We start from the raw sequence: 84,243 nt of genomic DNA on the forward strand, positions 1-84,243 counted from the left end.
CCCCACAATCGGCAGCGCGCTGACGCCCACCAGTTCCAGTTGGCGGACCAGTGCAAGCCAGCGGAAGCGGCGCGGATGGCGGATGAGATTGCCGAAAGCCGCGATGAGTGCGCCGAGGAACCCGAGCACTCCAAACACGCCGTCGCGCGCAGCAAACACCTTGTTGCCGAGAGCATCCGGAACACGCTCCCAGACCGGCAGCCGCGGCGCGGCTACCTCTTCCTCACCGCGCGAGCCCTTGAGCGCTTCGATGAGCCGAGTGGCGCGATTGCTCGCCCCGGTGACTTCCGCCTCGTGGTCGCTCGCAATAGTGCTTGCAACCCAGGCGCCAACCGTATCGATTTCACTTATGTCGGAGAGATCGACCCTCGCAATCGGACCGTCCAGATGGCGCAGTTCCTCGTCGACCGAGCCGATGGTCGATACCAGATAGGGGCCGGACAGGGCGAGCACCTGCCCCCCGTCGTCCCCCTCGACCAGCTCGTATTCGGCGAAACCACCCATTGCTGCGCCCTATGCGGGGAATTGCCGTGCGAAACAAGCGGCTATGCCGACGCATCACCTGCGGCGTTGCATCGCAGCATGGGCGCTGGCATGGAATCCTATCTGATTTATCGGCACCGGCCCGCTCCCCCTCCCGGCCACCCAAAAGGATCATGCCGTGGGTGGCCGGGAGGGGGAGCGGGCCGGTGCCGCCAGTAAGCGCGAGCGAACAAAGACAATGACCACCGAGCTACCCAAGACTTTCGACCCGGCCGATATCGAGACGCGCTGGTACGCGCATTGGGAGGAAAATGGCCTGTTCCGGCCCGAGCGGCCCGACTCCGAACCCTATACGATCGTCAACCCGCCGCCGAACGTCACGGGCAGCCTGCACATCGGCCACGCGCTCGATAATACGCTACAGGACGTGATGATCCGCTACGAACGGCTGCGCGGCAAGGATGCGCTGTGGGTGGTCGGCACCGACCATGCGGGTATCGCGACGCAGATGGTGGTGGAACGCCAGCTGGAGGCGCAACAGGACAAGCGCACGAATTACTCGCGGGAAGATTTCGTCGCGAAGGTGTGGGAATGGAAGGAAGAGAGCGGCGGCACGATCACGCGCCAGCTCCGTCGCCTCGGCTGCTCGATGGACTGGTCCAGAGAGCAATTCACCATGGACGAGCATTTCTCAAATGCCGTGCTCAAGGTGTTCGTCGATCTCTACAACAAGGACCTGATCTACCGCGACAAGCGGCTAGTCAACTGGGACCCCAAGCTCAAGACCGCGATCTCGGATCTCGAGGTCGAGACGACCGATGTGAAAGGCCATTTCTGGCACTTCAAATATCCGCTCGAGGACGGTGTGACGCTCGACGACGGGCGGGACTACATCGAGGTCGCGACCACGCGCCCCGAGACCATGCTCGCCGACATGGCCGTGGCAGTGCATCCCGATGATGAGCGGTACCGGAGCGTCGTCGGCAAGCAAGTCGTGCTACCGATCACCGGTCGCCGCGTGCCGATCGTGGCGGACGAGCATGCCGATCCCGCGCTCGGCAGCGGCGCGGTAAAGATCACGCCGGGTCACGACTTTAACGATTTCGATGTCGGCAAGCGCGCCGGGTTCCAGCCCGCCGAGATGCTCAACATGCTCGATGCGGAGGCCAACGTCTGCCAGACCGCCGACGGACTGGTGCCGGACGAATTCCTCGGCCTGCACCGCTTCCGCCGCGAGAAGATCGTCGGCGAAGGCGATGGCGCGCGCGAGTTGGTAGTCAAGCGCCTGAAGGAAAGCGGCCACCTGATCCCGCATATCGCCAAAACCAAGGATGGCGAGGAAGTCGAGCTCGACGCCGAACCGCGCACCATCGCAACTCCCTTCGGCGACCGCGGCGGCGTGGTCATCGAGCCCTGGCTGACCGACCAGTGGTATGTCGATGCCGAAGCGCTCGCGAAGAAGCCGATCGAAGCGGTTAAAAGCGGCGAGATCGAGATCGTCCCGAAGAGCTGGGAAAAGACCTTCTTCAACTGGATGGAGAACATCCAGCCGTGGTGTGTATCGCGCCAGCTGTGGTGGGGACACCGGATCCCGGCGTGGTACGATGCGGACGGCAGGGCCTATGTCTCCATGACCGAGGCCGAAGCGCAGGCGCAAGCAGGCGACGGCGTCACGCTGACCCGCGACGAGGACGTGCTCGACACGTGGTTCTCCTCCGCCCTATGGCCTTTCGCCACGCTCGGCTGGCCCGAAAACACCGACCTTGTCGACAAGCACTACCCCAACGACCTGCTCATCTCCGGCTTCGACATCCTGTTCTTTTGGGATGCCCGCATGATGATGGCGGGGTACTTCAACACCGGGCAGGCTCCGTGGCCCAAGCTCTATCTCCACGGCCTCGTGCGCGCGGCGGACGGGCAGAAGATGTCCAAGTCCAAGGGTAATGTCGTCGATCCGCTCGGCCTGATCGACCAATACGGGGCCGACGCGCTGCGCTTCTTCATGGCGGCGATGGAAAGCCAGGGCCGCGACATCAAGATGGATGAGAAGCGGGTCGAGGGCTATCGCAACTTCGCGACCAAGCTCTGGAACGCGACCCGCTTCTGCCAGTCGAACGGCATCGGCGCGAGCGCGTCGATCGAGGCTCCCGCGGCCAGCCACGCAGTCAACCGCTGGATCATCGGCGAAGTGGTGGAGACGAAGCAGGCGCTCGATGCCGCATTGGCTGACCTGCGCTTCGATGCGGCGGCGAACACGATCTACCACTTCGTGTGGGATCGGTTCTGCGACTGGTATATCGAGCTGATCAAAGGCAATTTCGACGAGGAGACCAAGGCCGTCGCCGGCTGGGCGCTCGACCAGATCCTCGTCATGCTCCATCCCTTCATGCCCTTCATCACCGAAGAGCTATGGTCCAAGCAGGGCGACCGGCCCGACTATCCGCTCATCACCGCGAAATGGCCCGATCCGAAGGCGGCGGTCGATCCACAGGCGAAGGCCGAGATCGACTGGCTGATCGCTCTCACCTCCGCAACCCGCACGGCGAAAAACGAACTCGGCATCGCACCGGGCGCGAAGCTCGAAGCATACTGTGCTGCGCCCAGTGCCCTCGCCCGCTCGGTCGTGGACGCCAATGCAGCCGCGATCGAACGGCTCGCGCGCCTCACCCCCGTGCAGTTCGCCGAGGCACCCAGCGGTGCGGCGATGCAGATCGCGGCTGGCGACGATGCCTTCGTAATCCCGCTCGAAGGTGTGATCGACATCGAGGCGGAAAAGGCCCGCCTCACCAAGGCGATGGAGGCCAGCCAGAAGGAACTCGGCAGCCTCAACGGGCGGCTGTCCAATCCCAATTTCGTCGAGCGCGCCAAGCCCGAAGCGGTCGAAAAGGCCCGCGCCGACGCTGCCTTCCATGCCGCCGAAATCGACCGCCTGCGCGCCGCTCTCGCACGGCTGGGATAGGGACAGTCTTACCAAGCCTCCGGATGCATCTTACCTGTGACGCATGACGTCATGGATCGTACCAGGGGCACTCCTCCTGATCGCAGGCTTGGCAGCGTTTCGCTGGGTTTGGCGGCGTCAGAGGCGTAAGGCACTTTTGGCGACACCGCTTGGTGCCGAGCAGCGGGAAATCGTCGAGCGGCTCGTGCCGCTGGTCAAGCGGTTGCCCGAGCCTTTGCGGGCATCGCTGGAAGGCAAGATGAACCTGCTGCTGGACCAGGTGACTTTCAGGGGAATCAATGGCGTCGAGGTGACCGAGGAAATGCGGCTGTCCATCGCTGCCCAGGCCTGCCTCCTGATCGTCAACAGCCCCGTCTGGTACGATACTTTGAGGAACATACTCGTCTATCCTGCCGCATTCCTTACCGGGCGCGGCACGCCCGATGACGCAGTCGTGCACGAAACCCACCACGCAACGCTCGGGGAGAGCTGGGCACATGGGCCGGTGGTCCTGTCGTGGGACGATGCATTATATGGCGGGCTCGATGCGAGCGATGGCCACAATGTCGTGATCCACGAATTCGCACACCAGCTCGACGGGCTGAGCGGGCACGTCAACGGCATCCCCATCCTGCGCAAGGGGCAGCGCTACGCCAAGTGGGAGCAGGCGATGCTGGAGGCCTATGACGATCACGTCGAAAGGCTCGAGAACGGCGAGCGGACATTGATCGACCCCTATGGCGCGACGAACCACCAGGAGTTTTTCGCCGAAGCGATCGTGACGTTCTTCGAGAAGCCGAAGGCGCTGCGCAGCGAAGAACCTGCGCTCTATGCCCAGCTGACGCAGCTGCTGGCGATCGACCCGGCGCAGTGGCATTGACCGGCTCGCAGCGTCCGGCTCGCCGATTTCCCTAGGTTGCATTTCGTGCCATAGGACCGCGCGCCATGACCATCGGTAACCGAGACAATTCGCTTTGCCTTTAGTTCTTGCCACCGACGACACTGGCGGACCCGAGATTTTCGCCTCCGTTCAGGGCGAAGGGCCGAGCGCGGGAATGCCGGTCGCCTTCATGCGCCTGTCGCGCTGCAACCTCGCCTGCGTGTGGTGCGATACAGCCTACACTTGGCATTTTACCGGTGATGAGCGCCCGCACCGCGACGGGATCGAGTTCGACCGCAAGGCCAATCAGGTCAGGCTGGACGAGGAGGAGGTCGCCGCGCGCATCACCGAGCTAGGCCAGAAACGCCTCGTCATCACCGGCGGCGAGCCGCTGTTGCAGGCCCCGGCGCTGGCTAAGCTGCTTCAACTGCTGCCGGACGTTTCGGTCGAGATCGAAACCAACGGCACCACGAAGGCCCCGCCCCCACTCGACATCCGGATCGACCAATTCAACGTCAGCCCCAAGCTGGCCCATAGCGGCAATCCGTCAGAGCTGGCGTTGGTCCCCGAACGGCTGGACGCCTATGCCACCGACCCGCGCGCGTGGTTCAAATTCGTGATCGCCCAGCCCTCGGACATCGACGAGGTGCTGGCCTTGCGGGACCGATACAGGTTCAAGCCGGATCACGTCTTCCTGATGCCCGAGGGTACCGACAGCGAAACACTGCGGACCCGCGAAAAGTGGCTCGCTCCGCTATGCGTCGAGCACGGTTTCCGGATGAGCGACCGGCTCCACATCCACCTGTTCGGCGATACCAGGGGGACCTAACTGCGTTTCGCAGCCACATCCGTGGCTGCATCCTCGCTAGACGTGCAGCACGCTGCACCCGCTGCGGGCGGGCGGTCGCCCTTGCCTCGCCTTCGGCTCGGTTTTTTCTAACCCTGCGAGCGCCAGCGCTGGACCGTGCGTTCGACGATCTCTTCCTCGCCGCCGGTCTGGTTCCACAGTTCGACGAAGCTCGGGTCTTCGGACGCCGGGCGTTTCGATTCCTCGAGATTGTCGAAGCTGACGCGGATCGGGATAGCCACGCCTTCGCCGCAGATGATGCATTCGCGATTGCGGAGCGCGGGGATTGCATCGAGGAAGCCGCGCGCGCCTTCGGGCATTGCGGCACGGACGAAATCCTGGTCGCGATCGTTGTTGAGGCGCATCGAGATGATCGTCCCGCACTGCGACAGCACGCCTTCGGCAAGGTCGGACGGTCGCTGCGTGATGAGGCCCAGCGAGATGCCGTATTTGCGGCCCTCTTTGGCGATCCGGCTGAGGATAGTGCCGACCGAATTGCCGTCGGAGTTCTTCTCGCTCGGGACGTAGCGGTGGGCTTCTTCGCAGACCAGCAGGATCGGCGAGGTGCGCTCCTCGCGGCCCCAGATGGCGAAGTCGAACACCAGCCGACTCAGCACTGCGACCACGGTCGAGGTGATGTCCGACGGCACGCCCGACACGTCGATGATCGAGATCGGCTTGCCGTTGGAGGGCATGCGGAAGATCTTGCAAATGAACTCCGACATCGTGTCGCCGACCAGCATGCCGGAGAACATGAACTGGTAGCGCGGGTCGCTCTTCAGCTCTTCCAGCTTGTTCTTGATCCGCATGTAGGGCGCTGACGTCGTAGCCTTGTCGAGCTTGCCCATTGCGTCTTGGATGGCGTTCGAAAGGTCGGACAAGAGGTAGGGAATGGGCGAATCGACGGTGATCTTGCCCATGCTTTCGGCGAGGCGGCTCTTGCTGCGCGCCTTGAGCAGGCATTTGGCGAGAATGTCCTCGTCCACCTGCCGGTCGTTGCCCTGCGAGGTGAGCAGCACCTCGCAATGCTCCTCGAAGTTCATGATCCAGTAGGGCATCTGGAGGTTTGAGACATCGAGGATCACGCCGGTGTTGCGGAACGCGGCCGAGTATTCGCCATGCGGGTCGACCATCACGATATGGCCCTCGGGCGCCGCTTCGCAGATGCGGTGCAGGATTAGTGCAGCGCTGGTCGATTTACCCGTACCGGTGGAGCCGAGCAGGGCGAAGTGCTTGCCGAGCATGGCATCGATGTAAATGCCGGCGCGAATATCCTTGGTCGGATAAACCTTACCGATGGTAACCGCGGTACGACCGTCGCTGGCGTAGACCTGCTTCAAGTCGGCTGTACTGGCGGGATAGACCAGTGCGCCGGGCACCGGGTAACGGGTGACACCGCGGCGGAAGCCGTGCAGGCGACCGGTGAGCTTTTCTTCGATGCCTTCCCCAAGGAAATCGATATTCGCGAGGATGCTGCCGGCCTTGCGATCCTGCCGCTGGTTGCGGACGCTGGCGAGCAGCCAGCTGCTGCCGACGCGGATCTTGATCTGGCTGCCGACCTGTCCGGCCATGGCGATCGCGGGATCGGCATCATCCGCGCATTCGGACAGGCGCTGAAGGTCGACGGCGATCATTGAGCCGGAACCGGCGATTTCGAGGACAACACCGATGGGGTCCATCGTGTTGTTGGCGCTCTGCACGTCCGGATCGGGCGCTTGCTCGCCCTCCGCTTCGGGTTCCGGCGCCTTGCGAGCTTCCGCCTCGGCGCGAAGCTGCGACGGGGGACGGGGAATGGGTGGCGGTGCTACGGTCTGCTTGTCCACGATCGGCGCCTCGACGGGCACCGGCTGTTGCACTTCCTGTGCTACCATCAAGGGCCGCTCGTCGGCGACCGGCTGTTGCTCGACTGGCTGCGGATTATGGACATAGCCCGAGCGCGAGAGCGAAGAGGCTGCGCCGCTGTCCTGCTCGCTTCGACGTATCCGGTCGCGCAGGGAGGAACCACGCGGCTGCGGCGGCTGGGCTCCTTCTTCCTTGGCAGGATCGAAAGTGCGGTGGTTCGGATTGCCCATGTCGGTCATCGGTCGGTTCGGCCCCAAGTTTCGCGCCCATCGCGCAGGGCCACAGCCTATGGCGGGGGACGGTTAAAATCGGGTCAACGCTATTGGGTCGATAGGGCCTGGCATCAGGACGCTAGATCATCGCAAAGAGACGACCGGCCAGCCACCCCATCCCGACGGACAGCATGACGGCGAGGAGACCGTAGAGCAACGACAAGTCCTGCGAATACTCCTCGACCTGCCGTTCGAAGCCGACTTTCTGGACTTCCACTTCGGTCTGCGCCGAGGCGATTACCCGCCCGCGACTCACCGCGAAAGTCTCGGCAGTGTAGGTCCCGGTGGTCACGTTGGACGGCAAGGTAATCCGTGCCTGATACAACACCTGTTCGCTGATCTGCACGCCCTCGAAATCCTGCTTGTAGAGCTGCTGGCGCGTTTTCAGATCGACGAGCCCGGCGGAAAAGCGCGCCTGTTCGTCCAAATCGATCACGCCGCTCGGGCTGAGCTGGATATAGTCGGTGCCGAACTCGTAAATCGCGGCCGTTTTCTCGTCCACGATCTCATCAATGGGACGGGAGGAGGCGACCGCGAAGAACGAGGGGACCGAGCGAAAATCGGTGCTTTCCGCATTGACCCACACGCCGAGGAAGCGCCCCTTCTCGCGCAGGCGGGCAGGTTCGGCCGGACCTTTGAGCACCACCACGATGTCGTATTGATTGCCCACCGCGCGCCCGCCCGGATCGAGGACGGCACCGAACAACAACAGCTCCGTGCCGGTGAATCCTTGCCTGACCTCCACCTCGTGCTGGCTGACCTCGGGCACGAGGATCGGGTCGCGCTGGCCCATCAGCGCGAAGGCGCAAAGGAGGATCAGCAGTATCCTCACAACGGATACACCGTGTAAATCTCGTCCGGCTGATAGAACAGGCCGAGAAACATGCGGAAGGCGATCACGAGAACGATTGCGGCCAGGATCAGCCGTAGCAACTCGGGCTTGGCTTTCACCGCGATCTGCGACCCGACTTGCGCACCGGTGACCGAGCCGATCAGCAGCAAGAAGACGAGCACGATGTCCACCGCCTTGGTCGTCAGCGAGTGCATCATGGTGGTCGCCATGGTCACGAAAAGGATGTTGAACAGGCTGGTGCCGACGACGACATTCGCGCTCATGCCCAGAATGTAGAGCATGGCGGGCACGAGGATGAAACCGCCGCCCACCCCCATCAGCATGGTCAGGATGCCTACGACGACACCGACCAGCAGCGGGGCGAGCGGAGAAATGTAGAGCCCGGACCGATAGAAACGCCATTTCATCGGCAGGCTGGCGACCAGCGGATGGTGACGGCGCTTGGGAGCCTGCTTGCTGCCGGATTTGGCACCGCGCAACAGTTCGACCGATTCCTTCGCCATCAGCAGCCCGATCGAGCCCAGCAGGATAACGTAAAGCGCGTTGATGACGACATCGATCTGGCCGATCGAGCGGAAGAAACGGAACAGCAGCGCGCCGAAGCCCGATCCGACCACCCCGCCTGCGACCATCACCGCACCCATGCGGTAGTCGACACCCTTGCGCCCGCTGTGCGCGATCACGCCTGTCACGCTGGCCCCGGTCACCTGTGTCGAAGCCGAAGCGGCGGCCACTGTGGGTGGCACTCCGTAGAAGATCAGCAGCGGCGTCGTCAGGAAGCCTCCGCCTACTCCGAACAGACCCGAAAGCACGCCCGTCAGCCCGCCCAGCGCGACGATCCACAGCCCGTTTACGGACAGGTTCGCAATGGGCAGGTATACATCCATGAAAGCGCCCTATCGCAGCCCCCGCCCGGATAAAAGCTGAACCGTGTCAGAAGCCCGCCGCAAGGGCGATCGCTGCTCCGGAAGAGGGCTCGGCATTGCCGGCCACGCGGAAGCGGTAGTCGGCCGCGATACGCGCCTGTCCATTGCCGAGACCGAAATCCAGCTTGAGCATCGGGCCGATGTCCACCCGTGACGCGCCGCGCTGCGCGCCGGCCCAAGCCCCGGCACCGGCGCGCACCAATAATGGATCGTTGTCCTCGAAGTCGCGGGTGAGGTCGATACTGCCATCGACAAACCCCGTTGCGAAATCACCGGCGACGTAACCTGCCTGAGCATAGCCGGAGGCTTCGAGGCCCAACGGCATTTGCGAGTTTTCAATACCTGCCGAAACGAAGGCGGCAGGTCGCAACCTCACCTGATCGGCGGATTCTGTTGCGCGCAATTCCGCGTGCAGCACTAACGGCAAGCCGCCAACCGGCCTTGCGCGCATACCGAGCGCCGCCTCGGTTTCCCCTGCTGTCACCAGCGCCTTGCTGGCTCGCGCATAGATCGCGGGATCGTGCCTGCTGGACGGCGCAAGGCGATACCCAATCACCGCGCCTGCCTGACTGGCTCCGTAGCTTGCCGGCCGCCCTCCACCGGTGAGCGCGGACGTTCCTCCATCGCGCAGCAACAACCAAGCATCGATCCGCCATGCTTTCAGCCAATCGGCATCATATTGAGGTGCGGCTTCCAGCGTGCGGTCGATCGATTCCCCGGCGCCGCCCGGCACGTGCGACTGTGCCACGTCGGTCTGCCGCGATAAGCTTTCTTCCAGCACCCGCTCACCAGTTCCGAAATGCTCGCGCTGATCACGGCTCGTCAGCTTGACGATTGGGAAAATCGGCATTTGTTTGCTGGAGGGCGCAGGGTTTGGATCCGGTTCGGCATATGATGGAACCGTTTGATCGTATTTGGGCACCGGCCTCGCTTGGGGTCCTACCGCGACGGTGTCTTCACCTTCGTACGAGAATGCAAGCGTCTTGGATTTTATCGGCTGATTGATCGCCTGCCAGGGACTCTGCCACGAAATCGCACGGATCAGCAGCCAGCCGATTAGCAGCAAGCCAAGGAATAGAAGAGGCTGCCCTCGACGCGCCTCCACTGCGCCATCGCTCATGCGTGCGCCTCGGCTCTTGCGGCCAAGGCCGGATGGTCCTGGTGCTCCGTCTTGTCCCAAATGACAGTAGCACCGCGCAGCGTTCCTACATAGGCAGACAGGGCGCGGCGCGCGGCCATGATAGCGATGATGTTCGACACGATCAGCCGCGGTACGGACAGCAAGCCCTGTCGCCATCCGTATTCGCGCGCGGTGAACAGCGCCCGCATTGCAAAGCGCCAGCCAAGCCCAATAAGATTGAGCAGCAACAGCCAGCCCAGCAGTCCGGAATATTCCGGTGCCGCAACCGCGCCGCTGCTCACCAACAGGTAGAGTAATCCACTCAGCCCGATAAGCAGGTAAGCAAGTGAAAGCAGAATGGCAGCAAGCGGCCCGCGCCGATCGCGCAGCTGCATCCAGATGTCCGCAGCCGAGCCCTGCCAGCCGAGCCGGTCCCAGCCCTGCAGCGCGATACCATGCATCCAACGCGTCTTCTGACGGACAGCGTGATCGAGGCGTGAGGGAAAGAAGGCCCGCGTTGCGATCAGACGTCCGTCGGCAGTGCGGCAGCGCAGAAAGCGACCCCTGCCGCCTGCCTCGGCGATGCGCAGGCCGAGCTCGTAATCCTCGGTCAGCGATTGCCGCGCGAACGGCTCGTCGCCGAAGCGACCAAGCATGTCGCGTGAAATCGCGAGACCGACGCCTGCGCCCGGAATCGCCGCCCCCAAGGCGTCGCGCACCAGAAGCGCCTTTGCGTGCGATTCTGCGAACTCGTCTGCGTAGTGACTGCCAATCAGGGCGGACCCGCGCTGCGGGAGCGCCATAACGGGGAGTTGGGCGAAATCCGCCGCGTCCATCGCGTTGTCCAGCAGAGCGAGAGCTGCGGGATCGACCATGTCCTCCGCATCATGCAGCACGATCATGCGGGTCGCCGTCCCGCTACGCACTTCGTCTTCGCGCAAGGCAGCGTAGAGACGGTTGAGGCAGTCGGCCTTGCTCGTCGGGCCGTCTTCGCCATGCACCACGATCCGCACTCTCGGATCGCCCCGCGCAGCCGCCATGGCCGAAGCCATCGTTGGCGGATCATTGTGGTAACAACCGACGTAAATCCGCAGATCGCGATAGGGCCAGACTTCGAGCATGTGGTAGATTGTCGGGCCAATCACCGCGGCTTCCTGCCATGCAGGGACGAGTACTGCTGCGCGGCCTGTTAACGGCCGTTCGGTCAGCTGCGATTCGTCGATTTTCGGGACTGCGATCCGGCCGCGCAGCCGCATCCAGATATAGGACAGGTCGACTGAGAATTCGTCGATCACGCCGATCGCGAAGAAGGCCGCGCAAAACAGCAGCAGTTCGCGATGGACGAGCAAAAACCATTGCGCGACAGTGAATTCGCCGATGAACACGACCCGTTCCCCCCCCGCCGAGGCATCTAGCGAAACGATCACCCCCTTGCAACGCGGTGCGGTTTGTTCAAAGGACCACCCCGACATGACCGAACGCCCTTCAGCCTTCCGCCTCGTTTTTGCCCCCGTGCGAGCGCTGTTCGTCAGCGATGCCTCGGCCGGTATCCTGCTCATTTTCGTGGCTGTTGCAGCGATGCTGGCCGCGAATTCGCCATTTGCCGCGGAGTACCAGCAGCTGTTCTACGGCAAGCTGGCGTGGACCCCGATCCCCAAGCTGTACGACCTCCATCTATGGATCAATGATGGCTTGATGGCGATCTTCTTCTTCGTCGTCGGGCTGGAGGTGAAGCGCGAGTGGATCGAGGGGCAATTGTCCACCGCGCAGCAGCGACGCCTGCCGATCATGGCGGCGGCTGCCGGCATGATCGTCCCGGCCCTGTTCTATGTCGGTGTCGTCGGCGGTGACAGCACCTTGCTGCGCGGCTGGGCGATCCCGGCCGCGACCGACATCGCCTTCGCGATGGGTGTGCTGGGCCTGCTCGGCAATCGGTGCCCGGCATCGCTCCGCCTGTTCCTGCTAACCGTCGCCATCGTGGACGACATCGGTGCGGTGCTCGTGATCGCAGCCTTCTATACCGAGAACATTAAGCTGGAATGGCTGGCCGCCTCCGCAGTCATCGTGGGTGCCATGCTGGCGATGAACAAGGCGCGCGTGTCCGCTTATTGGCCATTCATCCTGTTGGCGCTGGTGCTGTGGTTCTTCGTGCTCAACTCCGGCATCCACGCGACGATCGCGGGCGTCGTGGGCGCGCTGTGCATCCCAATGCGCGGCAAGGACGACGAGACCATGGTCGAAACCATGGAGCACGCGCTGGCCCCGTGGAGCGCCTATTTGGTCGTACCTGTCTTCGGCTTCGCCAACGCCGGCGTGCCGCTGGCCGGTCTCGGCATGGAGCAATTGCTGGCCCCGTTGCCGGTGGCGATCATTGCAGGCCTCTTCCTCGGCAAGCAGATCGGCATCTTCTCGGCCATCTGGCTGGCGGACCGGCTGGGCATCGCCCCCCGTCCCGACCAGGCGAGCTGGCAGGAGATCTGGGGCATCACCCTGTTGTGCGGGATCGGCTTTACCATGTCGCTGTTTATCAGCGGGCTGGCCTTTGCGGGGCAGGAGTTGCTGATCAACGAGGCCAAGATCGGCATCCTGCTGGGGTCGTTGCTATCGGCAATCGTGGGCTACACGGTCATCCGCCTCTCGGCCGCGCACCCGGACGATGCGAGTTCGCCTTACATCGAGAAGAAGGGCTGACTACCAGCTGCCGGTATTGGGCATGCTCGCCCACGGTTCCTGCGGGTCGAGATAGCCCTCTTGCAGTAGCTCGATCGAAATACCATCGGGTGTCCGCACGAAAGCCATATGCCCGTCGCGGGGTGGGCGATTGATCGTGTGGCCCGCATCCATCAACCGCTGGCAGGTCGCGTAGATATCGTCGACGCGATAGGCGAGGTGGCCGAAATTGCGTCCGCCATCGTAGCTCTCCGGCGCGCTGCCATCCTCGGGCGGCCAGTTATAGGTAAGCTCAACCTCCGCCGTGCCTTCCTGACCCGGCGCGGCGAGGAACACCAGCGTGAAGCGTCCCTTCTCATTGTCGAAGCGGCGCACTTCCTTCAACCCGATAAGATCGAAGAAGGCGACGGTCGCATCGATATTGGTGACGCGGATCATGGTGTGGAGGAATTTGGTCATACCGCGCAGATGGCGCGAATCTTCCAGGATACAAACGAAAATGCGCCGCAGCGGCTGCGGCGCATTCGAATACTCTGGCGGGAGAGGGGACGAGCGCTAGCCCGCCCCCTGCCCGGCTGGTCACTCAGAAACTGGCTGAAATCGTGCCCACGATCGCGTCGTCGGTGAAGCCGTCGATCGACGGACCTTCGACACCGACGTAGGAAACGCCGACTTCGAATATACCGGCCGATGCGGTCGCGCCGATGGCCCAGTCCAGCCCGGTATCGTCTGCGGTACCGGCCAGCAGCGGCGGGGCCAGCGGCCCGTCTGTGTAGCCGAGGTGGCCGGTCAGGGTAATCGGCGTGTTGGGAACGCCTACACCGAGGTCGGTATAGACATAGAGATTGTCGTCATTGCCCAGCGAATCCTGGCTCGGCGCCCAGGCGACACCGACCGTGGCTTCCGCCGGGCCAAGGTTGAAGCCGAGCGAGGCGTAGGGCTCCCAATAATCGGTATCGAGTCCGAGGTCTTCGGTCGGGTACAGATAGTACAGCACGCCGACATCGAAGCTGACGGCGTCGCTAATCTGGCCGCTGTACCCGGCATAGATGTCGACTTCGAGCTCGCCATAGGCGGGGCCTCCGTCGATGGATGATGCCCAGGTGCCGACGTAGAAACCGCTGTCGTGCGCGATGTCGATGCCACCCTGAATGGCGGGATCGCCGCCCGACAGCGAAACGCCGCGGAAACGATAGTCCGTGGTCAGCGCCACGTTGGCGGAGACGGTTACCGGACCGGCATCGACGCCGTCTTCGACCTCTTCAGCCGGGTTTGAAACCTGCGCCATCACCGGCGCGGCGGAAATGAGGCTCACGGATGCGAGCGAAACGGCCATCAGGCCGCGAAAGGACGTCAGCATTACAAACTCCTACACGAGTGTCGCTTCGTCCCACCTGCGAATCCGTCGGGGCCGTTTAGGTGGCTCCTTGTCCGGATAGGGCAACTTTTGTGCACGTCGCGTCTTCTCTACGCAAGATATGGCCCGAAAACTTTTTGCACATGCAGCAAAACCTGTGATGTTTTCGCAACTGCACAACGTGCCATTCAGCGAAGGTTGTCCCGCGGCGGACTAGGCCCTATCTGGTCGCCCGGCGGGTTGGCCCGCATCCCTCTACCGAGAACTCAACCCAAATGCTTCGATCCCTTCGCCAATTATTCAAGGAACGTCCCACCGCGCGGCGCGTGGCGCGGGTTCCGGATGGCGAACGCTACTACGTGATCGGCGATATCCACGGTCGCCTGGACCTGTTCGAGGAACTGATCGAAGCGATCGAAGCCGACGATGCAGCCAACGAAGCGGCAGGCACGACGGTCATCCTGCTCGGTGATTTGATCGACCGCGGCCCCGACAGTTGCGGCGTCATCGAACGTGCGCGCGACTGGGGCAAGACGCGCAAGGTGCGCTACATCGCCGGCAATCACGAGGAAATGTTCCTCGAGAGCTTCGACGACAAGGAGATGCTGCGCCACTTCGTCAAGCATGGTGGGCGCGAGACGATCCTGAGCTACGGCATCAAGCGCAAGCGCTACAACGAACTTACGATGAAGGATCTGCAGACCGAAATGGCCGGCCTGATCCCGCAGGACCATCGCAAGTTTCTTGCGTCTTTCGAGGACCTGATTATCGCCGGCGACTATGTTTTCGTCCATGCCGGGCTCAATCCGAAGCGCCCGGTCGAAGAGCAAAAGCAAAGCGACTTGCGCTGGATCCGCGAGCGCTTTCTCAAGCATCCCGAGCCATTCAGCCATGTCGTCGTGCACGGCCACACGATCTTCGAGGATATCGAGCGGACCGACCATCGCATCGGCATCGATACGGGAGCATTTCGTACCGGCCGCCTGACCGCGCTCGTCCTCGAAGGCGATACCCGTCGTACAATCCAGGCAGCCGAGACCGACGGTTCGATCGCGATTCAGGCAGGCACGCTCGACTGAAGCGTGGCAGGCTCCCGGCTGTTCCGGAAGCCTGCCAGCCCTTGCGTTATTCGCCGGCCAGTTCCCGGACCAGCGCCGGCGCGGGGTAGATCGTCTCCAGCGCTTCCTGCACCGCATCAGTAGAAACGGCCACGGTCCGGTTGAGCGTGCCGTCATAGCCGTAATTGCCGCCCAGCGAGTGGATATTGCCGTCGAAAGCCGCGCCGATCACCGTACCCGCGCGGTCGATCACCGGCGAGCCGGAATTGCCGCCGATGATGTCGTTGGTGGTCACGAAGTCGAAGGCGGTATCGGGATCGATATCGGCCTGGTTCGCGGCGAAGGCTTCGGCCACGTCGAACGGCGGTGCGCCGGTCGCGCGCTCGAAAGTCCCGCCCATGGTGGTGAGGATCGGCACCTGCTGGCCGCGCTCCTCCCAACCCTTCACCTGGCCATAGCTGATCCGCAACGTGAAGGTGGCGTCGGGATAGAGGCTGTCGCCATAGGCCGCGAAGCGCGCGTCGGCGAGCTTGCCATCGGCGATGGCAAGCGGGCCCGAATAGCTCTCGTTCACCGCATCGCGTAGCGCCCGCTGGCGATCGGCGAGGCGCAGGGCATACCGGATCATAGGATCGTCCGATGCCTCGATCGCGGCCAGCCCGCCGTTCCACAGTGCCTTGCGCACGGCCGGATCGGCCAGCTGCGTGCCTTCGACCAGCCGCTCGGCCAGCGCCTCGGGGCTTTCCTGCCCAAGCAGCAGGCGGCTGTCCGGATCATCGACGCCTAGATACTCTCGCGCCTTCGACAGGCTCCAGCCCATCATCAGCTCATCGAGCCAGGGATAGACCGGGCGTTCGTCGAGCAGGCGCTTCTCGGTGAGCGGCAGGGCGCTGTCGGTGTAGCCGGGCAGGCGCTCGCCATTGGGCTTTGCGCGCTCTTGCGCCGCGAAAACCAGCGTCGAGGCATAGCCGAACAGGTCGCCCGACGGACTGATGAAACGCGACGGCAGATAAAGCGCGCGATAGGCTTCGGTCGCCTCGTCAACCGCGGTCCACGGATCGCCGATCTCGGCATTGCCGGCGCTGCGCTGGCGTAGGTCGGCCTCGGCTTCGGCCAGCTGCGCAGTGAAGTTCGGATCGTTCAGCGCCTTGGTACGGCCGATGTAGACCTTGAGGCCGTTTTCGACGCCGTTGAGCGTGTCGAGTCCCTGCCGCTCCTTCTCCGGGCTTTCATCCATCGCGGTGATCAGGCGGCCGCGAAGTTCGGACAAGGTGGTTAGGGTCACCGGCAGGCGCACCTCGCGCTCGAAGGCGAGCTGGCTCTGCGTGTAGAGGCGGCTGGTCGAACCGGGATTGCCGACCACGAAGGTGACCTCGCCCTCTTCCGGCGCGCGCGGGTTCCATTGGAGATGCTGCGGCGTGGCGACCGGCTGGCCGTTCTCGTAGGCGCGCAGGAAGCTCGCATCGAGCGAATAGCGCGGGAAGTTGAAGTTGTCGGGATCGCCGCCGAAGGTCGAGGCACGGTCTTCGGGAGCCCAGGCAAGCCGGATGTCGGAGTACTTGCGGTAGGTATAGAGCTTGTACTGCCCGCCGCCGAACAGCGTCACCACCTGGCAGCGGGTCGTTTCGGTGTCCGGGCATCCGGCCGACTCGAGTTCCGCAATCTTGGCGTCACGTGCCTTGGTGAGGGCTTCACCCTCGAGGCCTGCGAAGGAGCCCTTCACCTCTTCGGTCACATCGGTGATGGAGGTCACGACCTCGGCCTGCTGGCCGGGACACTTGAGCTCCTCTTCACGCTTCTGCGCGACGAAGCCGGCGTCGAGATAGTCCATCGCGTCGGACGAATTGTCGAACAGGCAGCTGGCAATGCAGTGGTGGTTGGTGAGGATCAGGCCAGACGCCGACACGAAGCTCGCCGAGCACCCGCCGGTCAGGCGCACGGCGGCGGCCTGCACGCGGTCGAGCCACGCCTGGTCCGGTGCCCAACCATAGGTTTCTTCCATTCGTTCGGTTGGGAAACCGTCGAAGGTCCACATGCCTTCGTCGGCCTGCGCCGTGGTGGAGGTGAAGGCGATGGCGGCGCTGGCCGCGTAAAGCGCGAAACGTTTCATGGATTGACCCTCTTCAAGACTGTCGTTGCGCGCCGTTTTCGCGTTTCGGCGGCAATTGTCCAGCGCGAAGGTCAGCCAAGCCACCGCTTCCTGTTTGCCGGATGGCGCAGTCCGGCAATTGCATCGAGGATCACGAGGAGTGCAGACACGCCGCAGGCGACCGCGACCGCGCCGCTTTCCTGCCCGCCGCGGTTGTAGATGCCCCATAGCGCCCAGAGGAAGACGAGCGCGTACCACGGGTTGCCCGCGCTGCGCAGCACGGCCAGAGCGGCCACGACGCCGCCGACTGCGACGACGGCGGCGGCGAGCAGCGGGTAGGTATCCCCCGCCCCGACACCGTGGAAGCGCAGCGCGGCGGTGATGTTCACGATGGTCGCGGCGGTCAGCCACGCCGCAAGCGCGCTGAAGGTGACGCCGATCAGGAACCGCTCCCACCCTGTCATCGGACGGTCGAGTTGTGTGAGGATGCGCAGGATGGCGAGCAGGCTGACCAGCGAGGTCGCGATGATGACTACCGATATCCAGGTGAGGTCGGCAAACTGCGTGTAGAGCGCCCATACGCCTTGCGATGCCAGCGCGACCACCGCAAACCAGGCGATGCGATCGATCAGCGCATTGTCCCGCTGCGCCGGAAGCAGTTGCCAGAGCACGAAGCCGGTCGAGAGCAGGAACAGCGGCCCCCAGATGCCGAACGCCCAGCCGATCGGTGTCACCAAGGTGCGGACGCTGTCCGACTGCTCGCCGATGGGTTCGCCGAAGCCGAGCTGCGGGAGGAAGGTCGACCCGACCTGGATCACCACGGCAAGGACGAGCGCGAGCCGTTGGGCGAGGCTGCGATGTTTGGTGCTGTGCTGCATCATGCCGCCTCAACCCGCCGGTCGGCGCGCCGTTCCGCGAGGGTAGAGGGTGAAATGCCAGGGGGCCTGTAAGCCGGGTTCTGTCTCCACAGACGGTATCCGACGAGCGGACCGTATCTGCGGCGGCAGCCATTCGTCTAGGCCATGGATCGCTCCATGACTCAAGCAGCCAACCCGGGCGGTCGATGCGAAACGCACCTGCCCTCTTGCGAGAGCGCGCCGCCCCTATTCGGCCTTGCTCCGGGTGGGGTTTGCCATGCGGACCGCGTTGCCGAAGCCCCGGTGCGCTCTTACCGCACCCTTTCACCCTTGCCTGATCTCCCGAAGGAGCCATCGGCGGTATGCTCTCTGTGGCACTTTCCCTCGACTTGCGCCGGGCGGGCGTTACCCGCCACCCTTGTTTCGTGGAGTCCGGACTTTCCTCTCCAACAACCCGCTCATCCTGAGCCTGTCGAAGGAGCGGCTGCCCGGCCCCCTGGCGAATGCGCAGATAGGATGTGGCTTTCGATTAGCCAAGTGAAACGGGCGACGATCGCGGGGCCACTCGCCACCAGGCCTGACTTCAACTTAAACTGCTATTGAGAATTATTCTCATTGACGCAGTTCGAACCGCTCGGTAGCCGCACCGTAATGAGTCGCGAGACGATCAAGTTCTGGTACCTGGTGCACAAGTGGAGCAGCCTTATTCCCATGGCTTTTCTGCTGATGCTTTGCGTCACCGGCCTGCCCCTTATTTTCCACGACGAGATCGATGCCGCGATGGCCGACGAGGCGGGCTCCGCGCTCGCCGAGACCCCCTCTGCCGAAGGCGGGCTTCCGCTAGATGCCATGCTCGAAACGGCGCTCGAGCAGCGGCCTGGTGAAGTCCCTCTGTTCATGGCCTTCAGTCAGGACGATTCCCTCCTGACCGTGACGACCGGCCCCTCGCCCGATGCGGACGGATCGCAGATGACGCTGCTGTTCCTCGACCGTGCGACCGGGGAGTCGCTGGGTCCGGCCCCCGTCAATCAGCTTATGGATTTCCTGCTGACGCTGCATACCGATATGTTCTTGGGCTTGCCCGGCATGTGGGCGCTCGGTGTCTGCGGTATCCTGTTTCTGGTCGCGCTGGTTTCCGGCATCGTTTTGTATGCCCCCTTCATGCGCCGTTTACCCTTCGGCACCGTACGGACCGATCGCAAGCCCCGGACCCGCCGGCTCGATGAGCACAATCTACTGGGTGTCGTGGCGTTCGCATGGATGATCGTCGTAGGTGCGACCGGTGCGATCAACGCCTTTGCCGATCCGCTGACCGACAGTTGGCGCGAAAGCGAAGTGGCTGCGATGACCGCAGCCTACGGTGCGCAGCAGCCTCTTTCACCCGACGAATACGGGTCGCTGGATGCCGCGATGGCTGCCGCTCAGGAAGCCCTGCCCGGTCGGAGCCCGCAGTTCATCGGCTTTCCCGGCGGCGACTGGTCGTCCGGCCATCATTACGCGATCTTTTTCCAGGGCGATCGACCGGTCACACAGAACCTGCTGACCCCCGCGCTGGTAGATGCGCGCTCCAGCCAGTTGACCGATGCCCGGACCATGCCCGCGATCAACCAGGCGCTGATGATGTCGAAGCCGCTGCATTTCGGCGACTATGGCGGTCTGCCGCTGAAGATTATCTGGGCCGTCATGACGCTCATCACGATCTGGGTGCTGTGGACGGGCATTTTGCTGTTGCTTCGCCGCAGGTCCGGCAGGCTCGAACGGCGGATCGCGGAGATCCAGAGCGGCGGGACTTTGGGAAGTGCCGCATGAAACACAAACCGCGCAACACGCTTCTTCAGACCTTCGCCATCCCCTCGGCGCTGGCAGTCGCCACCGTGGCAGGTCTGATCCTGGGCCTGACGGGGGATGGCTGGCGCGACCTGGTTAGCTGGCTGCTGCTGATAATTTCCCTGCTCCCGATCCACGCCGCCTTCGCGCTTCGCCGATCGAGCGCACATCGCAATGCTCGTGTGAGCAATTCCCGTTTGGAAAGAAAGACATCATGAATTCAATGCTTCGCGTTTCAATCCTCGCCCTCGGCGCTTCGATCGCTGCAACGGCGCAGGCTCAGGATACGTCGGACGACGTAATTATCGTCACCGCGCAGCGCGAGAATGCGACGCAGGTGGTCAATGCGGGAAGCGCGGGCGTGCTGGGCAACAAGAATGCAGAGGATCTGCCTTTTACCATTAGGTCCTATGACGAGAGTCTGATCCTCAACCAGCAGCCGCAGACCCTGGGCGATGTATTGGAAAACGATCCGACGATCCGGACGACCTACGGCTTCGGCAACGCGTCCGAGCAGTTCGTCATCCGCGGCTTCACCCTGTTCAGCGACGATGTGGGTGTGAACGGATTGTATGGCATCGCGCCCCGCCAGCTGGTGGCGCCGGAGCTTTACGGCAGTGTCCAGGTGCTTAACGGAGCAAGTGCCTTTCTCAATGGCGCCGCACCGGGCGGCTCTGGTCTCGGTGGGAGCGTGAACCTGCTGCTCAAGCGCGCCGGAGCGTCCGATCTCAATCGGGTTACGGTATCCGCCGAACAAAGCGCCCGCTTCGGCGGCGCGATCGACGTCTCGCGCCGGTTCGGTAGCGGAGGCGAGTGGGGGCTACGGATCAACGGCGCATATCGCGATGGCGAAACGTCTATCGACGAGGAATATCGCCGCACGGCCGTAATCGGCGGCGCGCTCGATTACGATAACGGACCGCTACGCGCCGCCATCGATCTGGCGTATCAGGAAATCCGTGTCGACAACCTGCGGCCGAAGGTAACGATCGCGACCTCCACCGTGCCGGTCGTCCCAGACGCCGACGCCAATTACGCGCAGGATTTCGCCTACAGCGATCTCTCCGATGTGTTCGGCACCTTCGGCCTCGAATACGATGTCGCCGACAACGCAACCCTTTACGCTCGCGGCGGTGCTCGGGACGGGACGGAAGCAGGACAGTATGCCAGCCTGACGCTGGTCGACGCCAACACCGGAGCCGCGAACGGCGGGTCACTGTTCGTACCTGCGACAAGCAATAACGAAGCTATCGAAGCCGGCCTGCGCGTGCGCCTTGGCGAACGCGTTACGCAGGAGATCAATTTCGGCGGCAACGTCAGCTGGCAGGTCTTCCGCACGGCCTTCGATTTCGGATCGGGATACGCCACAAATCTCTACGACACGCCGCAGGTCGCACTGCCGCCCGGTGGCTTCATCGGCGGCGATCTCGACGATCCGCAACCGATCACCAAAGCACGGCTGGCCAGCGCCTTCGCCTCGGACACTATCGGCCTGTGGGGAGATCGCATCCTGCTGACCGGCGGCCTACGCCTGCAGGATATCCGGCAGGAGAATATCAATTACGACGGAACCCCGGGCGCGACCTACGACGAGAGTGCGGTTACTCCGGTGGCCGGCCTCGTCGTCAAGCCGGTGTCCGGCCTGTCGCTCTATGCCAACCGGATCGAAGCCCTGCAGCAAGGAGCCGTGGCCCCGATCGACCCCGGTCTGGTGACCAACCCCGGCGAAGTCCTCGCCCCGCGCAAGTCGGTGCAATATGAAGTCGGCGGCAAGCTGGCGCTGGGCGGATTGTTCGTCGGCCTCGGAGCCTACCGGATCGAGCGCCCGGGCGAAGGCGTGCTGGACGATGGCAGCTTCGGCTATCTCGGCGATCAACGCCATCGGGGGGTGGAACTAACCGTCAATGGCGCAATCGCACCCGGCTTACGGTTGATCGGCGGCGCTGCCTTGACCGATGCCGAACTGATCGGCGGCAATGAGGTCCCGGGTGTACCGGACTTCACGGCCAACGCCGATGTCGAATGGGATGTCGGCTTTGCGCCCGGCCTCACATTGACAGGACGTGCCGTGCATACCGGCGAGCAGTGGGTGGATGCGGCGAACACACTGACGCTGGATAGCTGGACACGCTTCGATCTCGGTGCGCGCTACGTGTTCGTGGCCGGCGAAGCGCCGATCACGCTGCGACTGTCGGTCGATAATGTCGCCAAAGAGCGGTATTGGGCCAGCAGTTTCGACGCTTTCTCGGCCGCATTGCTGCAGGGGCGGCCGCGCACGTTCAAGGCTTCCGTGTCAGCGGACTTCTAGGCGCGCGTCAGCGGGTGTTGCCGCGATCCCTGTCCAGCAGCAGCTGGAACAGGATCGCGCGCACTTCGCCGTCGATTTCGCCATTGATCTTTTCCGGGCGCCAGCGGCGCTGGAAGGCTTCGACGGCCTTGTGCCCGTCGGTGATGTCGTAGCCGTAGCGTTCCAGCGCGAGGTAGAAGGCCGCGTCGTTGTCGAACGGATCGCCGCGTTCGAGCTTTTCGGGGCGCGGCAGGCACAAACCGTATTCGGCGAGGCGGTCCCACGGGAAGAGCTCGCCCGGGTCGATCTTGCGGGCCGGCGCGACGTCGGAATGGCCGACCACGTTGGCGCGCGGGATGTCGTATTCCTTCACGATCCGCGCAACCAGCGGCACCAGCTTTTCGAACTGTGCCTCGTTGAATTCGCGATAGCCGTATTTGTGGCCCGGATGGTCGAGCTCGATGCCGACGCTGATGCCGTTAACGTCCTTGTGACCACGCCAGTAGGATACGCCTGCATGCCAAGCGCGCTTATCTTCCGGCACCAGCCGCACGACTTCGCCCTGTTCGCCGATCAGGTAATGCGCAGAGACCTTGGCCTCCGGATCGCATAGCCGCTCGATCGCGAAGCCCTTGTCCTCCATTTCGGTGTAGTGGATCACCACCATGGAGATGGGCCCATTGCGCTCGTCGTGATTGGGCGAAAGGACCTCGCGGTCGACCAGCTCGTCCTTGCTGGCGGGCAGACCTTCGCCGAGCTTCCCGAAGTCCGACTTCACCCGATCAGGCCTTCGCCCTGGGGCAGCACTGCACCCAGCACCAGCGCATCGGCGGACTTGTGATATTGCAGACCGCCGCCGCTCTCCTGCGCGAGCAGATGGATCATATGCGCCGCCGCCGTGCGGCTCGACAACTCGCGCCGGTCTAGACTGCCGTCGAGCGCCTTGCCGATGGTCTCGTCGAAGGCGACCTTGGGCCCGCTGGCGCGCACCACGATCTCGCATGCCCCGTCGCGCGTTTCTGCGCCGACATCCAGCGTGCCGCCGCGCACCAGCGCGTCGATCGCAATCTGCGCGAAATTGAGCAGCACCTTGACCGCCGGCTTGCCGAGCGAGGCATCAGCCAGCGCCCAGTTGACCCCGACCTTGTCCTTGTCCGCCACCAGCGCCTGGATCAGCGCCTTTGGCTCTTCCACGTCCACACGCTCGCCAAAGCCGCCCGCCGCACCGAAGGCGAGGCGGAAGAACTTGAGCTTGTTGGTAGAGATCGACGCGCTCTGTTCCAGCAATTGCATGACGTTGGCCCGCATTTCGGGGTCGGTTTCCAGCGCGAGCAGTTCCAGCCCGTTGGACAGTGCCCCCACGGGGCTCAGCATGTCATGGCACAGCCGCGAGCAGAGCATGGCGGCAAGGTCGATCGATTGGCGGTCGTCCATCGTGATCCCGGTAATGAAAAATTGAGGATGTGTCTTAGCGAGGCGAGGTCACATAGGGAAGCGCTTCGAACCCCGCATCCCCCGAACGCCAGAACGCGACTCGGCCTGCCGCGATGATGGCCCAGACCATCCCGTCCCCCGCCGTCATGGCGGCATCGGTGGCGGAAGGCTCGGCGCGGCCATTGGGGTGCGAGTGGTAATAGCCGACGACCTGCGGGTCACCCGCTCGCGCCGCGCGATGGGCATCGATGAGGGTTTGCGGGTCGATTTCGAAATGGGTCGCGGGGTGGGGATGGACGTTCGCTGCGGGGAGGATGTCGTCGATGCGTTCGCCTTCACCCAACAGGATGCCGCAGCATTCGTTCGGGTGAGCCTGTTCGGCTTCGGCAAGCAACGCCGCTTCCAAATCGCTTTGTAATCTCAAGTCCGTTCGCCCTGAGCTTGTCGAAGGGCCGCACTTCACTTAGGCGCATTCGATGCCGTTCTGGGCCTATATGCTACACTGTCGCGGCGGTGCCTTCTACACCGGACATACTGAAGATCTGGAATATCGGCTCGCCCAACACCAAAAGGGAGAGTTAAAAGGCTTCACCAGCGAGAGATTGCCTGTAGAGTTGGTCTGGTCCGAGGAATTTCCGTCCCGGGACGAGGCGCTTGAAACCGAACGCAGGTTAAAGGGCTGGTCGCGGGCCAAGAAAATGGCGCTTATCCGAGGCGATTGGGAGAGGATATCGAGCTTGGCGAAGAAGAAGGACGGCCCTTCGACAAGCTCAGGGCGAACGGATATTTTAAGAGGACGCGTCGATTCCAGCGGCCGCCTGGACAAGGCGCTGGCCGAAGCGAGCGGGTTGTCGCGCGAACGGGTGAAGGGGCTCATCGCGGATGGCCTGGTAGAGGTAGGCGGGAAGGTGGTGACCAGCGGGTCCGCCAAGGCCGAGGCCGGTGCGCGCTTCACCATCGCCCTCCCCCCACCCGAACCGCTGGCCGCAGAACCCCAGGACATCCCGCTCGAGATCGTCTTCGAAGACGCTGACCTGCTGGTAGTCAACAAGCCCGCAGGCATGGTCGTGCATCCCGCGGCAGGCAATCCGGACGGGACGCTGGTCAATGCCCTGCTCCACCACTGCGCGGGGCGCCTGTCCGGCATCAACGGCGTCGCGCGGCCCGGGATCGTGCATCGGATCGACAAGGACACCTCGGGCCTGCTTGTCGTCGCCAAGTCCGACGCCGCGCACGAAGGGCTGGCGAAGCAATTCGCCGACCATTCGATTGCGCGCCGCTATCTCGCCGTCTGCGCGGGCCATCCGAACCCGGCATCGGGGACCGTCGCAGGCCGCATCGGCCGCTCCGACAAGGATCGCAAGAAGATGGCCGTGCTCCCCAATGATGCCACGCGCGGCAAGCATGCGGTCACGCATTACGAGACGAAGCAGCGCCTCGACCATGCCGCGCTGATCGAATGCCGGCTCGAAACCGGGCGAACCCACCAGGTGCGCGTTCACTGTGCGTCAATCGGTCATCCGCTATTGGGAGACCCTGTCTATGGACGCACTCCCAAGCCGCTCCGCGCGACGCTTCAGCAGCTGCAATTTGCCCGTCAGGCGCTCCACGCAGCCAGCCTCGGATTCATCCATCCTATCAGCGGCGAAAGCTTGGATTTCCGCGCCGAATTGCCGCCCGACATGCGGGAACTCATCGACGAAACCGCACGTTGAAATCGATGAAAAGCAGCACAGGCGCGGGCAATATCTGTTATAAGTAATTTCGGTGGCCCGAGAGTCGAATGCCCAGCAGGGGTTCGGCGCGCGAGGTCGACGCTAGAAAGGTCAGGGTTTACGTGAGCAATACCAAAGCATTGAGCGTCCCGGCGCTCGGCGGTGAGCAGAGCCTCAATCGCTATCTTTCCGAAATCAAGAAATTCCCCGTGCTAACGCAAGAGCAGGAGTACATGCTCGCCAAGCGTTACGAAGAGCATGAGGACAGCGAAGCTGCCGCGCAGCTCGTCACCTCGCACCTGCGCCTCGTGGCGAAGATCGCCATGGGCTATCGCGGCTATGGCCTGCCCGTTTCGGATCTTATCTCCGAAGGCAATGTCGGCCTGATGCAGGGCGTGAAGAAATTCGAGGCCGATCGCGGATTCCGCCTCGCCACTTATGCCATGTGGTGGATCAAGGCATCGATCCAGGAATACATCCTGCGTTCGTGGAGCCTCGTGAAGATGGGCACCACTGCGGCGCAGAAGAAGCTGTTCTTCAACCTGCGCCGCATGAAGAAGAACCTCGATGCCTACGAGGACACCGATCTGCACCCGGATGACGTGGCCAAGATTGCGACCGATCTCGGCGTGCCCGAGCAGGAAGTGATCAACATGAACCGCCGCATGCTCATGGGCGGCGACGGTTCGCTCAACGTGCCGATGCGCAATGGCGAAGACGGCAGCGGCGAGTGGATGGACTGGTTGAAGGATGACGGACCTCTCCAGGACGAGCTGGTCGCCGATGCCGAGGAAGCCGAAGTCCGCCACGACATGCTGGTGGAGGCTATGGACAATCTCAACGATCGCGAGAAGCACATCTTCCGCGAGCGGCGTCTGACGGAAAACCCGCAGACGCTGGAGGAATTGAGCCAGGTCTACAGCGTCAGCCGCGAACGCATCCGCCAGATCGAAGTGCGCGCTTTCGAGAAAGTGCAGAAGGCGATGAAGGCCATTGCCGGCGAAAGGCTGCTGCCAGGCGTGGCGTAACCGCTGGTCGTGAGACAATAGTAAGGGCCGCCGTTCCGATGAGAGCGGCGGCCTTTTCTATCACGTTAGATGACTAATTCCCCGCCAGATCCAGCACCGCCGCCACCATCGCGCGGGTGCCGAGCGTCACGCTTTCGCGGGGGGCGATCTTGAACAGGGGAGAATGGTGCGAGGGCACTGCGGGGCCGCCGTTGGCTTCGGCTTCGAACGCCTCGGGCGGAGTGCCGCCGACGGCGAAGTAATAGCCCGGCACGCCGAGGTCCTCGGCTACGAAGTAGGAGAAGTCCTCCGCGCCCATGCCACGCTGTTCGAATGGCTGGAAGCCTATGTCGCCGAAGGTCGTGCGCATCACGCCATTCAGGCGGCGGGCGAGTTCGGGGTCGTTATAGGTGACCGGCGTGCCCTCGCTTACCGTGACCTTCACTGGCAGTTCGTCGGGCAGGCCGTGGGCCTTGCCGATGCCGACCGCCACGCGTTCGATGGCGGCGAGAAGCTGTGCGCGTGTGTCCTCGTCATTCGCCCGCACGGTCAATTGGAGATCGGCTCGTTCGGAGATGATATTGTGCTTCGTGCCGGCCTGGAACGCGCCAACGGTGATAACCGCGGGCGAGAGCGGCTCGATCTCGCGGCTGACGATCGATTGCAGCGCGGTGACAATCTGCGAGGCGATATAGACCGGATCGCGACCCATGTGCGGGCTGGCCCCGTGCGCGCCGACGCCGGGCACCATAATGTCGACCGAATCGGCGCTCGAATACTGGATGCCCTCGGCCGCCGAGATGACGCCCGTCGGCAGGATCGAGGCGACATGGAAGGCGAGTGCATAGTCCGGCTTGCCGAAGCGGTCGTAAAGGCCGTCCTCGAGCATGGCCTTCGCCCCGCCAACGCGTTCTTCCGCCGGTTGCACCACGAACATCAGCGTGCCGGACCAATCGTCCTTCATCGCCATGAGCCGGCGCGCCGTGCCGACCATGGAGGTGATGTGAACATCGTGTCCGCAGGCGTGCATCACCGGATAGGTCTCGCCATCCTGCCCGACCTGCGTGGCGGTGGAGGCGTAGTCGAGGCCGGAGCGTTCCTGCACCGGCAGCCCGTCCATATCGGCGCGCAGCATGATCAGCGGGCCGTCGCCATTCTCCAGCATGCCGACCACGCCGGTGCCGCCGACATTCTCGGTCACCGTCAGCCCGACGGCGCGCAGCTCGGCGGCCATGCGCTTGGCAGTATCGGTCTCGAGGAAGGAAAGTTCGGGGTTCTGGTGGAAATGGACGAAGAGGTCTTCGAGATGGCTGTCGTAATCCGCTGCAACCGCGTCGGCGACCTCCGCGCTATCGGCCAGAGCCGGTGTCGTGCCCAATGCGGCCAGCGCCGCGGCCAGAGTGAGATTGCGCATCGATCATCCCCTTGTCATCGTCCGACGTGACAGAAAGCACGGGCGCGCCCCGTGGGCAAGCGCTGCCGATTGCAACCGCTCTCCATGGCCGCTAGCAGCATGACGATGCGCTGGTTCGTCCGCTTTCTTTTCAAGGCCCTGTTCGGCCTGCTGGCACTGAGCCTGCTGCTGGTGCTCGCGTTCAAATTCGTGCCCGTGCCTGTCACGGCGACGATGGTGATGGACGGCAACGGGATCACCAAGGACTGGACCAGCCTCAACAATATCGACCGCAACATGGTGCGCGCGGTGATTGCGGCAGAGGATGGCAAGTTCTGCACGCACGACGGCTTCGACCGCGAGGCGATTGAGACGGCCATGCGCGAGAATGCGCAGGGCGGGCGCATTCGTGGCGGCTCCACGATCAGCCAGCAGACTGCCAAGAACGTCTTCCTGTGGCAGGGCGGCGGCTATTTCCGCAAAGGGCTGGAGGCCTATTTCACGCTGCTGATCGAGCAGATCTGGGGCAAGCGGCGGATCATGGAGGTATATCTCAACGTCGCCGAGACCGGCATCGGCACCTATGGCGTGGAAGCCGGGGCGGAACGCTATTTCGACAAGTCCGCCGCCAGCCTGACCCCCACCGAAGCGGCGCGCATGGCTGCCGCGCTTCCCTTGCCGAAGGAACGCTCGGTCGTGAACCCGCGCGGCTGGCTGCGCGGGCACGGCAATACGATTGCCGCGCGCATCGGCGTGGTGGGCCGTGACGGGCTGGACACCTGTGTGTACGACTGATCGCGATGGGCGCAGGGCACGATCATGCACATGGCACCGATCACGCGGGGCATAGCCATGCTCCGGCGGATTTCGGCCGCGCCTTCCTGATCGGCATTATCCTCAATACCGGTTTTGTGATCGTCGAGGCGGCCTATGGCTGGATCTCGGGATCGATGGCGCTGATCGCCGATGCGGGCCACAATCTGTCCGACGTGCTGGCCCTAATGCTGGCCTGGGGGGCGAGCGTCGCGGCGAAAAAAGCGCCGACCGACCGCTTCACTTATGGCTACAAGAGTTCGACCATCCTCGCGGCGCTCGCCAATGCCGGGCTGCTGCTGGTCGCCATCGGGGCGATCCTGTACGAAACCCTGCATCGCATGGCGCAACCCGCCGAAGTCCAGGGCGAGACCATGGCGATCGTCGCCGGGATCGGCATTTTGATCAATGCGGGCACCGCCGCGCTCTTCCTGCGCGGACAGCACGACATCAATATCCGCGGGGCCTTCCTGCACATGGCCGCCGATGCCTTGGTAAGCCTGGGCGTGGTGATCGCTGGGCTGGCGATCCTGTGGACCGGCGAGACGTGGATCGATCCGGCGGTGAGCCTGTTGATCGTGCTGGTGATCGCCTGGGGCACGTGGGGCCTACTGAAGGACAGCGTTGCGATGAGCCTGCTCGCTGTCCCCAAGGGTATCTCCGAGAAAGCCGTGCGCGACTATCTCGCTGCGCTACCGGGTGTGGACGCTGTCCACGACCTCCATATCTGGCCGATGAGCACGACCGAGACCGCGCTGACCGCGCATCTCGTCATGCCTCAGGGCCACCCGGGCGATGCTTTTCTCAGCGAGATTTCGCACGAGCTGGAGCATCACCGTATCGGCCATGCGACCATCCAGATCGAGCGCACGCCGCACTGCGCGGGCGGTTGCTGATGCAGCGCGCGAGTAAGGCCGCGCGGGACAGGCTCAAGACGGCGATGAGCCGTCTGGCCGGCGGCGACAGGGCCGCGCTGGAGGATATCTACCGCGCAACCTCGGCGAAACTTTTCGGCATCTGCCTTCGTATCTTGGGAGACGAAAAGGAAGCCGAGGACGCATTGCAAGACGTCTATCTGACATTGTGGCGCAGGGCCGATCGGTACGATCCCGAGCGAGCGAGCCCCATCGCCTGGCTCGCTACTTTCGCGCGCAATCGCGCGATCGATCGCCTGCGGACCGGCAAGGTCAGAGGCGGCGCAGTGCCCGAGGACAAGGCGGCTTCCTTATCCGACGGCAGCCCACTGCCCGATTCCATGCTGATCGACGAGGAGCGCGAGGCGCGGGTTCGCGCCTGTCTCGAAGAGCTTGACGAAACGCCGCGCGATGCGATCCGCAGCGCTTTCTTCGAAGGCCGTACCTATGCCGAGTTGGCCGAGCGGCAGGGCGTCCCGCTCGGCACGATGAAAAGCTGGATCAGGAGGGGGCTGGCGAAGCTGAAAGCGTGTATGGAGGCGGGAGAATGAGCGAGGACAAACGCCCCGACAGCGTCCTGGCAGCCGAATATGCGCTCGGCCTGCTGGAAGGCGAGGAATTGCTCGCAGCACGCGCTCGCGAAGCATCCGACGGCGCTTTCGCCGCAGAGTTCGCGCAGTGGCAGGATCGCCTTGCCCCGCTCGCCGACGACATCGACCCGCGCATGCCGCGCGCCGAATTGTGGGCGAAGATCGAAGCGGCGATGGGCGCGGATGCCGGTACGGCGGAAGTCGTCTCCCTGCGGCGCAAGGTCCGCCGCTGGCAATGGATCGGCGCGCTCAGTGCCGCTGCGGCCGTCGCGCTGGCTATTTTCGCTTTGCCGATGCAGCAGGCGCCCGACGGCCCCTCCGGAACCATAGCCAACGGCCCCGCCCTCACCCAGCCACCGCTCGCTGCCAACATGCCGATCGAAGGCACGCCACTGCGGCTCGACCTGACCTATCTTCCCGATGCCCATAGCCTGCTGGTGACCGCCGTGGGGCTGTCGGCCGACGGCGTCCACGACCACGAAATCTGGTTGGTGCCTGACGAAGGCGAACTGATATCGCTCGGTGTGGTAACGCCGGGTGAAGTTACCGCGCACGAGGTGCCCCTTGAGGTCGCACCACGAATCCACGGCGGGTCGCAGTTGCTGCTGACGCGCGAGCCGTTGGGCGGCAAACCGCCGCAAGCCGCGGCCGGACCGGTCGTCGCAGAGGCACGCTTCGCCGCGATCTAGGGATTTTTTAGGCTCGGGCGTGCATCTGCCCGGTGAATCGATCCGTATCTCCTACACAAGCTGGACGGGGCTTGGGAAAAGGAGACTACGATGCATATTTCGAAGAAACTCAAGGCCGCCGCCCTCGCGTCCATCGCCGCAACCGGCGCATTCGCGCTCTCCGCGGGCACACCGGCACTGGCCGACCATCATGGCATGCAGGCGGAGAAGGCGCAGCCGAACATCGTCGAAGCCGCGCAGGGCACGGGCGTTCACACCACGCTGGTTGCCGCCGTGCAGGCCGCCGGGCTCGTCGATACGCTGACCAGCCCCGGACACTTCACCGTCTTCGCGCCGACCGACGATGCCTTTGCCGCGCTGCCGGACGGCACGGTCGATACGCTGCTGATGCCGGAGAACCGCGATCAGCTGACCAACATCCTCACTTACCACGTCGTCGAAGGCCGGATTCCTGCGGCACAGCTAACGCAGGCGATCCGCCAGGCCGGCGGGACCTACGAGTTCGAAACGGTCGCCGGTGAGACGCTCAGTGCCAGCTTCAGTGGCGACAATATCGTCATCACCGATGCGGCTGGCGGGACCAGCACCGTCACAATGGCCGATGTGAAGACCACCAATGGCGTGATCCATGTCACCAACGGTGTCTTCCTGCCCGGATGATAGACTTTCCCCCGGTGCCGCGCAGTCCAACCCATAATGCGCGGTGCCAAACGACCCCGCCCGGCGCTCACAGGAGGCCGGGCGGGGTTTTCTTTTGAATTATCGGAGAGGTCGGGAGTGCTGGCTGCCTTTTAGGCGGCCTCTTCCTCGTCCTTCTTGCCGCCATGGACCTGGACTGGTTCCTTGCGGCCGTCGACTACGTCCTTGTCGATCACGATCTCGGTCACGCCTTCCATGTCGGGCAGGTCGAACATCGTGTCGAGCAGGATGCCTTCGACGATCGAGCGCAGCCCGCGCGCGCCGGTCTTGCGCTTGATCGCCTTCTCGGCGATTTCGCGCAGCGCCTCGTCCTTGAAGGTCAGCTCGACATCTTCGAGCTCGAACAGCTTGCTGTATTGCTTGACGATGGCGTTCTTCGGCTCGGTCAGGATCGTCACCAGCGCATCGACGTCGAGGTCGTTGAGCGTGGCGATGACCGGCAGGCGACCGACGAATTCCGGGATCAGGCCGAACTTGAGCAGATCTTCCGGCTCGCTTTTCTCGAGCAGCTCGCCCACGCGGCGCTTGTCCGGATCGGCGACATGCGCGCCGAAACCGATGCTGCGCTTCTGCAGGCGATCGGCGATGATCTTGTCGAGCCCGGCAAAGGCACCGCCGCAGATGAACAGGATGTTCGTCGTGTCGACCTGCAGGAATTCCTGCTGCGGATGCTTGCGCCCGCCCTGCGGGGGAACGCTAGCCGTGGTGCCTTCCATCAGCTTGAGCAGAGCCTGCTGCACGCCCTCACCCGATACGTCACGGGTGATGGAGGGGTTCTCCGCCTTGCGTGTGATCTTGTCGATCTCGTCGATATAAACGATGCCGTGCTGCGCCTTTTCGACATTGTAGTCGGAGGCCTGCAGCAGCTTCAGGATGATGTTCTCCACATCCTCGCCCACGTAACCCGCTTCGGTCAGCGTCGTGGCGTCGGCCATGGTGAAGGGCACGTCGAAAGTGCGCGCCAGCGTCTGGGCCAGCAGCGTCTTGCCGGTACCGGTTGGACCGACCAGCAGTATGTTCGACTTCGCCAGTTCGACATCGCCCGACTTGCCGCTGTGCTTGAGGCGCTTGTAATGGTTGTGCACCGCGACCGACAGCACGCGCTTGGCGCGATCCTGGCCAATCACGTAATCGTTCAGCGTCTGGAAGATTTCGGACGGCGTCGGAACGTCGCCTTCCTTCTTGCCGGTGAGGCCGGCTTTGGTTTCTTCGCGAATGATGTCGTTGCACAGCTCGACGCATTCGTCGCAGATGAACACGGTCGGGCCCGCGATGAGCTTCCTCACCTCATGCTGGGACTTGCCGCAGAAGCTGCAGTACAGCGTGCTCTTGCTATCGGTTCCGCTCAACTTGGTCATATCCTAATCGTCTTCCCCGGCCCTGTCGGCAGTCGTGCGACTCTAGGGGACACGGGATTTGGGTCAATATCGTAGGTACAATCATCCCCTTGCCACAAGCTGAAGCGGCAAGGTTGCTGGAATCCTACGGAAATCGTGCAACAGTCCCGCGCAGGCACGGTGCCTGCGCGGAAACTTGAGGCTGCCCGATCACTCGGGTGCGCCACCCGAACCTTCGGCTTCGGCTTCGCCGTTTTCCGGACGGGTTTCGAAGACCTTGTCCACGATCCCGAACTTCATGGCTTCCTCGGCTTCGAGGAAGGTATCGCGGTCCATCGCCTTCTCGATGTCGGACAGGCTTTGACCGGTGTATTTCACATAGAGGTCGTTCATCCGCTTGCGGATGCGCAGGATCTCGCGCGCCTGGATCTCGATATCGCTCGCCATGCCGCGCGCGCCGCCGGACGGCTGGTGGACCATGATGCGCGCATTGGGCAGCGCGATGCGCATGCCCGGCTCGCCCGCCGCCAGCAGGAAGCTGCCCATGGAGGCGGCCTGCCCGACGCAGACGGTCGAAACGCGCGGCTTGATGTACTGCATCGTGTCGTGGATGCCCATGCCGGCCGTCACGACGCCGCCGGGCGAATTGATGTACATACTGATCGGCTTGGACGGGTTTTCGCTTTCGAGGAACAGGAGCTGGGCAATGATCAGCGACGCCATGCCGTCCTCCACCTGGCCGGTGACGAAGACGATGCGCTCGCGCAGCAGGCGGCTGAAAATGTCGAAGCTGCGTTCGCCGCGGCTGGTCTGTTCTACCACCACCGGGACAAGCGCGCCGGTTACGGGGTCGCGCGTGAACTGGCCCTGGGTGGAATAGGCATCGCTGCCGAACAGGTCGATCATGAAAATTCCTCTCGTCGGATCGGTTGAGCGCCTATGTCGCGAGTACCCCGGCGATGTTCAAGAGGCTTAACCTCTTTGCCGCCCAGATATGTCGCCGAACACCGAAATGCCGGTGGAAATCGGTTGCACGCTGCAATCCATGTAATTCGTCCGTCGCAATGTGCCGTTGACAGATGCGCCGGACTCATTTGTCGGATGCGATATCGCCATGGTCGATGGCGCGGTGGCCCTTTCGGTTACAAACGTAGACGAGGCTCCTCGAACCAGGTGGGGAGCCCCTAATCAATGAATTACCGCCGCGACATATCGGTCGTTACCGTCTTGGCTGTACTGATGCTCGGTGTAATCCCGATGCCTGCGCTCGCCGCGGAGGACGATGCGAGCGAACCGGCCGGCGAAGGCGATCCACCCACCGAAGGCGCGCAGGTTTTCGAACCGGCCTATTTCGAACGCTACGCCCCGCGCAACGCGCTCGATATGCTGGTCCAGGTCCCCGCTTTCGTCATCGACGATGGCGACAACAATTCGCGCGGCCTCGGCCAGGCGACTGCCAATGTACTCGTCAATGGCGAGCGCTTCTCGAGCAAGTCCGACAGCGTGCGCGACCAATTGAGCCGCATCCCGGCAGGCGACGTCGTCCGGATCGAGATCGTCGACGGGACCACGCTCGACATTCCCGGCCTCAACGGCCAGGTCGCGAACGTCATCGTCAACAAAATCGGCGCGTCGGGGCAGTTCAGCTGGACCACCGGCTTTCGACCCTACAATACCGAGGCGCAGTTGCTCGGCGGCGAAGTGTCGCTGACTGGCAATGCCGGTAAACTCGACTACACGGTCTCGCTCAGCAACGAGAACAACCGCTTCGGAACCGATGGCCCGATCACCGTGGTCGATGGCGCGGGCGATCTGATCGAAACGCAGGACACCAAGTTCTCCGGCGGCGTCGACAATCCGACGCTGGCGACGAGCTTCACCTATACGTTCTCGCCCGACGTCATCGCCCATCTGAACCTTCGCTACGGCGAAGATTTCTTCTTCGAGCGGATCACCGAATTCGCCGAGCCTGTCGCCGGCCCCGATCGCGATCGCCTGTTGCTCAACGACGAGGACGGACCCGAATACGAGATCGGCGGCGACATCGAATTCCCGCTTGGCCCAGGCAAGCTCAAGCTGATCGGGCTGGAACGCTTCGAACGCGACAATTTCCGCAGCGTACTGGTCGACAGCTTTTCCGATCGCTCGCCCGACACCGGATCGCGCTTCCGCCAGACCAATGCGGCGGGCGAGCGGATCGGACGCTTCGAATACGGCTGGAACATGTTCAAGGCCGATTGGCAGCTTTCCGGCGAAGCTGCCTTCAACCGGCTCGACCGGCGTTCCTCGATCGAAGTCCTGGAGGAGGATGGTGCATTCGTCGGCATTCCTTTTCCTGCCGGCAATGGCGGCGTGACCGAGGATCGCTACGAGGGCATTCTCAGCTTCAGCAAGCAGCTTACGCCGAAGCTGTCGCTTCAGGCCACGGCGGGGGCGGAATATTCGAAGATCCAACAGACTGGCTCAGCCGCCAATTCGCGGGTGTTCAGGCGGCCCAAGGGTTCGCTCTCCCTCGCCTGGAAGCCGGCCAGCGATTTCGACATTTCGGTCGAGCTGCGGCGCCGTGTCGGCCAGCTCAGCTTCGGCAATTTCCTCGCCAGCATCAATCTCGACAACGACAACGAGAACGGCGGCAACAACGAGCTGGTGCCCGACCAGAGCTGGAATCTGGAAGCCGAAATCAACCAGAGCTTCGGCGCCTGGGGCTCTGCAAAACTGCAGGTCCGCCAGGCGTGGTTCGAAGATTTCATCGACTATTTCCCGCTAGCGAGCGGCGGCGAGGCACGCGGAAATATCGGCGATGCCAAGCGGCTGCACATCGAGCTGTCCGGTACGGTGAAATTCGATCCGATCGGGTGGAAAGGCGCGCAGCTCAATTTCGCCGCCGTCCAGCGCTACATGGACATCGTCGATCCGTTTACCGGGGAAAACCGCGCATTCTCCAACGATCTCTACAACCGGCTGGAGGCCGATTTCCGCCACGACATCCCCAGCAGCGACTGGGCTTATGGCGCCAGCCTGTTCACCTTCAGCCCGGTCGAATATTCGCGCCGCTACGAAGAAGGGCGCTTCTGGGAGGGACCGACTTTCGTGGATGTCTTCGTGGAGCATAAGGACATCCTTGGGATGACCGGACGACTGCGGGTGGGCAACGTGCTGTCGGCGCGCAACAAGGGTTTCCGCACCGTCTTTGACGACTCGCGGCCCGACGGCGACGTGCTGTTCACCGAGACGCTGGACCGCCGCATCGGGCCGATCGTGCGCTTCACCTTGAGCGGGAATTTCTAAGCACGCTTGCATTGCGCTTCGGCGGTGGCAGGGTGGCGCGATGAAGCATATCGCCCTGTCGTTCGCTCTCCTTGCAACCGCATCGCCGCTCGCAGCGCAGGAGGGGCAAGATGAACAGCCGACCGTGCGCTTGGAGATGCCCGGTCCACCACCCGGAGTGGAGGCTCCGCAGGACGAAGCGGAGCGGCGCACGCTCCTCTATGCCATTCGCGCTCGAAATCTCGATAACGGGCCGAATGGGCTGAATTCGATCATCGCTTTTGCGCCCGACATCACAGCTCAGACCCGGGCGGCGCGAGCTCAGCCGACATTGCTCGCCGGTCGACCGGTGCTGGTGAAGGACAATATCGAAACACGCGAATTACCGACCTCCGCCGGTAGCCTTGCCTTGGCAGAGAGTATGACCGGACGCGATGCGCCGCTGATAGCACGCCTGCGCGCAGCTGGCGGGGTCATGATGGGCAAGACCAACCTGTCCGAATGGGCGAATATCCGCGACGACAATTCCACCAGCGGCTGGAGCGCGGTGGGCGGCCTCACCCGCAATCCGCATGCGATCGATCGCAACACCTGCGGCTCATCCTCCGGCAGCGGCGCGGCGGTGGCGGCGCAATTCGCCTGGGCGGCCATCGGTACGGAGACCGATGGGTCGATCACCTGCCCTGCCAGCGTCAACGGGATCGTGGGCTTCAAGCCCACGGTCGGCATGGTCAGCCGCACGCATGTCGTGCCGATCAGCCATTCGCAGGACACCGCGGGACCGATGGCGCGCAGCGTGTACGACGCGGCGCTGCTGCTCGAAGCCATCGCGGGCAGCGATCCTGCCGATCCCGCCACCGCCGAAGCGGACGAGAGAAAGGTGCCGTTCTCGCAAGGACTGCGCGACGCTTCGCTCCAAGGCGTGCGGATCGGCGTGCTGGTAAACCAGATCGGCAGCCGCGACGACGTGCGCGCGCTGTTCGAGCAGGCGCTGGACGACATGCGGCGCGCAGGGGCGGAACTGGTCGAGATCGAATACGATCCGCAGGGCGAAATGTTCGGCGCGGAACTGACCGTGCTGCTCTACGAATTGCGCACCGCCATGGACGCCTATCTCGCTTCGCGCCCGGGCACCGACGGCCCGCGCAGCCTTGCCGACCTTGTCGCTTTCAACGAGGCCAATGCCGATGCCGAGATGCGCTGGTTCGGGCAGTCGCTGTTCGAACGCGCGCTCGAAACGACGGATCAGGCGGCTTACGAGGAAGCCCGCGCTACGTCTCTACGTCTGGCGGGCGAGGAAGGGATCGACCGCCTGCTGCGGGAGAACAACGTCAGCCTGCTGGTCGTGCCGACACGCGGCCCGGCATGGGTCAGCGATCTCGTCAATGGCGACAATTTCAACGGCAGTATAGGCGCCGGCTCGCTTGCTGCCATAGCCGGCTATCCGCACCTGACCGTGCCGATGGGCGCGGTCGAGCGGCTGCCGGTGGGAATCAGCTTCATGGGCGCCCAATGGCAGGACCACGCGGTACTCAAGGCCGGGGCCGCATTCGAGCGGGCGCGCACCGCCGAAGTTCCGAAGCCGAATTTCCAGCTCTGGGAACCCGAAGCCCTGCCCGCGGACTGATAGGCGATGGAATACGAGCCGCGCATCTTCCTCTTCGTCGTCATGGGCCTGGGGCTGATGGCGGCGGTTTCGCTGGAGCGGTTTCTCGCCAGGTTCTGGCTCTCTCTTCCGATCGTCTATGTGGCTGCCGGGTTTGCGATCTTCTCGCTCCCGCTCGACCTGCCACGGATCAATCCAACCTATGACGGCTTCGACGCGGTTACGCTCGAATACACGACCGAGTTCATCGTGATCGCTTCGCTGATGGCGGCAGGGATCGCAATCGACCGGCCCGTCAGCTGGGCCAATTGGCGACAGGTGTGGCCTCTCCTATTGATCGCCATGCCGCTAACGGTTGCCGCGGTTGCGTTGCTCGGCTGGTGGGCCATCGGGTTGACACCGGCCTCTGCCATTCTGCTCGGCGCAGCTCTCGCCCCTACCGACCCCGTACTGGCGCGCAGTGTGCAGGTCGGTCCGCCCGGGGAGAACAAACGCCATGATGTCCGCTTCAGCTTGACCGTCGAGGCTGGCCTGAATGACGGACTGGCCTTTCCCTTCACCTATCTGGCCATCGCCGCGGTCGGAATGGCGTCACTTGGCACGTGGACGCTGGAATGGGCGTGGTACGACCTGGGCTGGCGAATACTCGTGGGCTGCGCCGTAGGGTGGGCAGTAGGTCGGCTCGGCGCATGGTGGGTCTTCGAACGAGAAGCGGACGCGCCAATGAAGGACATCGAAGAAGAAACCGAAAGCGCGGAACAACCGAAATACTCGACCAGCGAGGGATTGATCGTCCTGGGTACGCTACTGCTTGCCTATGGACTGGCGGAAATCTTTGCCGGTTATGGCTTCCTTGCCGTATTCGTCGGCGCGGTCACTGCGCGCCAGCGGGAGAACCGCAGCCGCTACCACAAGATCAGCCACCATTTCATCGACCAGATCGAGCAGATCGTTCTAGTTGCCGTGCTGTTCGGTTTCGGGGCCATGCTGGCGAGTGGAGTGCTGCAGCCATTGACCTGGGCTGCCGCGCTGGTTGGCCTCGCACTGATCTTCGTCATCCGGCCGCTATCGGGCTTGCTAGCGGAATGGCGCTCCGACCTGCCGATGATGGGCACCCTTGCGATCGCCTTCCTTGGCGTGCGGGGCATGGGCTCGATCTACTACCTCGCCTATGGTCAGAACCATGCGGAGTTCATCCAGATCGATTTGCTATGGGCTTGCGTCAGCTTCACCATTCTCGTCTCGATCCTGGTGCATGGCATCGTCTCCGGTCCGCTGATCTCGCATGCCGAGCGTCGCCGCGCGCACATCCATACCGGTACCGACGAGGAAATGCTCAGCCACAGCCCCAACGGCAATCCGATCGCGGTCGAACTGCCCAACAAGCCCTGCTGACACCGCGCAAACAAAAGGGTGACCGGATTCGATCCGGCCGCCCTTTGCGATTCTGTATGCTACCGTAAGGCTTATTTCTTTGCAGCAGCCTTCTTCGCCGGTGCCTTCTTCGCGGCCAGCTTCTTGTCGGCAGCTTTCTTGGCCGGGGCCTTCTTGGCGGCGGGCTTCTTGTCGTCCGCCTTCTTCGCAGTGGCTTTCTTGGCCGGAGCCTTCTTCGCTGCAGGCTTTGTGTCGGTAGCCTTCTCGTCCGACTTGGCGTCGTCCTTCTTCGCGGCAGCCTTCTTCGCTGGGGCCTTCTTCTTGGCCGCAGCCTTCTTCTTGGGCTTCTCGTCGGTGGTGTCCTCGGCCTCGATTGCGGCTTCGAGTTCCTCGCGCGTCACTTCGCGGTCGGTGATCTCGGCTTTATCGAACAGGAAGTCGACGACCTTGTCTTCATAGAGCGGGGCGCGCAGCTGGGCGGCGGCCATCGGCTCGGTGCGGACATATTCCATGAACCGCTCGCGATCTTCCGCGCGGTACTGCTGGGCAGCCTGCTGGATCAGCATCTGCATTTCGTTGGCGTTGACTTCCACGCCGTTCGCCTGGCCGATTTCCGACAGCAGCAGGCCGAGGCGCACGCGGCGTTCGGCGATCTTGCGGTAATCGTCCTTCTCGTCCTCGATTTCCTTCAGCATGGCTTCGGGATCTTCGGACTGCGCGGCTTCCTGCTGCAGCTGGGCCCAGATCTGGTCGAATTCCGCATCGACCATACCTTGCGGCACGGCGAAGTCGTGACCGGCAGCCAGCTTGTCGAGCAGCTGGCGCTTCATCTGAGTGCGGGTCAGGCCGGAGGTTTCCTGTTCCAGCTGGCCGCGGACCAGTTCCTTCAGCTTGTCGATGCTGTCGAGGCCCAGGTTCTTGGCGAACTCGTCGTCGACCTTGGTCTCGGTCGCGACCTTCACCTGCTGCACGGTGACGTCGAACTCCGCTTCCTTGCCGGCGAGATGTTCTGCCGGATAGTCGTCCGGGAAAGTCACGGTGATGGTCTTCTCGTCGCCGGTCTTCACGCCAGTCAGCTGCTCTTCGAAGCCGGGGATGAACTGGCCCGAGCCGATCACCAGCGGGGTGTTCTCCGCCTTGCCGCCTTCGAATTCGGTGCCGTCCACGCGGCCCACGAAATCGATGATTAGCTGGTCGCCTTCGGCCGCCTTCTTGGTCTTGGCGGCGTCCTTGTAGCTCTTGTTCTGGTCGGCGATGTTCTGGACGGCTTCGTCGACCGCCTCGTCCTTCACCGGAACGGTCAGGCGCTCAAGCTCGAGATCCTTGATCTCGGGCGCGTCGATCTCGGGCAGGATTTCCAGTTCGACCGTGAGTTCGGCGTCCTTGCCTTCCTCGTAGCCTTCGCCGAATTCGACCTTGGGCTGCATGGCAGGGCGCAGCTTGTTGTCGGCCATCACCTTGTCGACCGATTCGCGGATCATGTCGTTGACCGCCTGCGCGTGAAGCTGTTCGCCATGCATTTTGCGCACGAGGTTCGCTGGCACCTTGCCGGGGCGGAAACCGGGCATGCGGACCTGCGGGGCGATCTTCTTCACTTCGCTGCCGACGCGCTCGTCGATGTCCTTTGCCGGGATGGTGACGGCATAGGCGCGCTTCAGGCCTTCATTGGCGGTTTCTTTGATCTGCATGGTTGAAACTCGTGACTTTCGAAAATGCGATAGTGATGACGGGGCTTCACGCCGGGGCGGCACTGGTGCGGGCGAAGGGACTCGAACCCCCACATCTTTCGATACTGGTACCTAAAACCAGCGCGTCTACCAGTTCCGCCACGCCCGCTAACCCGAACGATGCCGCGCGAAGGGGCGGGCCCTCCACGTGTAGGCGCGTGCCTCTAGAGCGATGCGACGACAAGCGCAAGCGTGGCGACGGATGGGGGAACGCGGAGCGGCGGCGAGCCGTTGTTGGAAGCGAAAGGAGCCATCCCCATGGCCGACTACGAAACACCCCATGTACCGCCGACGACACCCCCGGTCGTCAATCCTGACGTGAAGCCGAAACCATCTGCCGAGATGGAGGCAGACGGCGAAGCGGAAGGCGAAACACTCGACCATCGCGATACGCCTGACGAAATCGATATCGAACCCGAAAAAGCGCTCGAGCCTGCCATGGACGGCGGGCGCGACGGCAAGGGCGAGCAGGGGCTGGATGTCTCGCGCTCGGAAACCCTGCTCCCGCCGGATTGAAGGAGACCGACAATGGCAACGCAACCCGACCCCTCGCCCGACACGATTGATCCCGGTGCGCCGCAGGAGATGCCGCCCGACAGCCCGCCGAACGAGGCTCCGATGGAAGAGCCACCGGGTGTCGAGCCGGTTTCGCCCGATTACGATAACCCCGGTCGCGGACCGATCGAAACGCCTCCTCCGCCCGATTGATCTTGCGGGTCGGCGCGGGGCGCATTATCGGCGCGCGTCATGAGCGACGATACGACAAACGACACCCCGCCCGACCGCCTCTCGGTCAATCCGAAAAGCGAATATTTCAGCACCGAAGTGCTGCAGCGCGGCGTCGGCATCCGGTTCAAGGGCAAGCAGCGCACCGACATCGAGGAATATTCGATCTCGGAAGGTTGGGTACGCGTTCAGGCCGGCAAAACGATGGATCGCAAGGGCAATCCGCTCACCCTCAAGCTCAACGGCCCGGTCGAAGCCTGGTACGAGGACCTCGGCGAGGACGCACCGGTCGCAAAGGCCGGTTGATCAGCGAAAGTCGGCGAAGGCGCTGAGGAAGCGCTTTGAGCTTTTCTTGCGCGCCGGCTTCCCGGATTGGGCGAGCTGCACACGCTTCTGCGCGACCCCGTCGGCATAGATAAATCCTTCGACCGGCCATGCGGTCTTTCCGACTGCGCCGAGCGGCGCATACCACACCTGCACCTCGCTCCAGTCGTTGGCCGGCGACACGTCAACCGCCAGCACGTCTTTCTCGACCTGGCCGCGCCGCCCGTCGATCGGCGACCAGTTGGCATGGTCGAGCAGTACGCGGCGCGAATCCACCACCTTGCTGACCGCGGCAACATGGCCGAGGCGCATGCTGCGATGCGGTTTGAACGCCATGACGGCGCCGACGCGCGGTGTCGATCCGGTAGCATAGCGACCTTGCGCCTGGTCCCACCACGTATGCGCGTCGCCGTAGATCTCGATGCCGCTGACCTTGCGGGCATAGGGCACGCATTGAAGGTAGGGCGCAAGCTCGCTCGCTGAGGACGAGAAGTCGCTATCGACGCGGAAATCCCGGCTGTCGTCGGCGAGAGCCGGAGCGGAGAGGCCGAGCGCGGCCATGGCGGTAAGAGCGCGTTTCATGGCCGTAGTGCCTAACCCCTTAACCTTACGGCACGCCTGCCCGACATGGTTAACGGGAATTAACCCGCCCGCGCACATCCGCTTGCAATGCGGCAGCTAAAGGGCCACTTGCCGCGCCATCATGCGCGCATCCCCATCCAAGCCCACGGTGATCATCATCGGCCGCCCGAATGTCGGCAAGTCGACGCTGTTCAACCGGCTCGTCGGCAAGCGGCTGGCGCTCGTCGACGACCAGCCCGGCGTCACGCGTGACCGCCGCTTTGGCGAGGCGGAGATTGCCGGGCTGGAGTTCCAGATCGTCGATACCGCCGGCTGGGAGGACGAAGATCCCGATAGCCTGCCGGGCCGGATGCGCAAACAGACCGAAGTCAGCCTGGAAGGCGCGGACGCGGCGATGTTCGTATTCGATTCGCGTGTCGGCCTGACCCCGCTCGACGAGGAGATCGCCCGCTGGCTGCGCAGCCAGAAAGTGCCGGTGGTGCTGGTGGCCAACAAGGCGGAAGGCAAGCAGGGCGACGCGGGCATCTATGAAAGCTTCTCGCTCGGCTTCGGCGAACCAGCCGCAGTCAGCGCGGAGCATGGCGAAGGCATCGCCGACCTGTTCGATCACCTCTGGCCGATCATCGGCGCCAAGGCCGAGGCGGCGGAGATCGAAGCCGAGATCGTCGAGGAAGACGAGGAGGCGCTCCTCGCAGGTCCCCTCCAACTCGCCATCGTCGGTCGCCCCAATGCAGGCAAATCCACGCTGATCAACCGGCTGCTTGGCGAAGACCGCCTGCTGACCGGTCCGGAAGCCGGGATCACGCGGGATTCCATCGCGATCGACTGGGAATGGACTGATCCGAAAAGCGGTGAGGCGCGCGAAATCAAGCTGATCGACACCGCCGGCATGCGCAAGAAGGCGCAGGTCACCGACAAGCTGGAGAAGCTGTCCGTCGCCGATGCCCGCCGCGCGGTGGATTTCGCCGAAGTCGTCGTCCTGCTTCTCGATGCGACGCGCGGGCTGGAGGCGCAGGACCTCAAGATCGCCAACCTCGTGCTCGAGGAAGGCCGCGCGCTGATGATCGCGATCAACAAATGGGACGTGGCGGATAACGCCAGCAGCCTGTTCAACGGTATCCGCGAAGCGCTGAACGAAGGGCTGGCGCAGGTGCGCGGCGTGCCCTTGTTCGCGGTCAGCGCAAAGACCGGCAAGGGGCTCGACCAGATGCTCGGCGCGGCGTTCGAGCTGCGCGAGGCATGGAGCCGCCGCGTGCCGACAGCCGCGCTCAACCGCTGGTTCGACGATGCACTTGAGGCCAACCCGCCGCCCGCGCCCAAGGGTCGGCGGATCAAGCTGCGTTACATCACGCAGGCGAGCATCCGGCCGCCGCGGTTCGTCGTGTTCGGCACGCGGCTGGAGGCGCTTCCCAAGAGCTACGAGCGCTATCTGATCAACGGAATTCGCGACAAGCTCGGCTTCGAAGCCGTGCCGGTGCGGGTGGTGCTGAAGAGCCCGAAAAATCCCTACAACGCCAACAAGGGCGGGGGCGGAAACTACAGCGGGGAGCGGTGATGCTGCTCGACCTGCTAGCCAGCCTGCCCGGGCTCGAACTGATCGAACGGACCAGCTCCACGCTGCGGGTGCAGCAGGTGGTACAGCTTAGCCTCGCCCCTGCCTTCCTGCTCGCCGGGATCGGGGCCATCATGAACGTTATGACGAACCGGCTGATCTGGGTCGCCAACAAGATCGAGAAGATCGTGGCCGCCGACGAGGAAGGTCGTGCTGGTATCCTGCTCGACGAACTGCCAGCGCTGGAACGCCGCCGCATCCTGGCCCAGCGCGCCGTGATGCTCAGCACCGCGTCGGCCCTTACTATCAGCATCGTGATCGCGCTGCTGTTCGTCAGCGCCTTCGTCTATGCGCCCTTGGGGACGATAGTGGCGTTTACGTGGATCGTGACGATGGGCCTGCTCGTTGCGGGCCTCGCCAGTTTCCTGCTCGAGACGCAAACCGCAGCAAAGCGCAATCGCGAGCGTATGAAGCGGCACTTGCGCGGCGACTGATCGCGATTTCCGGACCGATCTCGGCCAAGTGACGCTACGGCACGGCGAGCTAAAAGCGGTTATCCGGCGTTCATCTTACGCGGCGCAACACGCGATCTCCAACCGAGGAGAGACGCCATGCACCGTATCCAGATCGCGATCCTGTCACGCGGAGAGCGGGAACTGCATCACGTGAGGCTCGACACGCTGGACCTCGGGACTGCCTTGCTGGTGACCGATATCAATCTTGCAGAGGGCTCGGCCGAGCTGTGGGAGGGCGAACGGCGCCTTGCGCGGCTGATCAAGCATGGCGGACCGCATGCGACGTTCTGGGAAGTCGGCTGCCGTTGAGCGCTGCTCAGCCAGCCTCGCCATCGCCCGCTGGCTTGCTCTGTAACTGGACGTAATTTTCAAGCCCCATCCGGGCGATCATGTCGAATTGCGTTTCGAGGAAGTCAACATGCTCTTCCTCGCTGGCGAGGATGGTTTCGAAAATCTGGCCCGAGGTGAAATCGCGCACGCTCTGGCAATGCTCGGCCGCTTCCTTGAGCAGGGGGATCGCCTCCATCTCCATCGCGAGGTCGGCCTTGAGGATTTCCTCGACCGTCTCGCCGACCTTGAGCTTGTGGATCGCCTGGAAATTCGGAAGCCCGTTCAGGAACAGGATCCGCTCGGCGAGGATGTCGGCATGCTTCATCTCGTCGATCGATTCATGGCGCTCGTATTCGGCCAGCTTGTGCACGCCCCAATCGGCCAGCACGCGATAATGCAGCCAGTACTGGTTGATCGCCGTCAGCTCGTTGGTCAGCGCCTTGTTGAGGAATTCGATGACCTTGGGATCGCCTTGCACGCGCCTGCTCCTGTTGCGGGGGACCGCAATCCTATGCTCCCATAAGGCAGGAATTGGCAAGAGGACGCAGTGGAAAAACTGGCGGAATTCCGCCAGTTGCAAGCGATTTTCAGTAGCGGAAATTCAGGCGGCGGCGGGTACGAAGCCCAGCTCGCGCTCTTCCTCGACGATGGCATCTGCCTCGACCAGGCACTGGCCGCAGTTGGGCTGCTTGCCCATGGCCGCATAGCACGCCTCCGCATCGCCCGAGACGTGGAGCGCCTTGCGTCGCAGCTCGCTCTCCCGAATGGCGTTGCAAATGCAGATGTACATAGGCGCGGATCCCTTGCGATTGATTCGCAAGAGCAGGTGTAGTGAGAGTCATTCTCAATAGCAAGCCCGAGCTGCAATTACCTCCGCAATGGGAATAGCCGCCAGTAGGTCAGGCAGCGCCATAGCCATTCGAGCGGGCCGAAGCGGAAGCGCTCAAGCCAGGGCTTGGACCAAATCAACATGATCGCCCATGTCGCAATAGCGACGAGATAGAGCTCCGTCCGTCCGAGCTGGCCGAACAGCCCGCCCGCCCAGCCATGGAAGACCAGCATCATCAGCACCGAGGTCCCGAGGTAATTGGTGAAGGCCGCCCGCCCGGCAGCCGATACCCTTTGCGCGAGCGCTCCGGCGACGTGTTGCCCCCATAGCGCCAGCAATGCGAGCAGGCCGAGGATCGCGAACAGCCGCGGCACCATCGACCAGGCGCTCATCGCGGCGAGCGTGCCGTAATAGGTCAGCCCGCCGTCCTTCGCCCACAGCGCCACCGGAATGGTCAGCGCTGTGCCGACGATCCATAGCCCCCAGCCCCATTTGCGTTGCCGCCCCGGATCGACTCCGCCATCGAACAGACCGTAACGAAAGGCGGCCATGCCGACGAGCATGAGCGGCAGCGTCTCGAACCAGAACAGCATCAGGACGAACCCGATCTCGGGCCCGTGCTCGGTGATGTTGTGATTTACCCAGGCGCCGTAGTCGCCATCGCCGATCAACTGAGTCTCGTAGCGCCCGTCGGCCAAGTCGGCCTGCTTTTCGCTTTCGAGATCCTCGGCCATTTCGGCGAAGGCCGCCTCTTGCGAGTGTTCCATCATCGGCAGGAAACCGAGAATGCCGGTGTAGAACAGCGCGCCGCCGAAATAGCCGATGAGGCCGAGCACCAGCAGCTTACGACGTGAGAGACCGACGAACAGCAGGGCAGCGAGGCCCGCGCAGGCGTAAAGGAACAGGATGTCGCCGCGCCAGATGAAGAAGAAATGCACCAGTCCGATCATGCCGAGCCAGAACAGGCGCCGGACCTGAAGCCACCGGCCCTGTCCGCGCGCAGTCGCACGTTCTAGGAACAGCACCATGCCGGCTCCGAACAGCAGGGTGAACAGACCGCGCATCTTGCTGTCGATGAGGACGAACTGGACGACCCACATCCAGTCCTCCGCCGCGCTGTGCGGCACGATGAAGGCGTCGGGATACATATAGGCCGTCATCGGCTGGCCGAAGGCGACGATATTGGCGGCGAGGATGCCCATCACCGCCAGCCCGCGAATGAAATCGAGGCTCGCGATACGGTTCGCGCCACCGGTGGGCCTGGCCTGCTCCGATGTCGCCTGGTCTGCCTGCTCTGTCACGTCGTGCTCCCTGTCCACCGCCCTACCTAGCGGCGGGCGCGAAAAGGGAAAGCGGGCAGGTGATCTAGTCCGGGGATCAGCGTGTCACGAGACACTCGTATCCGCCGCGCTTCAGCTGCGCGCAGGCAAAAGTTGCCGCATCGCGCGATTCGAACCCGCCGGCGAGAAGCTTGGTAAGTCGTCCCGCCGGTTCTTTCAGCTTGGCACGTCCGGCAAGTGCGGGAGTTTGCGAGACCTTCTCCCATAGCCTGTCGGCATTTCCCGCCACCCCGAAGGCACCGATCTGCAGCTTCCAAGGACCTTGCGAACGGTTGGCCTGCGGCGACTGCGCGGCTGCAGGCGCTGGCGCTGTCGGCGCCGCGCCAACGGTGGGCTCGGCCCGCGCGACTGTGACCGGCTGCCTCGCTTGGGCGAAATCCGCGCCGCGCGTTTCGCGTGCCGGTGCCGGGCGAGCGGCTGGCGTAGAAGGAGTAGCCGATTCGGGAGTGCCGACCGCCAGATCGACCGCGGCCAGCTCCCGCGCCCGCGCCGCCTCGGCTTCGGACTTCAGCTGCGCCGCCAACACCTGCGCCGCCTGCCTGTCGGCCAGCGGAATATACTCGTCCATCTGCGCGAGGGCGCCTTTGGCCTGCGGCAGCCCTGTCGAATTGGCGAGGGTCAGCAGGGCATAGGCCCGCTGCCAGTTCTTCGCCACGAGGTCCCCGTTGAAGTGAGCGATGCCCAATATGTACTGCGCGCGCGGATCGCCGCGTGTCGCTGCGGCTTCTATATAGGGAAGCGCTTGGTCGCGCTGCTCGCGCTGGAACAGAAGCAGCCCGTAATTGTCCGCTGCTTGCACATGGCCCTGCGCTGCAGCACGAGCGTAAAGCGCCTCCGCCTGCGCCAGGTCGGTATCGACCCCGCGTCCCAGCCGATAGGCCTGCGCTAGGTTGAATTGCGCGTCGGCATCGCCTGCCTGCGCCGGAGCCACCCATTCGCGCACGGCGGCGGCATAATCGCCGCGGCTCCAGGCATCGACGCCGTCCTTCACATCGGCCGACGCGGGCACGGCGAGACCTGCCGCGATGGCAGCGCAAAGCGCCATGCCCACGTTTTTGGTTTTTCCGATCATCCGTTCCGTCCTCGGCACTGTCGACCGCACATCTGCGGCAGTCGGCCCCACCCTATAGTAAATCGACCGTTAGCAAAGCGTTGCGCGGCATGCCGCTTTCGCAGCGGCGACCAAATCCGTCCGATGTTAACCCTAAATTAGGGGTAGTCTGCGATTTCCGTTTTCGAACAGTCGCATTTGGTGCGGCACTTGATTGACTAGAGGCTCAAACCAGGGGGATAAGCCTTGCGTGTACTGGCATTGGCATCGCAGAAGGGCGGATCGGGTAAAACCACGCTCTCCGGACATCTCGCCGTACAGGCCCAGCGCGCTGGCGCCGGGCCCGTCGTTCTGATCGATATCGACCCGCAGGGCTCGCTCGCCGACTGGTGGAACGAGCGCGAGGACGAATATCCCGCTTTCGCGCAGACCACGGTCGCTCGCCTGGCGAACGATCTGGCCATCCTGCGCCAGCAGGGTTTCAAGCTGGCCGTGCTCGACACGCCGCCCGCCATCACCATGGCCATCCAGTCGGTTATTTCGGTCGCCGAGCTAATCGTCGTCCCGACCCGCCCCAGCCCGCACGACCTGCGCGCCGTTGGTGCCACGGTCGACCTGTGCGAACGGGCCGGCAAGCCGCTAGTCTTCGTGGTCAACGCCGCGACGCCGAAAGCCAAGATCACCTCGGAAGCCGCCGTCGCGCTGTCGCAGCACGGCACGGTCGCCCCGATCACCCTGCACCACCGCACCGATTTCGCCGCCTCGATGATCGATGGCCGCACGGTGATGGAAGTCGATCCCGAAAGCCGCTCGGCTGCCGAGGTCACCGCGCTGTGGAAATACATCGCCGACCGGCTGGAGAAGAACTTCCGCCGCACGGTCTTCGCCGCACCGAACACGCAGAGCGCTGTTCCCGGTGCCCATCGCCCCGCTGGCGGCTTCGGCCGCCGGGTGGCACAGTAAGAACGCCTGGGCGGAGACTGCCGGATGTCTGACGCCAATTTCGCCTCGCTCACCCCGACGCTCCTCGCGCGCAAGGGCGCTGCCAAGCCCGCCATGCGCCCGCAGTCCGGGATCCCCGGCCCTGTCGACGGCAAGGAAGCCGCCGCCAACCTGGAAGATCTCGGCTGGAACGACATGGGTGACGATAGCAGCACGCCCCTCGTGGCCGAAAAGCCGACTGCAGAAAAAGTCGTGCCGATCGCGCTCCGACAGGCGGCCAACGAAACCGATGCACAGCCCGCACCCAACCAGGTGCGCGAATCGCTGAGCAAGATCGCCGCCCAGCTGGACAAGCCGGCCGCGGCCAACGCCAAGCCGGTCGTTCGCAAATCTGCCGCTTCGCGCGGCAAGCGGGCAGCCTTCACGCTGCGGCTCGACCACGAGCGGCACCTGATGCTGCGCCTCGCCTGCACCGTTCGCGGTCGCAGTGCGCAGCAGCTGGTGACCGACGCGCTGGACGATCTGCTGGCCGAAATGCCGGAAATCGCGAGCCTCGCCGCCCAAGTCCAGCAGTCGGAAAAGTAACGGATCGAAGACGTGGGATCGCCTTCAGGGGAATGACAATGAGCATCGAGAGCAAAGCCAAAACCACCCGGTTCATTCGGCTAGCCGTAACCACGGCGCTGGCCACGACCGCGCTGGCCGGTTGCACCGGCAAGGTCGCCCCTTCGCACAACTATTCCGCCGCCAAGGCGGAAAAGGCGCTGGCGAAGGGCCAGCAGGGCGAGGCGATCGAGCATGCGGAAGCCGCCGTTCTGGCCGCGCCGCGCGATGCGCAAACGCGCACGCTGCTCGCCAATGCCTATCTCAAATCGGGGCGTTTCGCTTCGGCTGCGACCACTTTCGGCGAAGCCGTCGAGCTCGGCGATACGGCCCCGCGCACGATCATCAGCTATTCGCTGGCGTTGACTGCAATCGGCGACATCCCCGGCGCGCACGAGCTGCTGCGCCAGCACCAGAATGCGATCGACCCGGCCGATTTCGGCCTTGCCCTGGCACTCGCCGGGCAGCCGCAGCAGGGCGTCCATATCCTCGACAATGCGCTACGCGGCGGGCAGAATACGCCCAAGGTTCGCCAGAACCTCGCTTATGCCTTCGCTCTGTCGGGCGACTGGCGCAATGCCCGCATCCTCGCCTCGCAGGACGTCCCCGGCGACAAGCTGAACGAGCGCCTGCAGGAATGGGCCCAGCTTGCAAGCGCAAGACACCCGACCGTTCTGGTTGCCCGCCTGCTTGGCGTGCAGCCGGTGGAAGATCCGGGCCAGCCGGTCATGCTCGCGCTCGCCAACCACCCGGCACATGGCCAGTTGGCAGTCGAGTCCGCCGATCAGGTCGAGCCGGTCGAAGCTGCTGCGGCTAGCGATTTCGCGCTCGCGGGAGAACTGCCCGCCGTAAACGCGATCCCCTCGATGGATCCGAATGCCGACGAAGCGCAATTCGAAGACAGCGGCGAAGCGGCACTGGCCGATGCCGGTCTCGAGACCGTGAGCGGCCCTCGTTTCGTCAGCCGCGAAGTTGTCCAGTCGGTTCCGGTCTCGCAGCGCGCCAAGCCTGCTGCCGCACCGCGTGCGGCCAGACCCGCTCCGGCCAAGGCTGCCCCGGTCGCGATGGCATCCGGCGATTACAACATCCAGCTCGGCTCGTATTTCTCGATGTCCGATGCGCAGGCCGCGTGGAAGGTTTTCCAGAGCCGCCATCCGGAGCTGTCCGATGCGGAACGCGTCATCACCAAGGCCCGCGTGAACGGCAAGATCTACTACCGCGTTGCGGCAGCCGGTTTCGCCAAGGCCTCGGCCCAGTCGATGTGCCGCTCGGTCAAGAGCTCGGGCGCAGGCTGCATCGCCTACGCTGCATCGTCTCCCCTTCCCGGCGCGCTGAACGTAGTTCGTGACGGGGTTCGGGTCGCCTCGCGGTAACAACCGCACTCCATCAGACTTCGCCAGCCCTGCCCGGAGCGATCCGGGCGGGGCTTTTTCTTAGACGCTACAGCTCGATGTCCACGCCGCCCTTGTAGAGCGCGGTCACGCGGCCCTGCGTCGGCTGACCGTCGAACGGCGTATTGCCGGCGGTCGCTGCCATCTTCTCGCTTTGGATGATCCACGGTTTGTCGATATCGACGATCGCGATGTCGGCTTCCTTGCCCGCTTCGAGGACACCAGCCTCGACGCCGAGGATTCTCGCAGGGGCCGTGCACAACATGGCGATGGCGCGCGGCAGGTCGATCACCTCGTCGCGCACCAGCGACAGCGTCATGGCGAGCAGGGTTTCCGCCCCCGCCATGCCCGGTTCGGCATCGGAGAACGGCAGCCGCTTGTCTTCCGGCCCACGCGGATCGTGCCCGCTGGCGATGACGTCGATCGTACCGTCGGCAATCGCTTCGCGCACGGCTTGCCGGTCGTCTTCACTCCTCAGCGGCGGCGAGAGCCGGGCGAAGGTGCGGAAATCGACGGTCGCCAGGTCGGACAGCATGAAGTGCGCTGGCGTCACGCCGCAGGTCACCGCCGCTCCGCGCGCCTTGGCCGTGCGGATCAGCTCCAGCCCTGCGCGCGTGGTCACCTGCCGGAAATGCAGCCGCGCTCCGGCCATTTCGGCCAATGCGAGGTCGCGCGCGATCGCGATGGCTTCGGCTTGCGGCGGTGCACTCGGCAGGCCGCGGCGGGTGGCAACTTCGCCGGACGTCGCCACCCCGCTACCGACAAGCGCGGCATCCTCGGCATGGGCGATGACGACCATGTCGAGCATGGCGGCATATTGCAGCAGGCGCAGCATCGCGCCGGAGTCCGCGATCCAGCCCCGCCCGGTAGCCACGGCCCGCGCGCCCGCTTCGCGCATCAAGGCGATCTCGGCGATTTCGGAGCCTGCGAGATCACGTGTCGCGGCTGCGAGCGGGTGGACCCACAGGTCGGGCTTGCCGCTCTTGGCGATATAGGACACCCGGCTCGGCAGATCGAGCGGCGGCGACTGGTCGGGCATCAGCGCCGCGCGGGTGATCCCGCCGAAGTGGAACGCGGGCTTGTCGATTGCGAAAACGCCGAGGTCGACGAGCCCGGGCGCGACCAACCTGCCGCGCGCATCGACGGTTTCGTCGCCGTCCTGCGCTTCGACATCGCCGACTGCATCGATCAGGCCGTCGACCAGCCGGATGCCGCCATCCGCGATCCCGTCCGGAGTCGCTATCCGTCCGTTCGTGATTGTGAGGGGGCGCGCCTGCTTCATGTCACCGCTCCCCAGCCCTCGACCCCGCGCCCGCGGCGGGTCAGCACGTCGAGCGCGGCCATGCGGATGGCAACGCCCATCTCCACTTGCCGCGTGATGATCGAGCGGTCGATTAGGTCGGCCACCTCGCTGTCGATCTCGACCCCGCGGTTCATCGGGCCCGGGTGCATCACCAGCGCATCGGGCTTGGCATTCGCCAGCCGCTGTTTCGTCAGGCCATAAAGATGATGATATTCGCGCGCCGAGGGAATGAACTGGCCGCTCATCCGCTCTGTCTGGAGCCGCAACATCATCGCCACGTCCGCCCCGTCCAGCGCAGCGTCGAAATCGTGGTAGACCTCGGCCCCCATCGCCTCGATCCCGGTCGGCATCAGCGCCGGCGGCGCACACAGGCGCACCGTCGCGCCCAGCGCTTGCAAGCACAGCAGGTTGGAGCGCGCGACCCGGCTATGGAGAATATCGCCGCAGATCACGATGACCAGGCCGGTAAAGTCGTCCCCCGCCTCGCCCCGCTCGCGCAGGGCGTGGCGCAGGGCCAGCGCATCGAGCAATCCTTGCGTCGGATGCTCGTGCTGCCCGTCCCCCGCATTGAGCACCGGACAATCGACCTTGTCCGCGATCAGCTGCGTCGCGCCGCTAGATCCATGGCGGATTACGATCGCATCGGCGCGCATCGCGTTCAGCGTGATCGCCGTATCGATCAGGGTCTCGCCCTTTTTCACGCTCGAGGTCGCGGCGTGCATGTTGACCACATCCGCGCCCAGCCGCTTGCCTGCGATCTCGAAGCTCAGCAGCGTGCGGGTGCTGTTCTCGAAGAAGGCATTGATGACCGTCAGCCCGGCCAGCAGGTCGTTATGCTTGGTCGGTTGGCGGTTCAGCGTCACCCACTGCTCCGCCTCGTCGAGAAGGAAGAGGATTTCGTGCCGCTCTAGCTGGCCGATGCCGATCAGGTCGCGGTGCGGGAATGCCTGCGCGCCCGCCGGATAGCGGGCCGCGTGGGGCGAAGTTTCCGTCGATGCCATTGAAGCCACGCCCTTAGTCGAGGCTTATCGCGCGCTCAAGCGCTTATCGCTGGCGAAGCGCGCTCCGCACGCCTAGCTAGGGCGCAGCAGGAGAACGGTTTCGATGGGTTTCGCAGGCAAGGTGTGGAAGTTTCTGGTCGGGGTGAAAGACGCGCTGGTGCTCGTCTTCATGCTGCTGTTTTTTGCCGTCCTTTTCGCCATCCTGACCGCCCGGCCGAGCCCTGCCGCGGTGCGCGACGGGGCGCTGGTGCTCGATCTCGACGGCGTGATCGTAGAGGAACGTTCCGAGGTCGATCCCATCGCCGCTCTACTCGCCAGCAGCGCGCCCATTGCCGAATACCAGGCGCGCGATCTGGTGCGCGGCCTCGATGCCGCGGCCACGGACGACCGGATTACCGCCGTGGTCCTCGATCTCGACCGCTTCCTCGGCGCAGGGCAGGTCCATCTGCAGGAAATCGGCGCGGCCCTCGACCGGGTGCGGGCGGCGGAGAAACCGGTGCTGGCCTTCGCCACCGCCTATACCGACGATTCGATGCTGCTCGCCGCCCATGCGAGCGAGGTGTGGGTCGATCCGCTCGGCGGCGCCGTTGTCGCGGGGCCGGGTGGCGAGAGGCTCTATTACGGCAACCTTCTCGACCGGCTCGAGGTCAATGCGCGGGTCTACAAGGTCGGTGAATACAAGAGCGCGGTCGAACCCTATTCCCGCTCCGACATGTCGGACGCCGCGCGCCAGAACTACAGCGAGCTCTACGGGGCGCTGTGGGAGGAATATCTCGCCAATGTGAAGAAGGCGCGCCCCGCCGCCGATATCGAGCGGATCACCGGCGATCCGGTTGGCTGGATCGAAGCCGCCGACGGCGATCTGGCCACCGCTGCCGAACAGGCGGGCTTGGTCGACCGGCTCGGCACGCGGCAGCAATTCGAGGAGCGCGTGGTTGAACTGGTCGGCGCGGACGACTGGAGCGACGAGCCCGGCGCTTTCCCCTCGACCAAGATGGCAGCCTGGCTAGAGGACAATCCGCTCGACACGCCCGGCAAGCCCATCGGCGTCGTGACCATCGCGGGCGAAATCGTCGATGGCGAGGCAGGCCCCGGCACGGCCGGTGGCGACCGCATCGCCGACCTGCTCGACGAAGCGCTGGCCTATGACCTCGCAGGCCTTGTGGTGCGCGTGGATTCCCCCGGCGGATCGGTGCTGGCCTCCGAGCGGATTCGCAATGCGATCCTGCGCCACAAGGCGAACGATATCCCGATCGCGGTCTCCATGGCCAACCTTGCGGCGAGTGGCGGATACTGGGTCTCGACGCCAGCAGACCGCATCTTCGCCGAACCCGAAACGATCACCGGATCGATCGGCATCTTCGCCGTTATCCCGACATTCGAGCAGGCCGCCGCCAGCCTCGGCGTAAACAGCGACGGCGTGCGCACCAGCCCTCTGTCTGGCCAGCCGGACGTCATCGGCGGCTTCACGCCCGAGGTCGACGCGCTGATCCAGGCGAATGTCGAGAATGGTTACGAGGACTTCCTCGACCGCGTAACCGCTGCACGTGGGCTGACACGCGAGCAGGCCGACCGCATCGGCCAGGGCCGCGTCTGGGACGGTGGCACGGCGCGCCAGATCGGGCTGGTCGATCAATATGGCGGGATGGACGAAGCGCTGGCGTGGGTCGCGCAGCAGGCCGAGCTCGGCGACGATTGGCATCCGCGCTATCTCGGATCGCAGCCGACTGGCTACGACACGCTGCTGCGCAACCTGCTGACCGACGATGCCGAGACCGGCCAGAGCAACGATGTGGTAGCAACCTTCGCGCTGCGCCGCGCGGCTGTCCTCGGTCGTATCGAAAGCGACCTCGATCGTCTTATGGGAACGCGCGGAATGCAGGCCTACTGCCTCGACTGCCCTGCTCCGCTCACCGCAGTGCGGGACCGCGATGCTTCCTCCGGCTGGCTTTTCTCGCTGATCGGCCTGCTCGCGCGCTAGGAGGCGCTTGCCAGCAAGCGATTCGCCGCGTAATGGCGCGCCCCTGCCCGGCGATCATCGCCGCGAACGGGCGGGCGCGTAGCTCAGTGGTAGAGCACACCCTTCACACGGGTGGGGTCGCAAGTTCAATCCTTGCCGCGCCCACCATCTTTTCCATGACTTAGAAGAGATGAGCGGCGTTTCCATGAAAAAAACATGAAAAACTCGGGGGGACATCCGCGAACATCAGCGGTGACTTTCGCGCCTTGAGTGCGCGTTCCGTCACCGGGGCAATTACATGAGATTCAGGGCTCGATCCAACAAGTTACCCCTTCTTCACATTTCGCTGGCAGGTCTGAGCGCCAAAGAGCGAGAAGAATGATGTCATTTCACCGACCTATCCTACCCGGCAAGGCAATCGAACTTGTCAAAGCCCGCAATTTGGATGCCCCCGAAAAGCTCCTGGCCGATTACGCGGCCGCTGGGCTGATCAAGACTTATGCGCTGATGCGCGAAATACGGCCCGCGGGTGGGCCGACGAAGACAGTTAGGGATGCCCAAATTCCACCAGAGGAATGGGCCCGTATCGTTGCCTCAGACAATATCATGGCAGTTTTGAACGGTGGCACAGTTCAACTGGAGGGGGCGAAGCTGCCTGGGGGATTACCGACAATCCAGATAACCGGTATAAGCTTCTCCGAAGCTTCGCTCATCAAGATACTAAATCGCTATTGCGCGGATCCGTCCGTTTGCACGTCAGCTACCCCGCCTAAGTCAAGTCCGACACCTCAGGAGAGGGCACTTGAACCATCTCCTGAGGATCAGAAACGGGCTCCAGACGCAGTGCTTCCAATCAAGGCAGGGGCCCTAACAGCGTCAATTGCCCAGACCATGCAAGCCACGGGGTTGGGTCGCACTAAGATTGATCAATTGATGCGGAACGGCGACTTAGTCAGAACAAAAGTCGGCACCCGTGCGCTAATTACAGTTGAAAGCATTGAGCGCCTGGTCGGAACAAAAGTCGGCGGATAACAGCGTGCCGATGGGCGATCGAAAGCCCTTTAACTGCAGTTGCAAGATCAGTCGCTACTCATTCGGATTTGCACCCGAATCACGGTCATTTAATTCGATCCTAAGATTTTTTACAAGCGGACAAACTTGAACACAGGATCTGACGTCTACAATCTCCCTCACGTAAAACTGAGGGCTTCCCTCGACACCATAAGCGGACGCTTTTCTTTAGCTTCAATCGATCGTTCGGTCGGCCCATCGAACTTCACTATTTCCTTGGCTGAAATGCTCTGCTGCTGCCCCAGCGACTGCAGATGCGCGACCGATGCATTTGATAATCCCGGAAATACCGATCTCGCGAATTGTTGGATGGAGTCGTTGTTAGACATTCGTCGGAATCCCGTATTTCATTCGGGAACTCGGTGGCAGCCGAGTGCCCAGATAGCTTTGATCTAGGTCAATTGGTTGAATATGAACGCTGCACGCTGCGATTACGCAATTTCTTGGATGAACGCAGACGGCGTCTCTCCAGCAGGTTATCCTGCGGAATTAGTGGCGATCAATCTGGTTCAGACCTTCACCGCATGACTACTTCCGGTTATCCATTAGGACCCTTGCGTCGTTCCGAGGGAAATAGCATCCGCCAGGCTAGTCGCATGATGATCGCATAGATACTCAAGCGCGCGACATCCAACAGGATCCACCAATGGTGCAGCGAAGACGGTGCGAGGACGTTTCCTGCAATGCGAGCGAGGGTTCGCTCGTCCAGAGGTGGCGTGAGGACGAGCCACTGGAATGCCAGCATCGTAGCAGCGCCATAAGCTAGCCAGCGGGACCTTGCGCTCGTGGTTAGCAGCAATCCCAGTAGAAGGCAGCATTCGACAGCTAGAGACGCTCTAAACGTGACCCGTCCGACTGCGAGCAGGTGGGCGATGGGCACCTCTTGCGCAAGAAACTTTACAGGTGTCGCCACGAAGGAGAGCGAGACCAAGCTGGCGAATGCCGCAGACACCAACACTAGCGTCCGCAGGTCTCGGCGATTTTGTGCCATCGTCGAACAAATCCTTTTCAATTCGGCGCCCCAACCGGGACAAGATATCGCGATCTCGAAATGACCTAGGGTCGCTCTGCGGATAACTTCATGATCTATCTCAAATGCAGTCGATCACTGCGCTCGGTTTCCTCCGATCGTTTGGAAAGCCGGGCTGATCGCGAATGTTTTTCGGCGATCACGCCGCGCGGCATGATCTAGGTCACTCGGTCTATCTTGCCGCAACGCTAATCTGCGAAGCGGAGGTGACGTTATGAGTTTCGAAGTTCCAATCGCGCAGGATATCTGGTCCGCGAAATACCGCTTTAGTGGCAATGAGACCGATCCTGGCGATGTGGACTTCAACGATACCGCACGCCGAGTAGCGAAAGCGGCCGCCCAAGCTGAGCCCGAGCTCGACCGTTCGGCATGGGAAAGTCGGTTCTACGAAGCGATTGAATCTCTGCGGTTCATACCCGCCGGCCGGATACTGGCGGGCGCCGGGACCGGACGCGCGGTTACGCTTTTCAACTGCTTCGTCATGGGGACGATCCCCGATAGCCTCGAGGGCATCTTCGAACATCTCAAGCAGGCGGCGCTTACCATGCAGCAGGGAGGCGGCGTGGGAATGGATTTTTCCACGATCCGGCCGCGCGGCGCAGAGGTCAAGGGCGTGGGATCCGATGCATCGGGACCGCTCTCCTTCATGGACTGCTGGGATGCGATGTGTCGCACGGTTCACTCAGCTGGTGCACGGCGCGGGGCGATGATGGGATGCTTGCGCATCGATCATCCCGACATCGAGGAATTCATCGGCGTCAAACGGCAGCCCGAGCGCATGCGAAACTTCAATCTTTCGGTTCTGGTGACCGATCCTTTCATGGATGCGCTCGAAAACGATGCCGACTGGCCGCTCGTCTTCGAGGGCGAGACCTATCGCACGGTGAAGGCGCGTGACTTGTGGGAGCAGTTGATGCGCGCGACCTACGACGTCGCCGAGCCGGGCGTAATCTTCGTCGATCGGGTTAACGCGCTCAACAATCTTGCGCACTGCGAGACAATCAGCGCGTCCAATCCATGTGGGGAACAGATGCTTCCGCCCTATGGCGCGTGCCTGCTCGGCTCAATCAACCTTGCCGCTCTGGTCGAACGCCCCTTCGAAAACGATGCACGGCTTGATCTTGGCGCGCTCACCGAACTCACCACCACGGCTATCCGCCTGCTGGACAACGTCATCGACATCAGCCGCTACCCTCTTCCCGAGCAAGAGGCCGAAGCCAAGGCCAAACGCCGGATTGGGCTCGGGATAACCGGCCTCGCTGATGCTCTGCTCTACTGCGGCGCGGCCTACGGCTCCGACGACGCTGTAGCTTTGCTTGAGGAGTGGCTGGGAACGATCCGGACCGCCGCTTATCGCGCATCGGCCGAACTGGCACGCGAGAAAGGCGCTTTCCCGCTTTACGACCCTTCCATGCTTAAACGTCCCAATATCGAGGCCTTGGACGAGGAAACACGCACCCTGATTTCGGAGCACGGGCTACGAAACGGATGTCTGACCTCGATCGCGCCGACCGGCACTACATCGCTACTGGCAGGCAATGTGTCTTCCGGCATCGAGCCGGTCTTTGCCTACAGCTATCAACGCAGGATCCTCAATCCCGATGGTTCGGCCAGACACGAAGCGGTCGAAGACGACGCGCTGCGCCAATGGCGCGCCTTGCGCGGTGACGAGGAGCCCCCGGCAGAACTGTTCGTCAGTGCGCAGTCGCTTTCTCCCGCCGATCACGTCGCAATGCAAGCATCTGCACAGTCAATGATCGACAGCTCGATCTCCAAGACCGTGAACGTGCCGGAAGACATTCCGTTCGCCGATTTCCAGGAAGTTTATCGCGAAGGCTATGCTCGCGGGTGCAAGGGATTGACCACCTATCGTCCCAATGCGGTGACCGGCTCGGTGCTGAGCGTCGAAGAACCAGCAGGCGGCGAAAAGGAGGTCTTTGCAGACCCAGTCCATTCGGAACCGCCGAAACGAGAGGAGATGCTCGATGGCACCACCTACAAGCTCAAGTGGCCAGACAGCGCACATGCTCTCTACGTGACCATCAACAACATTGATGATGGCACGCACAAACGTCCTTTCGAGATATTCATCAATTCCAAGAACATGGACCACTATGCGTGGACCTTGGCTCTCACCCGAATGATATCCGCCGTGTTCAGGCGCGGAGGTGACGTCTCATTCGTCGCGGAGGAACTCAAGGCGGTGTTCGATCCGCGCGGAGGAGCATGGGTCACCGGTCGCTTCGTTCCCTCGCTCCTCGCCGCGATAGGCGACATCATCGAGCGACACATGGCGCAATTCGCGCCGGCCCAGTTGGATCTGCCAATCGAGCCGAATCCTGAAGCTGCAACCTCGTTTACGGCAGCCCCGATGGGTCCTTGCTGCCCCCAGTGCGGGGTTCCCGGCATGATACGAGAAGAAGGCTGCAACAAATGCCTTTCTTGCGGCTTTTCCAAATGCGGATGAAACTTCATAATCATAGCTGATGGACGGAACGAAACGCCTGGCCCTGCGACGCGAACGTGAAGCGAAAGCACCGATCTTGCTGCAGGCCGGGTTTCGTCCCTTCTTCATCGCAAGCGCAGCGTGGTTTCCGATAGCGATGGCCTTCTGGTTGGCGCTCTTGACAGGAAAGATCGAACTTCAGTCGCACTTGGATCCCGTGACCTGGCACAGCCATGAGATGATCTTTGGTGGCGTGGGCGCGGCGATGACAGGGTATCTGCTTACGGCGACTCCGAACTGGAGCGGTCGTCTTCCGGCAATCGGCGGCCCTCTCCTTGTAATGATGGGTTGGTGGGTCCTGGCGCGAGTAATCAACGCCGCTGCCGGCTGGGCAGGGCCGTGGCCTGCAGCGCTGATTGACTCGGGTTACTATTTTGTTCTGTCAGCTGTTATCGGCAGGGAAAGCTGGTATGGAAAAGGCCGAGGCGTCTCGATAGCAGTGCTGACGGCCATATTCGCGATCGCGTGCGGTGCGCATCATCTTGCTGCTGCAACCGGCGGTTTGGATCATGGCATTTTCGCTCGGGCAGGCATTGCGATCCTCGTCCTGCTAATTTCGCTTGTCGGCGGTAAGCTTCTTCCGTCCTTTACCCGCAATGCCCTTCCACGAGATATTCGCACGACAGTCACTGCTCAGGAAACGCGGTTCGACGCCATCGTAAACTGGGTGACCGCCCTGGCTTCGCTGGCTTGGATCGTGGACTCGAAAGGACTCGCGCCGACCATGTTGGCTCTCGCCGGCGTGTTGCATCTGGCTCGCGCGATCCGCTGGCAGCCATGGCGCGTCACACATGAGCCTTCGGTCATCTCCCTTCATCTCGCCTATCTACTGCTCCCCCTTGGACTGCTTGGCCTTTCTTTCATCGGGGAAGGCCGTCAATCGGATATCATGCACCTGCTTACGGCCGGATCGATCTCCTGCATGATACTGGCCGTCATGGCTCGCCTGAGCATTACTCAGACCGGTCGCCACCCTCGTTGGCGGCTTGCTCCTTTAGCGGCCGTTCTGTTCGCCTCTCTCGGCGCGATAGTCCGCGTCGTCTCCGGGACCGGTCCGATCCCCTTGCAGGAAGGATGGCTCCTCGCCGGCCTGCTTTGGATGTTTGGGTTCGGCGTTTTTCTTATTTTCTTCGCACCGATGCTTGTTCTTCCGCGGGTGCGTAGTGGATCGCGCTAGGTCAATGTCCCCTCCAGGCACGCATCCGTTCTGCATGCCCTTGAAATTCCTGCCGTGCGATGGCCCGCAGATGAACCTCGTCCGGCCCGTCGGCGATGCGGAGTGAGCGCATTCCGGCATAGGCCTGTGCAAGCCCGAAGTCATCGGACAAGCCGCCCGCACCATGAGCCTGCATCGCATCGTCGATGACCCGCAAGGCCGTTCGCGGTGCGGCAACCTTGATCATCGCGATTTCCCGTCGCGCGGCTTTGTTGCCCACCTTGTCCATCATGTCGGCGGCCTTGAGGCAGAGCAGGCGCGTCCTTTCGATGTCCAACCGCGCCTCGCCGATCCTCTGCTCCCATATCGACTGATCCGCCAGCCGTTTTCCAAAAGCCACTCGCGACAGAAGACGGTCGGTCATTTTCTCGATCGCCACCTCCGCAGCGCCGATTGCGCGCATGCAGTGATGGATTCGTCCCGGCCCGAGACGGCCCTGCGCAATTTCGAACCCCCGGCCTTCGCCCAGGATGATGTTCGAGGCGGGAACCCGGACGTTGCGCAGCAGGACTTCCGCGTGACCATGAGGTGCATCGTCGTATCCGAACACCGGCAGCATCCGCACGACTTCGACCCCATCGGCATCGAGTGGCACGATGATCTGCGATTGCTGGGCGTGTCGTTCCGCTTCCGGATCGGTCTTGCCCATCACGATCGCCATTTTGCAGCGCGGATCACCGACTCCGGACGACCACCATTTCCGCCCGTTTAGAATGAAGTCGTCACCTTCCCTGCGAATGGAGGTCTGGATGTTCGTGGCGTCAGATGACGCCACGTCCGGCTCGGTCATCAGGAATGCCGAGCGGATTTCACCATCCAATAGCGGCCGCAGCCAAGTCGCCTTTTGCTCTGGCGAGCCATATCTGTGCAGTATTTCCATATTACCGGTATCGGGCGCAGAGCAATTGAATGCTTCGGAGGCAAAGCCCACACGGCCCATCTCCTCGGCGCACAATGCGTATTCGAGATTGCTCAATCCGGCACCGCGGTAGTTCTCGTCGTCACTTTCAGAAGGTGGAAGGAAGAGGTTCCATAGCCCCTCGGCGAAGGCACGAGCCTTGAGTTCCTCAATGACAGGCGGAGGCGACCAGCGGGAAATACCTTCAGCCTGCATATGCTCATCATAGGCAGGAACTGCTGGATAGACGAACGAATGCATGAAGCTGCGCACCCGGTCACGCCATGCGGTTTGTCTCTCTGATAAAGTGAAATCCATCTTTGCATCTCGCTGGTTGAGGTCGTTCTTCGACATCGATTTCACGTGAATGCTACTTTGCCATTCCGCAGTTCGCCTTGATACAGATCATAGCTCGCCGCGTCCGTCGAACGTGCGCGATATCGCGAGCGGCAATGATCTGCCGCAAACCCATCAGGAAGCGGACAGGCTAGGCAGTCGGTTCTTCACCATTAGGACAAATCCGATGCCTCGCTTCGCTATTGCTCTTGCCAGCTGCGCCGCTCTTGCGTTCTCTCATGAAATAACGTTCGCGCAGGCGGTGGAGGCCGATGTTCCACCTCCATCGCCCGAAGTTGCGGTCCAGGACGACAGCTGGATCGATCCGGTCGCGGACGTGCGGTATCGCTACGAGTTCGTCGATCAAGAAGATTTCGCGCTCGACGCCTACGCATCGACTGTGCGCGCGCGACTGGGGGTGCTGGCTAAGCCGCTGAAGACCTTGAGCTTTTACGCGGAAGGCGAGGCGATCCTCCACGTGGGGCCGGACAAGTTCAACGACACTACTAATGGAGTGATCGACCGTCCCGTAGTCACCGATCCGGAAGATATATTGCTCAATCAGCTATACGCTCGGTTTCGCCCCCATCCGGGGGCGTCGATGACTGCAGGACGCCAGACCGTCAATTACGACAATCAGCGCTGGATCGGTTCGGTGGGCTGGCGGCAGAACGATCAGACGCTCGACGCGGTGACCGGAAATATCGAGAATATCGCCAACACCGGAATTTTCGCCGGCTATGGCTATGCCTGGCGTGTGAACCGCGTCTTCGGGCCTGATTCGGCACAAGGTTTCTGGCGAGACAACGACATTCATCTGGTGCGGATCGGAAGCGAAGTCGGGGCAATCGGCAAGGTCACCGCTTACGGCTATTGGCTAGATCTCCCCGAGGCGCCCGCGCTTTCGAACCGCACGTTCGGCGTTCGACTAGCAGGACGTCAGACGCTGGGAACAAGTCCGGCACGCGCGACCTATGCGCTCGAATTTGCACGGCAAACCGGGTTGGAACCCAACCCCGGCGATGCAAGCCACTCCTACTGGCTCATGGAACCTGGCATCGCCTTCGGTCCAGCGAGTGTGAAACTGGGTTATGAGCGACTGGTGGGCGATGGCCAGACAGCGCTGCAGACCCCGCTCGCCACGCTTCATGCTTTCAACGGATGGGCGGATAAGTTTCTGATCACACCACCGGCGGGCCTGCGCGACCTGTATGTCGACGCTGGATATACCGTGCCGGCAGACACCGGGTTTCTATCGGGAACGGGATTGAGGTTCGTTTTCCACGATTTCCGCTCCACCGAGGGTGATCTCCATTATGGGCGCGAATGGGACGCATTGATAACTCGTAACCTTTACGGACCGGTGTCGCTGACCCTCAAGTTCGCCCATTACGATGCGATCGATTTCGCGTCGGACACGACGAAGGGCTGGGTCCAACTGGATGCGCGATTCTGATTTACTCAAATCCAGCGCGCACCTTCATGCGTCTTCGCCGTCGGCGAGCGCCTTCAGCGCGTGTCGATCAAGCACCTGAATGCACGTCAGTGTTTCGAGTCGCATAATCCGGCTGTTCCGCAATTGGCCGAACACGCGGCTGACGGTTTCTTTGGTCAGACCCAGATAATCGGCGATATCCGCGCGGCTCATCGGCAGGGCGACATGGTCCATCGGGTGGCCGGTGATCCGCTCGAACCGCGCATGCAGATAAAGCAGGAACGATGCGACACGCTCCATCGCCGTCTTGCGACCGAGCACGATAAATTGTTGCTGGGCTGCTGCGAGTTCCTGTCGCGCCACCTCCAATAGAGAGTCCTTCAAGATCGGATTTCCTGCCACGAAGTCGTCAAAACGCGCACGCGGGAAGCACCAGATTCGACTAGGCTCAAGCGCTTCTGCTGTCACATCGTGGGAATCGTCGATCGAGATTCCGAGGAATTCGCCAGGAAGAGCGAACCCCGTGATCTGCCTGCGGCCATCGAAGAGAAGACGGTAGAGCCGAAGGCTGCCTGCGGCCACTGTGTAGACGAGGTTGGCCTCGTCGCCCTGATGGAACAGCGGTTCGTCAGCTTTGAGTTCGCGCACCTTACCGAGCGCGCGCAATTCCGAAAGATCCCCGCACTGGAGCGCGTAGAACAAGGAAACCCGCCGCACTTCGCATGGGTAGCAGGGATGGTCAGGGGGCAATATCGCCGGGGCATGGCGTCGATGTTGGCTGGTGGAAGCCTTGGGCAAGATGAACTCCGAAGTTCATCCGCACATGGCCCCCTTAGTTGTGAAAGTCGAGAACGTTAGGTCATCCGAAGAGGAAAATCAGCGCGACGAGAACTGAAAGAGTAACTGTTACGAGCCACACGATTGGCCATATCCCGAAATCGCGGCCCTTGACCGAAACGGATGAAAGCGGGGGCACGGGATTGCTCTTGGTGCGGGCGTCACCGTGCGCTTGCAGCAGTCGCGGATTGAGCGGCGCATTGTCCGCCGCACGCGTTTGTTCTTCGGAAGTCGGATTCCGACGGGTCATGTCACGCCTCCTCGATTTCGGTTCCATGCGGATGCTTTCGCGTCTGATGCTTGCTGCACGGCTTTTGAGAGAGGCGCCAGTCAACTATAGCGCCTAGGCAAACAAGCGCAGGGTCGGCCGCATCACGCACATGGCTGATAAGCGTCGCCCAGTCCTCTTCGCTGGCGAAACGACTGAAGTCGGCGACGGCCATACGTGCAGCTCTGGCCGGGGTGATGTTCTCATTGGCTGCCAGCTTTTCGAGTGCTCGCGCCTGAACAGGCCCGGACCCGGCGAGCCAGCCCTGGATGTCGGCCCCGGCGTTCTTCGCCAATGCGAGGTAGTCCCCCAGCATCATGCGGCGAGCGTCCCTCGGCGCTGGTCTTCTTCGGCGGGTGGGGCATCGAGGACAACGCCCTTGATCTCGGCTTCGTCGGCGAGCGATTGCACCACCTGCATCGCCGACACGGTCCAGGAGCGCGCTTCGAGCAGGTCGGCAATCTTGTCCTTCGCAACCTCGAACGGCAATTCTTGCCCCTCGATGATGCGGTTGAGGCGAATGACGTGCCAGCCATGCTTGGATCGCACCGGTTCGGGATTAACCGTGCCGGGCTGAGTTGCTTCGATGTGCGTCTGGACCTGTTGCACTAGCTCACCGCGGCGGATCTGACCGAGCGAGCCGTTCTGCTGGCCTGAAGGACAACCAGAAAACTCCCGCGCCGCCTCTGCAAACGCTTCCTGGTCATCCCCAATCGCGGCGATGATTGTGCGCGCCTGCGCTTGGGCAGCATCCCAGCCATCTTCACCGGCCCCCTCCTCGGGCTCGATAAGAATATGCGAAGCCTCGAAAAGCGACGGCGTGCGGAAACGATGCCGGTTCGCGCGGTAATAGCGTTCGCATTCTTCTTCTGTGGGAACGGCATCGCTTACCACCTTGTCGAGCAAGGCTTTGACCAAAGCTTCCTCCTCGGTAGCGCGCCTCCCTGTCTCGGTCTCTTCCTCCGCGGCTAGTCCTCTGCGCATAGCCTCGCGCATCAAGAGATGCCGAACAACCAGAGCCTGTGCCGCAGCACGCCATGCCTCCTCGCCCGAAGGAGCCGGATGATGCGGCATTTCCTCGGCGATCTGCTCTTCGGTTATCTCATGTCCGTCGACCGTGACAATTCCGAAAGCGGGGAGCGGTTGAAGTTGCTCGTCCGCCCCGCCGCATCCATGTGTCTCGCACGCCGACGGCATGGCGGGTTCCGCGCGGGCGTCGGGTGCGCCGATATTTATGACATCCAGTTTGCGCGCCATCACTGCACCTCCTCGGTAAACGCACGGTCTGTTGCCGGACCAGGAGTATAGGCTGGAGCTCCTCCGAACGGTTGCGGTGCTCGCGCCGGAGCACCCTTGCCCCGCCGGGTCCGCACGATCTGATAGCCGGGCCTGAAGAGATACCAGATCGGCGCGCTGAACACATGCACCAACCGCGTGAACGGGGTCAGCAGGAACAGGGTCAGGCCGAGAACGATGTGCAGCTTGTAGACGATGTGCGTCTGGAGGATGTAGTCGGAAGAACCCGGCTGGAGAGTCAGTAGACCGTTGGCCCATGCCATGAAGTTGACCATCTCGCGTCCATCGATGTGCTGAAGGGTCCAGTAGGTCGTTGACAGCCCCAGCAGGATCTGGAGCCAGATCAGGACCAGAACCACTATGTCGAGCGTAGCTGAACTACGCCTGATCCGTGGATCGAACAATCTGCGGTGCAGGAGCAAGGTGCAACCGATGAAGGCGACGACACCTGCGATGCCGCCAGCTACGAGAGCGAGAACCTGCTTCCACTGGTGCTGCACTCCGAAATAGTCGAACAGCTCGATCGGGGTCAGCAAGCCTACGAAATGTCCGCCTAGCAGCACGAGAATGCCGAGGTGGAACATGTTCGAGCCGATCATCATCTGTTTGCGCCGCAGGAACTGGCTCGACTGCGAGCGCCAGCTATACTGGTTCGTGTCGAAGCGCAGGATGCTGCCGATGACCATCACAGTCACGGCGAGATACGGATACCAGCCGAACAGCAGGTAATGGATGAACTCATTCATGCCGCGCTCCTTCTTTTGCTTCGTGCGCCCGATTGAAGGCGCGGATACGGGCGATGACACCAGTTGGGCCGCCATTGTCGAAGGCCGCGGTGCCGAAACTGACCGGGGCTTCCTCCCACAGCTCGTCGACGCTCTTTGTTTCATCCTCGGCAAATGCCTTGCCAATTTCTTCCACGCGCTCGGCATCGGGGCGCGCGTCGGCCAGCTCGACCACCGCCGCGAGAACCGCCGCGTATGGCGTTTCACGCTCGGCCAGACGTTCGGCGAGCACCGTCAGGACATCGATCGGTTCACGCAGCCACTCGCGGGCTTCCTCGGACGCAAGCTGAGCTGTGAATTCAAGGAACATCGGAATGTAATCGGGCAGTTCGTTGCTGGTCATTTCCAGACCATGATTGATATATTCGAGCCCAAGATCGCTCATCGCCTGCCCGCGATCCTTGTTGTCACCATGCACGTGCTCGAACAAATGCAGCGAGAGCCGACGCGTGCTATCGAACAGTTCGCTGTAGTCGGCCTGAAGATCGAACAGTTCTCGTGTCCATAGATCATCCAGCAGCGGTTCAAGCGCGGCAATGGCTTGAGTGGACAGGGCGGCTTCACTGGCCAGAACTGAGCGCAGTTCGGGAACCGCTGCCTGTAACTCCGTGCTCGGATACCCGAGCAGCGCTGCAAGGGTGCGTAGCGACAGCGACATGGGCCGAGCGGGTTTCTTGCGCGCCATCACATCGCCTCCCGCTTGACGGGCTTGCCGGGCTGCGCTTTTTTGCCGCCGAACAGGCTCGGCGTGCGCCCTTCGGTGACTTCACGGAAACCGAAACCGCCGGCCCCCCTTAGCACGTAGGCATCCTCTTCGAACTCGCGGTGCGTCGTAGGAATGACGTAGCGATCCTCATAGGCTGCGAGTGCCATGATGCGATACATCTCGTCGATCGTGGCGCCGGTGAGACCGACCCGCTCAGCGATGCTTTCGTCTTCTACCCCGTGCACGCGCTTACCGCGCATGTAGGCCCGCATCGCGAGCATCCGTTCGAGTCCTTGTGCAATGGGAGCCTCGTCACCGGCTGTAAGCAGGTTGGCCAGGTATTTGAGCGGTATGCGCAAGGAGCGCACGTCCGGCATTCCGTCTTTTTCCGAAATCTTTCCGGCCTCTGCCGCCGACTGGATCGGCGACAGCGGCGGCACATACCAGACCATCGGCAGCGTGCGGTATTCAGGGTGGAGCGGGAAGGCGATTTTCCATTCCACTGCCATCTTGTAGACTGGCGAGCGCATCGCAGCCTGTATCCATGCCTCGGGAATTCCATCCAGCCTAGCCTGGGCTTGGACTTCCGGATCATGGGGATCGAGAAACAGCGATAGCTGGGCGGGGTAGAGGTCCTTTGGATCCTCGACCGATGCGGCCTCCTCGACCCTGTCCGCGTCATAGAGCACCACGCCTAGATAGCGGATACGACCGACACAGGTTTCAGAGCAGACAGTGGGTTGGCCGGTTTCGATCCGCGGATAACAGAAGATGCATTTCTCCGACTTCCCGCTGGCCCAATTGTAGTAGATCTTCTTGTAGGGACATGCGGACACACACATCCGCCAGCCCCGGCACTTTTCCTGGTCAATGAGAACGATCCCGTCTTCGTCGCGCTTGTAGATCGCGCCGGAGGGACAAGCGGCGAGACAAGTCGGATTAAGGCAGTGCTCGCACAGCCGCGGAAGATACATAAGGAAGGTCTTCTCGAACTCTCCGTATATCTCCTTCTCGACGCCGGCGAAGTTGTAGTCTTCCGATCGCTTGGCGAACTCGCCGCCGAGCATATCCTCCCAGTTGCCCGACCATTCGATCTTCTTCAGGTGCTCACCCGTCAGCAGCGAACGAGGCCTTGCCGTTGGCTGGGCCTTGAGTTCGGGTGCCTTGTGCAGCCATTCGTAATCGAAAGTGTAGGGTTCGTAGAAATCGTCGATTTCAGGGAGGCTCGGATTGGCAAAGATCTTTGAAAGAATCCGCCATTTGGAACCGAGCTTGGGTTCGATCCTCCCATTGGGACGGCGACGCCAACCGCCGTTCCAGCGTTCCTGGTTCTCCCAGTCCTTCGGATAGCCGATACCCGGCTTGGATTCGACATTGTTGAACCAGGCGTATTCGACGCCTTCGCGATTGGTCCACACGTTCTTGCAGGTAATCGAACAAGTGTGGCAGCCGATGCACTTGTCCAGATTGAGGACCATCGGAATTTGAGCGCGAATCTTCATCGTGCGATCTCCTGCCGCGCTTTCGCTTTTTTAGTGTCCGACCTGTCGAACGTGTCGGCCTTGTCGAACCAGTTGATCTCGCTCATCTTGCGAACGATGACGAATTCGTCCCGGTTCGCGCCTACGGTCCCGTAGTAGTTGAAGCCATAGGCGAGTTGGACGTAACCGCCGATCATATGCGTCGGCTTCATGTTGATGCGCGTGACCGAGTTGTGGATGCCGCCGCGAAGGCCAGTCACTTCGGAACCGACAGTGTTCACCAGCTTCTCCTGCGCGTGATACATGATGGCTGACCCGGGCATGATCCGCTGCGAGACGATCGCCCGCGCGGTCAGGGCGCCGTTGATGTTGAAGACCTCGATCCAGTCGTTGTCGACGATCCCCGCCTCGCGGGCATCGTCCTCGCTGATCCACACTGCCGGACCACCTCGGTTGAGCGAGAGCATGATCAGGTTTTCGGTATAGGTTGAATGGATGCCCCATTTCTGGTGCGGGGTCAGCAAATTGAGCTGGATTTCCTTGTTGCCGTTGGGCAGCTTGCCGAGGACCTGTCGCACGGTGCGCGTATCTATCGGCGGACGCCAGGTAACGAAGCCTTCTCCGAATGCTCGCATCCACTGGTGGTCCTGGTAGAGCGACTGCCTTCCGGTCAACGTTCGCCACGGGATCAGTTCATGCACGTTGGTATAGCCGGCATTGTAGCAGACATGTTCGCTTTCAAGGCCCGACCACGTCGGCGAAGATATTATCTTGCGTGGCTGCGAGACGATGTCTCGGAAGCGGATCTTCTCCTCTTCTTTGCCCTCGGCGAGATGCAGATGGTCTAGACCGGTCGTTTCGCCCAATGCCGCCCAAGCCTTCACAGCCACTTCGCCGTTCGTTTCGGGAGCCAGCATCAGGATCGTCTCGCAAGCGTCGATATCGCTGTCGATGCGCGGCCGGCCGGACGTTGCCTCCTGTAGCGACGTGCCATTGAGTGCTGCAACGAGCGCAACTTCGTGCTTGGTATCCCAGTTGATGCCTTTCGATCCGTTGCCGAGCTTTTCCAGCGCAGGGCCAAGCGAGGTAAAGCGTGCGAAGGTCGCCGGATAGTCGCGCTCGATGACATGGATCGTCGCCATCGTCTTGCCCGGGATCGGATCGCATTCGCCCCTTCCCCAATCCTTGGGCTCGAATGGTTGGGCGATTTCGTTCGGGCTGTCGTGCTGGATTGGGGACAGAACGACATCCTGCTCCACCCCGAGAACCTCGGGAGCGACGTTCGAGAACGCTTCCGCTATACCGCGGAAAATAGCCCAGTCACTACGCGCCTCCCAAGCCGGGTCCACCGCCGCTGTCAGCGGGTGGATAAAGGGATGCATGTCGGTGGTGTTGAGATCGTTCTTTTCATACCAGGTCGCGGTCGGGAGAACGATGTCGGAATACAGACTGGTGGTCGACATGCGGAAGTCGATATTGACCATCAGGTCCAATTTTCCTTCCGGTGCCTCTTCGTGCCACGCCACTTCGCTTGGCAGCACCACCCCGCTTTCTTCCCCGTCGACGCCGATCACGCCGTGCATCGAGCCCACGAAGTGCTTCAGGAAGTATTCGTGGCCCTTGCCGCTGGCGCCAAGCACGTTGGAGCGCCAGAAAAACATGTTGCGGGGCCAGTTGCGCGGATCGTCCGGGTCGGCATTGGCGAACTGGAGTTCGCCGGATTTCAGCTTTTCCGGAATGACTTCATTGGCATCTTCGCCGGATTTCTTCAGGGCTGCCCCAATCTCGAGCGAATTCTGGTGCAGTTGGGGGGCGGACGGCAACCAACCCATCCGTTCTGCGCGCACGTTGTAGTCGATTATCGAGCCGGTCCAGTCCGCCTTGGGGGCGGTAGGCGAGATGATGTCGTCGACGGTCATCGTCTCGTAGCGCCATTGGTCGGTGTGCGCGTAGAAGAAGCTGGTCGCGTTCATCTGCCGCGGGGGACGGGTCCAGTCGGTCGCCATCGCTAGCGGAAGCCAGCCGGTCTGAGGCCGCAGCTTTTCCTGTCCCACATAGTGCGACCAGCCGCCGCCCGACTGGCCGATGCAGCCGCACATCACGAGCAGCGCGATGATCCCGCGGTAGCTCATGTCCATGTGATACCAGTGGTTGAGGCCCGCCCCCAAGATAACCATCGAACGACCCATCGTGGCATCGGCGTTCGCAGCGAAATCACGCGCGGTCTGGATGATGGCGTCACGAGGAACGCCCGTCACGCGTTCCGCCCACGCGGGAGTGAAGGGAATGTCGTCGTCGAAGGAGCGCGCGACGTTCTCGCCGCCAAAGCCCCGATCGACGCCGTAATTGGCGCAGAAAAGGTCGAACACTGTCGCCGCCAATATGCGTTCGCCATTGGCCAGCACGATTTCGCGAGCCGGAACGTTGCGCATCAGGATTGAATCGTGATCGGTCGCGACGAAACCGTTCGAAGCCTCGGAACCGAAATACGGGAAGCCCACCGACACGATCTGGTCGTGATCGTCCTTGAGCGTCGTCCGCAAACGCAAAGGTTTGCCCTTCTTGTCGACTTCGGCCAGGTTCCAGCGGCCCTTTTCACCCCAACGATGACCCGCGCTCCCGAGCGGACAGACGACCTTGCCGTCTGCGTCGTTCAGGGCAACGGGCTTCCATTCTGGATGATCGGTTTCCCCGAGACTCTTCTTGAAGTCCGATGCCCGCAAGTGCCGGTCGGCGACCAATCGACCGTCCTGCTCGGTCAGTTTTACGAGGAACGGGAAATCGCTGTATTTGCGCGTGTAGTCGCTGAAGTAATCCGACATGCGGTCGACGTAGAACTCACGCAGCACGACATGGCCAAACGCGAGCGCCAGCGCAGCGTCCGTCCCCTGCTTGGGATGGAGCCACATGTCGGAGAACTTGGCGGCCTCGTTATAGTCCGGCGAGATGACTACACTCTTGGTCCCGCGATACCGCGCCTCGGTGTAGAAGTGCGCATCGGGCGTGCGCGTCATCGGCACGTTGGAGCCCCACACTAGTAGGTAACTCGAATTATACCAGTCTGCGCTTTCGGGAACGTCCGTCTGCTCGCCCCAGGTCTGGGGACTCGATGGCGGGAGGTCGCAATACCAGTCGTAGAAGCTCAACACCGTGCCGCCGATCAGGGACAGATAGCGGCTTCCCGCTGCATAGCTTATCATGGACATGGCCGGGATTGGCGAGAACCCAGCGATGCGATCGGGACCGTATTCGCGGATTGTGTAAGCGTTGGCTGCCGCGATGATCTCGTTCACTTCTTCCCAGGATGAACGGACAAGGCCACCGCGCCCGCGACGCTTGACCCAGTCGGACCTTTTGTCGGCATCGGAAACAATCGAGGCCCACGCAGCGACCGGGCTCATGGTGCGGCGGGCCTCGCGCCAATGCTCAAGCAAACGTGCGCGAACCATCGGGTATTTCACGCGGGTGCCGGAATAGAGATACCAGCTGTAGCTTGCGCCGCGTGGACATCCCCGAGGTTCGTGATTGGGCAAGTCCGGACGTGTGCGCGGGTAATCGGTCTGCTGCGTCTCCCAGGTGACGATGCCGCCCTTGACGTAAATTTTCCACGAGCAGGAGCCAGTGCAGTTCACGCCGTGTGTCGAGCGCACGATCTTGTCGGCTGCCCAGCGCTTGCGATAGGAGTCTTCCCATTGCCGCGATTCATCGGTCGTGATGCCGTGACCATCGGAGAAGCTGTCCTGCATCCGCTTGAAGAATGTCAGCCGATCGAGAAAGTGGCTCATGGTTACGGGTCCTCAAGCAGTTGCCGGTATGGAGCGATGCGTCTCGATGGATCGTAGCAGTCCACGCGGGCCGCTGTAGGTGATCCATGTCAAAAGCGCGCAGCTGACGAAAAAGGCGAAAAAGCCCCACAAGGCGGCGTTGGCAGTGCCGGTCAGATCGATCGACGAGCCATAGGCCTTGGGAATGTAGAACGCTCCGTAGGCAGCAATCGCGGAAGTGAAGCCGATGATTGCGGCGCTCTCGCGCTCGGCTTGCACGCGCTGCTCTTCCGCAGACAGTTCCGGTGCCAATTTGGGAATCTCGGCGCGCATGATGTTCGGAATCATCTGGAAGGTCGATGCGTTGCCAACGCCGCTTACGAAGAAGAGCAGCAGGACCATTCCGAAGAAGCCCCAGAAGTCGCCAGCGTTGAGGAACCATATCATTCCGATGACCGCCGCCATCATGACGAGAAACACGACAAATGTGACGCGGGCACCACCGAACCGGTCGGCCACCCAACCAGTAAGAGCTCGCGAGAGGGCGCCGATGAGCGGTCCGATGAAGGCGTATCGCAAGGCGTCGATCTCGGGAAATACCAGCTTGGTAAGCAGCGGAAAACCTGCCGACATGCCGATGAAGGTGCCGAAGGTTCCGGTGTAGAGCCAGCACATCAACCACGTATGTGTGCGGCCGAAGATTGCTGCCTGGTCGGCGAAGGACGACTTGGCCGAAGCGATATCGTTCATGCCGAACCACGCCGCGATCGTGCCCAGAATGATCAGCGGCACCCAGACGAATCCGGCGTTCTGGAGATAAAGGCGCGCGCCATCGTCGGCCAACTGGGCCTGACCGCCGAGCGCGCCGAAAAGCCCCATGGTGATGACAAGCGGCACCAGGAATTGCATTGCGCTCACGCCGAGATTGCCGATGCCGGCATTGATCGCGAGTGCGTTCCCCTTTTCTGCCTTCGGGAAAAAGTAGCTGATATTGGCCATGGACGAGGCAAAATTGCCGCCGCCGAAGCCGCACAGCAGCGCCAGGACAAGGAATATGAAGAACGGCGTTGCCGGATCCTGCACTGCATAGCCGATGCCGAATGCCGGGATGAGTAGCGACGCGGTGGATACGGCGGTCCAAAGCCTTCCGCCGAATATCGGCACGAGAAATGAATAGAAGATCCGCAAGGTCGCACCCGACAGACCGGGAAGCGCTGCAAGCCAGAAAAGCTGGTTCGTGGTGAAGTCGAAACCTAGGCCCGGCAGCTTGGCGACTACGACGGACCATACCATCCAGACAGCGAAGGCCAGGAACAGATTGTAGGTCGAGATCCACAGGTTGCGTCTGGCGATCGACCGGCCTTTCGCCTGCCAGAAGGCCGGATCTTCCGGTCGCCAGTCGGAAAGCACGCCAGCATCAGAACGGGAATGTTCGCGAGCCGGTTCGGTCGCCGCGAGACGGTCGTTTGCAGCCACGCGTTCCACCGGCATCACGTTAGTTGCCGATGTCCTTGGCTCGGATGGTGTGGCATGAGTTGTCGTCACATCCTCGCCGAGCCCTTTCATCTCGGGCAATTCGGGCGCCATGCCAGATCGTCCTTCGACCGCGTGCGCTCGTTCCATGTGCTGGATCGCGAAATGCATCCAGACAAGCGAGACCGTCACGATCAGGAAGAGCAGGGCGAAGCTGCTCGTCCAGACGCCGGTGAGGTCGAGCATGGCGCCGAAAGTGAGCGGGAGGACGAAACCACCGAGGCCGCCCATCATCCCTACCAGGCCGCCCACGGCCCCGACCCGATTGGGATAGTAGACAGGGATGTGCTTGTAGACTGCCGCCTTCCCGAGACTCATGAAGAAGCCGAGCACGAAGATCGTCACGAGAAAAGGCACGAGGCTCATCTGCGTCGAGAACTCTATCGGGCCATTGACCCCTTCGATGACGTAGCGGGTGGGCGGATAGCTGAGCAGGAAGGTGCAGAGCGATGATACGCCGAAGGTCCAGTAGAGCACCCGCCGTGCGCCATACTTGTCTGAAAGATGGCCGCCATAGATGCGGAACAGGCTGGCAGGCATCGAATAGAAGGCCGCGAGCATCCCGGCTTCCCTGATCCCCATGTCATATACGCCCATCACATAGCGCGGGAGCCACAAGGACAGGGCGACGAAGGCGCCGAAAACGAAGAAATAGTAGAGCGAGAAGCGCCAAACCTGAACGTTGCGCAGAACCTTGAGTTGCTCCCGCATAGGCTCCGGTTTTTTGCCGGCTGCCTTTCGTGCGAGCAGCTGCGGATCTTCCGGCGAAGAGACGTAGAAGATCGCGGCGATCACCACGAGCGCGATCGCCCAGATTTGGGCCACTGCCGTCCATCCAGCTGCTACCATCACGAATGGAGCGACAAACTTGGTCACCGCCGCACCGACATTGCCAGCACCGAATATACCGAGTGCAGTGCCCTGTTTGCCAGGCGGGTAGAAAGTGGCGACGTAGGCGACCCCGACCGAGAACGCGCCGCCTGCGAGGCCGACGCCCAGACCCGCGAGCAGAAGCAGGAGGTAGCTATCGGCGTAAGAAACCAGGAAAGTCGCGATAGCGGCGGCCACCATGGTGAGTGCAAGTATCCGCCGCCCACCGAACTGGTCGGCCCACACTCCGAGCACCACGCGGGCTAGCGAGCCGGTCAGGATCGGCGTGCCGACGAGCAGACCGAACTGGGTTTCGGAAAGGCTCAGCTCTTCCTTTATACCGATTCCGATGATCGCGAAAATCGTCCAGACGGCAAAGCAGGCGGTAAAAGCGATCGTGCTAAGCCAGGTCGCACGACCTGCGCCGGGAGAAGGAGAAGCGAGAACCGAATCGCTCATGAACACCCGTCCTTTCGGAAATCGGGCCGCTTTTAATCCCGTGTGCGGGCCACCAAGTGATTCAGATCAAAGCGCGCGCACTTGGTTCGGTTAAGGGCGCATCTCCTGATCGCGGCAGCACCTTGTCCGAGGACCGCCAACGAGGAGGTAATATGTCTCGAGAGCGCGAAATCACCCTCTACGGTAAGCTGGCCGATCCGTTAGGTGAACGGGTCCGGGTCGCCGGAGGCGAGCAGTCGGAAACGGTCAGTAACGTTCGCGCGCGGGTGGCGGCACTCGAGCCACGGCTTGGCGAACTGCTTGCCGATCATCGGGTGCGGGCTTGCGTCGAAGGCATGATTACGGCTGACGGCGCTATTGTTAAACCGGATCTCTCGGTTGAATTCATACCGGTGGTTTCGGGCGGATGATGCGCGCGGTCGTTCGGCATGGGCGGCTCGATCCCGCGGCCGAGCTTGCAACTCTCACTGGGGAATCGAAAGAAGCAGGCGGCGTCGTGAGCTTCGTGGGTCTGGCGCGGGAGGAAGATGGCGCGGTCGCGGAATTGATACTTGAACATCATCCTGTCCTGACGGAGCGTTCGCTTGAGGAGATCGCAACTGCTGCGCTGGAACGGTTCGGCGTAAACGCTGTGTCTGTTGTGCACCGGGCGGGCCGCATTATGCCCGGTGAACCTATCGTCTTCGCCGGCGCCGCTGCACGTCATCGCCGCGAGGCATTCCTTGCGGCGGATTACCTCATGGATATGCTCAAGACACGGGCAGCGTTCTGGAAACGGGAAGATGGTCCGGCAGGCCCGCGCTGGATCGAGCCTCGCGACGAAGATCATTCCGATGCGGCGCGGTGGCGGACGGAGAATGGAAGGAATATAGGAAGATGAGTGGGATTGATGAGAGTGCCACCTTCCATCCCCTTAATATCGCGGTGCTCACCGTCTCGGATACGCGCGATGAGACGATGGATACGTCAGGCGACCTGCTCGAGGAACGACTGCTTGCCGCGGGGCATCATCTAGCAGACCGGGCAATCGTTAAGGACGAGATCAGGACAATCCGCGATCGGCTTTCCGAGTGGATCACCGACCCCAAAATCGATGTCATCATCTCCACCGGCGGGACTGGGTTTTCCCCCCGCGATGTGACACCGGAAGCAGTGAAGCCACTCTTCCTACGCGAAATGGACGGCTTCTCCGTCCTTTTTCATCAGGTCAGCCAGGCAAGTGTAGGCGTTGCGACCCTGCAGTCGCGAGCTTTCGCCGGACAGTCGTCGGACACCTTCATATTCTGCCTTCCGGGTTCACCGGGGGCCTGCCGGGATGGCTGGGACGGGATACTGGCGCTCGAATTGGACAGCCGTCACAAGCCCTGCTCGCTGGCGGGCATGATCCCACGTCTGAGTCACGTATGCGCATGAGCGAGTTGACACACGTCGATGCTGGGGGGCGCGCGAGCATGGTCGATGTGGGTGACAAGCCAGCAACCGCCCGCCGTGCGATAGCGAAAGGAGAGCTACGCTGCGCTCCCGCGACAATTGAGGCGGTCACAGCCGGAACCGCGCCCAAGGGGGCAGTGATCTCGACCGCGGAACTGGCGGGCGTGATGGGTGCCAAGCGCACGGCCGACCTCGTCCCGCTCTGCCATCCGCTTCCGCTGACCAAGGTCGCAGTGCGTATAGAGATCGATCCCGTCCTGCCCGGCTTTCGGATCGAGGGAGAAACACGCACCCACGGCAAGACCGGGGTGGAGATGGAAGCCATGACGGCCGTTTCTGTTGCCTGTCTTACGCTCTATGACATGCTCAAGGCGATCGACCGGGACATGGTGATCGGCGGTATATCCGTGACCATGAAGGAAGGCGGCAAGAGCGCATGGTAGGATTCTTGCCTCTCGACGAGGCATTGGAAATAATGCTGGCGGAGGCTTGTCCGTTGTCAGCGGAGGATGTGCGGATAGCAGAAGCGCATGACCGCACTCTGGCCAAGCCGATCGTAGCCCGGATCGCCTCACCGCGGGTCGATAGTTCCGCAATGGATGGCTACGCCGTGAGAGATCAAGATATTAGTCGGCTTCCCGCCAGGCTTCGGGTGAGTGGCGAGAGCTTCGCAGGGACTGCACGGCCCCCTTCCTTGTCTCCCGGTGAAGCGGTCCGCATCTTCACCGGCGCGCCTGTTCCCGACGGGGCCGATAGAGTCGTCATCCAGGAAAATTGCACACGCGTTGATGATATGGTCGAAGTGCGGGAATTCGGCACCGGCCGGCACATCCGTCCGGCCGGCCAGGATTTCGAAGAAGGTGCCGAGCTGCTAGCGGCCGGTGCCCGTCTGACACCGCGATCGCTTGTCGCAGCGGCAGGTGCTGATATGGCGGTGGTAAGCGCGGTTCGCCGACCGCGCGTCGCAATCCTCGGAACGGGCGATGAGCTGGTTCAGCCGGGCGAAGCTCGAGGGCGGCCCGGCACAATACCAGAGAGCATCTCACCCGCCATAGCCGCAATGATTGTGGAAACTGGCGGAGAAGTCGTGCAGCGTGTCCACTTGCCTGATGAGGTCGCAGTCCTCACTAATTGGGCGCGCGAAGCGCTTGTCGAAGCCGATCTGGTGGTGGTGACGGGCGGTGCCTCTGTTGGGGAGCGCGATTATGCCAAGGACATGTTCGGCGGAAAGCTGGAACTGCTGTTCAGCAAGATCGCGATAAAGCCCGGCAAGCCGGTCTGGCTGGGGCGTCACGGTTCAAGCTTGGTTCTAGGGCTACCAGGAAACCCCACTTCCGCACTGGTGACGGCGCGCCTGTTTCTGATCCCGCTTGTGAGCGGGATGGCGGGACGGTCGCCGTCCTCGGCGTTGAACTGGCAAGAAGGTATCGCCGGAGCGCCTTTCCCAGCCAATGGCAATCGCGAAACGCTCGAACGCGCGCAATGGGTTGGCGGCAGACTGGTCCGGCTCAAGAGCCAGGATTCTAGCAGTCAGACGATGCTGGCTGGTGCCGACGTGCTCGTTCGAAGAGAGGTTGATGCACCGGAGGTTCTAACCGGCGAGAAGGTGCGCTATCTGGATTTTTGAAGCTGAAGTTCTGCCTCGGCCAGCGCTATGGGATCGTTGAGATTGGCGAACGGATCGTCGTCGCCGACAGGCCATTCGACCTTTCGAGCTTCTAGTATCTCGAGAAGACCGCGCAGGGAGCGACCGCCTTTCGCGGCATAGAATTCAGCATCATTCCGCTTGGCGACCGGCCATAGAGCACAGATAGGATGAGCTTTGCCCGCGCTAGAGGCGTAAGAGGCCTTTCCGTTCGCTCCTTCGATCAGACGATGGGCCAGATCATTGGGTAGCCAGGGCATGTCGACCGGAATGGTCAGCACTGCGTTGAAGCCCTTGCTATTCGCCCAGCCCAATCCGGCCACAACACCGCCAAGCGGACCTTCTATATCTGGCCGATCCTCGATGATGGGCAGCCCGGATGGAGTGGGGATTTGATCGTGTGAACGAAGACTCAACGCGACGGGAAAATCGAGCTGGTGCGCAATTTCAAGCGTGTGCGCGAGCAATGTGCGGCCGCCAAGCAGCCGCAGGGGCTTGCCACCATTCATGCGCCGTCCCGCTCCACCGGCAAGTATGAGCGTGACGGGTTTCACGTGAGCAGCAGCTTCCCACCTGCGATGACAAGCACGAGAGCGAGCAAGCGCATGAGTATTGTCCGGGACACGACGACCGCGCCCAGTCGCGATCCGATCAGTCCTCCTGCTCCCACAGCCAACGCCAGCCACTCCAGTCCAAATGGCAATTCGCCAAGAGCCGAGGCGTTGCCCGCCAGACCGGCAAGGGAATTGACGAAAATGAACGCCGCGGCCACGGCGGCCGTCGTTCGCGGTCTTGCCCAGCCGGTGACGAGCAGCAGCGGCGAAAGGAATATTCCACCACCGGTGCCCGTAAGGCCAGCGAGCAGCCCAAGCGCTCCACCCGCTGCAATCAGCACAAGGGTGCGGGGCGGCTGGCTCATAACGCGGTCCGGCTTCCAAGCGAATTGGATCGCGGCAAGTAGGAGGATGACCCCGACGACCGGTCGGTAGAGTTGGTCGGGCAATTGCGTCATCCCCCCGATGAAGGCGAGAGGTATCGCGGGGATGGCGACGGTGAGAAACAAGCGCCTGTCGAAATGACCCGCGCGGGAATAGTTCGTGAATGCAATGGCGGATACGACCAGGTTCAGCGCAAGCGCAGTCGGCCGCATTGTCGCCGGAGCGATGCCGGCGAGCGCCATTATCGCCAGATAGGCGGATGCACCACCGTGTCCGACCGAAAAGTAGAGGGCGGCGGCCAGTCCCATCGCCACAGCGAGTATGACCAGGGTTTCGGAATCCATTATCCTCCGGTGACGCTCATGTGGCGAGCAGTGGCAGGTTGGGCGAGATCGAACGAGTGCCGCTGCGGCTTTCCTGCCAGGAGACGGTCAAGCGCCGCATCGACCGCTGCGGGACCGCCCTGGCGTAAAATCTCGCGAAGTTCGACTTTCTGCTCATGCCCAAGGCAGCCATACACCGTTCCGGTCGCTGCGATACGAATGCGGTTGCATCCGTCGCAGAAGTTCTGGCTCATAGGGGTAATGAGACCCAGTCGGATCCCGCCTTCCCCGACGTCGTAATACCGGGCCGGACCGCCACTTCGGTGAAGCGAGGGCGTCAACATCCATCTTTGTCGCAACTCGGCTAGGACATCCTGCAGCGACAGATATCGTTCGGGGCGATGATCCTCCACCTCTCCAAGTGGCATGGTCTCGATGAGGGTAAGATCAAAGCCGCGCGCTCCGCACCAGGCGAGCATCGTGTGGAACTCGTCATCGTTTACACCGGCCAGCGCCATCATATTGATCTTTACGGCAAGGCCTGCGGACGCTGCCGTCTCGATCCCGTTTAGCACCTGATCGAGTTTGCCGCGACGGGTGATGTGCGCAAAACGTTGCGGATCGAGGCTATCGAGACTGACGTTGATCCGGCGCACTCCGGCGGCGAAGAGTTGCTCGGCATTGGCTGCGAGCTGCGTGCCGTTTGTCGTAAGGGTGACCTCGTCGAACCCGTCTCCGATGCGCGAACCCAGTTGTTCGATCAGATACATCACGTTCCGGCGGACGAGCGGTTCACCACCTGTCAGGCGGATTCGTCTCACGCCGCGAGCGATAAGCACATCGGTCAGTGCCACGATCTCCTCGAAGTCGAGCAGATCGCGCCGTGGCATGAAGGTCATGCGCTCCGACATGCAATACCGGCAGCGTAGGTCGCATCGATCGGTTACCGACATGCGAACGTAGGTGATCCGCCGCCCGAAGGAATCGATCATTGGTCCACTTGTCATGTCCAGCCGATCGACCTTCCTCGTGTCAGAGCGATGGGTCATCGAGTCTCGGCCTGGTCAGGATCGGAAAGTAGAGCGCGGCGAAGAGGACAAAGCCGCCCGCCCACAGCGCAGCTGACAGATGTATCGGCCAGATTCCTTCCAGCAGTCCGACCGAGGTGAGCACGCGCACCAGTGCACCGATGAACACGAGTGCGTATGCCAGCGCCAATCCGGAGCCAGCTTGAAGTGTTCGGCCCGTATGACCCAGGCTCGCCCGGCTCATTACCGCAAGAATCAGCAGTCCCATCGCGCCCGCGCCCAGAGCGTGGATCGCCGCCGAGCGCGAGACGATATCGAACGCCAGATGCAGCCCCAACAGCCCAAGTCCGACCGGCATCCAGAGGTAGGCAAGATGAAGGACCACGACGAGCGGGTCCCTATAGGTCCGCCACCCCTGCCAGCGTGACATTCGCCACAGGTGCGAGAGCCCCGCCGCAAGAAGCAACCAGCCTACAGCAATCGTGTTTGGCCATAGTAGCCAAGCCACCATGGCGATCGCGGTCAAACCGAGGACGCGGATATCACCTGGACTCGGCATGACCGGCATCGGCGGGGCGGCGCCCTCGCGCGTCAACCAATTTTGCGTGAACGCGGGAATGATCCGCCCACCGACAAGTCCGATAAGCATTACGATTAGCGAAATGCCGCTTCTCAGTCCGATGTCGTAATCGGTGAGTATACCTCCCGTTTCAGCAAGATCGATCGCTGCGGATATTCCCACAAGCGCGACGATGATCGCGATGGGAAGGTTGCGGTTGCCGGACAAGATCACTTCCCGCGCGGCGAACGCAGCGACAGCCAGGAAGAGCAGGAGTTCAAGCGTCAGAGCTAGCCAGAGAGCGCCGATGCCCAGTGCGAAGGTCACGCGGACTGCCACCCATAGCGCTGCCAGTGCCGCCAGTGCTGCTCCGCCGAGCAGAGGCCGGCCCGTCCAATTTGCTATAGCAGTGAGGAGAAAACCGATGACGGCGGCTCCGACGAAGCCGAACAGCATCTCGTGCTGGTGCCACCCCAATGGGTCGACCACGTCATCGAGAACAGGCGCGCCGGAATACGCAGCCACCCAGATTATTATCGCTGCCGCAGCCCACAGAGCGGCGAGCAGAAAAAAAGGTCGGAACGCACCGCGAAGAAAGGGTGGTCGTTGAGCCATCCGCATGGCGTTAGGTTACATAAAGTTGGCGTTGAATGATGCAGATCAATCCGAGCTCCTTGCAATCATGGTCTCTGTGGGGGCGGAAAGATTCATCCTGCACCTTGCTTCTCAGTCGGGCGAGAGGGAAACGACCGACTACTTCACTTATGTGCGGACGATGTCGGCTTAGGAGAAGAAAGCCATGTTCTGCCTCGAATGCGGTCTACCGATCGATCCTGCTCCCTTCGATCCACGCAAGACTACCCGAAAACGGATTGGTCCGATTGAGAAGATCAAGCGGCTTTTCAGGTTCTTTTCAGTGTCCCGCTGAGACCGAAACACACTGCAGGGCTCGTCGACGGGGGACAGTCCCCCTACTCACTTAAATTTCTGATAAACAGCTCTATTCTATTCCATTAAAGTGATCCGCAATTTCGTCGCCGTGGGCCAGGTCTCTCTACTGGCCTTCAGAGTAGCCCCTTCGGACACTCCCAAGTATTACCAGACGCAAATTCGATCAGGAAAGTCTTTTCACTAAGGTGGAAGCGCATGCCGCTTTCGATGGGCACAATTCGCTCAACAAGGATATCCCCGCCAAATGGAAGTTCCGCGAGGTCGGAGATGGGTCGACCAGCCATCGCGACAAGCTTTGCCTCGGGCAACTCGATACCATAGAGCTCAAGTTGGTCTCCCACCCAATCCAACGATCCTTGCCTGATAAGCTCGACCCTGATCGTCCCGTCTGCCCAGTAAAAGGTTGCAAAGATCGGTGCCGCTTTTGAGTGAATTTCGACGGTCGTATGGTAAGCGCTAGAGAGATCAGCAAAGACCTGCTTTGGATCGACTCTCCCAGACGCCAAAACCGAAGCCGCTAGTTCCGTGATTCTACCATCAGCCCCTTTTTTGTTTAGCGCAGCACGTTCTTTCTTGCGCTAACACCCCAAGGGGAACCGAAGTTTTGGCCATTATTAATCAGCTTCCGTCTGAAAGCGGGGATGAAACCAAGGACGAGCCCTCGGCGCAACGCCACATCGACGCCAATGTAATGCACATGAAAGTCGAGGTTATTGTCATCAGATTGAAAGCTCATATCGACAATTATTCCGTCAACCTCGGCATCGTTATCGGCAACGTGAGAATTGGCGATGGCTCGAACTTCCGCCGCCTGCCGCGCTATGCTCTTTCGTCGTTTCCAAAAGACGCGCATGTCTTTGACGATAGCCTCTGCGAAGGCTTCGATCTGTTCCGGAAGAGCGCCGCAGAACCGAGGCGCATCCGTTCCATTCGCCCAACATTGAAGAACAACTTCGCCAGCCTCCGCAAGAGGCGCAAAATGCAAAAGATTTCGTTCGTCGACGTCACAGACCAGCACTGGCTGCGGCAATCCAAGACAGCGGCAAGCAAGATTACGCGTTTTCTTGGCAATGAGGCGATGAAGAAGTTCAAGGTTCGGACCATGCGCATCCCTCCGAGTAGTCCAGACCGGATGCAAGCCCGGCTGACCCGCATCAAGCGTCCAACGCTCTCCGCCGATCAATATTTCACCGAGCTCCCTGCTTTCGAGGACCGTTCCGAAGGGCAGCGTCGTTCGCGAACCTGAATCGTTGAGCGTGTCAATAACTTGGGATGCGAGATCAAATAGCTCGTCATCTGAGAATGCTGGTAAAGCTTGGTGGGGTAAGGAACTGATCCGTCTATCGACCTCGAGTGCCGATATGACAGCAGCAGCCAACGGTGTTCCGTTTCCTGCGTCAACACCGTCTAACAGTGTCTCCAGACGTTTGTTGATAAATGGCACCGCAAACTGATTTTGATTGCCACTGAACATTTTCGATTTGCTCTGCCACCTGAATTTTGGACCGTTTCGGGTTAGAGTTTTCTGCCGTAAGTATCCTTGGCTGGGCGAGGAGT

Annotated in this window: 78 protein-coding genes, 2 tRNA genes, 1 other RNA gene and 1 pseudogene (1 of these 82 running past the window's edge); 40 read left to right on the top strand and 42 right to left on the bottom strand. The window is 62.3% G+C overall.

What is annotated here, in order from left to right:
- On the bottom strand, positions 1 to 504 hold the 5' end (the start) of the coding sequence (locus ACSH0F_RS11815) for an MlaE family lipid ABC transporter permease subunit (protein WP_435203006.1). 609 nt of this gene lie to the left of the window's left edge; the window shows 504 of its 1,113 coding nt (coding positions 1–504); its start codon is at positions 502 to 504; the stop codon falls past the left edge of the window.
- A 217-nt stretch (positions 505 to 721) separates the two neighbouring features.
- Here ACSH0F_RS11815 and ACSH0F_RS11820 point away from each other — a divergent pair, with 217 nt between their 5' ends.
- The 3 genes from ACSH0F_RS11820 to ACSH0F_RS11830 all read left to right on the top strand — a co-directional run bounded on the left by ACSH0F_RS11820 (position 722) and on the right by ACSH0F_RS11830 (position 5,130).
- A complete protein-coding gene (locus ACSH0F_RS11820) occupies positions 722 to 3,442 on the top strand; it encodes a valine--tRNA ligase (RefSeq protein ID WP_435203008.1) in 2,721 nt (906 codons plus the stop codon).
- A gap of 43 nt (positions 3,443 to 3,485) precedes the next feature.
- The gene (locus tag ACSH0F_RS11825) at positions 3,486 to 4,301 is read left to right on the top strand and encodes a zinc-dependent peptidase (protein WP_435203010.1); all 816 of its coding nucleotides are present in this window, start codon (positions 3,486 to 3,488) and stop codon (positions 4,299 to 4,301) included.
- A 94-nt stretch (positions 4,302 to 4,395) separates the two neighbouring features.
- Positions 4,396 to 5,130 carry a 7-carboxy-7-deazaguanine synthase QueE gene (locus ACSH0F_RS11830; RefSeq protein ID WP_435203012.1) on the top strand — a complete coding sequence of 245 codons (735 nt, stop codon included), beginning with the start codon at positions 4,396 to 4,398 and terminating at the stop codon, positions 5,128 to 5,130.
- Between the two features lie 107 nt (positions 5,131 to 5,237).
- Here ACSH0F_RS11830 and ACSH0F_RS11835 read toward each other — a convergent pair whose 3' ends face one another.
- From ACSH0F_RS11835 to ACSH0F_RS11855, 5 genes are all read right to left on the bottom strand, one after another.
- Positions 5,238 to 7,229 carry an ATP-binding protein gene (locus ACSH0F_RS11835; RefSeq protein WP_435203014.1) on the bottom strand — a complete coding sequence of 664 codons (1,992 nt, stop codon included), beginning with the start codon at positions 7,227 to 7,229 and terminating at the stop codon, positions 5,238 to 5,240.
- A 112-nt stretch (positions 7,230 to 7,341) separates the two neighbouring features.
- Positions 7,342 to 8,055, bottom strand: a complete 714-nt coding sequence (locus ACSH0F_RS11840) for a TIGR02186 family protein (protein WP_435203187.1) — start codon at positions 8,053 to 8,055, stop codon at positions 7,342 to 7,344.
- Positions 8,056 to 8,090: 35 nt separating this feature from the next.
- The gene (locus tag ACSH0F_RS11845) at positions 8,091 to 9,002 is read right to left on the bottom strand and encodes a sulfite exporter TauE/SafE family protein (RefSeq protein WP_435203016.1); all 912 of its coding nucleotides are present in this window, start codon (positions 9,000 to 9,002) and stop codon (positions 8,091 to 8,093) included.
- 46 nt (positions 9,003 to 9,048) lie between these two features.
- Positions 9,049 to 10,161: a hypothetical protein gene (locus ACSH0F_RS11850; RefSeq protein ID WP_435203018.1), complete on the bottom strand. Its 1,113-nt coding sequence runs from the start codon at positions 10,159 to 10,161 to the stop codon at positions 9,049 to 9,051.
- The gene (locus ACSH0F_RS11855; RefSeq protein WP_435203020.1) at positions 10,158 to 11,546 is read right to left on the bottom strand and encodes a glycosyl transferase family protein; all 1,389 of its coding nucleotides are present in this window, start codon (positions 11,544 to 11,546) and stop codon (positions 10,158 to 10,160) included. Before ACSH0F_RS11855 ends, ACSH0F_RS11850 begins: the two co-directional genes overlap by 4 nt.
- 85 nt (positions 11,547 to 11,631) lie before the next feature.
- Here ACSH0F_RS11855 and nhaA point away from each other — a divergent pair, with 85 nt between their 5' ends.
- Positions 11,632 to 12,852 (top strand): Na+/H+ antiporter NhaA, encoded by a 1,221-nt coding sequence (nhaA, locus tag ACSH0F_RS11860; RefSeq protein ID WP_435203022.1) that lies wholly within the window; start codon positions 11,632 to 11,634, stop codon positions 12,850 to 12,852.
- Here the strand turns inward: nhaA and ACSH0F_RS11865 are convergent, their stop codons facing one another.
- Positions 12,853 to 13,290: a VOC family protein gene (locus tag ACSH0F_RS11865; RefSeq protein ID WP_435203024.1), complete on the bottom strand. Its 438-nt coding sequence runs from the start codon at positions 13,288 to 13,290 to the stop codon at positions 12,853 to 12,855.
- A gap of 124 nt (positions 13,291 to 13,414) precedes the next feature.
- On the bottom strand, positions 13,415 to 14,191 hold the full coding sequence (locus ACSH0F_RS11870) for a TorF family putative porin (protein WP_435203026.1): 777 nt from the start codon (positions 14,189 to 14,191) through the stop codon (positions 13,415 to 13,417).
- A 272-nt stretch (positions 14,192 to 14,463) separates the two neighbouring features.
- Here ACSH0F_RS11870 and ACSH0F_RS11875 point away from each other — a divergent pair, with 272 nt between their 5' ends.
- Positions 14,464 to 15,267 carry a metallophosphoesterase family protein gene (locus tag ACSH0F_RS11875; protein WP_435203028.1) on the top strand — a complete coding sequence of 268 codons (804 nt, stop codon included), beginning with the start codon at positions 14,464 to 14,466 and terminating at the stop codon, positions 15,265 to 15,267.
- Positions 15,268 to 15,313: 46 nt separating this feature from the next.
- Here the strand turns inward: ACSH0F_RS11875 and ACSH0F_RS11880 are convergent, their stop codons facing one another.
- From ACSH0F_RS11880 to rnpB, 3 genes are all read right to left on the bottom strand, one after another.
- Positions 15,314 to 17,356: a S46 family peptidase gene (locus ACSH0F_RS11880; RefSeq protein ID WP_435203030.1), complete on the bottom strand. Its 2,043-nt coding sequence runs from the start codon at positions 17,354 to 17,356 to the stop codon at positions 15,314 to 15,316.
- A gap of 71 nt (positions 17,357 to 17,427) precedes the next feature.
- A complete protein-coding gene (locus ACSH0F_RS11885) occupies positions 17,428 to 18,216 on the bottom strand; it encodes a hypothetical protein (RefSeq protein ID WP_435203032.1) in 789 nt (262 codons plus the stop codon).
- Positions 18,217 to 18,266: 50 nt separating this feature from the next.
- Positions 18,267 to 18,692: RNase P RNA component class A (rnpB, locus tag ACSH0F_RS11890), an RNA gene on the bottom strand.
- Positions 18,693 to 18,807: 115 nt separating this feature from the next.
- Here rnpB and ACSH0F_RS11895 point away from each other — a divergent pair.
- The 3 genes from ACSH0F_RS11895 to ACSH0F_RS11905 are packed head-to-tail and all read left to right on the top strand — an operon-like array spanning position 18,808 to position 22,327.
- Positions 18,808 to 20,001, top strand: a complete 1,194-nt coding sequence (locus ACSH0F_RS11895) for a PepSY-associated TM helix domain-containing protein (RefSeq protein WP_435203034.1) — start codon at positions 18,808 to 18,810, stop codon at positions 19,999 to 20,001.
- Positions 19,998 to 20,237 (top strand): hypothetical protein, encoded by a 240-nt coding sequence (locus ACSH0F_RS11900; protein WP_435203036.1) that lies wholly within the window; start codon positions 19,998 to 20,000, stop codon positions 20,235 to 20,237. Before ACSH0F_RS11895 ends, ACSH0F_RS11900 begins: the two co-directional genes overlap by 4 nt.
- The gene (locus ACSH0F_RS11905; protein ID WP_435203038.1) at positions 20,234 to 22,327 is read left to right on the top strand and encodes a TonB-dependent receptor; all 2,094 of its coding nucleotides are present in this window, start codon (positions 20,234 to 20,236) and stop codon (positions 22,325 to 22,327) included. Before ACSH0F_RS11900 ends, ACSH0F_RS11905 begins: the two co-directional genes overlap by 4 nt.
- Before the next feature lie 7 nt (positions 22,328 to 22,334).
- Here ACSH0F_RS11905 and ACSH0F_RS11910 read toward each other — a convergent pair whose 3' ends face one another.
- The 3 genes from ACSH0F_RS11910 to ACSH0F_RS11920 are packed head-to-tail and all read right to left on the bottom strand — an operon-like array spanning position 22,335 to position 24,164.
- Positions 22,335 to 23,084 carry an N-acetylmuramoyl-L-alanine amidase gene (locus ACSH0F_RS11910; RefSeq protein ID WP_435203040.1) on the bottom strand — a complete coding sequence of 250 codons (750 nt, stop codon included), beginning with the start codon at positions 23,082 to 23,084 and terminating at the stop codon, positions 22,335 to 22,337.
- A complete protein-coding gene (locus ACSH0F_RS11915) occupies positions 23,081 to 23,740 on the bottom strand; it encodes a histidine phosphotransferase family protein (protein WP_435203042.1) in 660 nt (219 codons plus the stop codon). The genes ACSH0F_RS11910 and ACSH0F_RS11915 overlap by 4 nt, the downstream gene beginning before the upstream one ends.
- 34 nt (positions 23,741 to 23,774) lie before the next feature.
- Complete coding sequence (locus ACSH0F_RS11920) at positions 23,775 to 24,164, bottom strand: M67 family metallopeptidase (protein ID WP_435203044.1); 390 nt, start codon at positions 24,162 to 24,164, stop codon at positions 23,775 to 23,777.
- Positions 24,165 to 24,234: 70 nt separating this feature from the next.
- Between ACSH0F_RS11920 and ACSH0F_RS11925 the strand changes: the two are divergent.
- The 3 genes and pseudogenes from ACSH0F_RS11925 to rpoH all read left to right on the top strand — a co-directional run.
- A pseudogene (locus ACSH0F_RS11925) lies at positions 24,235 to 24,378 on the top strand (GIY-YIG nuclease family protein); the annotation flags it as partial.
- A gap of 99 nt (positions 24,379 to 24,477) precedes the next feature.
- Entirely contained in the window at positions 24,478 to 25,455 is a 978-nt protein-coding gene (locus ACSH0F_RS11930) for an RluA family pseudouridine synthase (RefSeq protein WP_435203189.1), read from the top strand.
- 122 nt (positions 25,456 to 25,577) lie between these two features.
- The gene (gene rpoH / locus ACSH0F_RS11935; RefSeq protein ID WP_278327500.1) at positions 25,578 to 26,483 is read left to right on the top strand and encodes an RNA polymerase sigma factor RpoH; all 906 of its coding nucleotides are present in this window, start codon (positions 25,578 to 25,580) and stop codon (positions 26,481 to 26,483) included.
- A 73-nt stretch (positions 26,484 to 26,556) separates the two neighbouring features.
- Here the strand turns inward: rpoH and ACSH0F_RS11940 are convergent, their stop codons facing one another.
- Positions 26,557 to 27,876 carry an amidohydrolase gene (locus ACSH0F_RS11940; RefSeq protein WP_435203046.1) on the bottom strand — a complete coding sequence of 440 codons (1,320 nt, stop codon included), beginning with the start codon at positions 27,874 to 27,876 and terminating at the stop codon, positions 26,557 to 26,559.
- A gap of 105 nt (positions 27,877 to 27,981) precedes the next feature.
- Between ACSH0F_RS11940 and mtgA the strand changes: the two genes are divergently transcribed.
- The 5 genes from mtgA (at position 27,982) to ACSH0F_RS11965 (ending at position 31,521) form a co-directional block, all read left to right on the top strand.
- Entirely contained in the window at positions 27,982 to 28,650 is a 669-nt protein-coding gene (mtgA, locus tag ACSH0F_RS11945; RefSeq protein ID WP_435203191.1) for a monofunctional biosynthetic peptidoglycan transglycosylase, read from the top strand.
- 5 nt (positions 28,651 to 28,655) lie between these two features.
- On the top strand, positions 28,656 to 29,564 hold the full coding sequence (locus ACSH0F_RS11950) for a cation diffusion facilitator family transporter (RefSeq protein ID WP_435203048.1): 909 nt from the start codon (positions 28,656 to 28,658) through the stop codon (positions 29,562 to 29,564).
- Positions 29,564 to 30,133, top strand: a complete 570-nt coding sequence (locus ACSH0F_RS11955; protein WP_435203050.1) for a sigma-70 family RNA polymerase sigma factor — start codon at positions 29,564 to 29,566, stop codon at positions 30,131 to 30,133. The genes ACSH0F_RS11950 and ACSH0F_RS11955 overlap by 1 nt, the downstream gene beginning before the upstream one ends.
- Entirely contained in the window at positions 30,130 to 30,861 is a 732-nt protein-coding gene (locus ACSH0F_RS11960) for an anti-sigma factor (protein WP_435203052.1), read from the top strand. The genes ACSH0F_RS11955 and ACSH0F_RS11960 overlap by 4 nt, the downstream gene beginning before the upstream one ends.
- Before the next feature lie 90 nt (positions 30,862 to 30,951).
- Positions 30,952 to 31,521 (top strand): fasciclin domain-containing protein, encoded by a 570-nt coding sequence (locus tag ACSH0F_RS11965; protein ID WP_435203054.1) that lies wholly within the window; start codon positions 30,952 to 30,954, stop codon positions 31,519 to 31,521.
- A gap of 131 nt (positions 31,522 to 31,652) precedes the next feature.
- On the opposite strand, the gene clpX is transcribed toward ACSH0F_RS11965, so the two are convergent.
- Positions 31,653 to 32,918 (bottom strand): ATP-dependent Clp protease ATP-binding subunit ClpX, encoded by a 1,266-nt coding sequence (gene clpX / locus ACSH0F_RS11970; protein ID WP_278327505.1) that lies wholly within the window; start codon positions 32,916 to 32,918, stop codon positions 31,653 to 31,655.
- A 189-nt stretch (positions 32,919 to 33,107) separates the two neighbouring features.
- Positions 33,108 to 33,803 (bottom strand): ATP-dependent Clp protease proteolytic subunit, encoded by a 696-nt coding sequence (locus ACSH0F_RS11975; protein ID WP_435203056.1) that lies wholly within the window; start codon positions 33,801 to 33,803, stop codon positions 33,108 to 33,110.
- Between the two features lie 285 nt (positions 33,804 to 34,088).
- Here ACSH0F_RS11975 and ACSH0F_RS11980 point away from each other — a divergent pair, with 285 nt between their 5' ends.
- From ACSH0F_RS11980 to ACSH0F_RS11990, 3 genes are read left to right on the top strand one after another with little or no spacing between them, the layout of a single operon-like run.
- On the top strand, positions 34,089 to 36,185 hold the full coding sequence (locus ACSH0F_RS11980; RefSeq protein ID WP_435203058.1) for a TonB-dependent receptor plug domain-containing protein: 2,097 nt from the start codon (positions 34,089 to 34,091) through the stop codon (positions 36,183 to 36,185).
- Between the two features lie 40 nt (positions 36,186 to 36,225).
- Positions 36,226 to 37,791, top strand: coding sequence for an amidase (locus ACSH0F_RS11985; RefSeq protein ID WP_435203060.1), 1,566 nt, complete (start codon positions 36,226 to 36,228; stop codon positions 37,789 to 37,791).
- A 6-nt stretch (positions 37,792 to 37,797) separates the two neighbouring features.
- Positions 37,798 to 39,165, top strand: coding sequence for a cation:proton antiporter (locus tag ACSH0F_RS11990; RefSeq protein WP_435203062.1), 1,368 nt, complete (start codon positions 37,798 to 37,800; stop codon positions 39,163 to 39,165).
- Between the two features lie 71 nt (positions 39,166 to 39,236).
- Here the strand turns inward: ACSH0F_RS11990 and tig are convergent, their stop codons facing one another.
- Both tig and ACSH0F_RS12000 read right to left on the bottom strand, forming a co-directional pair.
- Positions 39,237 to 40,832 carry a trigger factor gene (gene tig / locus ACSH0F_RS11995; protein WP_435203064.1) on the bottom strand — a complete coding sequence of 532 codons (1,596 nt, stop codon included), beginning with the start codon at positions 40,830 to 40,832 and terminating at the stop codon, positions 39,237 to 39,239.
- Positions 40,833 to 40,895: 63 nt separating this feature from the next.
- Positions 40,896 to 40,980: transfer RNA gene (locus ACSH0F_RS12000), tRNA-Leu, on the bottom strand.
- Positions 40,981 to 41,129: 149 nt separating this feature from the next.
- On the opposite strand from ACSH0F_RS12000, the gene ACSH0F_RS12005 reads away from it, so the two are divergent.
- From ACSH0F_RS12005 to ACSH0F_RS12015, 3 genes are read left to right on the top strand one after another with little or no spacing between them, the layout of a single operon-like run.
- On the top strand, positions 41,130 to 41,387 hold the full coding sequence (locus tag ACSH0F_RS12005; RefSeq protein ID WP_435203066.1) for a hypothetical protein: 258 nt from the start codon (positions 41,130 to 41,132) through the stop codon (positions 41,385 to 41,387).
- A gap of 12 nt (positions 41,388 to 41,399) precedes the next feature.
- Positions 41,400 to 41,579, top strand: a complete 180-nt coding sequence (locus tag ACSH0F_RS12010; protein WP_305931849.1) for a hypothetical protein — start codon at positions 41,400 to 41,402, stop codon at positions 41,577 to 41,579.
- Between the two features lie 39 nt (positions 41,580 to 41,618).
- Positions 41,619 to 41,903: a DUF3297 family protein gene (locus ACSH0F_RS12015; protein ID WP_435203068.1), complete on the top strand. Its 285-nt coding sequence runs from the start codon at positions 41,619 to 41,621 to the stop codon at positions 41,901 to 41,903.
- On the opposite strand, the gene ACSH0F_RS12020 is transcribed toward ACSH0F_RS12015, so the two are convergent.
- The gene (locus ACSH0F_RS12020; protein WP_435203070.1) at positions 41,904 to 42,503 is read right to left on the bottom strand and encodes a CHAP domain-containing protein; all 600 of its coding nucleotides are present in this window, start codon (positions 42,501 to 42,503) and stop codon (positions 41,904 to 41,906) included. It abuts the gene before it with no gap.
- Positions 42,504 to 42,624: 121 nt separating this feature from the next.
- Here ACSH0F_RS12020 and der point away from each other — a divergent pair, with 121 nt between their 5' ends.
- The 3 genes from der (at position 42,625) to ACSH0F_RS12035 (ending at position 44,879) form a co-directional block, all read left to right on the top strand.
- On the top strand, positions 42,625 to 44,058 hold the full coding sequence (gene der, locus ACSH0F_RS12025; RefSeq protein WP_435203072.1) for a ribosome biogenesis GTPase Der: 1,434 nt from the start codon (positions 42,625 to 42,627) through the stop codon (positions 44,056 to 44,058).
- Positions 44,058 to 44,549 carry a DUF2721 domain-containing protein gene (locus ACSH0F_RS12030; RefSeq protein ID WP_305931846.1) on the top strand — a complete coding sequence of 164 codons (492 nt, stop codon included), beginning with the start codon at positions 44,058 to 44,060 and terminating at the stop codon, positions 44,547 to 44,549. Before der ends, ACSH0F_RS12030 begins: the two co-directional genes overlap by 1 nt.
- Positions 44,550 to 44,666: 117 nt before the next feature.
- The gene (locus ACSH0F_RS12035; RefSeq protein ID WP_435203075.1) at positions 44,667 to 44,879 is read left to right on the top strand and encodes a hypothetical protein; all 213 of its coding nucleotides are present in this window, start codon (positions 44,667 to 44,669) and stop codon (positions 44,877 to 44,879) included.
- 7 nt (positions 44,880 to 44,886) lie between these two features.
- On the opposite strand, the gene bfr is transcribed toward ACSH0F_RS12035, so the two are convergent.
- The 4 genes from bfr to ACSH0F_RS12055 form a co-directional block, all read right to left on the bottom strand.
- Positions 44,887 to 45,378 carry a bacterioferritin gene (gene bfr / locus ACSH0F_RS12040; protein ID WP_435203077.1) on the bottom strand — a complete coding sequence of 164 codons (492 nt, stop codon included), beginning with the start codon at positions 45,376 to 45,378 and terminating at the stop codon, positions 44,887 to 44,889.
- A 123-nt stretch (positions 45,379 to 45,501) separates the two neighbouring features.
- A complete protein-coding gene (locus ACSH0F_RS12045; RefSeq protein ID WP_435203079.1) occupies positions 45,502 to 45,690 on the bottom strand; it encodes a (2Fe-2S)-binding protein in 189 nt (62 codons plus the stop codon).
- A gap of 77 nt (positions 45,691 to 45,767) precedes the next feature.
- Positions 45,768 to 47,030 (bottom strand): DUF418 domain-containing protein, encoded by a 1,263-nt coding sequence (locus ACSH0F_RS12050; protein ID WP_435203081.1) that lies wholly within the window; start codon positions 47,028 to 47,030, stop codon positions 45,768 to 45,770.
- A gap of 76 nt (positions 47,031 to 47,106) precedes the next feature.
- Entirely contained in the window at positions 47,107 to 48,141 is a 1,035-nt protein-coding gene (locus ACSH0F_RS12055) for an SPOR domain-containing protein (protein WP_435203083.1), read from the bottom strand.
- 225 nt (positions 48,142 to 48,366) lie between these two features.
- Here ACSH0F_RS12055 and ACSH0F_RS12060 point away from each other — a divergent pair, with 225 nt between their 5' ends.
- Genes ACSH0F_RS12060 through ACSH0F_RS12070 form a run of 3 tightly spaced genes read left to right on the top strand, consistent with a single transcriptional unit; the run spans position 48,367 to position 51,038 of the window.
- Positions 48,367 to 49,083 (top strand): ParA family protein, encoded by a 717-nt coding sequence (locus tag ACSH0F_RS12060; RefSeq protein WP_219955639.1) that lies wholly within the window; start codon positions 48,367 to 48,369, stop codon positions 49,081 to 49,083.
- A 24-nt stretch (positions 49,084 to 49,107) separates the two neighbouring features.
- Positions 49,108 to 49,647 (top strand): hypothetical protein, encoded by a 540-nt coding sequence (locus ACSH0F_RS12065; protein ID WP_435203085.1) that lies wholly within the window; start codon positions 49,108 to 49,110, stop codon positions 49,645 to 49,647.
- Positions 49,648 to 49,685: 38 nt separating this feature from the next.
- A complete protein-coding gene (locus tag ACSH0F_RS12070) occupies positions 49,686 to 51,038 on the top strand; it encodes an SPOR domain-containing protein (protein ID WP_435203087.1) in 1,353 nt (450 codons plus the stop codon).
- Positions 51,039 to 51,105: 67 nt separating this feature from the next.
- On the opposite strand, the gene ACSH0F_RS12075 is transcribed toward ACSH0F_RS12070, so the two are convergent.
- A complete protein-coding gene (locus ACSH0F_RS12075; RefSeq protein ID WP_435203089.1) occupies positions 51,106 to 52,338 on the bottom strand; it encodes a dihydroorotase in 1,233 nt (410 codons plus the stop codon).
- Positions 52,335 to 53,360, bottom strand: coding sequence for an aspartate carbamoyltransferase catalytic subunit (locus tag ACSH0F_RS12080; protein WP_435203091.1), 1,026 nt, complete (start codon positions 53,358 to 53,360; stop codon positions 52,335 to 52,337). The genes ACSH0F_RS12075 and ACSH0F_RS12080 overlap by 4 nt, the downstream gene beginning before the upstream one ends.
- 103 nt (positions 53,361 to 53,463) lie before the next feature.
- On the opposite strand from ACSH0F_RS12080, the gene sppA reads away from it, so the two are divergent.
- The 3 genes from sppA to ACSH0F_RS12095 all read left to right on the top strand — a co-directional run bounded on the left by sppA (position 53,464) and on the right by ACSH0F_RS12095 (position 56,352).
- On the top strand, positions 53,464 to 55,341 hold the full coding sequence (gene sppA / locus ACSH0F_RS12085) for a signal peptide peptidase SppA (protein WP_435203093.1): 1,878 nt from the start codon (positions 53,464 to 53,466) through the stop codon (positions 55,339 to 55,341).
- Between the two features lie 72 nt (positions 55,342 to 55,413).
- Positions 55,414 to 55,488, top strand: a tRNA-Val gene (locus ACSH0F_RS12090).
- A gap of 210 nt (positions 55,489 to 55,698) precedes the next feature.
- Complete coding sequence (locus tag ACSH0F_RS12095; RefSeq protein WP_435203095.1) at positions 55,699 to 56,352, top strand: hypothetical protein; 654 nt, start codon at positions 55,699 to 55,701, stop codon at positions 56,350 to 56,352.
- A 158-nt stretch (positions 56,353 to 56,510) separates the two neighbouring features.
- Here the strand turns inward: ACSH0F_RS12095 and ACSH0F_RS12100 are convergent, their stop codons facing one another.
- Positions 56,511 to 56,720, bottom strand: coding sequence for a hypothetical protein (locus ACSH0F_RS12100; RefSeq protein ID WP_435203097.1), 210 nt, complete (start codon positions 56,718 to 56,720; stop codon positions 56,511 to 56,513).
- A 915-nt stretch (positions 56,721 to 57,635) separates the two neighbouring features.
- Between ACSH0F_RS12100 and ACSH0F_RS12105 the strand changes: the two genes are divergently transcribed.
- The gene (locus tag ACSH0F_RS12105) at positions 57,636 to 59,888 is read left to right on the top strand and encodes an adenosylcobalamin-dependent ribonucleoside-diphosphate reductase (RefSeq protein WP_435203099.1); all 2,253 of its coding nucleotides are present in this window, start codon (positions 57,636 to 57,638) and stop codon (positions 59,886 to 59,888) included.
- A 19-nt stretch (positions 59,889 to 59,907) separates the two neighbouring features.
- Positions 59,908 to 61,104, top strand: a complete 1,197-nt coding sequence (locus ACSH0F_RS12110) for an NnrS family protein (RefSeq protein ID WP_435203101.1) — start codon at positions 59,908 to 59,910, stop codon at positions 61,102 to 61,104.
- 1 nt (position 61,105) lies between these two features.
- On the opposite strand, the gene ACSH0F_RS12115 is transcribed toward ACSH0F_RS12110, so the two are convergent.
- Positions 61,106 to 62,359 (bottom strand): acyl-CoA dehydrogenase family protein, encoded by a 1,254-nt coding sequence (locus ACSH0F_RS12115; RefSeq protein WP_435203193.1) that lies wholly within the window; start codon positions 62,357 to 62,359, stop codon positions 61,106 to 61,108.
- A 205-nt stretch (positions 62,360 to 62,564) separates the two neighbouring features.
- Here ACSH0F_RS12115 and ACSH0F_RS12120 point away from each other — a divergent pair, with 205 nt between their 5' ends.
- Positions 62,565 to 63,833 (top strand): alginate export family protein, encoded by a 1,269-nt coding sequence (locus ACSH0F_RS12120; protein ID WP_435203103.1) that lies wholly within the window; start codon positions 62,565 to 62,567, stop codon positions 63,831 to 63,833.
- A 24-nt stretch (positions 63,834 to 63,857) separates the two neighbouring features.
- On the opposite strand, the gene ACSH0F_RS12125 is transcribed toward ACSH0F_RS12120, so the two are convergent.
- The 9 genes from ACSH0F_RS12125 to ACSH0F_RS12165 all read right to left on the bottom strand — a co-directional run bounded on the left by ACSH0F_RS12125 (position 63,858) and on the right by ACSH0F_RS12165 (position 75,811).
- Positions 63,858 to 64,460 carry a cyclic nucleotide-binding domain-containing protein gene (locus ACSH0F_RS12125; RefSeq protein ID WP_435203105.1) on the bottom strand — a complete coding sequence of 201 codons (603 nt, stop codon included), beginning with the start codon at positions 64,458 to 64,460 and terminating at the stop codon, positions 63,858 to 63,860.
- A 211-nt stretch (positions 64,461 to 64,671) separates the two neighbouring features.
- The gene (locus tag ACSH0F_RS12130) at positions 64,672 to 64,899 is read right to left on the bottom strand and encodes a hypothetical protein (RefSeq protein ID WP_435203107.1); all 228 of its coding nucleotides are present in this window, start codon (positions 64,897 to 64,899) and stop codon (positions 64,672 to 64,674) included.
- A 1-nt stretch (position 64,900) separates the two neighbouring features.
- Entirely contained in the window at positions 64,901 to 65,236 is a 336-nt protein-coding gene (locus ACSH0F_RS12135) for a hypothetical protein (protein ID WP_435203109.1), read from the bottom strand.
- Positions 65,233 to 66,174, bottom strand: coding sequence for a peptidylprolyl isomerase (locus ACSH0F_RS12140; protein ID WP_435203111.1), 942 nt, complete (start codon positions 66,172 to 66,174; stop codon positions 65,233 to 65,235). Before ACSH0F_RS12140 ends, ACSH0F_RS12135 begins: the two co-directional genes overlap by 4 nt.
- Complete coding sequence (narI, locus tag ACSH0F_RS12145) at positions 66,174 to 66,959, bottom strand: respiratory nitrate reductase subunit gamma (protein WP_435203113.1); 786 nt, start codon at positions 66,957 to 66,959, stop codon at positions 66,174 to 66,176. The genes ACSH0F_RS12140 and narI overlap by 1 nt, the downstream gene beginning before the upstream one ends.
- The gene (gene narJ / locus ACSH0F_RS12150; protein ID WP_435203115.1) at positions 66,952 to 67,683 is read right to left on the bottom strand and encodes a nitrate reductase molybdenum cofactor assembly chaperone; all 732 of its coding nucleotides are present in this window, start codon (positions 67,681 to 67,683) and stop codon (positions 66,952 to 66,954) included. The genes narI and narJ overlap by 8 nt, the downstream gene beginning before the upstream one ends.
- Positions 67,683 to 69,206 carry a nitrate reductase subunit beta gene (narH, locus tag ACSH0F_RS12155; protein WP_435203117.1) on the bottom strand — a complete coding sequence of 508 codons (1,524 nt, stop codon included), beginning with the start codon at positions 69,204 to 69,206 and terminating at the stop codon, positions 67,683 to 67,685. The genes narJ and narH overlap by 1 nt, the downstream gene beginning before the upstream one ends.
- Positions 69,203 to 72,970, bottom strand: a complete 3,768-nt coding sequence (locus ACSH0F_RS12160; protein WP_435203119.1) for a nitrate reductase subunit alpha — start codon at positions 72,968 to 72,970, stop codon at positions 69,203 to 69,205. Before ACSH0F_RS12160 ends, narH begins: the two co-directional genes overlap by 4 nt.
- Positions 72,971 to 72,982: 12 nt before the next feature.
- Complete coding sequence (locus tag ACSH0F_RS12165) at positions 72,983 to 75,811, bottom strand: nitrate/nitrite transporter (protein WP_435203121.1); 2,829 nt, start codon at positions 75,809 to 75,811, stop codon at positions 72,983 to 72,985.
- 56 nt (positions 75,812 to 75,867) lie between these two features.
- On the opposite strand from ACSH0F_RS12165, the gene ACSH0F_RS12170 reads away from it, so the two are divergent.
- From ACSH0F_RS12170 to ACSH0F_RS12190, 5 genes are read left to right on the top strand one after another with little or no spacing between them, the layout of a single operon-like run.
- Complete coding sequence (locus ACSH0F_RS12170) at positions 75,868 to 76,221, top strand: MoaD/ThiS family protein (RefSeq protein WP_435203123.1); 354 nt, start codon at positions 75,868 to 75,870, stop codon at positions 76,219 to 76,221.
- Positions 76,218 to 76,691: a molybdenum cofactor biosynthesis protein MoaE gene (locus tag ACSH0F_RS12175; RefSeq protein ID WP_435203125.1), complete on the top strand. Its 474-nt coding sequence runs from the start codon at positions 76,218 to 76,220 to the stop codon at positions 76,689 to 76,691. The genes ACSH0F_RS12170 and ACSH0F_RS12175 overlap by 4 nt, the downstream gene beginning before the upstream one ends.
- Positions 76,688 to 77,224, top strand: coding sequence for a molybdenum cofactor biosynthesis protein B (gene moaB, locus ACSH0F_RS12180; RefSeq protein ID WP_435203127.1), 537 nt, complete (start codon positions 76,688 to 76,690; stop codon positions 77,222 to 77,224). The genes ACSH0F_RS12175 and moaB overlap by 4 nt, the downstream gene beginning before the upstream one ends.
- A complete protein-coding gene (gene moaC / locus ACSH0F_RS12185; protein WP_435203129.1) occupies positions 77,221 to 77,685 on the top strand; it encodes a cyclic pyranopterin monophosphate synthase MoaC in 465 nt (154 codons plus the stop codon). The genes moaB and moaC overlap by 4 nt, the downstream gene beginning before the upstream one ends.
- Complete coding sequence (locus tag ACSH0F_RS12190; RefSeq protein ID WP_435203131.1) at positions 77,679 to 78,869, top strand: molybdopterin molybdotransferase MoeA; 1,191 nt, start codon at positions 77,679 to 77,681, stop codon at positions 78,867 to 78,869. Before moaC ends, ACSH0F_RS12190 begins: the two co-directional genes overlap by 7 nt.
- Here the strand turns inward: ACSH0F_RS12190 and ACSH0F_RS12195 are convergent.
- The 5 genes from ACSH0F_RS12195 to ACSH0F_RS12215 all read right to left on the bottom strand — a co-directional run bounded on the left by ACSH0F_RS12195 (position 78,854) and on the right by ACSH0F_RS12215 (position 83,027).
- A complete protein-coding gene (locus ACSH0F_RS12195) occupies positions 78,854 to 79,441 on the bottom strand; it encodes a molybdenum cofactor guanylyltransferase (RefSeq protein WP_435203133.1) in 588 nt (195 codons plus the stop codon). The two genes, ACSH0F_RS12190 and ACSH0F_RS12195, sit on opposite strands and share 16 nt — an antisense overlap.
- Positions 79,438 to 80,169: a sulfite exporter TauE/SafE family protein gene (locus ACSH0F_RS12200; protein WP_435203135.1), complete on the bottom strand. Its 732-nt coding sequence runs from the start codon at positions 80,167 to 80,169 to the stop codon at positions 79,438 to 79,440. The genes ACSH0F_RS12195 and ACSH0F_RS12200 overlap by 4 nt, the downstream gene beginning before the upstream one ends.
- Positions 80,169 to 81,140 carry a GTP 3',8-cyclase MoaA gene (moaA, locus tag ACSH0F_RS12205; RefSeq protein ID WP_435203137.1) on the bottom strand — a complete coding sequence of 324 codons (972 nt, stop codon included), beginning with the start codon at positions 81,138 to 81,140 and terminating at the stop codon, positions 80,169 to 80,171. The genes ACSH0F_RS12200 and moaA overlap by 1 nt, the downstream gene beginning before the upstream one ends.
- 40 nt (positions 81,141 to 81,180) lie before the next feature.
- The gene (locus ACSH0F_RS12210) at positions 81,181 to 82,356 is read right to left on the bottom strand and encodes an NnrS family protein (RefSeq protein ID WP_435203139.1); all 1,176 of its coding nucleotides are present in this window, start codon (positions 82,354 to 82,356) and stop codon (positions 81,181 to 81,183) included.
- Positions 82,357 to 82,799: 443 nt separating this feature from the next.
- On the bottom strand, positions 82,800 to 83,027 hold the full coding sequence (locus tag ACSH0F_RS12215) for a hypothetical protein (protein WP_435203141.1): 228 nt from the start codon (positions 83,025 to 83,027) through the stop codon (positions 82,800 to 82,802).
- Positions 83,028 to 83,290: 263 nt separating this feature from the next.
- Between ACSH0F_RS12215 and ACSH0F_RS12220 the strand changes: the two genes are divergently transcribed.
- Positions 83,291 to 83,932 carry a hypothetical protein gene (locus tag ACSH0F_RS12220; protein WP_435203143.1) on the top strand — a complete coding sequence of 214 codons (642 nt, stop codon included), beginning with the start codon at positions 83,291 to 83,293 and terminating at the stop codon, positions 83,930 to 83,932.
- Positions 83,933 to 84,243 lie beyond the last annotated feature (311 nt).

It is taken from the genome of Qipengyuania sp. 902 (assembly GCF_051195295.1).
Classification (GTDB): domain Bacteria; phylum Pseudomonadota; class Alphaproteobacteria; order Sphingomonadales; family Sphingomonadaceae; genus Qipengyuania.

Coding starts and splice junctions, on each gene's coding strand:
- ACSH0F_RS12030 (WP_305931846.1), top strand. CDS start 44,058: ATGCTGCTCGACCTGCTAGCCAGCCTGCCCGGGCTCGAACTGATCGAA.
- ACSH0F_RS12100 (WP_435203097.1), bottom strand. CDS start 56,720: ATGTCTAACAACGACTCCATCCAACAATTCGCGAGATCGGTATTTCCG.
- ACSH0F_RS11965 (WP_435203054.1), top strand. CDS start 30,952: ATGCATATTTCGAAGAAACTCAAGGCCGCCGCCCTCGCGTCCATCGCC.
- ACSH0F_RS12140 (WP_435203111.1), bottom strand. CDS start 66,174: ATGGCGCGCAAACTGGATGTCATAAATATCGGCGCACCCGACGCCCGC.
- ACSH0F_RS12110 (WP_435203101.1), top strand. CDS start 59,908: ATGGACGGAACGAAACGCCTGGCCCTGCGACGCGAACGTGAAGCGAAA.
- ACSH0F_RS11990 (WP_435203062.1), top strand. CDS start 37,798: ATGGAATACGAGCCGCGCATCTTCCTCTTCGTCGTCATGGGCCTGGGG.
- ACSH0F_RS12115 (WP_435203193.1), bottom strand. CDS start 62,359: ATGGATTTCACTTTATCAGAGAGACAAACCGCATGGCGTGACCGGGTG.
- ACSH0F_RS11885 (WP_435203032.1), bottom strand. CDS start 18,216: ATGATGCAGCACAGCACCAAACATCGCAGCCTCGCCCAACGGCTCGCG.
- ACSH0F_RS12005 (WP_435203066.1), top strand. CDS start 41,130: ATGGCCGACTACGAAACACCCCATGTACCGCCGACGACACCCCCGGTC.
- der (WP_435203072.1), top strand. CDS start 42,625: ATGCGCGCATCCCCATCCAAGCCCACGGTGATCATCATCGGCCGCCCG.
- ACSH0F_RS11850 (WP_435203018.1), bottom strand. CDS start 10,161: ATGAGCGATGGCGCAGTGGAGGCGCGTCGAGGGCAGCCTCTTCTATTC.
- moaC (WP_435203129.1), top strand. CDS start 77,221: ATGAGCGAGTTGACACACGTCGATGCTGGGGGGCGCGCGAGCATGGTC.
- ACSH0F_RS11905 (WP_435203038.1), top strand. CDS start 20,234: ATGAATTCAATGCTTCGCGTTTCAATCCTCGCCCTCGGCGCTTCGATC.
- ACSH0F_RS12160 (WP_435203119.1), bottom strand. CDS start 72,970: ATGAGCCACTTTCTCGATCGGCTGACATTCTTCAAGCGGATGCAGGAC.
- ACSH0F_RS11980 (WP_435203058.1), top strand. CDS start 34,089: ATGAATTACCGCCGCGACATATCGGTCGTTACCGTCTTGGCTGTACTG.
- ACSH0F_RS12175 (WP_435203125.1), top strand. CDS start 76,218: ATGATGCGCGCGGTCGTTCGGCATGGGCGGCTCGATCCCGCGGCCGAG.
- ACSH0F_RS12190 (WP_435203131.1), top strand. CDS start 77,679: ATGGTAGGATTCTTGCCTCTCGACGAGGCATTGGAAATAATGCTGGCG.
- ACSH0F_RS11820 (WP_435203008.1), top strand. CDS start 722: ATGACCACCGAGCTACCCAAGACTTTCGACCCGGCCGATATCGAGACG.
- ACSH0F_RS11840 (WP_435203187.1), bottom strand. CDS start 8,055: ATGGGCCAGCGCGACCCGATCCTCGTGCCCGAGGTCAGCCAGCACGAG.
- ACSH0F_RS12065 (WP_435203085.1), top strand. CDS start 49,108: ATGTCTGACGCCAATTTCGCCTCGCTCACCCCGACGCTCCTCGCGCGC.
- nhaA (WP_435203022.1), top strand. CDS start 11,632: ATGACCGAACGCCCTTCAGCCTTCCGCCTCGTTTTTGCCCCCGTGCGA.
- ACSH0F_RS11960 (WP_435203052.1), top strand. CDS start 30,130: ATGAGCGAGGACAAACGCCCCGACAGCGTCCTGGCAGCCGAATATGCG.
- ACSH0F_RS11940 (WP_435203046.1), bottom strand. CDS start 27,876: ATGCGCAATCTCACTCTGGCCGCGGCGCTGGCCGCATTGGGCACGACA.
- ACSH0F_RS12135 (WP_435203109.1), bottom strand. CDS start 65,236: ATGATGCTGGGGGACTACCTCGCATTGGCGAAGAACGCCGGGGCCGAC.
- ACSH0F_RS11915 (WP_435203042.1), bottom strand. CDS start 23,740: ATGGACGACCGCCAATCGATCGACCTTGCCGCCATGCTCTGCTCGCGG.
- ACSH0F_RS11865 (WP_435203024.1), bottom strand. CDS start 13,290: ATGACCAAATTCCTCCACACCATGATCCGCGTCACCAATATCGATGCG.
- ACSH0F_RS12055 (WP_435203083.1), bottom strand. CDS start 48,141: ATGATCGGAAAAACCAAAAACGTGGGCATGGCGCTTTGCGCTGCCATC.
- narJ (WP_435203115.1), bottom strand. CDS start 67,683: ATGGCGCGCAAGAAACCCGCTCGGCCCATGTCGCTGTCGCTACGCACC.
- ACSH0F_RS12075 (WP_435203089.1), bottom strand. CDS start 52,338: ATGAAGCAGGCGCGCCCCCTCACAATCACGAACGGACGGATAGCGACT.
- ACSH0F_RS12095 (WP_435203095.1), top strand. CDS start 55,699: ATGATGTCATTTCACCGACCTATCCTACCCGGCAAGGCAATCGAACTT.
- ACSH0F_RS11875 (WP_435203028.1), top strand. CDS start 14,464: ATGCTTCGATCCCTTCGCCAATTATTCAAGGAACGTCCCACCGCGCGG.
- sppA (WP_435203093.1), top strand. CDS start 53,464: ATGGGTTTCGCAGGCAAGGTGTGGAAGTTTCTGGTCGGGGTGAAAGAC.
- ACSH0F_RS11880 (WP_435203030.1), bottom strand. CDS start 17,356: ATGAAACGTTTCGCGCTTTACGCGGCCAGCGCCGCCATCGCCTTCACC.
- ACSH0F_RS12010 (WP_305931849.1), top strand. CDS start 41,400: ATGGCAACGCAACCCGACCCCTCGCCCGACACGATTGATCCCGGTGCG.
- ACSH0F_RS11955 (WP_435203050.1), top strand. CDS start 29,564: ATGCAGCGCGCGAGTAAGGCCGCGCGGGACAGGCTCAAGACGGCGATG.
- ACSH0F_RS11975 (WP_435203056.1), bottom strand. CDS start 33,803: ATGATCGACCTGTTCGGCAGCGATGCCTATTCCACCCAGGGCCAGTTC.
- moaB (WP_435203127.1), top strand. CDS start 76,688: ATGAGTGGGATTGATGAGAGTGCCACCTTCCATCCCCTTAATATCGCG.
- ACSH0F_RS12120 (WP_435203103.1), top strand. CDS start 62,565: ATGCCTCGCTTCGCTATTGCTCTTGCCAGCTGCGCCGCTCTTGCGTTC.
- clpX (WP_278327505.1), bottom strand. CDS start 32,918: ATGACCAAGTTGAGCGGAACCGATAGCAAGAGCACGCTGTACTGCAGC.
- ACSH0F_RS11870 (WP_435203026.1), bottom strand. CDS start 14,191: ATGCTGACGTCCTTTCGCGGCCTGATGGCCGTTTCGCTCGCATCCGTG.
- ACSH0F_RS11835 (WP_435203014.1), bottom strand. CDS start 7,229: ATGACCGACATGGGCAATCCGAACCACCGCACTTTCGATCCTGCCAAG.
- ACSH0F_RS11985 (WP_435203060.1), top strand. CDS start 36,226: ATGAAGCATATCGCCCTGTCGTTCGCTCTCCTTGCAACCGCATCGCCG.
- ACSH0F_RS11950 (WP_435203048.1), top strand. CDS start 28,656: ATGGGCGCAGGGCACGATCATGCACATGGCACCGATCACGCGGGGCAT.
- ACSH0F_RS11825 (WP_435203010.1), top strand. CDS start 3,486: ATGACGTCATGGATCGTACCAGGGGCACTCCTCCTGATCGCAGGCTTG.
- tig (WP_435203064.1), bottom strand. CDS start 40,832: ATGCAGATCAAAGAAACCGCCAATGAAGGCCTGAAGCGCGCCTATGCC.
- ACSH0F_RS12210 (WP_435203139.1), bottom strand. CDS start 82,356: ATGCGGATGGCTCAACGACCACCCTTTCTTCGCGGTGCGTTCCGACCT.
- ACSH0F_RS12020 (WP_435203070.1), bottom strand. CDS start 42,503: ATGAAACGCGCTCTTACCGCCATGGCCGCGCTCGGCCTCTCCGCTCCG.
- ACSH0F_RS12015 (WP_435203068.1), top strand. CDS start 41,619: ATGAGCGACGATACGACAAACGACACCCCGCCCGACCGCCTCTCGGTC.
- ACSH0F_RS12165 (WP_435203121.1), bottom strand. CDS start 75,811: ATGAGCGATTCGGTTCTCGCTTCTCCTTCTCCCGGCGCAGGTCGTGCG.
- ACSH0F_RS12105 (WP_435203099.1), top strand. CDS start 57,636: ATGAGTTTCGAAGTTCCAATCGCGCAGGATATCTGGTCCGCGAAATAC.
- narH (WP_435203117.1), bottom strand. CDS start 69,206: ATGAAGATTCGCGCTCAAATTCCGATGGTCCTCAATCTGGACAAGTGC.
- narI (WP_435203113.1), bottom strand. CDS start 66,959: ATGAATGAGTTCATCCATTACCTGCTGTTCGGCTGGTATCCGTATCTC.
- ACSH0F_RS12070 (WP_435203087.1), top strand. CDS start 49,686: ATGAGCATCGAGAGCAAAGCCAAAACCACCCGGTTCATTCGGCTAGCC.
- ACSH0F_RS11900 (WP_435203036.1), top strand. CDS start 19,998: ATGAAACACAAACCGCGCAACACGCTTCTTCAGACCTTCGCCATCCCC.
- ACSH0F_RS12080 (WP_435203091.1), bottom strand. CDS start 53,360: ATGGCATCGACGGAAACTTCGCCCCACGCGGCCCGCTATCCGGCGGGC.
- mtgA (WP_435203191.1), top strand. CDS start 27,982: ATGCGCTGGTTCGTCCGCTTTCTTTTCAAGGCCCTGTTCGGCCTGCTG.
- ACSH0F_RS11845 (WP_435203016.1), bottom strand. CDS start 9,002: ATGGATGTATACCTGCCCATTGCGAACCTGTCCGTAAACGGGCTGTGG.
- ACSH0F_RS12045 (WP_435203079.1), bottom strand. CDS start 45,690: ATGTACATCTGCATTTGCAACGCCATTCGGGAGAGCGAGCTGCGACGC.
- moaA (WP_435203137.1), bottom strand. CDS start 81,140: ATGATCGATTCCTTCGGGCGGCGGATCACCTACGTTCGCATGTCGGTA.
- ACSH0F_RS12035 (WP_435203075.1), top strand. CDS start 44,667: ATGCACCGTATCCAGATCGCGATCCTGTCACGCGGAGAGCGGGAACTG.
- ACSH0F_RS12200 (WP_435203135.1), bottom strand. CDS start 80,169: ATGGATTCCGAAACCCTGGTCATACTCGCTGTGGCGATGGGACTGGCC.
- ACSH0F_RS12130 (WP_435203107.1), bottom strand. CDS start 64,899: ATGACCCGTCGGAATCCGACTTCCGAAGAACAAACGCGTGCGGCGGAC.